Origin of the sequence: Superficieibacter sp. 1612_C1, from assembly GCF_015234305.1 — a bacterium.
Lineage (GTDB): Bacteria > Pseudomonadota > Gammaproteobacteria > Enterobacterales > Enterobacteriaceae > Superficieibacter.
The window spans coordinates 115,344-230,686 of the sequence record NZ_JADGMI010000006.1 but is presented as its reverse complement, the minus strand read 5'-3'; the positions used below and the strand labels follow the sequence as shown (position 1 = coordinate 230,686).

Sequence of the window (115,343 nt, the reverse complement as noted above, 5' to 3'; positions counted from 1 at the left end):
TGTTGGCCGGCGCGCAGCGCAATGCCATATCCTGCCAGCAGCGTCACCATATCGCTATGATGAATGCCAGCAAAGTTAAAGGCCAGCAGGCTGGAATCCTGCACGCGGAAGGAGGTAAAGCCTGGACGTTTTGCCAGCGCATCTTCGGCAAGCGTTGCCAGTCCACGACTCCAGCTTTCTGCCTGGGCGATATCCGTCCCTTCCAGCCACTCCAGCGCGGCGCTTAGTCCAATGACGCCTGCCACGTTGGGGGTTCCGGCTTCAAGGCGATAAGGCACCGGCTGGGTTTTATAGCCAGCAAAGCTGACCTCGACAATCATCTTACCGCCGCCCAACCACGGCGACATGCTCTCCAGCAACTCACTTTTGCCATACAGTGCGCCAATGCCGTTGGGCCCGTAGAGTTTATGGCCGGAGAAGGCATAAAAATCGATATCCAGCTTCTGCACATCGGCCGGAAAGTGAACCGCACCCTGCGCGCCATCGACCATTACCACCATCCCTGCGCCGTGAGCAATGCCGATGGCTTTCGCCAGATCCGGACAGCCGCCGGTGACGTTCGACATCTGTCCCAGCGCCAGAATACGGCTGCGCGGAGTAATGATTTCCGCTAAACGCGCCACGTCAGGCAGGTGGTCCGCGCCAAGCGGCAATCTGACCACCTTTGCGCCGGTCTGCTCGGCAACCATCAGCCAGGGAACAAAATTGGCATGATGCTCTGCTTCGCTGACAATGATTTCATCACCAGGCTTCAGGCGCGGGCGAGCATAGCACTGGGCCACCATGTTAATGGCTTCGGTCGTTCCACGGGTCCAGATGATATCTCTGCCCGACGGCGCATTAAGCAGGCGCGCAACCCGATCGCGCGCGGCCTCATAACGCTCGGTCAGACGCTGGGCTTCAGCGAACTGACTGCGATGCACGTTCCCTGCGCTCAGACTATAAAACTGCTGCGTGGCATCAATAACCGCCTGCGGTTTTAGCGCGGTCGCTGCGCTATCAAGGTACACGCCTGCATCGGCCAGCGCCGGAAATTGTGCGCGAAATTGCGCAGGATTGAACGTATTCATGGCATTCCTCATCGTAAGACCGGGATCGTCGCGCAATTCACTTCCCGGCGCAAGCATGTTGAAAACCATCAGAATTGTCCTGTAATCCTGGCAGGTTTTTCATGGTGAGTTATGCTGATAACTGTTAGGTGAATGTTTAAGCCTGTTACCAAATGATGGTTCTATAGCATGAATTGCTAAAAGGAGAAGAAGATGAAAAAGACTGCCGCAATTATTTCTGCCTGTATGCTGACATTTGCTCTGAGCGCCTGTTCTGGTCCGAACTACGTGATGCATACCAATGATGGCCGGACTATCGTTTCTGACGGGAAACCTGTCACCGATAATGATACCGGGATGATCTCCTATAAAGATGCCAACGGTAACAAACAGCAGATTAACCGCTCTGACGTGAAAGAGATGGTGGCGCTGGAGAAATAAGCCAGAATTCAGGCAAAAAAAAGCACCGCAATTTGCGGTGCTACATTAATCACTATGGACAGACAGGGTAAATGTACAGGAAGTGAAAAGGGTAGCCTGGCTACCGTGGTCTGAAGAGCAGACCAAATGCAAACACAACAACACAACATCACAACCGTAAGCCAAAAGTTCATCAGAACACGCATTCCAATAAAACTTTTCGTTCCGGCTCAGGAAGTGCGGCCACTATAGGTATTTGCTGGTAGAAGCTCAACGGACAAATTATAATGGCTCAGATAAAAAAAACTAATAGGTAGCGTCCTGTTTCCTGTTTGTTAATTTGCATTAACATTTGAGCCAGAATCACTATGTCAAAGCGATTACCCCCTCTGAATGCATTACGTGTATTTGATGCTGCCGCGCGTCATTTAAGCTTCACTCGCGCCGCCGATGAGCTTTTTGTGACCCAGGCCGCAGTCAGTCATCAAATCAAGTCCCTCGAGGATTTCCTGGGGTTAAAGCTCTTTCGCCGACGCAATCGATCGCTTTTGTTGACCGAGGAAGGCCAGAGCTATTTCCAGGATATAAAAGAGATATTTTCGCAATTAACCGACGCAACACGTAAACTGCAATCACGCAGCGCCAAAGGGGCGCTGACGGTCAGTTTATTACCCAGTTTCGCTATTCACTGGCTGGTTCCCCGACTTTCAAGCTTTAACTCAGCTTATCCGGGAATTGACGTCAGAATTCAGGCGGTAGATCGTGAAGAGGATAAACTGGCGGATGATGTCGACGTGGCCATTTTTTATGGCCGTGGCAACTGGCCTGGCCTGCGCGTTGAAAAACTGTATGCAGAATATTTACTCCCGATCTGTGCACCGGTATTGCTAACCGGCGATAAGGCGTTGAAGACACCGGCAGATTTAGCGCAACATACGCTATTGCACGATGCCTCCCGCCGCGACTGGCAAACCTATACCCGCCAACTCGGGCTTAATCATATTAATGTGCAGCAGGGACCTATTTTCAGCCACAGCGCCATGGTGTTGCAGGCGGCAATTCACGGGCAGGGTATTGCTTTAGCCAATAATGTGATGGCCCAGTCCGAAATTGAGGCTGGCCGTCTGGTGTGCCCTTTTAATGATGTTCTGGTCAGTAAGAATGCGTTTTATCTGGTTTGTCATGACAGCCAGGCAGAACTGGGTAAAATAGCCGCCTTTCGTCAGTGGATCCTGGCGAAAGCGGCAAGCGAGCAAGAAAAATTCCGCTTCCGTTACGAACAATAAATAACTGTAGGGTAATAACATGACCAGCCGTTTTATGCTGATTTTTGCCGCCATTAGCGGTTTTATTTTTGTGGCGCTGGGCGCGTTTGGTGCCCACGTGTTAAGTAAATCAATGGGCGCTGTTGAAATGGGCTGGATCCACACCGGCCTTGAATATCAGGCGTTTCATACGCTGGCAATTTTCGCGCTGGCGGTGGCGATGCAGCGTCGTATTAGCATCTGGTTTTACTGGAGCAGCGTATTTCTGGCGCTGGGAACCGTCTTATTTAGCGGCAGCCTCTATTGTCTGGCGCTCTCGCATTTGCGCCTGTGGGCGTTTGTGACGCCGGTTGGCGGCGTCTGTTTTCTGGCTGGCTGGGCGCTGATGTTAGTGGGTGCGATTCGCCTGAAGCGTAAGGGCATTGTTCATGAATAAGCTGATTTTATTGTGCCGCTCCGGGTTTGAGAAAGAGTGCGCAGCGGAAATCACTGACAAAGCGGGCCGCCGTGAAATCTACGGCTTCGCGCGAGTAAAAGAAAATTCAGGTTACGTCATTTTTGAATGTTATCAGGCTAATGAGGCTGACAAACTGGCGACGGAATTACCTTTCAGTTCGCTGATTTTCGCCCGCCAGATGTTTGTTGCCGGTGAGCTGCTGCAAAATTTGCCACCGGAAGATCGTATTACGCCGATTGTTGGCATGTTGCAGGGCGTGGTGGAGAAGGGCGGCGATCTGCGTGTTGAAGTCGCGGATACCAATGAAAGCAAAGAGCTGATGAAGTTCTGCCGCAAGTTTACCGTGCCGCTGCGTGCCGCGCTGCGCGAGGCGAAAGTGCTGACCAGCTATGAATCGGCAAAACGTCCGGTGGTACACGTTTTCTTCATTGCGCCGGGCTGCTGCTATACGGGCTACTCTTACAGCAATAACAACTCCCCGTTTTATATGGGTATCCCACGCCTCAAGTTTCCGGCCGATGCGCCGAGTCGCTCCACGCTTAAACTGGAAGAGGCGTTGCATGTGTTCATCCCTGCCGATGAGTGGGACGAGCGTCTGGCTAACGGTATGTACGCGGTCGACCTCGGGGCATGCCCCGGTGGCTGGACCTATCAACTGGTCAAACGCAATATGTGGGTTTATTCAGTCGATAACGGTCCGATGGCGCAGAGCCTGATGGATACCGGTCAGGTCACCTGGCTGCGTGAAGATGGCTTCAGGTACAAACCGACGCGTAATAATATTTCGTGGATGGTCTGCGATATGGTCGAGAAGCCCGCTAAAGTCGCGGCACTAATGGCGCAGTGGCTGGTTAACGGCTGGTGCCGGGAGACCATTTTTAACCTTAAGCTGCCGATGAAAAAACGTTATGAAGAGGTATCGCATAATCTGGCGTATATCGAGGGAAAACTGAGCGAGAACGGCATTAACGCTCAGATCCAGGCGCGTCAGCTTTATCATGACAGGGAAGAGGTGACGGTGCATGTACGTCGCATCTGGGCCGCAGCTGGGGGGCGTCGCGACGAGCGGTAGAGTTTCCGTCGCCCTTTCGCGAAACGTCAGGGCGACGATAAGATTACTTGCGCAGCCGAAGCTGCTGCAAATTGCCGTCAATCTGTAAATCTGAACGTAACCGCGCAATATCCCGGCAGATAAAGGCCATTTCGCGGTTCTCTTCCAGTTTCTTACGCCACTTCTGCGGCACCTCATCAAGGCGGGCGTAAATCTCTTCCAGCGTTTTAAATTCCGTCAGCAACTGCGTGGCGCTTTTCGCACCAATGCCTGCCACGCCCGGCACTTTCGAACTGCTGATACCGGCAAGCCCCCAGTAGTCGGGCAGTTGCTCCGGCGTAACGCCAAATTCGGCGGCGATGAAGGGGGCATCCAGCCAGCGTTTCTGGAAGTAATCACGAATGCGAATAGTCGGGGAAAGCAGCTGGCAGTAGCCTTTATCGGTCGAAACGATTGTGGCCTCATGCCCGGCCTGCGCCACTTTGACGGCCAGCGTGGCGGCGAGATCGTCGGCCTCGTTGCCTGCGGATCCCCAACTGCGCACGCCGCTGCGGGCAAAGGCGGCGCGAAGCTGCGGCATTTCACTATGCAGATCGTCAGGCATCGGTGCCCGGCCAGCCTTGTAGTCAGGCAGTTTCTGATGACGCCAGCTCACGTTGCGTGTTTCGTCATCAAAGACCGCCACCGCGTGCGTCGGCTGGCTATGAACAATCAACTGTTCGAGGGCGTGCTGGCAGGCATCTACGCACGGCGATCCCTGTACCGCATGAATACGGCGGATCAGATTCAGCGCATCGACAATAAGTAAATGAACGGCCACGGGTATCCTCCTTTAAACCTGGCGTCAGGGTATCACCGTGAAGCAGGAGAGGCTATAAAGCGAGAATAAATCAGGAAGATGCCTCGCAAAACGAGGCATCAGAGCGTTGGCAAAGCGGCTTCTCAGGGGAGACGGCGGGATCGTGTTCCGTTACCCACGGAAAGCGCCATTGCCACCGTTAATCGCAGGTCACAATTTTCATTGCCAGCCCGCCGCGCGAGGTTTCACGGTATTTGGCGTTCATGTCCTTACCGGTCTCGTACATCGTCTCAATGACTTTATCGAGACAGACGCGCGGCTCGCTGGTGCGACGCAGCGCCATGCGGGCGGCGTTCACCGCTTTTACCGCAGCAATCGCGTTACGCTCAATGCACGGCACCTGTACCTGACCGGCCACCGGATCGCAGGTCAGACCGAGGTTGTGCTCCATGCCAATCTCTGCGGCGATGCACACCTGACCGGGACTGCCGCCGAGCAACTCCGTCAGACCCGCCGCTGCCATTGAGCAGGCCACGCCGACCTCGCCCTGACAGCCGACTTCCGCCCCGGAAATGGACGCGTTCATCTTATACAGCGAGCCAATCGCACTGGTGACCAGCAGGTAGCGGGCCAGCGAGTTGGCATTCACTTCGCGGATAAATTTATCGTAATAGGCCAGCACGGCCGGAACGATGCCACACGCGCCATTGGTCGGCGCAGTCACCACCCGTCCCCCGGCCGCATTTTCTTCGTTGACGGCCAGCGCGAACATATTGATCCAGTCCACCACCGCCATCGGATCGCTGGTGGTTTTATCCTGGCTAACCAGCATCCGGCGCAGGGCGGCGGCGCGACGAGGCACCCGTAACTTGCCCGGCAGAACGCCTTCGGTAACGCTGCCATGCTCAATTCCGCCGCGCATCACGTCCCATACGTTATTGAAGTGCTGTTCCAGCTCTTCTTTGCTGTGCAGGGCAAGTTCGTTCTGCATCATCAGGCCGGAGAGTGACAGGCCGCTGTCACGACAGTGCTGCTGGAGATCCGCTGCGGTTTTGTACGGATACGGCACGCTGACCGGCGCATCGGAAGAGTGGCCGAAGTGCGCTTCATCGACGATAAAACCACCGCCGATGGAATAATAGGTTTGGCTATACACCGCGTTTTCCCCGGCCAGGGCGGTAATACGCATCCCGTTTTCATGCAGCGACAGGTTGTCGGCATGAAAATTCATGCACTGGTCGACCGGGAACTCCACTTCATGTTCGCCGTTCGCCAGCAGCAGGCGTCCGTGGGTATTCACATCCTGGATAAACGCCGGGATGGAGGCAATATCCACGCTATCTGGCAAGTTTCCCGCCAGCCCCATAATAATGGCGATATCGGTATGGTGGCCTTTACCGGTCAGAGAAAGCGAGCCGTAGACATCCACCACCACGCGGGTGACATCGAACAGCAGGCCCTGAGCAATCAGGTCGTCGGTAAACTGTTTGCCCGCTTTCATCGGGCCGACGGTATGCGAACTGGAGGGGCCGATGCCGATTTTGAAAATATCGAAAACGCTAATCATAATGCGTCCACTGAGGTAATGAAGCGCGCCATCCGAAGATGGCGCGAGGGAGTTAACTGAACAGGGAGTAGAAAATCGCAGACATGGCGACCAGACCCATCAGTACCACAAAGGCGTTGCTGATGTGGCCGCTGTATTTACGCATGGCCGGGACTTTCTGAATCGCGTACATCGGCATCAGGAACAGGATCATGGCGATAATCGGCCCACCCAGCGTTTCGATCATGCCGAGGATGCTTGGGTTCAGCGTTGCCACAATCCAGGTCGTAACCAGCATAAACAGCGCGGTAAGGCGGTTCAGTTTGTTGATCTCAATAGACTTACCTTTACCACGCAGGGTCTTAATAACCATGCCGTTAAAGCCTTCACGCGCGCCGAGATAGTGGCCGAGGAAGGATTTGGTGATGGCAATCATCGCAATGATCGGAGCCATCCAGGCAATCAGCGGCGCGTTAAAGTGGTTCGCCAGGTAAGACAGGATAGAGATGTTCTGCGCTTTGGCTTCCGCCAGGTCCGCCGGGGAGAGGCTCAGCACGCAGCTAAACACGAAGAACATCACCGTCAGCACCATCATGATGTGGGCGAAGGCCAGAATGCGGGAACATTTCTTCTCTGCGTCCACGCCATACTCTTCACGTTTTGCCACGGCAAAAGAGGAGATGATCGGCGAGTGGTTGAAGGAGAAAACCATCACCGGGATCGCCAGCCACAGCGTCATCCACAGGCCGTTACCGGTAGGGGTAACAGACTCGAAAGAGAACGAATCGAATGCCGCGCCGCTCCACTGCGGGATCAGGTACAGCGCCAGCAGCATCAGGGCGAAGACAAACGGGAAGACCAGGATGCTCATCGCCTTAACAATCATCTGCTCGCCGAAGCGCACGATGGTCATCATGCCAACAATCAGAATTAACGACAGGATCGCACGCGGCGGCGGGGTCATCATCAACTGGTGCGTCATAAAGCTTTCGACGGTGTTGGTGATGGCGACGCTGTAGACCAGCAGGATCGGGTAGATAGCGAAGAAGTAGAGCAGGGTAATCAGTTTACCTGCGCCGATACCAAAGTGCTCTTCTACCACCTCGGTAATATCTTCACCCGGATTTTTACCGGACAGCACGAAGCGGGTCAGGCCACGGTGCGCAAAGAAGGTCATGGGGAAGGCAAGGATCGCCATGATAATCAGCGGGATCATCCCGCCAACACCTGCGTTGATTGGCAGGAACAATACGCCCGCGCCAATCGCCGTGCCGTAAAGGCCCAGCATCCACATGGTATCTGTTTTACGCCATGTACTCTGCGCTTTGGCAGAGGTGATGGTGCTGGTTTGAGTGGTTTCCATCTGTTTCTCCTGAGGAAGCTAAAATTCAATTTACTGGTCAAATTCAATGCAAAATTGGGTATGTGTAGTATGAAATTCGTCAGGTAAGCGATTTTTTATAATTTTTTGCCGTAACTATTTTCGCGGCGAAAGATACATTTATGTTATCAATGCATCAGTGATCCCGATCGCAATTACAATAATCTACTTCTTATGTGTGGTTATTTAGACCATTTATCTGCCATTTTTTACCCATATAGAGTTTATGGGCGCAAAGGCTAGCATCCGCAGGATGCTTTTTGAAAGTCATTGAGAGAACTAACGATATATGCACTGTAAAAAGCGCATTTGATGGCGTTTTGGCTGGCTTTAATATAATTAAATCAAATAAATCACCGTCATTATCCCCGGTTAATGGGGGCAGGAAGCGTAATAAAACGGCAAGGAATAAGGGCGACCTATGGGTCGCCCTGAAGGATCATTTGCAGATTTCGTAGCAGGGGATGTAGGCGGAGCCGGGGAGCTTCATACGATGTTGCGCGACAAAGCCCTGGAGCAGGTCGTCCATACGGCGCATCATCTCGCTGTCGCCGTGAATTTTGTAAGGGCCGTATTTCTCAATCGCCCGAATGCCGACTTCTTTGACGTTACCCGCGACGATACCGGAGAAGGCGCGGCGTAGATCAGCCGCCAGGACCTCGACCGGCTGGTCCGGGTACAGTTTCAGGTTCGCCATGTTTTCATGCGACGGTTCGAACGGCAACTGAAGGTCCGGTGCAATACGGATTGACCAGTTAAAGCTGTAGGCGTCGCCAGTTTCACGGCGGCACTCTTTCACCAGCGGCATCGCTTTTTTCATCTGCCGCGCCACTTCGGCGGCATCATCAATGATGATTTGATAGTGACGACGGGCCGCCTCGCCCAGCGTACTGACAATAAACTCATCCAGCACGCGGAAGTAGTCGGCGCTCTCTTTCGGCCCGGTGAGGATCAGCGGCAGAACCTGATCTTTGTTGGCCGGATTCATCAGAATGCCCAGCAGATAGAGCAGCTCTTCCGCCGTCCCCACGCCGCCGGGGAAGATAATGATCCCATGTCCAATGCGCACAAACGCTTCAAGACGCTTTTCGATATCGGGCATGATGATCAGTTCGTTGACCAGCGGGTTTGGCGGTTCAGCGGCAATAATGGACGGTTCGGTCATGCCGATAAATCGCCCGTCTTTATAGCGCTGCTGCGCATGGCCGACCGCCGCGCCTTTCATCGGCGCTTCCATCGCGCCCGGTCCGCAGCCGGTGCAAATATTCAGCTCGCGCAGACCCAGCTGGGTGCCGACGCGGCGTGCGTACAGGTACTCTTTTTCGTTGATCGAGTGACCGCCCCAGCACACAACCATGCTCGGCGCTTCGCCAACGTGCAACGCACGGGCGTTGCGCAGGATCGAGAACACCAGGTTGGTGATGTGAGCCGAGCTTTCCAGATCGAGATCGGGATAACGAACGGTGTTGTGGATCTGGCCGTAGACGAAAAGGATATCGCGCAGGACGGCGAACAGGTTGGCCTGTAACGAGCGGATAATTTGCCCGTCAACAAACGCCTCTTCCGGTGGATTGATTAACTCAAGTTTGACCCCGCGCTCGCGGCGCAGGACGTTGATATCGAAATTCTCAAAACGTGACAGCAACTCTTTACTGTTATCGGTGAGACTCCCTGAGTTAAGAACGGCAAGTGAACAGTTACGAAACAGTTGATAAATATCGCTGCTGGCCGTGCGTTTAAGCATGTCAACTTCCAGCTGCGACAACATATCCATTGAGCCAAGGGGGCTTACATGTGTAATCAAGTGAACTCCTTATGGGGCGATAATCGCCGCTCCCTGTGATTACAATAGCCCCCGTAGCCCGGTTTTCACAACCCGCGATCGGGGCAAGATCGCAGTTATACACAAAATAATCGTCTACTGACGTACCAGCCTGCCGGTCGCAGGTGAGAAGTTGGTGTTTGTACGCCAGGGGTTAATATCCAGTCCGCCCCGGCGCGTATAACGCGCGTAAACGCTGAGCGTTTCCGGCTGGCAGAAACGCTGAATATCATTAAAAATGCGCTCCACGCACTGCTCGTGAAACTCATTGTGATGGCGGAACGAGACCAGATAGCGCAGTAGCTTTTCCCGGTCGATGGCCGGGCCGCGATACTGGATTTGCACCGAGCCCCAGTCCGGCTGATGGGTGATCAGGCAGTTGGATTTCAGCAAATGGCTGACCAGCGATTCTTCCACCACCTCGCCGCCAGCCGCATTTTTGAGAAAATCGGCGTTAAATTCATAGCTCTCAATCTCAATATCCTGATCGTCGATGCACACACCGTTGAAGGGCGCGATAGGCTGGCCTTCCAGTTCATCAAGATGATACAGCGTGACCTGGACGTTGCCCTGCGCGCAGGCGCTTAAATCACGCGTCAGCGTGGCCTGGACGTCATCCCAGCTGGCAAAACGCGTCTGGTTAAAACTGTTCAGATAGAGCTTAAAGCTTTTCGACTCCACCAGGTTGAGGCTGGCGTAGTCGAGTTGTACCTGGCCGACCGCGACCTGCGGCACGCCTTTCGCGTTCAGCCACGAGAGTTCATACAGCGTCCAGATATCCCCGCCGTGAAAGGGCAGATTGTCCGCTCGCAGGCCCAGCGGATCGCGATTCAGGCTTCTTGGCACGCCCTGTAATAGCGTCGCGTCGTAGGTGTCACGGTAACGGGTGGTTTTACCGAGGGTCAGGCCGGAAAGCGCCTGATGGTTTTCATAGGAAGACATGTTTCACCGTTATAAAGCAGGTACACTATCGCACAAGTGTATCCTGGCCGACGTAAAGAGAGAAATCAGTGGACCCACAAACTGCACAGGCGCTGAAAGCGTTTACCCAACGTTATTGTGATGCATGGCGGCATGAGCATACCAGCTGGCCGCAAAGTGAGGAGCTGCACGGCGTGCCTTCACCCTGTATTGTTTCCTCCACCGACCATGTGGTGCTCTGGCAACCGCAGCCTTTTGACGGCGAACCTGGCCTCAACGCGGTTGAACGGGCGATGGATATTGTGATTCAGCCCTCAGCGCAGGTTTTTTATACGACGCAATATGCTGGTGACATGCAGGCGCGTCATGGTGCAGAAACATTCACGCTGCTGCAAACATGGAGTGCGGATGATTTCCGTCGCGTTCAGGAGAATCTAATCGGCCACCTGGTAACCCAGAGACGCCTTAAGCTTTCACCGACGCTCTTTATTGCAACGCTTGATAGCGAACTGGAGGTCATTTCGGTGTGTAATCTGCGTGGTGAGGTGGTACAGGAGTCGCTGGGAACCGCGAAACGTCGCGTTCTCGCCCCTTCGCTTACGGATTTTCTTAGCCAACTTGAGCCAGTGTTGTAAGCCATTGCCCTGGGTAGTCTGTAAGAGATCTCTCACACGGCTTGTGAGAGATCGCAGAGAATATGTTCTTCCATAATTTGTTCAGATCATGATTAATACAATATTAATCATAGAGATAGTTTTTCCATTACCGCTTTTAAGTAAAACTTTTCTTAAGGCATTGTCTTAAGACTAGTTGTAAGACGCTAAGGAATAGACGATTCTATGTCCGTCGACAGGGAGTCGCAAACGAAGCGAACATCAGGATGATGACGCTTCACAGGGACACACCAGGACGGTGCTTCAGGGAAGGCTTCAGGATGAAGTTAAGGGATATGCAGGACGCATAGTAAGGACACCTCCAGGAAGGAGAAAGTGAGCCGGACAGGATGCCCGGTGGGTCAGGATGGCCAGGGACTCACTTAAGGAAAAGTGTTATCGCATCGGGGTGGTGTGAGCAGGACGCAGTGTTTACGGATGAACAGGTCAGGAGACCAACAGGAAAAGTTGTCATGGATGAGCAGGGAGCATCATAAAAAGTAGCGGGATAGCTGCGAAACGAACCGGGGGGCACTGTTTAACAGTGCCCCCTTTTTTTGTTTCTGCGTAACTAATGCTATTCTTCGCGCCAGATTTTAGAGCCTGTGAGGTTTCCATGACACTCCACGATAGCGTGCGTGAGCAGTTGCATATCATCGAAGCGCTGCTGCGTAAACACGACTACTGGCAGACCAGCGTGCCGGACGCCAGCGCGTTTGAAAGCACTCAACCGTTCTGTATGGATACGCTGGAGCCGCTTGAATGGCTACAGTGGGTGCTTATTCCGCGGATGCACGCGCTGCTGGAAAGCGGCCAGCCGCTGCCGCAAAGTTTTGCCGTTGCGCCCTATTATGAGATTGCCCTCGACGCCAGCCATCCGCTGCGTGATGAAGTGGTATTCGAACTTCAGCAACTGGATGCCTTTTTTATGGACGATAACGCCTGATGCTGGAGATCCTCTGGCAGGACGAGTGGCTGGTGGCGGTCAACAAACCCGCCGGCTGGCTGGTACATCGCAGCTGGCTGGATCGCGATGAAAAAGTCGTGGTGATGCAGACGGTGCGCGATCAGATTGGGCAGCATGTTTTTACCGCACATCGTCTGGATCGGCCCACCTCCGGCGTGCTGCTGATGGGGCTGTCAAGCGAGGCCGGACGACGGCTGGCTCAGCAGTTTGAGCAGCACCAAATCCAGAAACGCTACCATGCCATCGTGCGCGGATGGCTGACGGATGACGCGGTGCTGGATTATCCGCTGGTCGAAGAGCTGGATAAAATCGCCGATAAATTCGCTCGTGAGGATCGGGAGCCGCAGCCTGCGGTAACGCGCTATCGCGGGCTGGCAACCGTTGAAATGCCCGTTGCCACCGGGCGCTACCCGACGACCCGCTATTCGCTGGTCGAACTGGAACCGAAAACCGGGCGTAAGCATCAGTTGCGTCGCCATCTTGCCCATCTGCGCCACCCGATCATCGGCGACAGTAAACACGGCGACTTGCGGCAGAACCGCAGCGCGGCGGCCCATTTTGGCTGTCAGCGTCTGATGCTGCACGCCAGTCAACTCACGCTGACGCATCCCTTTACCGGCGAGCCGCTGATCCTGCGCGCCGGGCTGGACCCGGTGTGGATGGACGCGCTTACCCATTTCGGCTGGCGCACGCTTCTCCCCGATAATGAAAGGGTTGAGTTTCCGCCAGATACCTACCAGGATAGTGCAGACGCATAATCAGGGAGTTAACAAATGGCGGAGATTGGGATTTTTGTCGGCACCATGTACGGTAACGCGCTACTGGTGGCGGAAGAGGCTGAGGTTACCCTTAATGAGCAGGGGCACCACGCCCGGGTGTTTGAAGATCCACAGCTGGCGGACTGGCAGCCTTATCAGCAAGGCTACGCGTTAGTGGTGACTTCCACCACCGGACAGGGCGACCTGCCGGACAGCATTGTGCCGCTGTATCAGGGGATCCACGATAAACTCGGCCATCAGCCGAACCTGCGCTATGGCATTATCGCGCTGGGTGACAGCACCTATTCGCACTTCTGCGGCGGCGGTAAAAAGTTCGACCAGCTGCTTCAGGAGCAGGGCGCTCAGCGTATCGGCGAGGTGCTGATGATTGATGCCAGCGAAGATCCCGAACCTGAAACGGTGTCTGGCCCCTGGGTGGAACAGTGGGGCGCGTTGCTAAAATAGAAGCGTTTATAGCCAGACTAAATCGAGTTAGCTTCATGCAAATGCCAGTAAAACCCTTTGCAATAAAGGGTTTTTACGGGCAGTTACCCCACGTCAAGCGAGCTATTTCACACTCCTGCAACCCCCATTTCCTCACCCGGCGTTAATACGCGTTTGATTTTCATTTCCGTGAAGTACCGCCCACTGCGTTGTGCTAAAGCCATAAATCCCCGTTTGAGCCCTGATGAATGCTGTGCGCATGCACGGTGAGACCCCACCGCTCTCGTCATACACTTTTCTGGCTAGTCAAAAAAGAGCAGTAAAACGGGCGATTACGACCCTTAGTGAAAAAACTGCGAAAACGCTAATACGTCATTCTGATTACCCTACGGTTGTGCTGTTCAGAATGAGCGTAGCTACAGGCTATGATTCAGGAGTACAACAATGAGTTCATTAAGCAATACGGCGAGCGCCGCTGAAAAGCGGACTAACGCTCGTTACTGGATAGTGGTGATGCTGTTTATCGTCACCTCGTTTAACTACGGCGACCGCGCCACGCTCTCTATCGCTGGCTCCGAGATGGCGAAAGATATCGGGCTCGATCCGGTAGGCATGGGATACGTCTTCTCCGCCTTTTCCTGGGCATATGTTATTGGTCAAATACCGGGCGGCTGGCTGCTCGACCGTTTTGGCTCAAAACGCGTTTATTTCTGGTCCATCTTTATCTGGTCGATGTTTACCCTGCTACAGGGTTTCGTCGATATCTTCAGCGGCTTCGGCATTATCGTCGCGCTGTTCACCCTGCGCTTCCTGGTTGGCCTGGCAGAGTCGCCATCCTTCCCCGGCAACAGTCGCATCGTGGCGGCCTGGTTCCCGGCGCAGGAGAGGGGAACGGCGGTCGCCATTTTTAACTCCGCGCAGTATTTTGCCACCGTCATCTTCGCCCCGATCATGGGCTGGTTAACGCATGAAGTGGGCTGGTCGCACGTCTTCTTCTTTATGGGCGGACTGGGCATCATCATCAGCTTTATCTGGCTGAAAGTGATTTATGAGCCAAATCAGCATCCGGGCGTGAACAAGAAAGAGCTGGAGTATATTGCTGAAGGCGGCGCGCTGATCAATATGGATCAGAAGAGTACCAAACAAAAAGTGCCGATGAGCGTCAAGATGGCGCAGATCAAACAATTGGTCGGGTCACGCATGATGATCGGCATCTACCTTGGTCAATATTGTATTAACGCCTTAACCTACTTCTTTATCACCTGGTTCCCGGTCTATCTGGTGCAGGCGCGCGGGATGTCAATTCTGAAAGCGGGATTTGTCGCCTCGATTCCGGCGATCTGCGGTTTTGTTGGCGGCGTGCTGGGCGGGATTATTTCCGACTGGCTGATGCGTCGTACCGGCTCGCTGAATATTGCCCGTAAAACGCCTATCGTGCTCGGTATGTTGTTATCGATGGTGATGGTGTTCTGTAACTACGTCGAAACCGAATGGATGATTATCGGCTTTATGGCGATGGCGTTCTTCGGTAAAGGTATCGGTGCGCTGGGCTGGGCAGTCATGGCGGATACCGCGCCGAAGGAGATCAGCGGTCTTTCCGGCGGTCTGTTCAATATGTTCGGCAACATCTCCGGTATTGTGACGCCTATCGCTATCGGTTACATCGTCGGCACAACCGGCTCCTTTAACGGCGCGCTGATTTACGTCGGTATTCACGCGCTGGTGGCGGTACTCAGCTATCTGGTACTGGTCGGCGATATCAAACGTGTCGAACTGAAACCCGTAGTGGAGAGGTAACCATGACAACGCAATCAAGTCCTGTTGTAACGGATATGAAGGTCATTCCGGTGGCCGGTCATGACAGTATGCTGCTGAACATTGGCGGCGCGCATAATGCGTACTTCACCCGTAATATCGTGATGCTGACGGATAACGCCGGGAACACCGGCGTAGGCGAAGCGCCCGGCGGTGAGGTGATCCTGAAAACGCTGACCGATGCCATTCCAATGGTGGTGGGTCAGGAAGTGGCGCGTCTGAACCAGGTGGTACAGCGCGTCCACAAAGGCAACCAGGCGGCGGATTTCGATACCTTTGGTAAAGGCGCGTGGACCTTCGAACTGCGGGTGAATGCGGTTGCCGCGCTTGAGGCGGCGCTGCTTGACCTGCTGGGCAAAACCCTCAACGTGCCGGTATGCGAACTGCTCGGGCCGGGGAAACAGCGCGATGCGGTAACCGTGCTCGGTTATCTGTTTTACGTTGGCGATCGGACTAAAACCGATCTGCCCTACCTGGAAAGTACGCCGGGCAATCATGAGTGGTATCACCTGCGCCACCAGGAGGCGCTGAACAGCGAGACGGTAGTGCGTCTGGCAGAGGCGTCACAGGATCGCTACGGTTTTAAAGACTTTAAGCTCAAAGGTGGCGTGCTACCGGGAGAGCAGGAAATTGATACCGTTCGCGCGCTGAAAAAACGCTTCCCGCAGGCGCGCATTACCGTCGATCCGAATGGTGCATGGCTGTTGGATGAAGCAATTGCCTTATGTAAAGGACTGAACGATGTGCTGACCTACGCCGAAGATCCGTGCGGTGCCGAGCAGGGCTTTTCCGGCCGCGAAGTGATGGCTGAGTTCCGCCGCGCCACCGGCCTGCCCGTTGCCACCAATATGATCGCGACCAACTGGCGTGAAATGGGGCACGCGGTGATGCTCAACGCCGTCGACATTCCGCTGGCCGACCCGCACTTCTGGACGCTCTCCGGCGCGGTGCGCGTGGCGCAGCTGTGCGATGACTGGGGGCTAACCTGGGGTTGCCACTCCAATAACCATTTTGATATTTCACTGGCGATGTTTACCCACGTTGGCGCGGCAGCGCCGGGTACGCCGACCGCCATTGATACCCACTGGATTTGGCAGGAGGGAGATTGCCGCCTGACCAAAAATCCGCTGGAAATAAAAGACGGCAAAATTGCCGTCCCGGACGCGCCAGGGCTTGGCGTGGAGCTGGACTGGGAGCAGGTACAGAAAGCGCATGAAGTTTATAAAAAGCTTCCTGGCGGCGCGCGCAATGATGCGGGCCCGATGCAGTATCTGATCCCCGGCTGGACATTTGACCGTAAACGTCCTGTTTTCGGCCGTCACTGATTAAAAAGGATGAAACAATGACTTCGCAAACTTCTACCCCTGTCGTCACTTCCATGCAGGTTATCCCGGTCGCCGGGCACGACAGTATGCTGATGAACCTGAGCGGTGCGCACGCCCCTTTCTTCACCCGCAATATTGTCATCATTAAAGACAATTCGGGCCACACCGGGGTGGGCGAAATTCCCGGCGGCGAAAAAATCCGTCAGACTTTGGAAGACGCGGCTCAACTGGTCACCGGTAAAACGCTGGGCGAATATAAAAATATTTTAACGGCGGTACGCAATAACTTCGCCGATCGCGATGCGGGTGGCCGCGGGTTGCAGACCTTCGATCTGCGCACCACCATTCACGTGGTCACGGGTATCGAAGCCGCGCTGCTGGATCTGCTGGGTCAGCATCTGGGCGTTAACGTCGCGTCGCTGCTGGGCGAAGGCCAACAGCGTAACGAAGTTGAAATGCTGGGCTACCTGTTTTTTGTTGGTAACCGTAAAGCGACGCCACTGCCGTACCAGAGCCAGCCGGATGAAAAATGCGACTGGTATCGCCTGCGTCACGATGAGGCTATGACGCCGGCGGCTGTGGTGCGTCTGGCGGAAGCGGCGTATGAAAAATACGGCTTCAACGATTTCAAACTCAAAGGCGGGGTGCTGGCGGGCGACGAAGAGGCGGAGTCCATCGTGGCGCTGGCAAAACGTTTCCCCGAAGCGCGTATCACCCTCGATCCGAACGGTGCGTGGTCGCTCAATGAAGCGATTAAAATCGGTAAATACCTGAAGGGATCGCTGGCCTACGCGGAAGATCCATGCGGCGCGGAGCAGGGCTTCTCCGGGCGTGAAGTGATGGCGGAATTCCGTCGCGCTACCGGCCTGCCGACGGCAACCAACATGATCGCGACCGACTGGCGGCAGATGGGGCATACGCTGTCACTGCAATCGGTGGACATCCCGCTGGCGGACCCGCATTTCTGGACCATGCAGGGCTCGGTTCGCGTGGCGCAGATGTGCCATGAGTTTGGCCTGACGTGGGGCTCGCACTCCAATAACCACTTTGATATTTCGCTGGCGATGTTTACCCATGTCGCTGCGGCTGCGCCGGGCAAAATCACTGCCATCGATACCCACTGGATCTGGCAGGAAGGTAACCAGCGGCTGACGAAGGAACCGTTCCAGATCAAAGGCGGAATGGTGCAGGTGCCGACGAAACCGGGCCTCGGCGTGGAGATCGATATGGATCAGGTGATGAAGGCGAACGAGCTGTATCAAAAACACGGTCTGGGCGCGCGTGATGACGCGATGGGGATGCAGTATCTGATCCCCAACTGGACATTTGATAATAAGCGCCCGTGCATGGTACGCTAACCTCTGCGGGACCGGTCCCATGATACCGGTCCTTCTCCCGGCTTACGCGTAACAACGTCAACATGCAAAAGGATGCTTTATGAAAATAGTGATTGCACCGGACTCGTATAAGGAAAGTTTGAGCGCGCTTGAGGTGGCAACCGCCATTGAGCGTGGTTTTCGTGAAATCTGGCCTGAGGCCGATTACGTAAAACTTCCGGTTGCAGACGGCGGTGAAGGCACCGTTGACGCCATGATTGCCGCCACTCAGGGACGGCTGATCCATGTTGATGTTACCGGCCCGCTGGGAGAGCAGGTTAATGCGTTCTATGGCATTTCCGGCGACGAGCAGTGCGCTTTTATTGAAATGGCGGCGGCGAGCGGGCTTGAGCAGGTTCCGCCCGCACAGCGTAATCCGCTAAAAACGACCTCCTGGGGAACCGGCGAGCTGATCCGTCATGCGCTGGATAACGGCGTCCGGCACATTATTATCGGTATTGGCGGCAGCGCCACCAATGATGGCGGGGCCGGTATGGTTCAGGCGCTGGGTGCAAAACTCCTCGACCAGGACAATAACCCTATTGCGCCCGGCGGCGGTGCGCTGGAGACGCTGGCGCGCATTGATATTCGCGAGCTGGACAGCCGTCTGGCCGACTGTCACATTGAGGTCGCCTGCGACGTCAGCAATACGCTGATCGGCGAAAAGGGTGCCTCGGCGGTGTTTGGTCCGCAGAAAGGGGCGACAAAAGAGATGATCGCGCGGCTGGATAGCGGGCTGGAACACTATGCTCAGCTTATTGCCCGCGATCTGGATATTCAGGTGCTTGAACTGGCAGGCGGTGGCGCGGCGGGCGGTATGGGCGCGGGCCTGTATGCGTTTTGCGGCGCACAGCTGCGTCAGGGTATCGAAATTGTTACCGACGCGCTGAAACTGGATGAGCAGATCGCCGATGCCGATCTGGTGATCACCGGTGAAGGGCGCATTGATAGCCAGACTATTCATGGCAAAGTGCCGGTTGGCGTCGCCCGCATTGCCAAACGCTACAACAAACCGGTGATTGGTATTGCCGGTAGCCTTACCGCCGATGTTGGCGTGGTACATGAACACGGTCTGGATGCGGTATTCAGCGTTATTTATACCATCTGCACGCTGGAAGAGGCGCTGGACAACGCGGCGGAGAATGTGCGGATGAGCGCGCGAAATATTGCCGCCACGCTCAAAGCCGGGCAGAGCCTGGCATAAATTCAACGGGCCGGGATCCTCCGGCCTATATCGCTGGCGTTAACCTGACGCGAGCACCTTTTCCGCTTCCCGCGTAACGTTCTCCATTTCATCCAGCAACTCCAGCAGTTCAGGCTCCAGCTCCGCAGCCGGTGTCCCGCTGCGCAACTGTTGTTCAATCAGCTGGCACAGGTTTTTCAGGCAGGGAACGCCGCTGTAGCCGCAGCTGCCGTGCAATTTATGGATAATATCCACCAGATGCATCTCCTCGCCCGCGAGCTGGCGATTAACGTTCTGACGAACTTCCTCCAGGAACTGCACCAGCATCTGTAGCATTTCACGGGCGAGATCGGCTTTGCCCGCCGCCTGACGTAGCGCCAGCTGCCAGTCCAGGGTGACGTTCTGATTAACGGGTATCTCCACCGTCTCCGGTGGCTTAACGGCAATATGCGGACCGGGCTTATAGCGCAGCAGCAACTGATGCAGCTTGCTCTCTTCAATCGGCTTCGCCAGATAATCGTTCATCCCGGCGCTTAATAGCTTTTCGCGTTGACCAGCCATCGCGTGCGCGGTGACGGCGATGACCGGGGTTTGCTGCTGGTGAGGCAGCTGGCGGATAAGTTCGCAGGCGCGTATGCCGTCCATTTCCGGCATCTGGATGTCCATCAGGATCACATCGAATGGCATCTCTTTTGCCCGATTGACCGCCTGCTGACCACTGTCGCAAAGCTCGACGTGCTGCACCAGATCGTCCAGCAGCGCGCCGATTAGCTTCAGGTTGGCGGGATTATCATCCACCGCCATCACCGACATCGCCAGTTTTTTATCTTCGACGGCAGGCACCAGCACCTGATTAATACGGCAATACTCCATCAGGGCGGGGAGCAGGCGGACCGAGGTCAGGGGCTTCAGCAGGCAGGCCGCCGCGCCGTCCTGCTTCAGCGCTTCGGCATTGACCTGCGCATGGCAGGGCAGCGCCAGCAGCAGGTAATCGGTCATCTTACGGGCGCGAATCAGCTTGTCATGGTGCATGCTCAATTCGCGAATAGAGACCGGCACCCCGGCCAACAGGATATCGTAGTGATCCTCCGGCAGAGCGGCGAACGTTGGGCTGTAGATCACCTCCAGCGGCGTAGAGGCCAGCAGATCCATCGTCGACTGCGCGGCGGTGGCGTTGGCCTCAATATAGGCAAGGCGTTTTCCAACCAGATAGTGCGTTACCGGGGGCTCAGAAATCACATTAGGATTCAGATCCAGGCTAACGTGGAACCAGAAGGTCGACCCGCGATTCGGCTGGCTGTGAAAAGAGATATCGCCGCCCATCTCGTTGACCAGCCGCTGAGTGATCGCCAGGCCCAGCCCGGTGCCGCCGTGACGGCGCGAAATGCTGGCGTCGGCCTGACGAAACGCCTGGAACAGCCGCGACTGATCGGCTTCCGGAATGCCTATGCCGGTATCGCGGATCTGGATCTCTAACTGAACGTTGGTGTTACTCACCGCCCGCTTATCGACAATGACGTCAATATTACCGTGCTCGGTGAATTTAATGGCGTTGCCCAGCAGGTTGGTGATCACCTGTTGCAGACGTAGCGGATCGCCGATGACGTTATCCGGTACGTCATTTTTAATACTTAACGTCAGCTCCAGCCCTTTATCATGCGCCGAGTGCGCCAGCAGCGTCACCACCTCATCCAGCAGGTTGCGCAGCGGGAAGGGTATGCTTTCCAGCAGCAGCTTTCCGGCCTCCAGCTTGGAGAAGTCGAGCACGTCATTAATGATCGTCAGCAGGTTATTTGCCGAACGCTCAATGGTGTTGAGGTGATCGCGCTGGGTCGGATTCAGTTCGGTTTTCAGCGTCAGGCGGGTAAAGCCGATAACGCCGTTCAGCGGCGTGCGCAGCTCGTGCGACATATTAGCCAAAAACTCGGATTTAATGCGCGCCGCTTCCTGGGCGCGTTTTTTGGCAAGGCCCAGTTCAACGTTCTGGATCTCCATCTGCTCAAGCGTTTCACGCAGATCGGACGTCGCCTGATCGACGTTATGCTGCATCTCTTCATGGTAGGCCGCCAGCGACATCGCCATGGAGTTAATGCCGTTCTTCAGCATATCCAGTTCGCCCAGCATAAAACCTTCGACGCGACTGTCCAGCTGGCCGCGGCGAATGCGGTCCACGGTATTTACCATATTGCGAATAGGGCTGGTGACGTCGCGCATCAATCGCCAGCCAAACACCAGCGCGATGCCGATACAAAACAGTATCATCATGCTGGAGATAAAAATCTCTTTATATTGCTGTAGCCGTACTGATTTGAGATCCAGTTCCAGCGCCACATAGCCCAGCATATTATTCGCCGTTTTGGCGTCCGAAATGGGGGACTCGTCAGGCGAGTAGCTCTCAGAAAGGATCGGCGTGCGTAAGATCATCGTGTCACCCTGTCGCAGCACGCTGAGGCTACGCGGCAAGGCGTCTCCTTTTGGCAGCCGCAGCACCCCGGGGTCGAGGTGAGAATTCGAGGTGACAAAGAGCTGGTTATGCTCATCATAAACGGATATCGCCCGTACAATTTCCGAATGGCGACGATGCAACACGCTAATAAGCTGGCCAATCGATTCGCGGTTTTGCAGATTCATTCCGTATTCGCTGGAGACCGCCAGAGGCTCAATAATACTGGCACCGGCGTCTTCAAGCTGACGCTGCAAGTCGTTATAGCGATGCACGACAAAAAAGATACTCAGCAGCAAACCGATCAGGACGGTAGGGGCCAGGATCAAAATCATCATGCGAGCGCGCAGGCTGTAGTTGGTCATGGAGTTCCGTTATGGGACAATTAGCGTCATTATGTTTGATTGAGAAAAATCTCTACGATGGCGCAATTCTACTCTGCAAAACGGCGCGTGACGACGCGTCAGATCATAACTGTGACGGTAAATGACCTGGACCCTTTCGGCCAGGGCGTCGCGCGCCACAACGGTAAAACCTTATTTATTCCGGGCTTACTGCCTCAGGAAAGCGCGGAAGTCGTTATTACCGACGATAAAAAACAGTATGCCCTCGCGCAGGTAAAACGGCGGCTGAACGAGAGCACCGAGCGTGTTACGCCCCGCTGCCCGCACTTCGGCGTGTGCGGCGGCTGCCAGCAACAGCATGCGAGCGTTGACCTGCAACAGCGCAGCAAACGCGCGGCGCTCGCCCGGTTAATGAAACGCGAGGTCGACGAGATCATTGCCGGCGCGCCTTGGGGATACCGGCGGCGTGCGCGGCTTAGCCTGAACTGGCAGCCGAAAACGCAGCGCCTGCAAATGGGGTTTCGTAAAGCTAACGCCAGCGACATCGTTGATATTACGCAATGCCCCGTATTGACGCCCCGTCTTGAGGCACTGCTTCCTTTGGTGCGCGAGTGTCTGACCAGCCTGACGTCGGCGCGTCACCTCGGCCATGTCGAACTGGTGCTGGCCGATAACGGCCCGCTGATGGTGCTACGCCATATCGCACCACTTAGTGCTGCCGATGTCGAAAAACTGGAACGCTTTTCGCATTCTCAGGACCTTGCGCTGTACCTTGCGCCACAAAGCGAGATACTGGAACCGTTAACGGATAAAGAGCCGTGGTATCAATCAGAAGGGCTACGCTTAACGTTTAGCCCGCGGGACTTTATTCAGGTCAACGACGGCGTTAATCAGCAGATGGTGGCCACCGCCCTGGACTGGCTGGACATTCAGCCCACCGATCGCGTGTTGGATCTGTTCTGCGGCATGGGCAACTTTACGCTACCGCTGGCGCAGCGTGCGGCAAGCGTCGTTGGCGTGGAAGGCGTGGCGGCGCTGGTGGCGAAAGGTCAGCAAAACGCCGCACAAAATGAATTGCATAATGTGACGTTTTTTCATGAAAATCTTGAAAAGGATGTTACACAACAGCCGTGGGCACAACACGGTTTTGATAAAATACTGCTCGATCCGGCGCGCGCAGGCGCACCCGGCGTCATGCAGCATATTATAAAATTAGCGCCGCGCCGCGTGGTGTATGTTTCCTGCAATCCTGCGACGCTGGCACGTGACAGCGAGGCGCTGCTTGCAGGAGGGTACCACATCCGGCGACTGGCAATGCTGGATATGTTCCCGCACACTGGGCATCTGGAATCAATGGTGTTGTTTGAGCATCAATAAATAGCGTTGGCTTGCCGAATCCGGCAGGCCCGGTCCCTGAAAGGAGAGGACGATGGTTGCGGTAAGAAGTTCACATATGAATAAAGAGGGTGAATTTGACCCGAAAAAATGGATCGCCAGTCTGGGATTATCCAGCCAGCAGTCGTGTGAACGCTTAGCCGAGACCTGGGCCTACTGTCGTGAACAAACGCAGGGGCACCCTAACGCCAATCTCCTTCTCTGGCGCGGCGTGGAGATGGTCGAAATCCTCTCTATGCTGAGCATGGACATAGACACCCTGCGCGCGGCGCTGCTGTTCCCGCTGGCGGATAACAACGTTGTCAGCGAGGAGGCGTTGCAGGAGGCCGTGGGTAAGCCGGTGGTGCTGCTGATCCACGGCGTGCGCGATATGGCGGCAATCCGCCAGCTCAAGGCCACCCATACCGATTCCGTCTCCTCCGAACAGGTGGACAACGTGCGGCGGATGCTGCTGGCGATGGTGGATGACTTCCGCTGCGTGGTCATCAAACTCGCCGAGCGGGTAGCGCATCTGCGCGATGTGAAAGACGCGCCGGAAGATGAGCGCGTACTGGCTGCCAAAGAGTGCACCAACATTTACGCGCCGCTGGCGAACCGGCTGGGCATCGGCCAGTTGAAATGGGAGCTGGAGGACTACTGCTTCCGCTATCTGCATCCGGCGGAGTACAAACGCATCGCTAAACTGCTGCACGAGCGCCGTCTCGACCGCGAGCAGTACATTGATGAATTCGTCGGCCATCTGCGCGCCGAGATCAAAACCGAAGGCGTGAAGGCGGAAGTGTACGGTCGACCTAAGCACATCTACAGCATCTGGCGCAAAATGCAGAAGAAGCATCTTGCCTTTGACGAGTTGTTTGACGTGCGCGCGGTGCGCATCGTGGCCGAGCGGCTACAGGATTGCTACGCCGCGCTGGGAATAGTACATACTCACTATCGCCACCTGCCTGATGAGTTCGACGACTACGTCGCTAACCCAAAACCTAACGGCTATCAGTCCATACATACCGTGGTGCTGGGGCCGGGCGGTAAAACCGTCGAAATTCAGATCCGCACCAAACAGATGCATGAAGATGCCGAGCTGGGCGTCGCTGCGCACTGGAAATACAAAGAAGGCGCTACCGCGGGCGGCGTGCGTTCCGGGCATGAAGACCGGATTGCCTGGCTGCGTAAGCTGATCGCCTGGCAGGAGGAGATGGCGGATTCCGGTGAATTGCTCGACGAAGTGCGCAGCCAGGTCTTTGACGATCGCGTCTATGTCTTTACGCCGAAAGGCGACGTGGTGGATCTCCCCGCAGGCTCCACGCCGCTGGATTTCGCCTACCACATTCACAGTGATGTGGGGCATCGCTGCATCGGGGCAAAAATCAGCGGACGCATCGTGCCCTTTACCTACCAGTTGCAGATGGGCGATCAGATTGAAATTATCACTCAGAAGCAGCCCAACCCAAGCCGGGACTGGCTGAACCCGAACCTCGGCTACGTCACAACCAGCCGGGGCCGCGCCAAAATCCACAACTGGTTCCGCAAGCAGGACCGGGATAAAAATATTCTCGCCGGACGGCAGATCCTCGACGATGAGCTGGCGCATCTGGGCATCAGTATGAAAGAGGCCGAGAAATTCCTGTTGCCGCGCTACAACTTCAACGAGATTGAGGAACTGCTGGCGGCCATTGGCGGCGGGGACATCCGCCTTAACCAAATGGTCAATTACCTGCAAGCGCAGTTTAATAAACCGAGCGCGGCGGAGCAGGATGCGGCGGCGCTTAAGCAGCTTCGGCAGAAAACCTACGCGCCGCAGAACCGTAGCGGTAAAGACGACGGTCGCGTGGTGGTGGAGGGCGTCGGCAATCTGATGCATCACATCGCCCGCTGCTGCCAGCCGATCCCGGGCGATGAGATCGTCGGCTTTATTACCCAGGGACGCGGCATTTCCGTGCATCGTGCGGATTGCGATCAGCTGGCAGAGCTGCGCTCGCACGCGCCGGAACGTATCGTGGACGCGGTCTGGGGCGAAAGCTACTCGGCAGGCTATTCGCTGGTGGTGCGCGTCACCGCCAACGATCGCAGCGGCCTGCTGCGCGACATCACCACCATTCTGGCGAACGAGAAGGTTAACGTGCTGGGCGTCGCCAGCCGCAGCGACACCAAACAGCAGCTTGCCAGCATCGATATGACGATTGAGATCTATAACCTTCAGGTCCTGGGCCGGGTACTCAGCAAGCTGAACCAGGTACCGGACGTGATTGATGCGCACCGGTTGCATGGGGGGTAACATCCGCGCGAAGGTGGCTGCACTAACGTAGCGGCTTTACTATTTCATTTCAGTAGAGCCGCTACATAGCAACGTCATCCCCGGTGTAATAACAACGGCGGATGCATTTTGACGTACATTCCATTTCCGGTGTACTCTTATGTAAGATTTATACTTACAGTGGAGGCTGTTATGGCCAGAACAATGACAGTAGATCTTGGTGATGAGCTACGGGAGTTTATTGAATCGCTTATTGAAGCAGGCGATTACAGAACACAAAGTGAAGTTATCAGGGAATCTCTTCGCTTGCTGCGGGAAAAACAGGCTGAGTCGCGGCTTCAGGCATTGCGTGAACTTCTGGCTGAAGGGCTGAACAGTGGTGAACCGCAAGCCTGGGAAAAGGATGCCTTTTTACAAAAGGTAAAATCAGGGATGAGCAAAACAGATGAGATCGGTAAAGTTAACACCAAAGGCCAGTGACGATCTGGAAAATATCTGGCATTACGGCTGGCAGCATTTTGGCGAAATACAAGCCGATCGATATATTAATCATCTGTCAGAAATATTCAGCATGATGAGTGCCAATAACATTGGCACGCCTCGACCTGAACTGGGTGAATACATTTATGCCTTACCGTTTGAAAGGCATATTATCTATTTTATACAATCAGTTACGGAAACTATCGTGATACGTATTCTGAGCCAGAACCAGGATGCTGGCAAGCATGTAAATTGGTTATAGCCTTTTATTTAAAAAATAAGTTATACCCTATGTGATATTGATTAAGGTTTTATGTGTCTATTGCAGTTGTGTTGAACGGAGGCTTGCCGAAAAGCAAGCCTCCGGTATGGCGGGATTAAAATAAAAGCGATTGGGATGATTCATAGCGAATGCGTCAGGTGGATACGTTACAATCTCCTCCATTGTGCATAACCGATTAAAAATGATGACAACAATGACGCAAATAGACCGCCTGCTCTCCATCATGCAACGCCTGCGCGACCCGGAAAACGGCTGCCCGTGGGATAAAGAACAGACCTTCGCCACTATCGCCCCTTATACCCTGGAAGAAACCTACGAAGTGCTGGACGCCATTGCCCGCGAAGATTTTGACGATCTGCGCGGCGAGCTGGGTGACTTGCTGTTTCAGGTGATCTTCTACGCCCACATGGCGCAGGAAGAGGGGCGCTTTGATTTTAATGATATCTGCGCGGCGATTAGCGACAAGCTGGAGCGCCGTCACCCGCATATTTTTGGCGATGCCGCGGCGGGAAACAGCGACGAGGTGCTGGCGCGCTGGGAACAAATCAAAAGCGACGAACGGGCGAAAAAAGCGCAGCACTCCGCGCTGGACGACATTCCCCATACCTTCCCGGCCCTGATGCGGGCGCATAAAATCCAGAAGCGCTGCTCCACGGTAGGCTTTGACTGGACCTCGCTCGGTCCGGTTCTGGATAAAGTCCACGAAGAGATTGACGAGGTGATGCAGGAAGCGCAGCAGGCCGTTGTCGATCAGGCCAGAGTGGAAGAAGAAATGGGCGATTTACTGTTTGCGACGGTCAATCTCTCCCGCCATCTTGGGGTCAAAGCGGAAGTGGCGCTGCAAAAAGCCAACCTGAAATTTGAGCGACGTTTTCGCGAAGTTGAGCGTATTGTGGCCGCACGTGGCCTGGAAATGACTGGGGTTGACCTGCAAACGATGGAAGAGGTCTGGCAGGAAGTAAAACGCCAGGAATATGATCTCTAACGGTTTTCGCCGTCAGGCGCGATTTGTGTGATTTTTTAAATAACAAGCGCTTGATTTGCGTCAAAAACATTTCTTTAAAAGTGGCTATTTTCTCACTCCTCATATCGTTTGGCATGGCAGAAGAGGAGGAATAATGAAAGTTTGTGGCGCTCGCCATGTTCGGGTATACTACTGTCCCGTCCTGGTTATTCCATCGTCTTTTAAACCTAACTTCTCAGGTTCAGCATGACAACGAACTATATTTTTGTGACCGGCGGGGTCGTTTCCTCTCTGGGTAAAGGCATTGCCGCAGCCTCCCTCGCAGCCATCTTAGAAGCCCGTGGCCTTAACGTGACCATGATGAAACTGGATCCGTACATCAATGTCGATCCGGGTACCATGAGTCCAATCCAACACGGGGAAGTGTTCGTTACTGAAGACGGCGCTGAAACTGATTTGGACCTTGGCCACTATGAGCGTTTCATCCGCACCAAGATGAGCCGCCGCAACAACTTCACCACCGGTCGTATCTACTCCGACGTTCTGCGTAAAGAGCGCCGTGGCGACTATCTGGGTGCGACCGTTCAGGTTATCCCGCACATCACCAATGCCATTAAAGAACGCGTGCTGGAAGGCGGCGAAGGGCATGACGTGGTGCTGGTTGAAATCGGTGGTACGGTGGGCGATATCGAATCGCTGCCGTTCCTCGAAGCGATTCGCCAGCTGGCGGTTGATATCGGCCGTGAACACGCGCTGTTTATGCACCTGACGCTGGTGCCGTATATGGCCGCCGCCGGGGAAGTTAAAACTAAACCGACGCAGCACTCCGTTAAAGAACTGCTCTCAATCGGTATCCAGCCGGATATCCTGATTTGCCGTTCCGATCGCGCCGTTCCGGCCAACGAACGTGCGAAAATTGCTTTGTTCTGTAACGTCGCTGAAAAGGCCGTTATTTCCCTGAAAGATGTCGATTCCATTTATAAAATCCCGGGCCTGTTGAAATCACAGGGCCTGGACGATTATATTTGTAAACGATTCAGCCTGAACTGTCCGGAAGCAAACTTGTCTGAATGGGAACAGGTTCTCTATGAAGAGTCCAACCCGGCAGGCGAAGTCACCATTGGTATGGTCGGCAAGTATATTGAACTGCCGGATGCCTATAAATCGGTGATCGAAGCGCTGAAGCATGGCGGCCTGAAGAATCGCGTCTCCGTCAACATCAAGCTGATTGATTCGCAGGATGTTGAAACGCGTGGTGTCGAGATCCTCAAAGATCTTGATGCAATCCTGATCCCCGGCGGCTTTGGCTACCGTGGCGTAGAAGGGATGATTACCACCGCAGGTTATGCGCGTGAGAACAATATTCCTTACCTCGGCATTTGCCTGGGTATGCAGGTCGCCCTGATTGAATTTGCTCGTAATGTTGTGGGCATGGACAACGCCAACTCAACGGAATTTGTGCCAGACTGTAAGTACCCGGTCGTGGCGCTGATCACCGAGTGGCGTGATGAAGATGGTAACGTTGAAGTTCGTTCTGAAAAGAGCGATCTGGGCGGCACGATGCGCGTAGGTGCACAGGCTTGCCAGCTTACGGATGACAGCCTGGTGCGCAAGCTGTATGGCGCATCGACGATTACTGAACGTCATCGTCATCGTTACGAAGTCAACAACATGCTGTTGAAACCTATTGAAGCTGCGGGCCTGCGCATTGCGGGCCGTTCCGGTGATGATCAGTTAGTCGAGATCATTGAGGTGCCGAACCATCCGTGGTTTGTCGCCGGCCAGTTCCATCCGGAATTTACTTCCACGCCGCGTGATGGACATCCGCTGTTTGCCGGTTTTGTGAAAGCCGCCAGCGAATACCAGAAGCGTCAGGTGAAGTAAAAAAGTTAGAACGGCAACGCCCCAGGAGGGGCGTTGTTTGTCTGGAGTTTTAGTTTAACTTGTACTGAGGAAAACCTAATGTCCAAAATCGTTAAAGTCATCGGTCGTGAAATCATCGACTCCCGTGGTAACCCGACTGTTGAAGCCGAAGTACACCTGGAAGGTGGTTTCGTTGGTATGGCAGCTGCGCCGTCAGGTGCTTCTACTGGTTCCCGCGAAGCGCTGGAACTGCGTGATGGCGACAAATCCCGTTTCATGGGTAAAGGCGTAACCAAAGCCGTTGCTGCGGTTAACGGCCCGATCGCTCAGGCTGTTCTTGGCAAAGATGCCAAAGATCAGGCAGGCATCGACAAGATCATGATCGATCTGGACGGTACTGAAAACAAATCTAACTTCGGTGCAAACGCCATCCTGGCGGTGTCTCTGGCTAACGCCAAAGCTGCTGCTGCCGCTAAAGGTCTGCCGCTGTACGCGCACATCGCTGAACTGAACGGCACCCCGGGCAAATACTCTATGCCGGTTCCGATGATGAACATCATCAACGGTGGTGAGCACGCTGATAACAACGTCGACATCCAGGAATTTATGATTCAGCCAGTTGGCGCTAAATCCCTGAAAGAAGCCGTGCGTATGGGTTCTGAAGTGTTCCACAACCTGGCTAAAGTGCTGAAAGCGAAAGGCATGAACACGGCCGTTGGTGACGAAGGCGGCTATGCGCCGAACCTGGGTTCTAACGCAGAAGCGCTGGCAGTTATCGCTGAAGCAGTTAAAGCAGCTGGCTACGAGCTGGGCAAAGACATCACTCTGGCGATGGACTGTGCAGCATCTGAATTCTACAAAGACGGTAAATACGTTCTGGCTGGCGAAGGCAACAAAGCTTTCACCTCTGAAGAATTCACTCACTTCCTGGAAGAACTGACCAAACAGTACCCGATCGTCTCTATCGAAGACGGTCTGGACGAATCTGACTGGGAAGGTTTTGCTTACCAGACTAAAGTTCTGGGCGACAAAATCCAGCTGGTTGGTGACGACCTGTTCGTAACCAACACCAAGATCCTGAAAGAAGGCATCGAAAAAGGCATCGTTAACTCCATCCTGATCAAATTCAACCAGATCGGTTCTCTGACCGAAACTCTGGCTGCGATCAAAATGGCGAAAGACGCTGGCTATACCGCTGTCATCTCTCACCGTTCTGGCGAAACTGAAGACGCTACCATCGCTGACCTGGCTGTTGGTACCGCAGCAGGCCAGATCAAAACCGGTTCAATGAGCCGTTCTGACCGTGTTGCTAAATACAACCAGCTGATTCGTATCGAAGAAGCGCTGGGTGAAAAAGCACCGTACAACGGTCGTAAAGAGATCAAAGGCCAGGCGTAATCCTGTACCTTCGCTCTTAAGAAAAACCCGCTTCGGCGGGTTTTTTTATATCTACAAAAGTAGCGGCAACGTCGCGCTGGCCGTTTGCTGGCTGCTGTCACCGTAGCGCGTATCAAGCGACATTAGCGAGGTGATGGCCAGCTCCACCAGCAGCATCGCTCCCACTTTGGCGTTGAGTGCGCCCGCGCTTAACGGTCCTTCCGGCTTCGCTGCCACCAGCAAAATATCGCTGAGTGATGCCAGCGGGCTGCGCGGCGTATTACTGATTGTCAGCACTTTCGCGCCGCGTTTACGCGCCAGCTTCACAACATGCAACAGGTCGCGCGTCGAGCCAGAGCTGGAGATCGCGACGACGACATCCTCGCCGCCGAGCGCGGTGGCGCTCATCGCTGCCCGGTGCATGTCGCTGAATAGCTGGCCAGATTTACCGAGGCGCAGCAGCTTGTAATGCAGGTAGTCGCCAATAATCGCGCTGGCGGCGACACCATAAATCTGGACCGACCGTGCTTCGTGCAGCGCCAGCGCCGCCTGTTCCAGCACGCTGCGATCCAGTAGCTTTGCCGTATCGCGCAACGCCTGCACCGACTCATCGACCAGATTGTCGATCTCATCACCCTGCGTGCGGGGGACCTGCGAGCGCTGCACGTCCAGCGCCAGCGCCATTTTAAATTCGGTATACCCTTTGCAACCCAGCGCCCGGCACAGGCGCGTGACGCTGGCTTCGCTGGTCTCGCTCTCACGTGCCAGCTCGGTGATGGTCAGATAGAGCACCCGCGACGGATCGGTCAGAACGTAATCTCCCAGTTTTTGCTGCGTGGGACTATAGCCCGATACGCTCTGCCGAAGCCTGAGCAGCACATTTTCGTTTTCAGCCATGCCTGTATTCCTTAATGCTTTCCTGCCGCTAAGTGTGGCGGAAATCCCGCTTCCAACGCCAGTCATTTTAAAAAAGTATGATCAACCTCCGCTTTATTGATGATAATTTTCAGTGTTAATTATTTATGTGGTAAAAATTTTCAACAAAACATCAGGCGGAGAAAAATGATGACAATTTTTAGCGGAGCCTCTTCCGGAGGCTGGTTTGAAAAAGCACAGCGGTTTGGTAAATCCTTTATGCTGCCGATTGCGGTATTACCTGCGGCGGGACTGCTGCTGGGTATCGGCGGTGCGCTGTCGAACCCGAATACGTTGGCGGCTTATCCTTTCCTTGACGTAGGCTGGCTACAGGCCATTTTCACCATCATGAGCAGTGCCGGCGCGATCGTCTTCGCCAACCTGTCGGTCTTGTTTGCGGTGGGGGTCGCAGTCGGTCTGGCAAAAACGGATAAGGGCACGGCAGGGCTGGCGGCCTTACTGGCTTTTCTGGTGATGAATGCCACCATTAATGCGCTGTTGACGCTGACGGGAGACCTGGCACAAACCAATCCCGGCGCGGTCGGGCAGGGGATGGTACTGGGGATTCAGACCCTGGAAACCGGCGTTTTCGGCGGCGTGGTCATCGGTCTGGTGACCTGCGCATTGCACCATCGGTTTAATAAAATCGCTCTGCCGCAGTTTCTGGGTTTCTTCGGCGGTTCACGCTTTGTGCCGATTATCAGTTCGCTGGCGGCAATTGTCGTCGGAGCGATCATGACGGTGGTCTGGCCGCACTTTCAGAAGCTGATTTTTGGCCTTGGTGGGCTGGTGGACGCGACTGGCTACCTGGGCACGCTGCTGTATGGCTTTATCCTGCGCATGCTTGGTCCGTTCGGCCTGCATCATATCTTTTATCTGCCATTCTGGACTACGGCTCTCGGCGGCAGCGAAATCGTCAACGGCCAGCTGGTTGAAGGCACCCAGCGGATTTTCTTTGCCCAACTGGCCGATCCGCATACGCAGCAGTTCTACGTCGGTACCTCGCGCTTTATGTCCGGCCGCTTCATCACCATGATGTTTGGCCTGATCGGTGCCTGCCTTGCGATGTATCACACCGCGAAGCCTGAAAATAAAAAGCGTGTTGCCGGGCTGCTGCTGTCAGCGGCGTTGACCTCGTTCCTGACCGGTATCACTGAGCCGATCGAGTTTTCGTTCCTGTTTGTCGCCCCGGTGCTATACGTCATTCACGCCTTTTTTGACGGACTGGCGTTTATGCTGGCGCATATTCTGCACATCACCATCGGGCAAACCTTCTCCGGCGGATTTATCGACTTCATCCTGTTCGGCATTTTGCAGGGCGAAGCGAAAACTCACTGGCTGTATGTGCCAATGGTGGGGATCCCGTGGTTCTTCCTCTACTACTTCACCTTCCGCTTTTTGATCACCCGTTTTAATTTCCTGACGCCTGGACGTGAAAAACTGGAGACCGAAACGGTAAGTGTCAGTGGCAGTGAACGTGCTCAGGCGATTGTGGCGGCGCTGGGTGGACAGGAGAATCTGGAAGAGGTGGATTGCTGTGCGACGCGCCTGCGGATAACGGTGAAAGAGAGCGGGAAAGTCGATGAGACTGCGCTCAAAGCGACAGGCGCACGCGGTGTGATCCTGCGAGGCAGCGGCGTGCAGGTGATTTACGGTCCGCACGTAACGATTATTAAAAACGAAATTGAAGAGATGCTGGTGGTATGAACATGATGTTAGAGCAAATCAAAGGCAAACTGGTGGTTTCCTGTCAGGCGCTGGCAAACGAGCCGCTGCACAGTCCGTTTATTATGTCGCGCATGGCGCTGGCAGCGCAGCAGGGCGGGGCAGCGGGCATTCGCGCTAACAGCGTCGTCGATATCGAGGCGATTAAAACCCAGGTCGATCTGCCGATCATTGGCATTATTAAACGTGACTATGCCGGTAGCGAGGTTTTTATCACCGCGACTCTGCGAGAAGTCGACGAACTGATGACGGCGTCCCCGGAGATGATTGCACTCGACGCCACGCAACGTCCACGCCCGGCAGGTGAAACGCTGGCCGCGCTGGTGACGCAAATCCGCGAACGCTACCCGCAGGTGCTGCTGATGGCGGATATCGCAAGCGTTGAAGATGCTGTGGTCGCTGCTGAGCTTGGCTTCGATTGTATTGGTACGACGCTATATGGTTATACGGCGGCGTCGGCAGGGCACAAGCTGGCAGAGAACGACTGTGCATTTTTGCGCGCGGTGCTGAACGCCGTCACGCAGCCGGTGATAGCGGAAGGCAATGTCGACACGCCGGAACTGGCTGCCCGCTGCCTCGAACTCGGCGCACATGCGGTGGTGGTCGGCGGGGCGATCACGCGTCCGCAGCAGATCGCCGCGCGTTTTGCGGCGGCGATAGCGCAACAGGGCGCGAATCGCACATGATCGTTGCGCCAGGATCTGCGATAATTACGGTTTAGACGCGAAACTGAGATGATTATGCAGTACCCGATAAATGAGATGTTCCAGACCCTCCAGGGTGAAGGTTACTTTACCGGCGTCCCCGCCATTTTTATTCGATTACAGGGATGCCCGGTAGGCTGCGCCTGGTGCGACACGAAACACACCTGGGATAAACTTGCGGATCGGGAAGTCTCGCTTTACAGCATCCTGGCGAAAACTAAAGAGAGCGACAAATGGGGCGCGGCAAGCAGCGAAGATTTGCTGGCCATTATTGAACGTCAGGGCTATACCGCGCGTCATGTGGTGATCACCGGCGGCGAGCCGTGCATCCACGACCTGCTCCCCCTGACCATGCTGCTGGAGAAAAACGGCTTTAGCTGCCAGATTGAAACCAGCGGCACACATGAGATCCGCTGTACGCCAAATACCTGGGTGACGGTGTCGCCGAAAGTCAATATGCGCGGCGGATATGATGTCCTGGAGCAGGCGCTCCAGCGCGCAGATGAAATTAAACACCCGGTCGGCCGCGTGCGGGATATCGAAGCGCTGGACGAACTGCTTGCCGTGCTGAAGGACGATAAACCGCGTGTGATTGCGCTTCAGCCGATCAGCCAGAAAGAAGACGCTACGCGTTTGTGTATTGAGACCTGCATTGCCCGCAACTGGCGGCTTTCAATGCAAACGCATAAGTATTTGAATATTGCCTGAAAGACTGGTGCCTGAATAATTTGGTTGCCAGTTCCTGGCATCTTAAATGGCGTGACATTGCTCAAAATGGATTACACTGGCGGCTTGCTGACCATCGCCGCCAGTCACTTTTGTTCCTGTGTTCCCCGCGCCAGCGGGGATAAATTATCGCTGTGACAACGCGCTACAGGCAGATTGCATACTCCCGGCTTCAACGGAAAAGGTTAGCCTTACTGGACAAAAAAACCTCACTCCCCGCGATATACACAGCCTGCCGTGCAGGTTTCCTTCACTATCACCGCGCTCAGCAGCGGAACTACAGGTTTCACCTGATCCCATATCCACTTCGCCAGCACTTCACTGGTCGGGTTTTCCAGCCCCGGAATATCATTCAGATAGTAGTGATCCAGACGATCGTAAGTCGGCTTAAACGCTGCCTTCAGTTCGGCAAAATCGATAATCCAGCCGGTATGCGGATCGACTTCACCGGTGATTTCAAGACGCACCATAAAGGAGTGTCCGTGCAGGCGGCCGCATTTATGGCCTTGCGGAACATGCGGCAAATGATGGGCGGCTTCGAAGGTGAAATCTTTAAACAACGTGGTGGACATGATGAACTCTCAGGCTTACGAAAAACCGCCGCATAGTACCGGAAAGCACAATTTTTATCACCTCTTTAAACGGCGATAACAACCTGGGCCAAGGAAGGTTATTGTGAAGCGGGAATTTATTTAATTAAATCAATTAATTATGTAACCCATTTTATTGTTAATAACTATCTGAAAATCAGGTTAGTCGATTTGGTTATTTATTATTTCCAACCCTTCTTTAATTGTTATTATCCTGGTCGTTAACCTTACATTCTCTTCTGTTTTTATTTGAAAACAGCTTTGCTACTGGAACATGACGACGCATGACGACACAGGCCCCACCTTCCGCTTTGCTTCCGCTAAACCCGGAGCAGATGGCGCGCCTCCAGGCGGCCACGACCGATTTAACCCCGACCCAGCTTGCCTGGGTGTCCGGCTATTTTTGGGGGGTGCTGAACCAGCAACCCGGTTCTGCCGCGGCGACGCCTGCTCCGGTAGCAGAAACCACCACCATTACCCTGCTCTCAGCGTCGCAGACCGGCAATGCTCGCCGTGTAGCGGAAGCACTGCGTGACGATCTGCTGGCAGCCAAACTTAACGTTAACCTGGTCAACGCGGGCGACTATAAATTCAAACAAATCGCCAACGAAAAACTGCTGGTTGTCGTTGCCTCCACGCAGGGGGAAGGGGAGCCGCCGGAAGAGGCGGTAGCTCTGCATAAATTTCTGGCCTCCAAAAAAGCGCCGAAGCTGGCGAATACCGCGTTTGCGGTCTTTGGCCTTGGCGACACCTCTTATGAGTTCTTCTGCCAGTGTGGGAAAGATTTTGACGAAAGGCTGGCGGAACTGGGCGGTGAACGCCTGCTGGATCGCGTTGATGCTGACGTCGAGTATCAGAATGCCGCCGCCGAATGGCGCACGCGCGTGGTTGAGGTCCTGAAATCCCGCGTGCCGAAAGAGACGCCAGCACAGGCCGTCGCCACAGCAACCGGCGCGGTGAATGAGGTTCACTCCAGCCCTTATACCAAAGAAGTGCCGCTGGCGGCGTCGCTCTCGGTGAATCAAAAAATTACCGGGCGCAACTCGGAAAAAGACGTTCGCCATATTGAGATCGATCTCGGGGATTCCGGTCTGCGCTACCAACCGGGCGATGCGCTTGGTGTCTGGTATCAGAACGATCCTGCGCTGGTGAATGAACTGATTGAGCTGCTGTGGCTAAAAGCGGATGAGCCCGTCACGGTGGACGGTAAAACGCTGCCGCTGGCCGAAGCATTGCAGTGGCATTTTGAGCTGACGGTTAACACTGCCAATATCGTTGAGAACTACGCGACGCTTTCCCGCAGTGAGACATTACTGCCGCTGGCGGGTGACAAAGCACAGCTTCAGCATTACGCGGCAACCACGCCGATTGTTGACATGGTGCGTTTTTCCCCTGCTCAACTGGATGCTCAGACGCTGATCGATCTGCTGCGTCCGCTGACGCCGCGTTTGTATTCCATCGCCTCTGCTCAGGCGGAAGCTGAAAACGAAATTCACGTTACCGTTGGCGTCGTGCGCTATGAGGTTGAAGGCCGTGCGCGTGCAGGCGGCGCTTCCAGCTTCCTCGCCGATCGCGTGGAAGAAGAGGGCGAAGTACGCATCTTTATCGAGCATAACGACAACTTCCGTCTGCCTGCAAACCCCGACACGCCGGTCATCATGATTGGTCCCGGCACCGGTATCGCGCCGTTCCGTGCCTTTATGCAGCAGCGTGCCGCCGATGAAGCGCCGGGTAAAAACTGGCTGTTCTTTGGTAATCCGCACTTCACCGAAGATTTTCTCTACCAGGTGGAATGGCAGCGCTACGTTAAAGAGGGCGTGCTGAGCCGCATCGATCTGGCCTGGTCTCGTGACCAAAAAGAAAAAATATACGTACAAGACAAACTGCGCGAACAGGGCGCAGAGCTGTGGCGCTGGATAAACGATGGTGCCCATATTTATGTCTGCGGCGACGCCAATCGTATGGCGAGAGACGTTGAGCAGGCTTTGCTGGAAGTGATAGCTGAATTCGGCGGCATGGACCTCGAATCGGCGGACGAATATTTAAGTGAGCTGCGCGTTGAGCGCCGTTATCAGCGAGATGTCTACTAATGAGCGAAAAACATCCAGGCCCACTGGTGGTCGAAGGCAAACTGGTTGATGCCGAGCGCATGAAGCTCGAAAGCAACTATCTGCGCGGCACCATTGCCGAAGATTTAAATGACGGTCTGACCGGCGGTTTTAAAGGCGATAACTTCCTGCTGATCCGCTTTCACGGCATGTATCAGCAGGACGATCGCGATATCCGCGCCGAGCGTGCCGAACAGAAGCTGGAGCCGCGTCATGCGATGCTGCTGCGCTGCCGTCTGCCGGGTGGGGTGATCACCACTAAACAGTGGCAGGCGATTGATAAGTTCGCGGGCGAGAATACGATTTACGGCAGTATTCGCCTGACGAACCGTCAGACGTTCCAGTTTCACGGCATCCTGAAAAAGAACGTGAAGCCGGTACATCAGATGCTGCATTCGGTTGGGCTGGACGCGCTGGCGACCGCCAACGACATGAACCGTAACGTGCTTTGTACGTCGAACCCGTATGAATCTCAGCTTCATGCTGAAGCTTACGAGTGGGCGAAAAAGATCTCCGAGCATCTGTTGCCGCGTACCCGTGCCTATGCGGAGATCTGGCTCGATCAGGAGAAAGTCGCCACCACCGATGAGGAGCCGATCCTCGGCCAGACCTACCTGCCGCGTAAGTTCAAGACCACGGTCGTGATCCCCCCGCAGAACGATATCGATCTGCACGCCAACGACATGAACTTCGTCGCGGTCGCGGAGAACGGCAAACTGGTGGGCTTCAACCTGCTGGTCGGCGGCGGTTTGTCCATTGAGCACGGTAATAAAAAAACCTATGCCCGTACCGCGAGCGAGTTTGGCTACCTGCCGCTGGAGCATACCCTGGCCGTGGCGGAAGCCGTCGTGACGACCCAGCGCGACTGGGGCAACCGTACCGATCGTAAAAACGCGAAAACCAAATATACCCTGGAGCGCGTCGGCGTCGAGACCTTCAAAGCGGAAGTGGAACGCCGGGCGGGCATCAAATTTGAACCGATCCGTCCGTACGAATTCACCGGTCGCGGCGACCGCATCGGCTGGGTAAAAGGCATCGACAATAAATGGCATCTGACGCTGTTTATTGAGAACGGTCGTATCCTTGATTATCCGGGACGTCCGCTCAAAACCGGACTGCTGGAGATCGCGAAGATCCACAAAGGCGAATTCCGTATTACCGCCAATCAGAATCTGATCATCGCCGGTGTGCCGGATAGCCAGAAGGCGAAAATCGAGAAGCTGGCGCGCGAACATGGCCTGATGAACGCCGTGAAGCCGCAGCGTGAGAACTCAATGGCCTGCGTGTCGTTCCCGACCTGTCCGCTGGCGATGGCCGAAGCCGAGCGCTTCCTGCCGTCGTTCACGGATAAAGTGGAAGCCGTACTGGAGAAACACAGTATTCCGGATGAGCATATCGTGATGCGCGTTACCGGCTGCCCGAATGGCTGTGGACGAGCGATGCTGGCTGAGCTGGGGCTGGTGGGCAAAGCGCCGGGACGCTACAACCTGCACCTCGGCGGCAATCGCATCGGTACGCGCATCCCGCGAATGTATCGTGAAAATATTACCGAACCCGAAATTCTCGACACGATTGACGAGTTAGTCGGGCGCTGGGCGAAAGAGCGCGAAGCGGGTGAAGGCTTCGGCGACTTTACGGTGCGTGCGGGCATCATTCGCCCGGTGCTCGATCCCGCAAGGGATTTCTGGGAGTAACCGGAACTGCGCCGGAGGGCGGCTTCGCCTTATCCGGCCTGTGAGTCGGTCATCTGAACAGGCGACTGCCATAAAAATGTAGGCCGGGTAAGCGCAGCGCCGATGATAAATGTAGGCCGGGTAAGCGCAGCGCCACCCGGCAGAACGCCAAAAGCAGCTATACACCGGGTAATCTACTACGCCCGGCCAAAAATGAGGAACCTATGTCCGTACTCGATCTAAAAGCCCTCAATGCATTACCGAAAGAGGATCGCGCGCAGGCGCTTGCAGACACTAATGCACGGCTGGAAACCCTCACCGCAGAAGATCGCGTAGCGTGGGCGCTGGAAAATCTGCCCGGTGAATACGTCCTCTCTTCAAGCTTTGGCATCCAGGCGGCAGTCAGCCTGCATCTGGTCAATCAAATCAGTCCGGACATCCCGGTGATCCTGACCGATACCGGCTATCTGTTCCCGGAAACCTACCGGTTTATTGATGAGTTAACGGACAAACTTAAACTGAACCTCCAGGTCTACCGCGCAAACGAAAGCCCCGCCTGGCAGGAAGCGCGTTACGGCAAGCTCTGGGAGCAGGGCGTTGAAGGGATTGAGAAATACAATGAGATCAACAAAGTCGAGCCGATGAACCGGGCGCTGGCCGAGCTTAACGCCCAAACCTGGTTTGCAGGGTTGCGCCGGGAGCAGTCCGGCAGCCGTGCTCATCTTCCGGTGCTGGGCATTCAGCGCGGCGTGTTCAAAGTCTTACCCATCATCGACTGGGATAATCGCACGGTCTATCAGTACCTGCAAAAGCACGGCCTGAAATATCATCCGCTATGGGATGAAGGTTATTTGTCCGTGGGGGATACCCATACTACCCGTAAATGGGAGCCGGGAATGGCGGAAGAGGAGACGCGGTTCTTTGGGCTGAAGCGAGAGTGCGGGTTGCACGAAGGGTAATGCTTTATCCAGTGACGTTACGCTTATCGGGGCTGGAAGAGACCGGGCCTGTTCAGACCCGATAAGGTAAATTTTGGCAAAACGCTACCCTTTCCCCGCCTTCGCCAGCTCCTTCACCAGTGGCAGCATCACTTTCACCACATCCCGGCTGCGATGCATAATCCGCCCAGGCAGCGCCTTATCAATATACTGCTGGTTATCAAGACGCACGTCATGCCAGCTATTCCCCGCTGGGAAATCGCGTGATTTCTTGCGCTGCTGATAGCCGTCTTTATTCCCCAGCGACCAGTTGGTTGCTTCAACCGACAGCACCGGAATGCCGGCTTTATCGAATGGTTCGGCGTCGTTACAGCAACTGGTGCCTTCAGGATAATCGGGATTTAGTCCGGGATTAATGGTGGCAGCGATGCCATGTTTTCTGGCAATCGCCAGCGCCCGGTCGCGGGTAAGTTTACGTACGGCCGCAGGCGTGCTTTTGCCGCTATTAAAATAGAGTTTGTCGCCGACGATGAGATTATCGAGATTGATCACCAGCAAGGTGTTCTTTTTCTCGGCGTCGCTCATCCGGGAAAGCAGGCTCTCCGCGCCGAGCTTGCCTTCTTCCTCACCGCTGGTGGCGATAAAGCGAATGCCGTATTGCGTGGGGATATTTTTCAGGGCCGCGGCGAGTTCGAGCATCACTCCCAGTCCGGCAGCATTGTCATCAATACCCTGTAGCGTCAGCCCGCCAAGATTTTGTGCGACGTCAGCATCGCTGCGGGGAGCATAGGTATCCAGATGCGCCATAATCACAATCTGCTGTTTAACCCGTCCCTCATGGGCAGCGATCACCGTGCTGCCAGTGACGTTATGCCAGTTCTGCTGTTTATCGGCAGAGGTATACAGGTAACGGCTGTGAAACGTCCGTATATCGCTTTGATAACCCATCGCGGCAAACTGCTGGCGCACATAATCTGCCGCCAGCATTTCTGCGGGCGTGCCGGTCATGCGACCGGGAAAATAAGTAGCAATATAACGGGCCTGAGTGCTGGCGAACTCTCCTGGAGGTGTCGATTTCGCCAATGCGGGGAGGGCAAAGCATACGCTGAACGCCAGGGCAGCCAGGCTGCGGCGCGATGCGGACAACATAAAATATCCTTAAAAAACACAAAAAACTCGACGCTCACAGTATGAAACTGTGATCGACGTTACACAATTTGAAATCCTCCTAAAGTCCCGAAAATACGTGGGTTAAGCACTTTTTGATATTAGCTTTCCCCGGATGTTATTCCTTTGAGGAACTACTCATTCCATTTCGTAATTTCATTTGATCTAAGGCGGGCCCTATAGTCCCCCTAATACCTGATGTTAGTGAGTCGTTACGCTGTGGAATACCTGCCCCTTTTTGCTGCCCTGAAAGATCGCCCCGTACTGGTTATTGGCGGCGGCGAAATTGCCAGCCGTAAAATCGCGTTTTTGCGCCGGACAGGAGCCAGAGTGCAGGTGGTGGCCGCGCGTCTCAATGCTGACCTGGCCAGCCTGGCTGAACAGCAGCAGATCCACTGGCGGGCGACGGAATTTGCTGAAACGCAAATCGACGAGGTTTTTCTGGTGATTGCCGCTACCAACGACGGCGAACTGAATCAGCGCGTATTCGCGGCGGCAAATGCCCGGCACCGACTGGTTAACGTGGTCGATAACCAGCCGCTGTGCTCGTTTATCTTCCCGTCGATTGTCGATCGCTCGCCGCTGCTGGTGGCGATCTCTTCCGGCGGTAATGCGCCGGTGCTGGCGCGACTGCTGCGGGAAAAAATCGAGGCGCTGCTGCCGAAAGATCTGGGGAAGATGGCGGAGGTAGCCGGCCGCTGGCGTGAGCGTATTAAAACGCATCTTCACTCTACGGCAGAACGCCGACGGTTCTGGGAGCGCGCCTTTCGCGGGCGCTTTGCCAGCCTGATGGCGGCGGGGAATCAGCAGGCTGCGGAACAGGTGCTGGAAGAAGCGTTGCAACATCCGGCACGCGCGCAGGGCGAAATTATTCTGGTTGGCGCAGGGCCGGGCGATGCCGGACTGCTGACCCTGCGGGGCTTGCAGGTGCTCCAGCAGGCCGACGTGGTGTTTTACGATCATCTGGTGACTGAGGAAATTCGCGAGCTGGTGCGCCGCGATGCGGAACTGGTCTGCGTAGGGAAACGTGCCGGTAAACATGCGGTGCCGCAGCATGAAACCAATCAGATGCTGATTGAGGCGGCGCGGGAAGGCAAGACCGTGGTGCGCCTGAAAGGCGGCGATCCGTTTATTTTCGGGCGCGGCGGAGAAGAACTTCAGGCCGCCGCCGCTGCCGGTATCCCGTTTCAGGTGGTGCCTGGCGTGACGGCCGCTTCCGGCGCGACGGCGTATGCGGGCATTCCGCTGACCCACCGCGAACATGCACAGAGCGTTACCTTTGTAACCGGACATTATAAGCCCGACAGCGCGCCGTTTGACTGGGCGCAGCTGGCGCAGAGCCGTCAGACGCTGGCTATTTACATGGGCACGATGAAAGCCGCGGAAATCAGCGCACAGCTTATTCAACATGGCCGACATGAACATACGCCGGTGGCGGTGATTTCGCGCGGCAAGCGTGCCGACCAGAAGGTCAGTACGGGCACATTACAACAACTCGAAAACCTGGCTAAAGATGCGCCGATGCCTGCTCTGCTGGTCATCGGCGAGGTGGTTAATCTGCATCACCAGCTGGCCTGGTTTCAACACACAACAGGTGCGGAAGCGTTCAGCGCGTCCGTGGTTAATCTGGCTTAAGGAACGGTTATGGATCAAAAACGACTGACTCACCTGCGGCAACTGGAGGCGGAAAGCATCCATATCATCCGTGAAGTTGCCGCCGAGTTTTCTAATCCGGTAATGCTTTACTCGATTGGTAAAGACTCCAGCGTCATGCTGCATCTGGCGCGTAAAGCGTTTTATCCGGGGACGCTGCCGTTTCCGCTGCTGCACGTCGATACGGGCTGGAAGTTCCGTGAAATGTACGAGTTCCGCGACCGTACCGCTAAAGCCTATGGCTGCGAGCTGCTGGTGCATAAGAACCCGGAAGGGGTGGCAATGGGGATCAACCCGTTTGTGCACGGCAGCGCAAAACATACCGATATTATGAAAACCGAGGGGCTGAAGCAGGCGCTGAATAAATACGGTTTTGACGCTGCGTTTGGCGGCGCGCGTCGCGATGAAGAAAAATCTCGCGCCAAAGAGCGTATTTACTCTTTCCGCGACCGTTTTCACCGCTGGGACCCGAAGAACCAGCGCCCGGAGCTGTGGCACAACTATAACGGCCAGGTGAATAAGGGTGAAAGCATCCGCGTCTTCCCGCTGTCCAACTGGACCGAACAGGATATCTGGCAGTACATCTGGCTGGAAAATATCGATATCGTGCCGCTTTATTTAGCCGCTGAGCGTCCGGTGCTGGAGCGTGACGGCATGCTGATGATGATCGACGACGGACGCATTGATTTGCAACCGGGCGAAGTGATCCAGCAGCGGATGGTGCGTTTTCGCACTCTCGGCTGCTGGCCGCTGACCGGTGCGGTAGAGTCGCAGGCGCAAACCCTGCCGGAGATTATCGAAGAGATGCTGGTTTCCACCACCAGCGAACGTCAGGGGCGCGTCATAGACCGCGACCAGGCCGGCTCGATGGAGCTGAAGAAACGTCAGGGATACTTTTAAGGAACCGCCATGAATACGACAATTGCGCAACAGATTGCCAACGAAGGCGGCGTAGAAGCCTGGATGCACGCTCAGCAGTATAAAAGCCTGCTGCGTTTCCTGACCTGCGGCAGCGTGGACGACGGTAAAAGCACGCTGATTGGCCGTCTGCTGCACGACACGCGACAGATTTATGAAGATCAGCTCTCGTCGCTGCATAACGACAGCAAACGCCACGGCACCCAGGGCGAAAAGCTGGATCTGGCGCTGCTGGTAGACGGCCTACAGGCCGAACGCGAGCAGGGCATCACCATTGACGTGGCCTACCGCTATTTCTCCACTGAAAAGCGTAAATTTATTATCGCCGACACTCCGGGGCACGAGCAGTACACACGCAATATGGCGACCGGGGCATCCACCTGCGATCTGGCGATCCTGCTGATCGACGCGCGTAAAGGCGTACTGGATCAGACCCGTCGCCACAGCTTTATCTCCACGTTATTGGGGATTAAGCATCTGGTGGTGGCGATCAATAAGATGGATCTCGTCGACTTTAGCGAAGAGACCTTTAACCGCATCCGCGAAGATTATCTGACGTTCGCGGCGCAGCTGCCGGGCAATCTGGATATCCGTTTTGTACCGCTGTCGGCGCTGGAAGGCGATAACGTCGCCAGTGCCAGCGGTAAGATGCCGTGGTACAGCGGCCCGACGCTGCTGGAAGTGCTGGAAACCGTAGAAATTCAGCGCGTGGTCGATCAGCAGCCGATGCGCTTCCCGGTGCAGTACGTTAACCGTCCAAACCTCGATTTCCGCGGTTATTCCGGTACGGTCGCTTCCGGGATCGTCAAAGTTGGTCAGCGGATCAAAGTCCTGCCGTCCGGCGTGGAATCCGCCGTGGCGCGCATCGTTACCTTTGACGGAGATTTAGAAGAAGCGGCGGCGGGCGAGGCCATAACGCTGGTACTGAAAGATGAAATCGACATCAGCCGTGGCGATCTGTTGCTGGATGCGCAGGAGTCGTTGCCTGCGGTACAACGCGCTTCGGTCAACGTGGTGTGGATGACCGAGCAGCCGCTGACGGCGGGGCAAAGTCTGGATATCAAAATTGCCGGCAAGAAAACCCGCGCCCGTGTCGATGCGATTCGCCATCAGTTCGATATCAATAACCTGACCCAGCACGCCGCAGAAAATCTGCCGCTGAACGGTATCGGACTGGTGGATCTCACCTTTGATGAGCCGCTGGTGCTCGACAAATACCAGGATAACCCGGTGACCGGCGGGATGATCTTTATCGATCGCCTCACCAACGTTACCGTAGGTGCCGGACTGGTGCAGGAAGCGTATGCCCAGGAGACTGCTGTGCCGTCTGAGTACAGCGCCTTCGAACTGGAAATGAACGCGCTGGTGCGTAAGCACTTCCCGCACTGGGGCGCGCGTGATTTGCTGGGAGGCAAATAATGGCGCAGCACGATGACAATGTCGTCTGGCACGCTCATCCGGTGACTGCGGCGCAGCGCGAGCAGCTCCACGGTCATCGTGGCGTGGTGCTGTGGTTTACCGGGCTCTCCGGCTCCGGTAAATCCACCGTCGCGGGCGCGCTGGAAGAGGCGCTGCATCGTCTGGGCGTCAGCACCTATCTGCTGGACGGCGACAACGTTCGCCACGGGCTTTGCCGCGATCTCGGCTTCAGCGATGAGGATCGGAAAGAGAATATTCGCCGTGTGGGAGAAGTCGCCCGGCTGATGGTCGATGCTGGTCTGGTGGTGCTGACTGCCTTTATCTCGCCGCACCGCGCTGAACGGCAGATGGTGCGCGAGCAGGTGGGCGAAGGGCGTTTCTTCGAAATCTTTGTGGATACGCCGCTGGCGATCTGTGAAACCCGCGATCCGAAAGGGCTATACAAAAAGGCGCGGGCAGGGCAGTTGCGTCATTTTACCGGCATTGATTCCGTCTACGAAGCACCGGAAAGCCCGGAAATGCACCTTGATGGTGAACAATTAGTAACAAATTTGGTTAACCGATTATTAGACCTGCTGAGACAGAGCGATATTATCAGATCCTGATACGCCGCCGGACGAAGCCATCGTCCGGTTGGTCAGGCAACGGGATTAGATATGCGCAATAGCCAAAATTTAAGCATCACCACGACCGAGTCGCTGACGGCCGATGAAGAGACCACATGGTCTTTTCCCGGGGCTGTGGTGGGGTTTATCTCATGGCTGCTGGCGGCAGGTATCCCCTTTTTGATTTATGGCCCTAATACGCTGTTTTTCTTCCTCTACACCTGGCCCTTCTTCCTGGCGCTGATGCCCGTCGCTGTCGTCGTCGGTATCGCGCTTTATTCTCTGCTGAATGGCAAATTTCTCTATACCTCTGTCGCCACGGCGCTAACGGTTATTGCGATGTTTGGCATTCTGTTTATGTGGCTGATGGGGTAGAGTCTTCCCAACGCTGAATTATGATTGAACAACGCAATTCGCCTCACTGTTACGTGGCATACTTACCTGTGGGCAAAATATGGTACATTTGGCGCGGTTATGCGGCGTCGCCCGCCGCCGGGGTAGAGTCCTCGGGCGAGTTATGGGATGATGATGCCGTTTTTCAGGGGGCAGGATGGGTAAACTAACGCTGATATTGCTGGCTTTACTGGTCTGGCTACAGTATTCGCTGTGGTTTGGCAAAAATGGATTACATGATTACAGCCGCGTCAGCGATGATGTCCAGGTGCAGCAAACCACAAACGCAAAATTAAAAGCGCGCAACGATCAACTCTTTGCGGAAATTGACGATCTTAACGGTGGTCAGGAAGCGATCGAAGAGCGTGCGCGTAATGAACTGAGTATGACCCGACCAGGCGAAACCTTTTATCGTCTGGTGCCGGATGCGTCTAAACGCAATCTGAGTGCAGGGCAAAATAACCGATAACAGGCCCAGGAACGCAAGATGGCAGCAACTTTTCCGGGCGTTTGCGCCGTGGTTCCGGCAGCCGGGTTTGGCCGCCGCATGCAGACGGAGTGCCCGAAACAATACCTCTCAATTGGTAACAAAACGATTCTCGAACACGCGGTGGCGGCGCTGCTGGCGCATCCTCGCGTGCTGCGCGTTATCATCGCCGTGACGCCTGGCGATACGCGCTTTCAGCAGTTGCCGCTGGCGAACCATCCACAAATTACCGTTGTCGACGGCGGTAGCGAGCGCGCCGATTCCGTACTGGCTGGCCTGAAGGCCGCGGGCGACGCCCGCTGGGTGCTGGTGCATGACGCCGCACGTCCCTGTCTGTGTCAGGACGATCTGAATCGCCTGCTCGCGCTCAGCGAAACCAGCCGCGTGGGAGGGATCCTTGCCGCGCCAGTGCGCGACACCATGAAGCGTGGTGAGCCGGGGAAACCGGCCATCGCCCACACCGTCGATCGCAACGATCTCTGGCATGCGCTGACGCCGCAATTCTTTCCCCGAGAGCTGTTAACCGACTGCCTGACCCGCGCGCTGGATGAAGGCGCTGTTATTACCGATGAAGCCTCTGCGCTGGAATACTGTGGTTTCCATCCCGAACTGATCCCCGGCCGCGCGGATAATATCAAAGTGACCCGCCCGGAAGATCTGGCGCTTGCCGAGTTTTATCTCACCCGATTTCACCACCAGGAGCAGACATAATGCGAATTGGACACGGTTTTGATGTGCACGCTTTCGGCGGCGCAGGCCCGATTATCATTGGCGGCGTACGCGTCCCTTACGAAAAAGGGCTGCTGGCCCACTCTGATGGTGATGTTGCACTCCATGCCCTGACCGATGCGCTGCTCGGTGCGGCGGCGCTGGGCGATATCGGCAAACTGTTCCCGGATACCGATCCGGCATTCAAAGGCGCTGACAGCCGTGAACTGCTGCGCGAGGCGTGGCGACGGATCCAGGCGAAAGGCTACACGCTTGGTAACGTTGACGTCACCATCATTGCCCAGGCCCCAAAAATGCTGCCGCATATCCCGCAAATGCGCATTTTCATCGCCGAAGATCTCGGCTGCCATATGGATGATGTCAACGTCAAAGCGACTACTACGGAAAAACTGGGCTTCACTGGCCGTGGCGAAGGCATCGCCTGTGAGGCGGTGGCGCTGTTGCATAAGGCGGCCAAATGATCGACGTCGAAAATCTGACGTATCTGCACGGTAAGCCGCAGGGGCAGGGGCTGCTGAAAGCCAGCCCGGAGGATTTTCTGGTAGTCGAAGATCTCGGTTTTGCGCCGGACGGTGAGGGCGAGCACGTCCTCGTGCGGATCCTGAAAAACGGCTGCAACACGCGTTTTGTTGCCGATGCGCTGGCGAAATTTCTTAACGTTCCGGCGCGCGACGTCAGCTTTGCCGGGCAAAAAGATAAGCAGGCGGTGACGGAACAGTGGCTATGCGCCCGCGTTCCTGGCAAAGAGATGCCGGATCTCAGCGCCTTTCAGCTCGAAGGCTGTCAGGTGCTGGAGTACGCCCGTCACAAACGTAAGCTGCGCCTCGGGGCGCTAAAGGGCAACTACTTCACGCTGATCCTGCGTGAAGTCTCGCAGCGCGACAACGTCGAACAGCGTTTACGGGCAATTCAGAGCGCAGGCGTGCCTAACTATTTTGGCGTACAGCGTTTTGGCATCGGCGGCAGCAATCTTCAGGGGGCATTACGCTGGGCACAAAGCGGCGGACCGGTCCGCGATCGGAATAAACGCAGTTTTTGGTTGTCGGCAGCCCGTAGTGCGTTGTTTAATCAGATAGTCAGCACGCGTTTGAAAAAACCAGACTTTAATCAAGTTGTTGACGGCGATGCGCTACAATTAGCGGGGCGCGGGAGCTGGTTCGTGGCCGCCTCTGAAGAACAGGCCGAACTTCAGTCCCGCGTGGATAACCACGAGCTGATGATCACGGCGTCCCTGCCCGGTAGCGGCGAATGGGGCACGCAGCGCGAGGCGCTGGCCTTTGAGCAGGCCGCTATTGCAGAAGAAACGCTATTACAGCAGTTGCTAATGCGTGAAAAAGTCGAGGCTTCACGGCGCGCCATGCTGCTCTATCCGCAGCAAATGAACTGGAACTGGTGGGATGACGTGACCGTAGAATTACGCTTCTGGCTTCCGGCAGGCAGCTTTGCCACCAGCGTGGTCAGAGAACTTATTAACACTTCAGGTGATTATGCGAATATTGCTGAGTAACGATGACGGCATCCACGCACCAGGCATTCAGACGCTGGCGAAAGCGCTGCGTGAATTTGCCGAAGTGCAGGTGGTGGCCCCCGATCGTAATCGCAGCGGCGCATCAAACTCGCTGACGCTGGAATCATCGCTGCGTACCTTCGCGTATGAAAACGGTGATATTGCGGTCCAGATGGGCACGCCGACAGACTGCGTTTATCTGGGCGTGAATGCGCTGATGCGCCCGCGCCCGGACGTGGTGGTCTCAGGCATCAACGCCGGGCCGAATCTTGGCGACGATGTGATCTACTCCGGCACCGTCGCGGCGGCGATGGAAGGGCGTCACCTTGGCTTTCCCGCGCTCGCCGTCTCACTGAACGGCCATAAACACTACGATACCGCGGCGGCGGTAACCTGTACGCTGCTGCGCGCGCTCAGCCGTGAGCCGCTGCGCACCGGGCGCATTCTCAATATCAACGTGCCGGATCTGCCTTTAGATCAAATCAAAGGCTTTCGCGTGACCCGCTGCGGCAGCCGCCATCCGGCCGATCAGGTGATCCCGCAGGAAGATCCGCGCGGCAACGTCCTGTACTGGATCGGCCCGCCCGGCGAAAAATTTGATGCGGGCCCGGAGACGGACTTCGCTGCGGTAGATGAGGGCTATGTTTCCGTCACACCGCTGCACGTGGATTTAACCGCGCACAGCGCGCGTGACGTCGTTTCTGACTGGCTAACGCGGGCAGGAGCAGGCACGTCATGATAAGCAAACGCGTTCAGAGCCTTCTCGATCAACTACGTACTCAGGGAATAAAAGATGAGCATGTGCTTGAGGCCATCGCTCTGGTTCCGCGTGAAAAGTTTATCGATGAAGCGTTTGAACATCAGGCGTGGGAGAACGTCGCGCTGCCTATCGGCCAAGGACAGACGATTTCTCAGCCTTACATGGTCGCCAGAATGACCGAACTGCTGGAACTGACGCCGGAATGCCGGGTGCTGGAAGTCGGCACCGGCTCCGGGTATCAGACGGCGATCCTCGCGCATCTTGTCCATCACGTCTGTTCCGTTGAACGGATTAAAAGCCTGCAATGGCACGCACGGCGTCGCCTGAAACAGCTCGATCTGCATAATGTCTCCACCCGTCATGGCGATGGCTGGCAAGGCTGGCACGCGCGTGCGCCTTTTGACGCCATCATCGTGACGGCCGCACCGCCTGAAATTCCTGCGGCATTGATGTCACAGTTGGCTGATGGTGGCGTACTTGTATTGCCCGTTGGCGATGAACACCAGTATCTGAAGCGGGTGTGCCGACGGGGCGATGAATTTATTATTGATACCGTTGAGGCAGTGCGCTTTGTTCCTCTGGTCAAAGGGGAACTGGCCTGAGACCCGGATTTATCCTGGTTATTTCATGAGATTTCAGCGTATGGTGAACCTGTTTTCAGTGTTCACGCCGCTGCCTTGCACGGTTTAAGTCACTGGTAGTTAACCTATTCCTGGGGGATAAATGAGCACGGGAAGCCCAACATTCACCGTAAGCCGCGTGGCGGCATTATCACTGATTTCACTTTGTCTGGCAGGCTGCGGTAATTCGGACAGTACCCCGGCACCCGTAAGTTCTGTTGGCGGAAACGCGTCCGGCACCTCAAGTGCAGATTCCGGGATGCTCATCACGCCGCCGCCCAAAATGGGCAATTCAACTCCGGCACCGCAAACGCCGCAGATCCAGCCTGTTCAGCCAGTGCAACCCGTACAGCCGCAAACCATGCCGACGCAACCTGTTGCTCAACAAAATGTACAGGTTGAAAACGGCCGTATTGTTTACAACCGCAAATACGGCAATATCCCTAAAGGCAGCTATACCGGCGGCAGTACCTATACCGTTAAGCGCGGCGACACCCTGTTCTATATTGCGTGGGTGACCGGGAACGATTTCCGCGATCTGGCGCAGCGCAACAACGTGGCGGCACCGTATGCCCTCAATGTCGGACAGGTGCTCCAGGTGGGCAATTCCTCCGGTACGCCAATCACCGGCGGCAACGCGGTGACGCAGGCGGACGCAAATGCACAAGGAATTGTCTTAAAACCTGAACAGAATTCAACCGTGCCTGTTGCATCCCAGCCAACAATTACATATTCTGAGGACTCAGGTGAACAAAGTGCTAACAAAATGTTGCCTAACAACCGCCCGACGAGCACACCCGTCACGGCACCTGTTACGGCCCCATCTACCGTTAGCACAACTGAGCCGACAGCCAGCAGCACGACCACCAGCTCGCCTATCTCCACCTGGCGCTGGCCGACTGATGGCAACATTATCGAAAACTTCTCTGCCACCGAAAACGGCAATAAAGGGATCGATATCGCAGGTAGCAAAGGTCAGGCTATCATCGCGACCGCAGATGGTCGTGTTGTATACGCCGGGAACGCCCTGCGCGGTTACGGTAATCTAATCATCATCAAACATAACGATGATTACCTGAGTGCCTACGCCCATAACGATACAATGCTGGTCCGGGAGCAACAAGAGGTCAAGGCGGGGCAGAAAATAGCTACCATGGGTAGCACTGGAACCAGTTCTACACGTTTACATTTTGAAATTCGTTACAAGGGGAAATCCGTAAACCCGCTGCGTTACTTACCGCAGCGATAATCAGGCGGGATACACTAACCAGTGTGTGTCGTCCAGGGATCACGGGTAGGAGCCACCTTATGAGTCAGAATACGCTGAAAGTTCATGATTTAAATGAAGACGCGCAATTTGATGAGAATGGAGTAGAGGCTTTTGATGAAAAAGCCTTAGTTGTTGAGGAACCTAGTGATAACGACCTGGCAGAGGAAGAACTGTTATCGCAAGGCGCTACACAACGTGTACTTGACGCGACACAGCTTTACCTCGGAGAAATTGGTTATTCTCCTTTATTAACAGCGGAAGAAGAAGTTTACTTCGCCCGTCGCGCACTGCGCGGAGATGTCGCCTCACGTCGTCGCATGATTGAAAGTAACCTGCGTCTGGTCGTGAAAATTGCCCGTCGTTATGGTAATCGTGGTCTGGCGCTGCTGGATCTGATTGAAGAGGGCAACCTGGGGCTGATCCGTGCGGTTGAGAAATTTGACCCGGAACGTGGTTTCCGCTTCTCAACCTACGCGACGTGGTGGATCCGTCAGACGATTGAACGGGCGATCATGAACCAAACCCGTACCATTCGTCTGCCGATTCATATTGTGAAAGAGCTGAACGTTTATCTGCGTACCGCGCGTGAACTGTCCCATAAGCTGGACCACGAGCCGAGTGCGGAAGAGATTGCCGAACAGCTGGACAAACCGGTTGATGACGTAAGCCGTATGCTGCGTCTCAACGAGCGCATTACCTCGGTAGACACCCCGCTGGGTGGTGATTCCGAAAAAGCGCTGCTGGATATCCTGGCCGATGAAAAAGACAACGGCCCGGAAGACACCACGCAAGACGATGATATGAAACAGAGCATCGTTAAATGGCTGTTCGAACTGAACGCCAAACAGCGTGAAGTGCTGGCGCGTCGTTTCGGTCTGCTGGGTTATGAAGCTGCAACGCTTGAAGATGTGGGCCGCGAAATTGGCCTGACACGTGAACGCGTTCGTCAGATCCAGGTTGAAGGGCTGCGCCGTCTGCGTGAGATCCTTCAGGCACAGGGGCTGAATATCGAAGCGCTGTTCCGCGAGTAAAGAATGTTGTTCTAAAAGGCCACTCTGAGGAGTGGCCTTTTTTATTATCTATTGCAACCGATAGAAGGCAAGCTTACCTGATTTTGCCGAGCCAGTATCAATATAGTGTTGATTAGCAAATAGTTGAATATGGTCGAAGATCATATGGCCGAAAATGAAATGATCGGCCCCACCTATTATTTCACTGTTTCCTTCCAGCGATCTGAGAATGCGCTCTACTGACCATAAAACACCATTAATATCCACCGTCTTTCCAGATTGGTAATGCGTTGCCGGATAGTCTGCATGAGCAATAACATACCTGCCGCTTTCATTTTCGGCTTCAATAATGTGAGGCCGCTGGTGAAACGTTAAAAGCAACGTTATCGCTTCTTGCTGTTCTTCTTGCGTCAGATCGAAAAACCATGCTCCGCCATTACCCAGCCACATATTGCCATCCTGCGTGGCAAAGGCCTCCAGCGCCATCGCTTCATGATTCCCCATCACTGAGATAAACCAGGGTTCGTTAAGCAGTCGCAAAACGTCCATATTTTCCGGACCGCGATCGATATTATCGCCAACGGAAATTAACAAATCTTTTTCCCGGCAAAAACCAATGTCGGCGAGGCGCGATTGCAATAGTGAATAGCAGCCGTGGATATCACCCACGACCCAGATATGCTGCCAGTCTGATGAATTGATTTTATGGTAGCGTACAGAGGACATGGAATTTCCGATGAACGTGAAACAGGCTGGTATTATAACATTTCACGCTTTTTTTGCCGCTGATTCCCCTTGCTTTTAAACCGATAACAGTTAGCCAGAATTATTATATTGTTGCTGTATAGCGACATTACACAGCAGAAAGTGTAAATGTCACTATATAGCCACATTTCACTTATCAGCTATTGCCAGCCCGATGACCTCAGCCACCGGGCTGTCGTTTACACCAGGCTCTTCAACCGATAAATCCATTCCAGCGCCTGACGCGGCGTCAGCGTATCCGGATCAAGGTTTTCCAGCGCTTCCACCGCCGGGCTGGTTTCCTCGGCGGGAGCCAGCAGCGACATCTGCGTGCCATCAACCTGGGTGGCCGCCGCATTTGGAGAGAGGCTCTCCAGTTCGCGCAGTTTTTGCCGCGCGCGCTTAATCACCTCTTTTGGCACGCCTGCGAGGGCGGCTACCGCCAGACCGTAACTTTTGCTTGCCGCGCCGTCCTGCACGCTGTGCATAAAGGCGATGGTGTCGCCGTGCTCCAGCGCATCAAGATGGACGTTGGCGACGCCTTCCATTTTTTCCGGAAGCTGAGTCAGCTCGAAATAGTGGGTAGCAAACAGGGTCAGCGATTTAATGTGGTTTGCCAGATTCTCTGCACAGGCCCACGCCAGCGACAGACCGTCGTAGGTAGAGGTGCCACGGCCGATTTCATCCATCAGGACCAGACTGTTTTCGGTTGCGTTATGCAGAATATTGGCCGTTTCGGTCATCTCGACCATAAAGGTCGAGCGGCCAGACGCCAGGTCGTCCGCTGCCCCCACGCGGGTGAAGATACGGTCTATTGGACCAATCTCTACCTTTTGCGCCGGCACATAGCTGCCGATATACGCCAGCAGCGCAATCAGCGCAGTTTGACGCATATAGGTACTTTTACCGCCCATATTCGGGCCGGTGATGATGAGCATCCGGCGCTGTGCAGACAGGTTCAGCGGGTTAGCGATAAAGGGCGTATTCAGCACCTGTTCAACCACCGGATGACGCCCTTCTTCAATACGGACGCCCGGTTTGTCACCGAACGTCGGACAGCAGTAGTTCAACGTCTCGGCACGTTCGGCCAGATTGACCAGAACGTCCAGTTCGGCCAGTGCGGTGGCACTTTGCTGTAAATCGGCCAGATGCGGAAGCAGCAGGTCGAACAGCTCATCATAAAGCTGTTTTTCCAGCGTCAGCGCTTTGCCTTTGGAGGTGAGAACCTTGTCTTCGTACTCCTTCAGCTCAGGGATGATATAGCGCTCAGCGTTTTTCAGCGTCTGACGACGAACGTAGTTGATGGGGGCCAGATGACTCTGCCCGCGGCTAATCTGAATGTAGTAACCGTGGACGGCGTTAAACCCGACTTTCAACGTATCAAGGCCGGTACGTTCACGTTCGCGGATCTCCAGCCGATCCAGATAATCGGTCGCCCCGTCGGCCAGCGCACGCCACTCGTCCAGCTCAGCGTTGTAACCTGGCGCAATCACCCCGCCATCGCGGACCAGTACCGGCGGCGCTTCAATGATCGCCCGCTCCAGCAAGTCGCGCAGTTCGCTGAACTCGCCCATTTTTTCCCGCAGAACCTGCACCGGGGCGCTGTCAACGCTCTCAAGCTGACTGCGCAGTTCAGGAAGCTGCTGAAAAGCGTAGCGCATCCGCGCTAAATCACGCGGACGGGCGGTGCGCAGCGCCAGACGCGCCAGAATACGTTCCAGATCGCCGACCTGACGCAGCACCGGTTGCAGCTCGCCAGTATACGGCTGAAGCGCGCCGATGGTCTGCTGGCGATCGGTTAACGTGCGGGTATCGCGCACCGGCATATGCAGCCAGCGTTTCAGCATGCGGCTGCCCATCGGGGTGACGGTACGGTCAAGCACCGACGCCAGGGTATTATCCACGCCACCGGCAAGATTCTGGGTGATCTCCAGATTGCGGCGCGTGGCGGCATCCATAATGATGCTGTCCTGCTGACGCTCCATGGTGATAGAACGAATATGGGGCAGGGCGGTGCGCTGAGTGTCTTTTACATATTGCAGCAGGCAACCTGCGGCGCAAAGGCCACGCGGCGCATTCTCGACGCCGAAACCAATCAGATCGCGGGTGCCAAACTGCAAATTAAGCTGCTGGCGAGCGGTATCAATTTCAAACTCCCACAGCGGACGACGTCGCAAACCACGGCGGCCTTCAATCAGCGACAGCTCGGCAAAATCTTCGGCATACAGCAGCTCCGCAGGATTGGTGCGCTGAAGCTCAGCCGCCATCGTTTCCCGATCCATCGGCTCGCTGAGACGAAAACGACCGGAACTGATATCCATAGTGGCATAGCCAAAGCCTTTGCTGTCCTGCCAGATAGCGGCCAGCAGGTTATCCTGACGCTCCTGCAACAGGGCTTCATCGCTGATCGTGCCAGGGGTGACGATGCGCACAACCTTGCGTTCCACCGGCCCTTTACTGGTCGCCGGATCGCCGATCTGCTCACAAATCGCCACCGACTCGCCAAGATTGACCAGCTTCGCCAGATAGTTTTCTACCGCGTGGTGCGGTACTCCCGCCATCGGAATGGGCTCTCCGGCGGAAGCTCCACGTTTGGTCAGCGAGATATCCATGAGCTGCGAGGCTCGTTTCGCATCGTCATAAAACAGTTCGTAAAAGTCACCCATCCGGTAAAACAGCAGAATATCCGGATGCTGAGCTTTCAGCTTAAGATACTGCTGCATCATGGGGGTATGGGCGTCGAAATTCTCTGGTGTACTCATCGGCTTATGATGTCCATTTTCTTAAATTTTAATGAGTTAGTGATGGTTGTTGTTCTTATTGGGTTTCACGTTGTCTCATTGGTTTTTTATAAATACGCTGGGAGCATAATAACGGAGTCTTTCTGGCAGGAAAACAAGAGGCAAAGCCTTTATTGTTTGAGGCGGTAAAAAGGCTGAAGCCTGGCAATGAAGGCAAGCTCATATTCGGTTATCTCATTGATTTCTTTATCGCTGGCAGTTCGGTATGCTCAGCCATACCCTGTAGTGTCGTTGGGCTTACTTCTTGCATATTGACATATCATCAATCGGGTAGTTTACTATTCATCATATTATTAAACCAATAGTGTTATTATGTCATCAAAATTAAACTGGCTTTTGCAGAACACTACGCCGGGTGCCCTGGTGTTACAGTCCTGGCTGACAAAACACGGCATCAGTCCTTCTTTAGCCAATAAGTACAGACATAGCGATTGGTTACAAAAGTTGCGTGCTGGGGTATACGTCCGGAGTGGGCGTGAACCTCAGTGGAATGATGCTGTCCTGTGCCTGCAAAATCAGTTGGGGATCTCTGTACATCTGGCAGGGCTTACTAGCTTGACCTGGCAGGGGCGGTCTCACTACCTTCACTTAACGCGACAGATAATTTGGCTCTGCGTAAAAGATAAAACGTCATTACCAAAGTGGTTCAAAGAATTTCCCAATGTCGAGTGGCATGTAGTTTCTAATCAGAAGCTCAATATGCATGACGAAAAGTATCTGACAGAGATAGAAATTAAGGGACAGCGGCTTAAAGCGAGTGTATCAGAATTAGCTGCTTACGAAATTGCTAATGCAGTGCCTGGTTCGCTTTCATTTGAGCATGCAGCAGAACTGTTTCAGGGACTGGTAAATCTGAGTCCACGTAAAGTCGAAGTATTATTGCAAGCCAGTAGAGCTGTACAAACTAATCGTCTTTACCTGTTTCTGGCCGAGCACTATGGCCATGCATGGGTTAAGCGAATAGATAAAACTAATATTGATTTGGGAGCCGGGAAACGTCAAATCGTATCCGGTGGCAAGCTGGACCAAAAATATCAGATCACTGTTCCTGAGAGTTTTGTTAGTAAAGGGACCTCGCATGGATAAGCAATCACCTTATTATCGGCAAGTTGCGTTGCTGCTCAATGCATTACCGATTGTGGCATCTGAGCGATGCTTTGCACTAAAAGGTGGGACGGCGATAAACTTGTTTGTTCGTGATTTTCCCCGTTTATCGGTTGATATCGATTTGGCTTTCATTCCGCTGGAAAGTAGAGAGGTGGCGTTACCTCATGTTCGGGCTGCCTTAATGCGTATCGCTACTATACTGCAACAACAGGCGGGCATTTCGGCGGTGCTACAAACGAATAATACTGATGAAATGCGCATTGTTGTTTCCTCTCAGCAGGCGCAGATAAAGATAGAAGTTTCGCCTGTTGCGAGAGGAACGCTTTATCCTCCAGAAGAACGTGATGTTATTGAAGCCGTAGAAGATGAGTTCGGTTTTGCTACTATTCAGGTTGTCTCACTTGCCGATCTCTATGGAGGCAAGCTTTGCGCTGCGATGGACAGGCAACACCCCCGAGATTTTTATGACGTCAAAAATCTGCTCGAAACGCAAGGGATTGATCGCCGCATTTTTAATGGATTCATCACCTATCTACTGGGACATCCACGCCCATTATCGGAAGTACTAAATCCGCGCTGGAAAGATATTTCTGAACTATATGTGAATGAATTTAAGGGAATGACATTTGATGCGGTCTCTCTGGAAGAACTTAATGCGATACCCAAACTCATGGTTACTGCTCTTAAAAAACACTTCACCCAGCGGGATTATGATTTTTTAATGTCTTTCAAAAATGGTCAACCAAACTGGAGCCTGGCTCCTGAAGAACAGATTCAGCATCTCCCTGCGGTTAAATGGAAGCTACAAAATATTGGCCGGATAGCAAAAGAGAAACATGTTCAAGCGTCGGCGAAGCTTGAGACGGTTCTTGCTGACTGGATAAAGTTGTTTATAATTTTTTATATAGATTCACCTTTGGTTTAACTATGATTTCTTTTGTAAACTGCGTGCACCGATCTATCAATGCCTATTTATAAAAGTCCTGGCTAAGACACAGTCAAAACCGTATTCGCATTTTCTAAACTAACGCCTCAGATTATGCTGTTTTGTTTGTCGCGCCTGAGAAGGTATACCTTGCGGGGAACCCATTATCCAGGCAGGCAGACATGAGCACACATACCCGCATTCGCAAATTTAATACCAAAGAAACCTACCCGAATCAGTCGCTGGATAACGATCTTTGCCAGGCGGTTCGTGCAGGCAATACCGTTTACGTTCGTGGTCAGATTGGCACCGACTTCGAAGGCAACCTGGTGGGGCTTGGCGATCCGGCTGCGCAGGCAGAGCAGGCGATGAAGAACGTTAAACAGCTGCTGGAAGAGGCGGGCAGCGATCTGTCACACATCGTTAAAACGACCACCTATATCATCGACCCCCGCTACCGCGAGCCGGTTTATCAGGTCGTTGGCAAGTGGCTGAAGGGCGTGTTTCCGATCTCCACCGGGCTGGTCATTTCCGGGCTGGGACAGCCGCAGTGGCTGATGGAAATTGATGTTATCGCCGTGATCCCGGACGAATGGCAGCCACCAGCAGGAGTATAAATCATGACGTTTTCGATTATTGGACGCTGCGCGCACACCGGGCAGATGGGTATCGCAATTAGTTCTTCCAGCATCGCGGTGGGCGCACGCTGTCCCTGGCTGCGCAGCAAGGTCGGCGCGGTATCAACCCAAAACATTACCTTACCGGCGCTGGGGTCACGCATTCTTGATCGTTTACAGCAGGGCGAGCATGCCGAAACCGCGCTGAAAAGTGGGCTGGAGACGGATGACTATTTCATCTACCGGCAGGTCACCGTCATGACGCCCGATGGCCAAAGCGCGTTCTACAGCGGCGAAAAGACGCTGGGCGTTCACCACGCGCTGTCCGGGGAAAACTGCGTGGCGGCGGGCAATATGCTGGCGAGTCCGGAGGTGATTACCGCGATGGTGAACGCCTTCGAACAACATTCGGGGCATCTTGCTGACAGGCTCATTGCCGCGATGCAGGCGGGCCTGAACGTTGGTGGGGAGGCCGGGCCGGTGCATTCGGCGGCGCTGTCGATTGTGGATTCTCCGGTCTGGCCGATTGTTGATTTGCGCGTCGACTGGAGTGACGCCGATCCCATTGATGAACTCAACCTGCTCTGGCAAGCCTATAAACCGCAGATGCAGGACTATATAACCCGTGCTCTCGATCCTCGCAGCGCGCCGGGTTACGGCGTGCCGGGCGACGAATAACCGCAAGGAGAGCTGATAATGACCAGTCGCGAACTGCTGGAGCAACTGGTGGCATTTGATACCACCAGCCGTGAATCTAACCTGGCGCTGATTGATTTTGTCCGGGACTACTTAACCGAACTCGGCGTCAACTGCGAGCTTATTCACAACGACGAGCACAGCAAAGCCAATCTTTATGCACGGTTCGGCCCGGCAGGGAGCGGCGGCGTTATGCTGTCCGGCCACAGCGATGTCGTGCCGGTTGACGGGCAGAGCTGGAGCGTTCCTCCCTTTGCTCTGACCGAGCGAGACGGCAAACTGTACGGCCGCGGCACCGCGGACATGAAAGGCTTTATCGCCTGCGTACTGGCGGCGGTGCCGCATTTTCTTGCGCAGCCGCTGGCGCAACCGCTACATCTGGCGATTTCGTATGATGAGGAAGTGGGATGCCTTGGCGTGCGTAACTTGCTGGACGCGCTGTCCCGTCGCCCGGAAAAGCCCGATATCTGCCTGATTGGTGAACCCACTGAATTAAAGCCGGTGGTTGGTCACAAGGGCAAGCTTGCCGTTCGCTGTGAAGTGCAGGGCGCGGCCTGTCATTCGGCCTATGCGCCGCAGGGTGTTAATGCCATTGAATATGCCGCGAAGCTTATCCACCATCTTACGCTGATGGGACAACGGCTGGCTGCGCCGGAACGGCAGGATGCGCGTTTTGACCCGCCTTTTACCACCGTGCAAACCGGCGTGATCCAGGGCGGTCGGGCGCTGAATATCGTGCCCGCCGACTGTGTGTTTGACTTTGAAGTGCGCACGCTGCCGCAGGATGACGCGCAGACGGTGGCCGGGGAGCTGGAATGCTACGCGCAGCGCGAGCTACTGCCGCAGATGCACGCTGTCAATCGCGATACCGCGATCCGCTTTTTTCCCATCAGCGGTTATCCCGCTTTATACACTGCGGCACACAGCGCCGCCGCGCGGCTGCTTGCCCATCTTACCGGTTCTGAGGTCTTCAGCACCGTTGCATTCGGGACGGAAGGCGGATTATTCCATCAGGCTGGCATCCCCAGCGTGATATGTGGGCCGGGCAGTATGGCTCAGGGTCACAAACCCGATGAGTTCATTACTGTCGAACAGCTGGACGCCTGCGATGCTCTTTTGCGCCGACTCGCCGCGTGGATGTGTCAAAAAGCGTGAAATGATCGCAACAGAAATCACCACAGGGCGCGCCCCGGGCCGCCCTCCGCCCGTACGGCTTCTTCTTTTCGCTCTGCTTTACCTTTTCCAAACGCCAGCTTCAGGAAGCACTAACCGCGTGATGCGCACTTACGCCGTATGCTGGTGGCAAGCATTTGATAGCCCGTTTCTGGAGATCCCATGGTAAGTGCAGAAGTCACCACATTCCCGCAGCCCGAAACGCTGCATCCGGTCGTGAACAACGCGAACATTGCCGTAAGGCTTGATGGCGTACTGAAACGCTTTGGCGACGCTATCGCCTTACACAAAATTTCCCTGACGATTGCGGAAGGGGAATTTATTACGCTGCTCGGCCCCTCAGGCTGCGGCAAGACCACGCTGCTGAATCTGATGGCGGGTTTCGCTGAAGCGGACGGCGGCGAGATCTTTATCGATGGCGATCTGGTGACGGATATCCCGCCCTGGCAGCGTGAAATCGGCATTGTATTTCAGAACTACGCCCTGTTCCCGCATATGACGGTCGAGAAAAATGTGGGCTACGGCCTGCGGATGCGCGGCGTGCCAAAAGCCGAGATCGCCGAACGCGTTGAGCAGGCGCTGGCGCTGGTGAAGCTTGCTGGTTACGGCCATCGCAAGCCACGCGAACTGTCGGGTGGTCAGCAACAGCGCGTGGCGCTGGCGCGTGCGCTGGTGATCCGCCCCAAAGTGCTGCTGCTGGATGAACCGTTCTCCGCGCTGGATAAAAACCTGCGCCTGTCGATGCAGGTTGAGTTGAAAGCGATCCAGCGCAAGCTTGGCGTCACCACCGTGTTTGTGACGCACGATCAGGGGGAAGCGCTGAGTATGAGCGATCGCGTAGTGGTGATGTCGGCGGGGCATGTCCGGCAGATCGGTACGCCGGATGCGATTTATCGTCATCCGCAGGACCCGTTTGTCGCGGGCTTTGTGGGCGATGTGAACATTCTGCCGGGGCGCTACGCCGGGCGCGACGGCGCAGCGATGCTGGAGGTGGGCGGCAATGCGCTGCGTCTGCCCGCAGAACGCGTACAGGGCACAATTGGCGAGCGCCTTGACGTCTACGTGCGTCCGGAAAACATTCAACTGGCACCGCTTAGCCCGCACTCGCTGTTCAGCGCTACGGTGATCGCTCATGTCTTTCAGGGCGATCATGTCGATGTGCATCTTGATGCCCCCGCGCTTGGCAGCGCCGCGCTGTTTGCCCGCCAGTCCGGCCTGAATTCGCTGACCCGCTGGCCCGTCGGCAGCCTCGTTGGCGTCAATGTTGATGACGAAGGCGTGTGCGCGTTTAGCGTCGCGAAACAGGAATAAGCGCTGATGATACCTGAAATGATGAATGCAATAATTGCGCGCCAGCCGGGCGGCCCTGAGGTGCTAGAACTCGTGCAGCGGAAGGTGCCGCAGCCTGGTGCAGGTGAGGTGCTGATCCGCGTCGCAAGCGCGGGCGTGAACCGTCCCGATCTCCTCCAGCGCAACGGTATGCCGTTGCCGCCGGGGATAACCGATGTGCTGGGGCTGGAAGTGTCCGGCACCGTGGCGGCACTGGGCGCGGGTGTTGACTATCCCGCCGTCGGCACCCCGGTGATGGCGCTGCTCAACGGCGGCGGCTATGCCGACTACTGCGTGGCACGCGCCGATCTCTGTTTAACCGTGCCGCAAAACCTGCCGCTCGCGCAGGCGGCGGGCGTGCCGGAAGCGGCTTTTACCGTGTGGCATAACCTGTTTGAGCTGGGTCGTTTGCAGCCGGGGGAAACCGTGCTGATCCACGGTGCAGCCAGCGGCGTGGGGACCTTTGCCATTCAATGCGCGCAGGCGTGCGGGGCGCGGGTAGTGGCGACGGCGGGCGGCACGGAGAAGGTGGCGGTACTGCGCCAGCTTGGCGTCTGGCGCGCCATCAACCGCCATAGCGAAGACTTCGTTGCGGTTATTGTTGATGAAACCCAGGGACGCGGCGTGGATGTGGTGCTGGATAACGTCGGGGGCGATTACGTGGCGCGCAACCTGAGCGTGTTAGCGCCGGGTGGGCGACACGTCAGCCTTTCCTTTATGCAGGGGGCGAAGATTGAACTCGATCTGCAACTGGTGATGCGTAAAGGGCTGAGCCTGACCTCTTCCACGCTGCGCCCGAAAAGCGCCGCCGAGAAAACGCGACTGGCGCAGTGCATCAGCAAACATCTGTTGCCGCTGATCGCCGCCGGTAAAATCGCGCCGATCCTGCATCAAACGCTACCGTTAGCACAAGCCGCAGACGCGCATCGTATCCTGGAAGCCAACGCCAACATCGGCAAAGTGCTCCTACAGGTGGCCTCATGATGCAGCTCTTTTTTGCTTCCACCTCCGCGTATGTGCGCAAAGTCATGGTATGCGCGACAGTGCTGGGGCTGGCTGATGAAATAGAACGGCTGGATTCCGCCGCGCATCCTGTGGTGCGCGACGACCGTATCGCCGCGTTTAATCCGCTGGCAAAAGTACCGGCGCTGCGCACCGAAAGCGGCCTCTGTCTTTATGACAGCCGGGTGATTTGCGAATACCTCAACGCGCGTGGGCAGGGCGATTTATTCCCGCAAAAGGGAGAAGCGCTCTGGCGAAGTCTGGCACGGCAGGCGCTGGGCGATGGGTTAATCGATGCGGCATTGCTGGCGCGTTACGAGTTCAGCGCTCGTCCGCCTGAGAAGCAGTGGCAGGACTGGGCGGACGCACAGCTGAAAAAAGTCGCCGCCGCGCTGGCGGACATTGAAAGTCAGGTCAGCGATTTTAGCGATCGGCCCGAGGATATTGGCCTCATTGCCATCGGTTGCGCGCTCGGCTATCTCGACTTCCGCTTTGCCGGACTCAACTGGCGCGCCAGCCATCCGCTGACCGCCGCCTGGTTCGCCGTCTTCAATGCGCATCCGGCCATGGCCGCAACCCGTCCGTATGTTTAAGCAGGAGGATGTATGTCACCGCAGATCTATTTTCTCAACGGGCCGAACGCCAATTTATACGGGCTGGATAAAAACGGCACTTACGGCAGCGACAGTTTTGCCAGCATTGGCGAGCGCTGTCGGCAACGTGCTGAATCCCACGGGATGACGTTGCAGTTTCGCCAGAGCAACCACGAAGGCGTACTGGTCGACTGGATCCAGGAAGCGCGTCAGAGCGCTGCGGGATTGATTATCAACGCGGCGGGCCTGACCTACAGTTCAGTACCCATTCTGGATGCATTACTGATGTTTGATGGCCCGATCATTGAAGCGCATATGAGCAACATCTGGAAACGCGAGCCGTTCCGTCATCACTCTATGGTATCGAAAGCGGCCACCGGGGTGATTGCCGGTCTGGGCGCGCTCGGCTATGAACTGGCGATCGATGCGGTGGTCAACCTGCTGGGAGTGCGCGCTGTATGAGTACATTAGTGTTTTACAGCGAATTTGACAGCTTCGAAGAGTGGTCGGCTTTACTTGCACCGCATCTGCCCGGCGTGACGATCTGCCGCGCCGAAACGGTGCAAGACCCCGATGATGTGCACTATGCGCTGGCATGGAAACCGCCGCAGGGTTTCTTTGCACCCTACCGTCATCTCAGGCTACTGGTGAATCTCGGCGCAGGGGTTGATTCACTGGTGGGACGTGACGATCTACCGGAGATCCCGATTGTTCGCCTGTCCGATCCGGATATGGCTCGTATGATGGCCAGTTATGTGCTGTTTGCCGTGCTGCGCTATGCGCGCGATATCCCGGCATTCGAACGTGCGCAGCGTGAACAGCGCTGGCATTATCTGCATCCGCGCGCACCCTCCGGCATTCGTGTCGGGGTACTGGGCCTGGGCGAGCTGGGCGCGTATGCAGCGCGGGAACTGGCACGGCAGGGCTTTGACGTGCGCGGCTGGTCGCGTTCGCCAAAAGAAATTGCAGGTATTCGCTGTAGTAGCGGACTGGGATCGTTGAATGATTTTCTCAGCCAGAGCGACATTCTGGTGGTAATGCTGCCTCTGACGCCACAGACGAGCGGCCTGCTCAGCGCAGAGCGGCTGGCGCACCTCCCGCAGGGTGCCGCGTTCATTAATGTGTCGCGCGGGGCGATTGTCGATCAGGCGGCGCTGACGGCAGCGTTGCGTTCGGGGCAGATAGCTGAAGCGACGCTCGACGTCTTTGACCGCGAACCGCTGCCGCCGCACGATCCGTTGTGGCGGCTGGACAATGTGCTGATCACCCCGCATCTGGCGTCGGTTGCCCTGCCTGCCAGCGCCGCCCGGCAGGTCGCCGAAAACATCCAGCGCGCGGCGCGCGGTGAACCGGTTCTCAACCAGGTGTTCCCGGCGCGTGGCTACTAAAGTGCGTCATGCCACCCGCACCACCTGCGGATCGAAATAGCTCGGTGCGGCCATGCCGGGAATATACTGGTCGGAGATAAACATGCGGCAGCGCTCGGCGAAGGCATTCACCACCATTGAGTGCTGCGTATGGGCTACGGTCGCGTAACCGAGCCGCATCGGCCGGTTGACGCCCGCCAGCCGCACGCGGATCAGACGTTTACCGTCCTGAGACTGATGCGCTTTTGGCCGCACGTTAGCGATACCGAACCCCACGCCATTCGCCACCATCGCCCGTACCACTTCCATATTGCCGGAGCGCATCACCACATTCGGCGTGACGCCCGCCTCGCTAAACAGTCCAAGGAAATACTCCCGGCTCCACGGCATATCCAGCAATACCATCGGCATCGCCGCCAGATCCTGAATTGACACCGCCGGATGCGTCGCCAGCGGATGATGCTCTCCCACCATCACATACGGCGGCAGTTGCGCCAGTGAGGTGAAGGCGATGTCACTGGCGGGGACTAAATCGTAGGTCAGGGCAATGTCGATATCGGCGGTGCGCAACTGTTTCAGCAACTGTTCATGATTGCCTTCCACCAGCGTAATGCGCACGCCGGGAAACGCGCGGCCAAAGCCGAACACCAGTTCCGGCGTCAGCATCGGGGCCAGCGTATCCAGACAGCCCACCCGCAGCGGGCCGCGCACATTGTTCATCGATTCCGAGGCAATCGTATAAAGGTTCAACATCTGCTCCAGGATGAGCTTTGCCTCCTTCAGAACCTGATGACCGATGGCGGTCAGCGACACACCCTGGGCGTGATGACGGACAAAAAGCTGCACGCCCAGTTCAGATTCGATATGGGTGATGGCCGCAGAAATCGACGGCGAGGAGACGTGGATACGTTCCGATGCGCCAATAATGCTGCCAGCCTCCCCGGAGGCGACAAAATATTCCAGCTGACGCTGGGTGATGCGACTGAGCATGCAGGTTCTCCCGAGATCGCTGACGCAATCATGTCGCGTCAGTCATTCTAATAGTGCAGATTATCCTGCATTTATCATGCCAAAAGCCAAATAGCAGCATAATCCCCTGCCTGGAGTGCGGTTATTCTTCGCTTATACCTCACCACGGGTTAAGAAAATCCGTTGCAACGCTGCGCCTTTTTTAGCATCAGAAATCCTGATGCAACGACGAGGAAAAGCCTGTTTTACGCCATCACCCGACCACGGCATTATCAATTTCATACCAGGGAACACCGTTTGCACCGTTTGGGCGCGCCGGGTTTCAGATTGCTACAACAGCCATTTCATGCATGGGGATGAGAATATGTTGCGTAAGATTTGTGCCTTAACGTTGTTGACCACGAGCGTACTCAGTGCAGGAAATGCGCTGGCGGCTGACAAGCTGATCGTCAGCACCTGGGGCGGCGGTTTTAAAGATCTGATTGATGAGACCATCGCTAAAGAGTTCACCAAAGAAACCGGCGTAGAAGTGCAGTTTGTCACGGGCGGCACCATCGATCGTCTCAACAAAGCGAAGCTGGCAGGCGGTTCACCTGAAACCGATGTGACTTTTACCACGGCGCATGTGGGCTATCTGTATGCCAACTCTGGCCTGTTTGAAAAACTCGATATGAGCAAACTGCCGAATGCCGCGAATCTGGTGGAGCAGGCGAAAGTCAGCCCTTATCACCTTGGCGTATGGGGCTACGTTTATACCATCGGCTATCGTCCGGATCTGGTGCCAAAGGGCACCACCTTTGAAAGCTGGAACGATCTGTGGAAGCCAGAGCTGAAGGGCACGCTGGCGCTGCCGGACTGGGACCCGAGCCATATCATTGCGGTTTCCGCCAAACTCTCCGGCAGCGATGCGGCGCACTGGCAGCAGGGACAGGCGAAGATGAAAGCGCTGATCCCGAATATCAAATCCTTCTATACCGACGATGCTAACAGCCAGCAACTGATCTCCACCGGCGAAACGCCGGTACAGGTCATGCTGTCGATGAACGCCTACAACATGATGGCCGAAGGGGTGGACGTCAAACTGGTGATACCGAAAGAGGGGGCGATTTTGGGCGTCGATACCCTGGGGATCAACAAAGGCACCAAGCATGCCGATCTTGCGTATAAGTTCATGAATATCGCCCTGAAGCCTGAAATTCAGCAGCAGGTGGCGAAGATTTACCACGGCAGTCCAACGGTCACCAATGCCCATATCGATCCTGAGCTGGCGAAACTGCCGGGCATGTTGACCACGCCTGAGCAGTGGAACGCCACCATCAACACCGATCCGCAACTGCGTGCCGAGAAAACCGCGGAGTGGCGTCAGTGGTTCTCTGAAAACATCATGTCCCATTGATCTACCGGGCGGCTTGCGGGTCGCCCTAACCCTTTACGCAGGCAGCAACGTCTATGACGAGAAAACCGACATTTTTACCCTGGTTCATTATTCCCGCCACGCTTACCGCCATCGGGCTGGTTGTCGCGATGTTTGCGGTCATGCAGTTTAGCGTGCGCGCCTATATTCCCGGTTCGCTCGACGTGGGCGGATTTACGCTGGCGAACTTTACTGGTCTGTTCAAAAGCATCTATGCCGATGCCTTTATTAACACAGTCATGCTGAGCGCCAAAACCGCTATTTTTGGCCTGTTGATGAGCTATCCCCTGGCATATGCGCTGGTGCGTACCCGCACGACGTGGATCAAATCGACGATTTTAATTATCGCGATTACGCCACTGTTTCTCGGCGAGGTGGTGCGCACCTACTCATGGATTATCGTGCTGGGTAACAGTGGCTTCCTGAATAGCCTGCTGCTGGCGACAGGCATTATCTCAACGCCCGTTCAGTTTATGTTTACCCAAACGGGGGTGGTGCTGGCGCTGGTACACGTCACCATGCCAATCATGGTACTTATGCTGGCGACCGCGTTATCGCACATCAACCCGGATTACGAGAAAGCCGCCGCCAGCCTCGGCGCAGGCCCGATCCGCACCTTGCTGACCGTGACGATCCCTCTGTCGATTCCCGGCATTATCGCCAGCCTGACGACCGCTTTTGCCTGGACCTTTAGCGCCTTCGCCACCCCACAACTTATTGGCGGCGGGCGCGTCAGCACCGTAGCAACCATGGTTTATCAACTGGGTTTCTCGTCGATGAACTTCCCGTTTGCCGCCGCACTTAGCATCGCCGGGTTAATCCTGACCGTTCTGCTGCTGCTGGCACTGAAACGCATGACCCGATTCCTGAACGCGATGGGGGAGCACTGATATGACCCGTTCGATGAGCGATAAACTGACGACGCTGGCGGGCCGCCTGCTGGTCGCCGCTATTCTGATCTTTGTGATGCTGCCGACGATTGTGGTATTCATCTCCTCGTTCAGCAGCACCTCCGTGTTGTTTTTCCCGCCGAAAGGGTGGTCGCTGCGCTGGTTCGAGCGTGCGGTGAGCTACGACGATTTTCGTCACGGCTTCTTTTCCGGGCTGATTGTCACCGCCTGGGCGTCGTCGCTGGCGGTGATCATCGGTGCCACGCTGGCGATAGCTATCGAACGCTATTCGTTCCCGTGCAAACAGGTACTGGAAGGGATCCTGCTGTCGCCGCTGTTTATCCCGCACTTCACCATTGGTCTGGGCCTGCTGATGCTGGTGTCGCAACTCAACCTCGGACGCGGCTATCCGCTGGTGATTTTCTGCCACATCGTGCTGGTACTGCCGTTTGTGCTGCGCAGCGTGTATGTATCGCTAAAAAACCTTGAACAGCGCATTGAACTGGCGGCGGCCAGTCTCGGTGCCTCGCCGCTGCGCGTGGTATGGACCATTACCGTGCCGCTGATTTTACCGGGGCTGTTTGGCGGCTGGCTGTTTGCCGCGATCCTCTCCTTTAACGAATTTACCGCCTCGCTGTTTATTACCACCCAGGCAACACAGACGTTACCGGTGGCGATGTATAACTACGTGCGTGAATTTGCGGACCCGACGCTGGCAGCCCTGTCGGTTATTTATATTACCGTCACCGCGACCATGTTAGTCATTGCCAATAAATTTTTAGGTCTGGGGAAAGTATTAAACGTCGAAGCCAGACATTAATAAACAGGGAATCAATGCGCTTTGGATTTCCCGACGCGCTGTATTTAAAAAGCCTGGTTGTCATTAATACGCCACCTGCTGAAAAGAGTGCGGCGATCATATTTAGGAATTCAACATGTCAGTAGAAAAAATTAATACCGTTATTGTCGGCGCAGGTCAGGCGGGTATTGCCATGAGTGAACATCTGGCGCTGATGGGCGTACCGCACGTTGTACTGGAGCGCAGCCGTATTGCGGAGCGCTGGCGTTCTGAACGCTGGGATTCGCTGGTGGCGAATGGTCCTGCCTGGCACGACCGCTTTCCGTCGCTGAAATTCGACAATATTTCTCAGGAAGCCTTCCCGCCGAAAGAGCGCATGGCGCAGTATTTCGAAGACTATGCCAGGATGCTTAACGCGCCAGTACGCACCGGCGTTGACGTGCATCAGGTGACGCGCCTGGCAGGACGCAGCGGATTCAGGGTGCTGACCTCTGCCGGTGAATTTGAGGCCGACAATGTGGTGGCCGCTACCGGCCCGTTCCAGAAACCGTCATTCCCGCAGATCGTGCCGCCAACCGCCGGGGTGCAGCAGATCCACTCCTCCGTCTACAAAAATCCGCAGCAGCTGCCCGCCGGCGGCGTGCTGGTGGTGGGCGCGGGCGCGTCGGGGACGCAAATTGCTGAGGAATTGCGTCAATCAGGCCGGGACGTGTATCTGTCGGTCGGCGAGCATTATCGTCCGCCGCGCGCTTACCGCAACCGTGATTACTGCTGGTGGCTGGGTGCGCTCGGCCTGTGGGATGAGGTGAAAATCAAGCCGAAGAAAGAGCACGTGGCCTTTGCGGTGAGCGGTTATGAAGGGGGCAAAACCGTGGATTTCCGCCGCCTGGCGCATATGGGCATTACGCTGGTGGGCATCACCAAAAGCTGGGATAACGGCGTGTTGAGCTTTGCCGGGGGGCTGGGGGAGAATATCGCTGCGGGCGATAAGGCCTACTTTGACGTGCTGCGCGATGCGGATGCTTATATTGAACGCAACGGCCTGGATTTGCCGCCGGAGCCGCAGGCGTGGGAGCTGCTGCCGGACCCGGAGTGTCTGATCAATCCACTGATGCAGCTGGATATCGCCGCGGCAGGTATTACCACGATTATCTGGGCGACGGGCTTTAAATTTGATTTTAGCTGGTTGCAGGTGGATGCCTTTGACGAAAACGGTCTGCCGTTCCACAAACGCGGTATTTCCGCCGAGCGCGGTATTTATTTCCTCGGCCTGCCGAATCTGGTAAACCGCGCCTCCTCCTTTATTTACGGCGTATGGCACGATGCTAAATATATTGCCGATCATATCGTTTTGCAGAACGCCTATACCGATTACGTTAAGTCCTGATTTCTTTTTATTACTGGCATGGCTAAATCATCGTTATTTAGCCCTCGTTTACTGGATAACTGATGTGACCATTACCTGTATTGAAGAGCTACGGCAACTGGCGCGTAAGCGGGTGCCGAAGATGTTTTATGATTATGTCGATGCTGGCTCCTGGAGCGAATACAGCTATCGCGCCAACGAAGCCGATTTACGTCGCCTGGAATTTCGTCAGCGCGTGGCGGTGGATATTGCCGGGCGCAGCACGGCCAGCGTGATGGCTGGACAAAAGGTGGCGATGCCAGTGGCGATTGCGCCCACCGGCTTAACCGGCATGATCCATCCCGACGGCGAAATCCTTGCGGCGCGTGCGGCGAAAAGGTTCGGCATCCCCTTTACGCTCTCGACCATGAGCATTTGTTCGCTTGAAACCGTGGCGCAGGCGACGGATTACCATCCGTTCTGGTTCCAGCTCTACGTCATGCGCGATCGCCAGTTTGTCGCCAGTCTTATCGATCGCGCGAAAGCCGCGAACTGCAAAGCGCTGGTCGTTACTATGGATCTTCAGGTGTTTGGCCAGCGCCATAAAGACATCAAAAATGGCCTGTCGACGCCGCCAAAAATGACGCTGCGTAATCTGCTTAACATTGCCGGTAAACCGCGCTGGTGCCGCAATATGCTCGCCACCCGGCATCGTAATTTTGGCAATATCATTGGACATGCCCGCGGTATTGATAACATCGATGCAATGGTGGAGTGGACCGCGCAGCAGTTCGACCCGTGCCTCTCCTGGCAGGATGTCGAGTGGATCAAACGACGCTGGGGCGGCACGTTAATTGTTAAGGGGATTATGGATGTGGAGGATGCGCGTCTGGCGGTGGCGGCGGGCGCAGATGCGCTGATTGTCTCCAATCATGGCGGGCGTCAGCTGGATGGCGTGTCGTCATCCATTACCCTGCTGCCGGAGATTGTTGCGGCAGTCGGCAGGCAAATTGAAGTTCATTTCGATGGCGGTATCCGTTCCGGACAGGATGTGCTGAAAGCGGTTGCGCTGGGTGCGAAGGGGACCTATATCGGGCGCAGTATGCTGTATGGACTAGGGGCGCTGGGCGAAGAGGGAGTAACCCTGGCGCTCAATATCATCCGTAATGAATTTGATTTGTCGATGGCATTTTGCGGTAAAACCAGTGTTGATTCGATTGACGCGGGGATCCTGCGTAACCGTCCGACAATGTTTAGTGGTGCGATGTGACCCGGCAGTAAGACACTGCCGTGCCTGACCCATTCTATCCTTTCACGTTAAACCCGTAGCGCTGACCAGCCGGTTCACCAGATCGCTTGCCATTTTGGCGCTGGTTACATTGGCGAATCCCATAAGCAGCCCGCCCTGTAATGATCTACCTCTCTGCCAGTCATTCAGTGCCTGAATGGCGAGGCCGTGAGATTGTGCTGCCGCAGCCAGGGCGCGATCGCTGGCGTCTGTCGTCAGCCTGGCTAACACATGAATGCCGCCAGCCTGTGGCTGAATGTTCAAAGCGGAACCGCACTTTTCCTGGAGTGCATTGACCAGGTATTCGCGTCGGGTCGCATATAATGCGCGCATTCTGCGCAGATGCCGGGCAAAGTGGCCCTGCTCCATAAAATCTGCCACCGTGGCCTGAGTCTGTACGGTGCCAGGCCCGCAAAGGTACTTTGCCGCGTCAGCAAAACGTTCGACCTGCGAATAAGGCACCACCAGATACGCCAGACGCAGCCCAGGAAACAGAACCTTACTGAACGTGCCGGTATAGAGCACGCGTTGCTCTCGATCAAGGCTTTTCAGCGCAGGTAATGGCCTGCCGTGATAGCGAAATTCGCTGTCGTAGTCGTCTTCAATAATCCAGGCCTGACGATGACTGGCCCACTCCAGCAGCTGTAGCCGCCGGGGCAGCGACAACGCCATACCCATTGGGCTCTGGTGCGTAGGGGTCACCACAGCGAAACGCGCTCGGGCCGCCCGCTGCTGACCGATATCTACGTTCAGACCTTCTTCATCGACGGGAACCGGCTCCAGAAGCATACCTGCACGCTCCAGAAAATGACGGGCCAGAAGATAGCCGGGATCTTCATACCATCCGGTATCGCCGGGCTGCAACAGCGTTCGGCATACCAGTTCCAGCGCTCCCTGGTAGCCAGCGGTAATGAATACCTGCTCATGTGTACACGCGATGCCGCGGGAAATCCCCAGGTAAGCGGCAATGGCCCGACGCAGGGGTTCATAGCCCGTCGGCGCGGGGTAGGCCATGGTTATCGCCTCCAGAGAGCGCAAATTGTGGCCAGCCAGACGCGCCCAGGTTTTGCGTGGAAACATATCCAGCGCGGGTAAACCGAGCTGCAAAGGTCGTACTGAACCCGTTTCGCTTGCTCGCGGCGAGGTTATGCTGGAAAGGGGCCCGGACACAGGGGGAATTTCTGCTTCGTGCAGAGTTTTCAGCCGGGGCGAGACTACCGTGCCAGCCGGGCCGCGCGACAAAAAATAGCCCTCACTCGATAGCATCTGATAGGCCATCTCGACCGTGCCTCTTGAGAGGTTCAGCTCACTGGCGAGGTTACGTACGGAAGGCACACGATCGCCAGGACGAAGTTTTCCGCTGGCAATCGTCTCCCGGTAACGCCGATATACCTGCATATAAAGTGGCATATCGTACGTTTTGCTCGTTTTTAACGGTTGCATATCCGGCTTAATGTCCCAGTCATTTATTCATTTTTTGCACCTTTTGGGCATGACATGAATTTAGTAGAGTCATGTCTTCATCACAAGCCATTCGGCATGCGTACCTTTCGATTGAGTACGATTCACCGTGCCCGGAGCCTGCACGCTTGCTTCAGCACAATGCGTTGACGCCGTTTCTGATTCCTTCACTTTATACGGGAGAACTATGATGAGTACACTTCGGTTGCCCTACCAGACTCTGTCACCTGAAGCTTACCAGGGACTCAGCCTGACTAAAAAAGCCCTCGACAAAAGCAGCCTTGGAAAATCTTTTATCGAGCTTATTTATTTACGTGTTTCGCAAATTAACGGCTGCGCCTTTTGCCTGGAAATGCACGCAGCCGCCCTGCGCAGGAGTGGCGTAGCAGATGCGAAACTGGATAGTCTGGCGGGCTGGCGGCTGAGCGCGCATTTCAGCGAGCGCGAGCGGGTGGCGCTGGCCTGGACGGAATCCCTTGTTGATGTGGCCGGGAGCCACGCCGCTGACGACTATTTTGAACCGCTCAGGGAACACTTCAGCGATGCAGAAATTGCCGACCTGAGCTTCGCTATCTCCCTGATGAGTGCCTTTAATCGTCTGGCAATCGGTATGCGTCAATAACGTTGTAGTTCTGGCTTAACTTCTCACCATGCTTCTCTTTATGCTGCCCGATATCGCTGAACGCTTTTCGCACTTATGTCGGGCAGCATAGCTACCAGAACCCCTCTTTGGCAGGACAGATATTCTTGCACTATGCATTGTTAATATACCTGATGACGCTATTGCACCAGGTCCTGAGTAAACGCTTCAAGGGCAACGTTAATAAAGGCTCGCAGCTTAGGGGTCATTTTTTTATCCCTGAGATACAGTAGCCAGATCTGCCTTTCTCCAGTATGCCATTCCTGAAATAAACGTATCAGCTTTCCTGATTCGATATCCTCAGACAATAATATTTCAGGCTGCATAACAATTCCAAGTCCCGCTCTGGCCGCCATCCGAAGTGCCTGCCCATTATTAATCGTCAGTTTACTATGGAGGGGGACTTCAATACGTTCATGACCTTTGCTCAGCGTCCAGGGCGAGCGCGATGAAACGGTAAGTGAAATCAAATAATGTTCGGAAAGTTCATCGGGGTGATGCGGCGTGCCATATTTTTTCAGATAATCGGGTGATGCACAGATTGCCATCCGATACGGCATCAGGGGTCTGCCAATCATTGTACTGTCATTCAATTTTCCGATTCTGAAGGCGAGATCGATTCCTTCATCGACTAAATCAATCACCCGGTCCGTCAGAATAAGGTCAATCTCTACATCTGGCGCGATATCGCGATAGCGCTGCAATGCGGGTACAAGTTGTTCTGTACCGAAAGTAAGGGGCGCGGTAAGCCTCAGTTTTCCACTAAACGAATTTTGCAGACCTTCCGCCTGTATTTCAGACGCGGCAACCCGCTCCAGTATGTCATGGCACTGTTCCAGGTAGCTGTTGCCAAAGTCAGTTAGCTTTTGCTTGCGTGTTGTACGATTCAACAGGCGCATCCCCAGTCGCTCTTCCAGTGCAGCGATATACTGACCCACCATTGCCGGAGAAATATGTAACTTCCTGGACGCCGCGCTCATTGAGCCCGATCTGGCGACTTCAGCGAACACGGTCATTGCCCGAAAAAGATCCATTCAATACCTTTGCTTTAAAGTCATTCAATTTTAAAGGTGATTATCATTAAAAAAGTATTTTATTACCATTCCGGATGAACTGAAAAACAACCGGAGATCGCCGATGAATGCTTTACGTTTCGAAAATAAAACAGTTGTGGTTACCGGCGCGGGTAGCGGGATGGGGTGTTCGGCGTCATTAAGGCTGGCATCGGAAGGTGCAAAGGTTATTCTGCTTGGCAGGCAAGCAGGAGCGCTTGAAGAGGTCAGCGATAAAATAAAAAGAATGGGAGGCGTTTCTTATGTTTTACCCTGCGATATCAAAAAGGAAAATCAGGTAAAGGAAACCTTTATAAAAGTCTCTTCTATTTCCCGACATGTTGATGCTCTGTTTGCCAATGCGGGATCGCTGGGGGCATTCAAGCCGCTGGCTGAAGCTGATATCAGCGATTTCAGTGAGCCGCTGGAGACTAATCTTAAAGGGACATTCCTGACTATCCAGCACTGTCTCCCGCTTATAAATAAAGGCGCTATTCTGATCAACGCCTCATGGACTACCGGAAGCGTTATGCCAGGAACGGGCATCTATGCAGCCACTAAATCAGCCTTGCTTGCTCTAATGCGCACACTGGCCGTGGAATGTGGTCCTCGGGGGGTAAGAGTTAATGCGATTAGCCCTGGGGTTATTCTTACGCCTATGGCGGCTTCAGCACTCCCGGCAGAGACGGTTAACACGCTGGCATCACACGCATTATTGCGTCGTAATGGTGTACCTGACGATATAGCCGGAACCGTAGCATGGTTACTTTCGGAAGATGCAGGCTATGTGACAGGTCAGGAAATTGTCGTCGACGGAGGTTTTACCATCGGTGGAATGAGGTAATGACTGTGCAGGCCAACGCGAGAGTTTCAGCAAGACGCTTCAACGGGGCGTCTTAGCCCGGTGAATATTCCACCAAGTGACGCCGCCCGGAGTACTGGGCGGCGTCTGTCTAAGTAAAGCTCTGCCTCATTATCAGGATTTTTTGCCGGGCAATATCTCATTAATGAGCTGACTGGCGGTATCGGCCAACACCTTCCCGGCAGAGCGATCCCCTTTAGCCATCGACGCCATAAAGGCTTTCGCCTGCTTGAGGGTAATGTGCGGCGGCAGCGGGGCCACTTCCGGATCGGTTTTCACCTCCAGCACCACCGGACGATCGGCGGCTAATGCCTCCTGCCATGCGCTCTGCAACTGCTCCGGATCGTCAACAAAAATACCTTTCAGCCCCAGCGACTCGGCGAAACGGGCATAGCCAACGTCGGGGATATCCTGAGTTGCCTCAAAGCGCGGATTGCCCTCCATCACGCGCTGCTCCCAGGTGACCTGATTAAGATCCTGATTGTTGAATACGCACACAATCAAGCGCGGATCGCTCCAGCCCTGCCAGTATTTCTGGATGGTGATCAGTTCCGCCATGTTATTCATCTGCATCGCGCCGTCGCCGACCAGCGCGACGACCGTTTTGGCCGGGTAGGCGAATTTGGCGGCGATGGCGTAGGGCACCGCCGCGCCCATACAGGCAAGGCCGCCTGACAACGAGGCGCGCTGACCTTGTTTCACTTTGTAATCACGCGCGAACCAGTTGGCGCAGGAGCCGGAGTCGGACGTGACGATAGCGTCGTCCGGTAGCAGGGGGGACATTTCCCATACTACCCGTTGCGGATTAACCGGTTTGGCGGAGGCCATCGCCCGCTCCTCCAGCGTCTGCCACCACTCTTTTACCCCGCGGGCAATCTCTTCCTGCCAGCTCCTGTCGTCTTTATGCTGTAACAGCGGCAGTAGCTCACGCAGGGTTTCTGCTGAATCTCCGTGTAAATTGACCTCAGCCGGGTAGCGCAGCCCCAGCATCGCCGGATCGATATCCACCTGCACGGCGCGCGCCTGTCCCTCTTTCGGCAGAAATTCGGTCCACGGGAAACCGGTGCCGATCATCAGTAGCGTGTCACAATTCATCATCATGTCATAAGAGGGTTTGGTGCCCAGCAGACCAATCGAGCCGGTAATAAAAGGCGCATCGTCCGCCAGCACATCTTTGCCCAGCAGCGCTTTTGCCACGCCCGCGCCAAGGACATTGGCCAGTTGCACCACCTCCAGCGCCGCGCCACGTGCGCCAGCGCCCACGAGGATCGCCACTTTCTTCCCGGCGTTTAAGATATCCGCAGCTCGTTGCAGATCCTGTTGATAAGGCACCACTTTGGGTCGCTGATAGCCCGGACCTGAATGGGTAAAACCGTGGACATGTGGCAGGTCCTGCCAGGGTTCTTCCTGGATATCCTTCGGCAAGACCAGAACCGTCACGCCATTTTGTGCCACTGCGATACGCACGCCGCGATCCACCAGGTGCCGTACCTGGCTGGGGGAGGCGACCTCTTGCACAAAGTTCGCCACATCAGCGAATACGCGATCGAGATTCAGTTCCTGCTGATAACTTGCCCCACGCGCGGTGACTTCCGCCTGACCGGCGATAGCCAGCACCGGGACGTGATCCATTTTTGCGTCATACAATCCGGTCAGCAGATGCGTCGCACCCGGACCGCCGGTTGAAAGACACACGCCCAGTTCGCCGGTGAATTTGGCGTGACCTGCCGCCATAAACGCCGCCATTTCTTCATGACGCACCTGAATAAACTCAATGCCATCACCCGCCTTATTCGCGCGTTGCAGGGCACCAAGCACGCCATTAATGCCGTCGCCGGGATAGCCGTAAATGCGGGTGACGCCCCATGCTTTCAGACGCTCAATAAAGAAATCGCTGGTCATTTTCGCCATCATTTTGCCCTTAACCTAAAAGTGAAACGTAAGTTAAGGATAGTTGACATCAACAGCCTGTGTGGCGGACCAAAATGGGCGGGTGGTGACATTACTGCTGGAGAAATGTATGGCGGAACGCGGCGGCAGGAAGCGGTCTTCCCAGCAGATAGCCCTGCACTTCGGGGCAGTGGTGGCTTTTCAGGAACTGTAACTGCGCGGCGGTCTCCACGCCCTCGGCAATCACACCCATGCCAAAACTCCGTCCTAAATACAAAATAGCGCGCACAACCGCTTCGCTTCCCGGGTCGGTATGGACATCGCGAATAAACGAACGGTCGATTTTCAGGCGGGTCATCGGGAAGCGCTTGAGGAAGCTGAGCGAAGCATACCCTGTCCCATAATCGTCGAAGGCCAGACCCACCCCTGATTGCCTCAGCGCCTGCAAGAGTTTGAGGGTGGCGGTATCATGACGCAGCAGGATGTTTTCCGTGATTTCCAGCTCTATTGCCTCGGGGGGTAATGAGAGCTGTGCCAGGACATCCCTGACCACGTCGTTCAGCACACGGGAGCGAAACTGCGCTTCAAAAAGGTTAATCCCCATCCTGAAATGAGGAACGACAGCCCGCCATTCCGCAGCCTGCGCACAGGCTGTACGCAGGATCCATTCGCCTATCGCTGGCGCAGAAGGTTTGTTGTTAAGCGTCTCAATAAACGACGGCGGCGTCAGCAGCCCGCGCTGCGGATGATTCCATCGCAGCAGCGCTTCTGCGCCAACCAGCGCCCCGGTGGCGGTGTTGAACTGCGGTTGATAGAAAAGCTCAAACTCATGGTTTTCGAACGCCTGTTTAAGTTCGCTTTTAAAACGGCGTCTGTTAACGGCGACATCACGAAATGCGGGCTCGAACAGGGCATAACGCCCTTTACCCGCCGCTTTAGCACGATAGAGCGCCAGATCGGCGGCGCTCAGCAACTCTTCCGGTCTGGTGGCATGCTGAGGGGTGAGGGCAATACCCACGCTGACGCCTATTTCAATATGCTGCCCGGCAAACTCATAAGGCTCAGACAGGGTAGCGATCAGCTGTACCGCCGTAGAGCGTACCAACCGCAAATCGTTGTCGTTAAGCAGCACCACAAACTCATCCCCGCCCAGGCGGGCAATGATGACAGCCTCGTCAAAATGCCCCCTCAGCCGCAGGCCAACGTCCTTCAGGACCGCATCGCCAGCCAGATGCCCCTGCGTATCGTTGACCTCTTTAAAGCCATCAAGGTCAAGCAGGAGCATCGCGCCGGGACGGGCCTCCTGCATAAAATTGACGACGCACTGCCTCCAGGCAGCGCGATTCGGCAGGTCGGTCAGGGCATCAAGCGAGGCCATTTTGAATAGCCTGGCTTCATTTTCCTGACGCTCGGTAATATCCCGGACGATGGCCCCTACGTTGGTGAGCTGACCTTCGTGCCAGGTGGAGAGCGAAAACTCGGCCGGAAATTCAGTGCCGTCCTTTCGTAATGCCGACAGTTCAATCGTTTTATCCGCCAGCGCAAGCTCCTGACCGTGACGAAGACGTTCGATTTCATCTTCATAAATGCGCAGCCAGCTTTCCGGGACGATCACTCTGCTGCTGCGATTAAGCACTTCCTGAGCGGTATAACCGAACAAGCGTTCCGCTGAACGGTTCCAGAAGGTGATATTACCTTCCGCATTGGAGCAAATAATGGCGTCAGGCGAGGTTTCGGCAATTTTTTTAAAGCGCGACTGGCTGGCGCTGCGCAGCGATTCCAGGCGACGCATTTCCATCCGCTCCATCACCAGCGCCGTAATATCCGTCAGATTCTGGCGATCGCTCTGGCTGAACACCTCGTGGGGCTGGCTGTCGATCAGGCAGACGGTACCAATCTTTTCGCCCGTGGGGGTCACCAGCGGTTTGCCCGCATAAAAACGAATAAACGGCGATTCCAGCACCAGAGGATTAGTGGCAAAACGGGGGTCTTTAACCGCATCAAGAATGACGAGGATCTCGTCCTGCATAATGGTATGCGCGCAAAATGAGATTTCCCGGCTGGTTTCAGTGGCGCAGAAGCCGATCTGCGCTTTAAAAAATTGTCTGTCGCTTGCCACCAGCGAGACCAGGACAATCGGCACATTAAATAAACGTGCGGCCAGCCCTGCCAGACGGTCGAAGTTCTCTTCCGGCAACGTATCCAGTTGTTGATAAGTCGCCAGCGCTTCCAGGCGCGCTTCCTCATTATCGGGGACGGGATAGGACATATGCCTGCAAATCTCCTTGTTATCCATCGCGTTTTGGATCGACTGACTTGATTATACTCTATAACCGAAAAGTAACCGCTTGATAGGTAGGGCAGCCTGCGCGGCCTTGCATTGAGAACAGGGGGCGATGCCCCCTGTTTTTATTGTCGTGATACCGCAGGATCAATAATCGGTTTATTGACCATAAAGAAGTACACCAGCGACGCCATAAAAGCGATAACCGATGACGCGACCAGGGCGAGCGTGAAGGAACCCGTGTGATCGAGGATCATGCCGGTGACAATCGGTGCGAACGAGCCGCCGATAAAGCCGCCGAAGTTTTGAATGCCGCTCACGGACGTCACGAGTCGGGAAGGCACCGACACCAGGATCAGACCCCACGCCGAGGTGCCAGCAAAATGGATGGAAAACAGCGCCATACTGATACAGGCGACGGCGACAAAGGTGCTTTCGGTATAGGCCGCTGGTAGCGTAAACCCTGCGGCGCACAGCAATCCCAGGCAGATCATCCATTTGCGGCTTTTCATTTTGTCTGCGCCGCGCTTCATCACCCAGTCGGCCACTACGCCGTTCACCAGCATTCCCGCCGCACCGAACAGGAAGGGAATCGCCGCTACCCAGCCCGTTTTTTGCAGGCTAAGCCCTCGGGACATTTCGAGATAAGAGGGAAGCCAGGTGAGGAACAGCCAGACCATATAACCCACGCCGTTAAAGCCAATGATCATGCCCCACATCGATTTCTGTTTAAATAAACCCGCCCAGTCTTTTAAGGTGACTTTCGCTTTGCTGGAAGGCGGCGTCTCTGCTTCAAGATGCTGAATATCTTCCGCCGACAGCCCGGCGTCTTCGCGATTGCGATAGAAAATAAACCACAAAAGAGAAAGCACAATTCCGCTTACGCCGATGATGATAAACATCATCCGCCAGCCAAACGCCAGCATTAAGGCAATCAGCAACGGCGGTGCCAGCGCCTGCGCCAGCGTCGAGGACATATTGACAATACCCATCGGTACGCCGCGTTTGCGAATGTTATACCAGTCATTGACGACTTTGACGCCGGTAGGCAAGTGCGGCGCTTCACCAATCCCCAGCACCACCCGGGCGACAATCATCTGGCTAAAGGAACCGACAAATCCCAGTGCGGTCTGGGCTACGGACCACAGGAAAATGCCAAACCCGTAGACTTTTTTCACCCCGAATCGCTCCATCACCATCCCGATGGGAAGCTGGCAAAGCGCGTAGCCGAAGGAGAAAACCGACAATAATAGTCCCATTTCCGTTGCCGTTAATCCCATCTCCTCACGGATAGTGGTGTTAGCAATAGAAAGCGACGTTCTGTCGAGGAAATTAATAATACCCGCCACGAGCAAAAACAATAATGCCATAATTTGCAAACGCTTCAGGCGAGAGCTTGCTTGACTGGACATATATTATCCTTTTGATATGTGATATACGCCACTACTCCACCGAAATAGTGGCGTGGCAGGGGCCCGGTTTTATTCCCGGAGGTATAAATAAACTTACGCGTTAATTTCGAGAATTAATTCAATTTCAACAGGTGTATCAAAGGGTAAAGCATTGGTTCCAATGGCCGAGCGCGCGTGTCTTCCCGCATCGCCAAATATTTCAATAAGCAGATCGGAAGCACTATTGATGACAAAGGGTTGATCCTTAAAGTCATCCGCACTTTGCACAAATGCCAGCATTTTGATACAGCCGATGATCCGGTCCAGGTCGCCAAGATAGGCTTTCAGCGAAGAAAGAATATTAATAATACACTGGCGCGCCGCGCTTTTGCCTTGTTCAAGAGATAATTGCTCCCCCAGACGGCCATGATAAATCAGCTCACCGTTACGGCGGCAATCGTTGCCGGAGGTATATAATAAATTTCCAACCTGTTTCACCGATACATAAGAAAATTTGGGTGTAGCAGGCTCACTGAGTGTAATTCCCAGTTCTGCCAGACGGGCTTCAATTTTCATTACAATATTCCTGATAGTTTATTTCAATAAGGTTAATGCCAGTTGGGTGTAAATTTGTGCGGCGTGGTGTAACTCCGCAATACGGACAAATTCATCTTTGACGTGAGCCTGCGCCAAATCTCCAGGGCCCATAATGATGGTCGGAATATGACAGTCGACCGAGAAGAATGGAGCCTCACAGGTGGCGTCAAAAATAGTTTTACGGGCTGAACCGGTTATCGTCGTCACCGCCTTGCACGCCGCCTCGACAAGCGGATGGGCGTCATCAATAGCGGAAGCGGGAATAAAAAGATAATTCTCCAGCGAATAATCCAGTTCACTGTTGAGCCCGCTTTTTGACAACGCACGCAACATGCTGTCGTTTATTTCGCTGCGTTTCTCGTCCGGCAGCACCCGGCGGTCGATTTCAATGCTGCACGACTGCGGCACAATATTTGGTGCGCTGCCACCGTTAATGGTGGTGACCAGCATGGAGGCGTTGCCTAAAAGCGGATGCTGCATTTGCTTAACGCGTTGACACTCCTGAAGCAATTCGGGAAAAAGCTGTGCCATTTTGTCAATGGCGCTATCCGGATGACGGGTTTTAGCGGCATGGCCCGCCGTGCCGTGAGTCGTGAGTCGGGTACGGCTGACGCCCTTATGCGCGATGCACACCTCCAGCGACGTGGGTTCGCCAATAATGGCATAATCCGCTTCAACACCCTGGGCAATAAAATGTGCCATGCCGAGGTTAACGCGCTCTTCATCAACATTAAAAAGTAAGGTGATTTCACCGTTAAAAGCATACTGGCGGCGTTTGATCAGCAAGGCGGCATAGATCATCGCTGCCACGCCAGACTTCATGTCTGCTGCCCCGCGTCCAATAATGCGCTCGCCGTCAATGACCGCAGCGAAAGGTTCAACCGACCATCCTGCCCCGCAGGGCACCACATCGGTGTGACCATTTAAAATAAGTCGCTTACCCGGCTGCTGTCCCTTCAGACGCGCGATCACATTAGGTCGACCCGGAGCCACTTCCTGTACCTCGGTCTCAATACCTTCGCTGCGTAATAGTTCTGCGATATAGCGCGCTACCGAATTTTCATTTCCCGGCGGATTTTCCGACGGATGCTGTATCAGGCTGCAAAGAAGCGTGATCAGCTCCTGCTGTTCTTCAGCAGTTAACGGGATGTCAGTCATATTAATGATTCCAGCTAATTAAAAACTTTTTCCACGCGCATCGATGGTAATGATTTCGCTTAATACACCCTTACGGAAGGCATATATTTCATCCACCAAATTAGCGACCACACAACAATGATTGGGAATAATGTGGATCTGCTCGCCAATGGCCAGGTTATATTTTTGTGGATCGTAGCGCAAATAACCATGTTCCTCATTCAGCTTCACCAGTTCAATGTCCGGGTATTCCTGAATCAATCCGTACGATCCCGGCGTTGCTGAGAGATCCGAGGTCAGTGATTTGGTCCCCGCATCAATGGTGGCGTAGCCGGGAAGCGGAATGCTGACGACCGTAGCGCAAATAGTCAGCGCACAGTTTTCCTTTGTGTAAATCCCACCGTTAATGGCATTCATATCGCCAAAAATAAAGTTGCCAGCCCGCGATTCGGTAATGCCGCGAAGTTCGTCAGCATACCAGGAGGAGAGCGTTGAACCGCCGGATAAATGGCTAATTTCAAATCCGTTGGCATTAAGGCGATCCCGGCTATCGATTAATAACCGGGCTTCCTGACGCGCCGCCCGCCGGATATCCTGCTCGGTATGATACTGATAAATCGTGCCTGCATACGTAAATACACCATCAACGTTTAATCCTGGCAGGGCGGCAACCTGCCGGGCGAATGCCAGAAGATCCTCCGGTTGAATGCCTTCCCGGTGTGCGCCGAAGTCAATGGCGATATCGATATTAAAAATCAGGTCATTTTTTACCGCCTCCCTTGAGAGCCCTTCGGCACCGGCCAGACTATCGACGATAGTGCGAACCGTTATTTTACGTGCCAGCTCAGCATAGCGTCGACATTTGTCCTCACCAATAAGCGGGTAGGCCAGCAGGATGGCGTTAATGCCTCCGGCAGCCATCACTTCCGCCTCAGAAAGCTTGGCGCAGGTGATGCCGCTGGCTCCAAGCTGTTGCTCAAGCCTGGCCAGACGCACGGATTTATGCGTCTTGATATGCGGCCAGTGCTGAATTCCGTTGCGGGTGAGACCGGATGTCATGGTGGTGATATTTTTCTCCATGATATCCATATCAAGTGCAACATAAGGTGTAGTCTGCATTTATTCCTCCTGACAGTTAACTGTCTATAGACGGATCCTCCCCTCGTAATTCGCCCAGATAGGCATAGAGGGTGTATTTAGAAATATTGAGAAATTCGCAAATCCTTTCGCCAGATTTTTTGATAAGAAATACCCCCTTGTCGTCAAAAAATTTAATGGCATTCAGTTTATCCTGGCGAGTCATATTGCTTACGGGAACATCAATCAGGGTCATACATTCAGCAATAAGGTAATCAAGCAGTTCGCTGACGTCTTTAACGAAGACTTCGTTAACTTCCCTGGAGGATGTCGGTGCGTTATCCGGGCGACCCGCCATTTTGTTCAGCATTTTTTCAGCCTGCAAAATGTCGCTAATGTCCAGATTGATACACAGGGCACCGATCACCTGTTTATGGTTATTGCGCAGGTATACCGAAGTAGAGCGCAGCGTTTTACCCTCGCGTGTTTTGGTAAAGTAGTTGTGCCGATCGCCATTCACATCGCTGCCGCGCAGCACTTCCAGTCCTAAATTACTGCTCGGATCGCCCACTTTACGTCCGGTCACGTGACCATTGATGATGGCAATGATGCTGCTTTCCAGTCCCTGAGAGTGGTCGTGCAACACCACTTCACAGTTGTCGCCAAACTGCCCGGCAATGCCTTCCATCATAGGAAGGAGGAAATCTAGACTTTCTTGAATGCTTTCCATATCGACCTGAAATTTAGTTAGATAATCAAACTTTTTGTATTGTATAGCGGCAATGCATTCAACAGATCAATCAAAAAATGAACAAAAGGAGAGTGCGATCACACTATAAGTCAAACCTTTTGTTTGAAATGGAACGATAAGAAAACTTTTTGTTTGGTGGCGATTTGAGGGTTTTGATTATATTTTTCAAAAGGATAGGGAGATATTTTGCATGATGTTGGCAATTCCGCAGCCTGGAGGAACACGGGCTTCAGAGGCCGACTATTATTACGTCACAATGATTCCCGTTTAAGGTTTATTTTTATTCCGCTGCCATCATTAAGATAATAATGTGCTGGACCCACCGATCCTCTGCTTATTATCTATGCCTCTTAAAACCAGCAATTATAACAATAGGTTATTCCTATAATGACGGCATCAGGAGGACAAATATAACGGGTCAGGATAGTTCTTAAAATACTTTCAGCCGGTCCGGTTGCGTTATACTGATAATCACAGGAAAACATTTTACTATTGAAATGTTATTAGCGTAGGGAGTTGAGAACCGTATAAAACAGGAGAGATATATTAGTGTCAATTTCTGATGAAGATAAAAAAGGTTATATCGCCATAGGCGAGGCCGTCATAAGCCATATCTTCGCAAAGGAAGAGGTTTCGCGAGAATCTCTGATACTAAGGCTTGCTGAGCAGGCCGGGCAGGAAACAGATGAAGAGCATCTGGCTGAAATCGCCCAGGCGCGAAAGATCCTGGAGCGACTGGAAGAGGCTGAAATGCCCGACGGTACTAATGTCGTGAATCTGGCGTCTTCACGCCATGGCGGGAGTCATCCTTCGGCTGACGGTAAGCCGGAAGAAGAAGATGACGAGCAAGATGAAGCTAAAAATGGCTGATCTTGCGCAATGTCCGGGGCACTTTCGGGTGCCTTGAAAAGCTATGTTATGGCCTGACAAGAGAGGATATGAAAAATGCTGGCATCAGGATTTACTGATTAAAAAGACGACTAATTTTTTCGGCTTGCTGGTCTTTGATATCGGCCCTCTATACACTGTCCCCAGTGTGGTACTTAACCTATTTTTCTGCGGGGTCAGCGATGGCAAAAACACATGAAGACGTGATGCCTGAAGGTAACGGTATCCTGTCCAGTTTGGGGGCGGCGCATGAGGAATTGCTGGGACGCATCGTCATAGAGATGCTACGTGCCGGGATGCCCGTCAGCCGTAAGTCGCTTTTTTTGAAACTTGCCTTTTTGATGAATGAAACTGAAGCACCTTCTGAAACACTGTTGTATGAAGGTATTTTCCGTTTATTACTGAACGCAGACCGCACGCACTGATCGGGAGATTTACCGGCCTTTTCAGTGAACAGGCTGCTAATGAATTTTCCGGAGGCCCATTGCAAAATGTTGATATCGAAAAAACATTGCGGAAACATGCGCCTGTGCAAAAGGTCAATGCGACATCACTGCTGCCCGTTGCCGCTGACAATGCGCTAACGGCTTCCGTTTATACCGCTTCGCGCGACACTAACCACGTTTCCGTACGTGCTGGCCAGGCACCTGCGTTGACGCTTCTGTACTAACTCTACGGAGCACAGGCTCCGCACGTCTCTTCTAACTCATTATTTTTCCGTGATAACCACGGAGGGCTACCCTTTTGCGCTTTGTCCAAAGGGGAAGGGCTTTATTTAACCGTCAGGAGACAATTTGGACAAAAATGATCGTGTTCTACTTGATTCTGCCAGGGAGATCCTCGGCGTTGCTGCCGTATCCGTACTTAAACAAGGATTACGCGCATCGCCGGCAATGCTTTATGCCCTGATATTGTCATGGGAGGAGCGCGCTGAAACGCATGAAAAGCCTGCTTATCAGCTAGCGTTAAAGATTTTGTCAAAAAAACTGAATTGATTAGATAACAATTTTCGATATTATGAATAGTTCAATAATCTGTTTTATCGCTTGCCATCACTCAAGGTGACAATTTTTATCATCGGTATATAACGACAGATTTCCAGACGCCGATAGGCGAAAAGGAGATAACCATGAGCAAAAGTCAAAAAGAGATGCTTTCAGACTTGCTTATCGGTGAGGCAGTAATGAGTCTGCTTGAGGCTGATGAGGACGTTACCTTTGCGGCGCTTTTACAGGCATTAACTGATGCCCGTGACAGGCCGGAAAATAAGGGGCGACTGGAGGCATATAATATAGCTATCGCTGACGTGAAAGCCTATATTGCATCTCAACGCAGCGAGGGAAGTTCTGACGCCAGGTTTGCCGCAACCGCGATGTCTGACAGTTGGTTGCTCAATGGCCTGGCCTGTTGCTCAAATGACCGAAAGCATTAAATCCTGAATAATGCCTCCGCTCTCGCGGAGGCAATTTACCTTAGCGCATTATCCGGCTGGATGCATATAACCGCCTGGCAAGTCTGATATAACCCTTATCCACGCTTTCACTATTTCCAGCTATAGCCGATCCCTCTCTGAGCCTGTATTTTTGATATTCACGATGAGAAATGTCTGCTCCCGCTGCGATAACGCTCCAGCCTGAATACGCTATCCGCCCGCCTGATGCGCGCATTTGAACTATGATTGATGCGATATCGTCCATGCTCACCTGCGAATTAAATGAGGCTATTGAATGGCGTCCAGATCTTTTTCTGAGGGTTGGGGAGCTGAGTTTATCGCTCCGGATAGAGTTCGATTTCGCCTCTGGGCTACCGCACACGACACCATCTCGCTGCGGCTGGCGGGGCAGGATACGGCGATGACGCCGGTTGGCGACGGCTGGTTTACCTGTGAAGTGAGCGGCGTGGCTCCCGGCGCGGAGTATCAATTTGTTCTCAGTGACGGCACCGCGATCGCGGACCCGGCGTCCAGGGCGCAGAAGGCTGACGTTAACGGTCCTTCGCTGGTGGTTGATCCCAGTGGTTATGCATGGCAACACCCCGAGTGGGCCGGACGACCGTGGGAAGAAACGGTCGTCTATGAACTGCATATCGGTACCTTTACGCCAGAAGGGACCTTCCAGGCCGCGATAGCCAGACTCCCCGAGCTGGCCAGCCTTGGCATTACCATGATTGAAGTGATGCCGGTCTCGCAGTTTAGCGGCAATCGCGGCTGGGGATATGACGGCGTGCTGCTCTATGCCACGCATTCTGCTTACGGCACACCGGATGATTTTCGGGCGTTTGTTGACGCGGCACACGGGCAGGGTCTCTCGGTGGTGCTGGATATTGTGCTCAACCATTTCGGCCCGGAGGGCAATTACCTGCCGCGGCTGTCGCCTGATTTTTTCCATAAGGAGCGGATGACGCCGTGGGGCGCGGGCATTGCTTATGATATCGATGCCGTTCGCCGCTATATCACCGACGCGCCGCTCTACTGGTTAACCGCCTTCAACCTCGACGGCCTGCGCTTTGACGCTATCGACCAGATTAAAGACAGCGCGGATAAACACATCCTGATTGAAATTGCCGGGCGTATTCGTAATGAAATTACTCAGCGGCCCATTCATCTGACTACGGAAGACAGCCGCAACGTGATTTTCCTTCATCCGCGGGAAGCGGACGGTTCAGCACCGCTGTTCACCGGGGAATGGAACGACGACTTTCACAACGCCGTCCACGTCTTCGCCACCGGTGAAACGCATGCCTATTATCAGGATTTCGCTGACTATCCGGAAAAACAGGTGGCCCGCATCCTGGCCGAAGGATTTGCTTATCAGGGCGAAGTCTCTGCGCAAACCGGTGAAACACGTGGCGTGGACAGCCGCGGACAGCCGCCGGTGGCCTTTGTGGATTTTATCCAGAACCACGATCAGGTCGGTAACCGTGCGCAGGGGGAGAGACTGATCGCACTGGCTGGCGCTGAACGGACTAAAGTGCTGCTGGCGACGCTTTTATTGTCCCCGCACATTCCACTGATGTTCATGGGCGAAGAGTACGGCGAAACGAATCCTTTCCTGTTCTTTACCGATTTCCACGGCGATCTGGCCCGCGCGGTACGTGAAGGACGGGCGCAGGAGTTTGCGGGACATGCCGGACATGAAGAGGGTAGCGTCCCCGATCCCAACGACGAAGAAACGTTTCTGCGCTCAAAACTGGACTGGCAGAAAGCGGACACTGAGGAAGGGCAACGCTGGCTGGCGTTATGCAAAACGCTGCTGGCGCTGCGCCAGGAATATATCGTGCCGCTGCTGGCTTCCGCTGGCGGACATGCCGGTAAGATCATCGCGACGGCAGAGGGCTTCCTCGCCGTAAGCTGGCGCTTTCCGGCCGGGACGTTATCCCTCGCGCTGAATATCGGCGAAGATCCGCAGCCGCTTCCTGACCTGCCCGGTAAGACCCTGTTTGCGCTGCCTGACGCAGCCGAAACCCTCACCCGAAACGCAGTTATTGTTCGCCTTGCACAGGGAGACACGCAGTGAGCATTCCCACCTCGACGTATCGTATTCAGTTTCGTAACGGCATGACCTTCGACCGCGCCGCCGCGCTGGTACCTTATTTACAGCGCTTCGGTATCAGTCACCTGTATGCCTCGCCCATTTTTACCGCGACCGCCGATTCCACGCACGGCTATGATGTTACTAACGCTGGCGAGATTGAACCTTCCATCGGCGGCCGGGAAGGATTTGACCGCATGGTGAGCGCGCTGAAAAGCGCGGGCCTTGGCTTGATCCTTGATATTGTTCCCAACCATATGGCGGCCTCGCTGGAAAATCCGTGGTGGCGCGACGTGGTGGAGCACGGCGAAAACAGCCGCTATGCGCGGCATTTTGACATCGACTGGTCGCGCCGTCTGACCCTGCCTTTCCTCGGCGACACGTTTGAAGAGGCGGCGGCAAAGGGCGAGATAAGTATTAAGCGCGATCCGCAAACGCATAAACCAGCGCTTGCGTATTACGACAGCCTCTATCCGCTGACCCCGCAAAGCTGGCAGGGCAGGGAAGAGGCGATCCTGGCGCTCAGCGATCCCCGTGACATTGCCAGAGTGCATGATGAGCAGCACTACCAGCTCACCTGCTGGCGCGAGGCCGCAGACAGTCTCTCATACCGCCGCTTCTTTGAAATCACCGGTCTGGTCGGCGTGCGGGTTGAAGACAAAACGGTGTTTGACGATACCCACCGGCTGATCCTCGAACTGGTGCATTCCGGTGCCGTAGACGGGTTGCGGGTCGATCACGTTGACGGGCTGGCCGATCCGAAAGCCTATCTGGATCGTCTGCGTGAAGAAGCCGGGCCTGAGTGTTACATCACGGTGGAGAAGATCCTCGGTAAGGGGGAACATCTGCCGGAAGAGTGGCCGATTTCAGGTACGACCGGTTACGAGTTTATCGCGGCGCTTTCTGACGTGCTGGTGGACGATAGCAACATTGCTGCCCTGCGCCAGGCTTACGATCGTGTGGTCGGTGAGCCGGTTGATCTGAAAGCCGAGTTGCGCGACGCCAAGTTGCTGATGGTGGACAGAAATTTTGCCGGGGAGTTTACTACCCTGCTGAAGCTGGCGATGGTACTTGCCGGGGCGGAAAACGCGGCACTTGAGGAAGAGGCTATTCGCGGCGCGCTGCGTGAATTGCTGGTGGCCTTCCCGGTCTATCGGACCTATGGCACGCAGGACGGTTTAACACCCGCCGATGACGCGCTGCTGCAACGGGTGATTGCCCGTATCAGAATGGATGCCCACGCGCCGCACCCGGAGGCGCTGAATTTCCTGCGTCGCATCCTGAGCGGCGATCTGTCACAGCATGCCTCCGCTGACGCCGCGAAATTTCGGACCCGTTTTCAGCAGCTCACCGGCCCGCTGATGGCGAAATCGGTGGAAGATACGCTTTTCTTCCGGCAAAACATGGATCTGGCGCTTAATGAAGTTGGCGCAGAACCGCTGCCGCGCACCTTTTCGATTCATCGTTTTCATAGCGAGATGCAGACCCGACTCGAACGGCAGCCGGACGCCATCTCGTCAACGTCCACCCACGATACCAAACGTGGCGAAGATGCCCGCGCGCGCCTGTACGCTTTGACCGAAGCACCAGAACGGTGGGCTGAATGCGTGGAACGCTGGCGTGGACTTAATCAGCATAAAGTGGCGTTGCTGGACGACGGTCCTGCCCCACGGGCGACCGGTGCGTGGATGCTGTTTCAGGCGCTGGCTGGCGTCTGGCCGCCTACGCTCCAGCCGCAGGATGAGGTGGAGCTGAAGGCGCTGGAGGAACGGTTTGTGGTGTTCGTCGAAAAAGCACTGCGTGAGGCAAAGCTGCGAACCGACTGGGGCGACAGCAACGAGGCGTATGAAAAGGCGGTGCTGGATTATACTCGCCACCTGTTATCACCGGATAACCAGGCGTTCTTGCAGGACTTTACCGACGCGCTACAGCCATTCATCCGCGCGGGGCTGATCAATAGCCTCACGCAGGCGGTGGTGAAACTCGCCGCACCGGGCGTGCCGGATATTTATCAGGGAAGCGAAACGCTGAATTTTAGCCTTGTCGATCCGGATAACCGCCGTGAGCCTGATTTTGTGGAGCTTGAACGTTTACTGGCGGAGGATGAACCGTTTGCCGCGCCAACGGAGGAGAGCTGGCGCAGCGGGCAGTTAAAACAGCATGTCACGGCCCGGCTGCTGCATCTGCGCCAGGAGAAACCGGCGCTGTTCCGTGAAGGGGATTATCTGCCGCTGGAGGCCACCGGCATCCGGGAAGAGAACGTACTTGCGTTCGCCAGGGCGGATGACGACGATGCGCTGATTGTGATTACGCCCCGGCTGGCCTTCGATGAGCATCATGACAGCCTTGTCCACCATGCCCGCTGGGCCGACACCGCGATTACGCTGCCTGAGCGCCTTACCGGTCAGCGCTGGCGGAACCTGCTTAGCGGGGAAACGGTTGATCTGAACGATCGTATTAACCTCGCGGCATTCGAGGGTGGGGTGTGCATTCTGCTGGTCAGGGAGTGAGTGCCTGAAAACAGAGCCGATGCCTGCGTGGCATCGGCTGAGGTTGATGACAATCTGGTTTTACTTTGCGTGCCGTAATGCCGGGTGGCGGCTTCGCCTTACCCGGCCTACAGATCGCTGTTTAATATCATCACAAAAATGATCGAAGACGAAGAGCCTGCCGGGGCTCAGCGCATCCTGCCCGCCTCATTACGTCTACGGCGCAAAAGTACCGATTAAGGGGGAGTGGGTTGTGTTGCTGTAAAGGTGTATGATTAATACCTCTTTCAGAGGGCAACCGACATGTCCGGTAAACGTATCGACCGTGAAAAACTGACTATCCGCAAAATGATGGCGCTGTATCAGCGTCGTTGTCCCGATGCGCTGCCTGATGAGGCTCATTATCAGGCGCTGAACGCCTATGCCGATAAGCGGCTGGATAAGTGCGTGTTTGGCGAAGAGAAACCGGCCTGCAAGCAGTGCCCGGTACACTGTTACCAGCCAGCAAAGCGTGAAGAGATGAAGCAGATAATGCGCTGGTCCGGACCGCGAATGCTATGGCGGCATCCCATCCTGACGATACGTCATCTGATTGACGACCGTCGTCCGGTGCCGGAACTGCCGGAAAAGGTTAAGCCGAAAAAGTAGCCGCAACGTCGCGACAGCGAGGTGATAAAAAACGGCGCGATGTTAACGCGGGGGCGTGGAAATGCCGGGTGGCGGCTTCGCCTTACCCGGCCTACGAAAAAGCCATATATCAACAGGTTAAGCCTGATATCGTAGGCCTGATAAGCGCAGCGCCATCAGGCATTCGTTCCCCACGGCCAGGCACTGTCATCCTGATATCGTAGGCCTGATAAGCGCAGCGCCATCAGGCATTCGTTCCCCACGGCCAGGCACTGTCATCCTGATATCGTAGGCCTGATAAGCGCAGCGCCATCAGGCATTCGTTCCCCGCGGCCAGGCACTGTCATCCTGATATCGTAGGCCTGATAAGCGCAGCGCCATCAGGCATTCATTCCCCGCGGCCAGGCGACTGTCACCGCTCAATCGGCGTGTGGCAATTACGCCAGCGCGTCTTTATCAATACCTAAACGCTTCATCCGGGACAGCAGGGTGGTCCGCTTCAGGCCCAGCCGCTGTGCCGCGCCTTTCGGCCCGGCGACGACGCCGTTGGTCTCTTTCAGCACCCGGAGGATCAGTTGATACTCATCCTCGCCGTTCAGCGCCGTCTCTGCCACCGGTTCCGGCTGCGGTTGCGGACTCACGCTCACCTCAGGCAATGAGAGTTGCAGCACGCTTCCCCGCGTCAACAACACCGCACGTTCAATCACGTTTTCCAGCTCGCGCACGTTGCCCGGCCACTCCATCTGGGTCAGCAGACGCAGCGTCTCCGCCGGGATGCTGTCGATGTTGCGTCCCATCCGGCGGGCGGTTTTAAAGGTCAGCGCCTTCACCAGCAGCGGAATATCCTCCGGGCGCTCGCGCAGCGGCGGCAGGTTAATGGGGAAAACGTTCAGGCGATAGTAGAGATCGTTACGAAACTCACGGTCGGCCACCATCTGCTGAAGATCGCGGTTGGTGGCGGCGATCAGCCGCACGTCGGTGCGGATAAGCTTATTGCTGCCGAGGCGCTCAAACTCCTGCTCCTGCAACACGCGCAGCAGCTTTGGCTGGAGTTCCAGCGGCATATCGCCCACTTCGTCAAGAAACAGCGAGCTTTTATCCGCCAGCTCGAAACGCCCGATGCGCTGGGCGCTGGCACCGGTAAACGCGCCGCGCTCGTGGCCAAACAGATCGCTTTCCAGCAGCCCGGCGGGCATCGCCGCGCAGTTCATCTTCACCATCCGCCGCGCGTTGCGCCCGCTGAGATTATGGATAGCGCGCGCGATGAGTTCTTTGCCGGTCCCGGTTTCGCCGAGGATCAACACGGTGCTGTCGCTCTGCGCCACCATTTCCACCTGGCGAAGCACGTTGTGCATGGCTTCGCTGCGGCCAATGATTTCGCCAAAGTCGCTGTCGACGTTGTTCAGCTGTTCGGTCAGCGCGAGGTTTTCATCGACCAGACGCTCCTTGAGGCGGTGGATCTCCTGGTAGGCCAGCGCGTTATCGACCGCAATCGCCACACGCTCGGCAATCTGCCGTAGCAGCTTCAGGTTGGCAGTGGTAAAGGCTTTTTCGTCACACTGCGCCAGTTTCAGCACGCCCAGCATGGTGTCGCCCGACATCAGCGGTAGCAGACATAACGTCTGAAGCTGGTTATCCCACATCTCAAACAGCATCCGCTCATAGGGCGCAAGCTGATCGCGCTCGTGCAGGTTCAGCAAGAGCATCTCTTTGCTTTTGAAGACGCGCTCGGAGAGGGTGCCCGCTTCGTCCACTTCACTCTGGTCGTGAACGGGATTATTGGTGTCCAGGTAGTGCGTCGAGTGGATATTCAGCTTGCCCTTGCGGTTGCTGCGCAGCACGATGCTGATGGCGTCAATGCGAAAGTAATAGTGGATCTCTTTCGCCACTTCGCTGACCAGCTCGTCCATATCCAGCCGGGAAAGCACCGCGTTGGTAATCGCCACCAGGATACGATAGTTATCACGCTCCCGGCAAAGCAGGTCGTAGTCAACGTTATTGCTGACCCGGTTTTGGATCTGCTCCGCGACCACGCCGACAATCTGCGCCAGCGCGTGTAAACGCGAATACTCTTTTTCCGTCCACGGACGGTCGTCGTTGCGGATAAACTCACAGCCGCCGAAGATCCGGCCTTCCACCGCCAGCGGCAGCAGGCAATAGTGACCAAACGGCTGATAAAGCGTACTGGCAAGCTGCGGCCAGGCGTCGCTAAATTCCTGATAGCCGCAGTGCAGCGCTTCCGGGCGCGACAGTAACCGCCGCACCGGACCGTGGGCCAGCAGGGTTTCGTCTTCATATTCCTGGGCTTCGCCCGACGTCCGTGTCGTATAGTACCTGGCGCGATGATTACCGTCGCGCCAGAGCACGAGAGCGGCGCAGTCGGCCAGCGCTGACTGCCGGGCAAGCTGCGCAAGCGTTTCGCTCAGCGCGGCGAGATCCGGCTGCTGTAAAAGAGTCCGGGTGATATCAAACAGCCCCTGCTGTCCGAGATCGCCCATCGGAGTATACGACATTGCTCTTACCCACAAAGCGCCGGTGAAACGGCGCGAAAGAAATTATAAAAATAGTGTAATGATATTCTGAACCGCGATTAACAGATCCGCGGTAATGGTTCGGCATGTGGCAAATCCAGCGTGCGTTTAACGCCGTACAGTCCGGTCAGGCGCACGCCTTTACGTTCAACAATTTCTCCAATAATAGCAGCCTCACGCCCCAGCGGGTGTGACTGAAGTTGCTCAAGCGCCTGTTGTGCGGCGTCGCGGCTGACGGCGATCACCAGTTTACCTTCGTTGGCAAAGTTAAGCGGATCCAGCCCCAGCAGTTCGCACACGCCGCGCACGGCCTCTTTCACCGGCAGATGTTGCTCCTGAAGTTCAATGCCACAGCCGCAGGCCGCTGCAAATTCATGGGCCACGGCGTTAACGCCGCCGCGGGTCGCGTCGCGCAGCGCTTTCACGCCGGGGAGATGGCGCAGCGTCTGGATCAGAGGCGTCAATACCGCGCAGTCGCTGATGAGCGCCCCATCCAGTCCCAGTTGCTCGCGCAGGTTGAGGATCGTCGCGCCATGATCGCCCAGCGTGCCGCTGACCAGCAGGACATCGCCCGGCGTCAGCGTCTGCGCGCCCCAGTGAATATCCGCCGGGATCGCGCCGAGGCCCGCCGTATTAATAAACAATTTATCCGCCGCACCGCGCGGCACCACTTTGGTATCGCCGGTGACGATAGCGATATCTGCCGCCTTTGCCGTTTGCGCCATGCTGGTGACGACAGCCTCCAGCGTCGCCATCTCCAGCCCCTCTTCAAGAATAAAACCGCAGGAGAGAAAGCGGGGGATCGCGCCGCTCACCGCGACATCGTTGGCGGTGCCGCAGACGGCGAGCTTGCCAATATTGCCGCCGGGGAAAAAAAGCGGGTCAATTACATAGCTGTCGGTGGAGAAGGCCAGCCGATCGCCCTGAGCGGTAAACTGCGCCAGACTAAGCCGCGCCTGGTCTTCCTGCTCCGTCAGCCACGGATTCGCAAACGCCTGCATAAACAGGTCATTGATTAACTGCTGCATCGCCTGGCCGCCGCTGCCGTGGGCTATCTGGATCGTTTTCATACTTCACATTCCTGGCTTCGGTATTGATACCAGGCGGCACAGGCTCCTTCAGAGGAGACCATCAGCGCGCCAAAGGCACTTTGGGGATTGCAGGTGTTGCCAAACAGCGGGCATTGATGCGGTTTGCAGCGCCCCGTCAGCACATCGCCGCAGCGTGCGCGCGGGTCGTCGCTGGTTTTTTGCGGGGCCGGACGAAAGTGCGCCTCGGCATCAAAACGCTGATAAGGTGCGGTGAGCTGAACGCCGGAGTCGGCAATCAGCCCCAGCCCGCGCCACTCACTCTCGCCTTTGACGGTAAACACTTCTGCAATTGCTTCCTGCGCACGCTTATTGCCCGCATCGGGCACCACGCGTCGGTACTGATTTTCTACCAGGCTACAGGCTGCTATTTTCTGCTCAACCAGCATGCTGACGCCTTGCAGTAGATCAAGAGGTTCGAAACCGGCCACCACCAGCGGACGCTGATAGCGTTCGGCGATAAAACCGTAGGCCTCTGTACCTATCACCATACTGACGTGACCGGGAGCAAGAAACGCGTCAATGCCGTTATCAGGCTGATCAAGCAGGCTGCGCAGCGTGGGGATCAGCGTAATATGCTGACAAAAAAAGAAAAAGTTCTCAACGTTACGCGCCAGCGCCTGCTGAAGGGTAATCGCCGTGGCGGGCATGGTGGTTTCAAACCCCAGCCCGAAAAAGACCACCTTACGCGCTGGATTCTCCTGCGCCAGCCGCAGGGCATCCATTGGGGAATAAATAATACGAACGTCTGCGCCGCGCGCTTTCGCCTGCATCAGCGAGCCGTTTTTGCCCGGGACGCGCATGGCGTCGCCGAAGGTGCAAAAAATAACCTCCGGGCGGCTGGCTATTTCAATACAGCTATCAATCCGCCCCATTGGCAGCACGCACACCGGGCAGCCGGGGCCGTGGATAAATTCGATATTCTCAGGCAGCAACTGGTCGATACCAAATTTAAAAATGGCGTGGGTATGCCCGCCGCACACCTCCATAATGCGCAGCGGCCGCGCGGCGGTATAGTCCAGATGCGCCGCCCGGACGCGCAGGTGAGCGATAAGCCGCATCACCTGTTCCGGCGCGCGGTATTCATCAACGAAACGCATTATCGTTCCTCGCCGTACAGCAGTGCGCCGACGTCTGGCTCGACGTCAAACATATTTTGCAGCGCTTCCAGGGTGTCGCGTGCTTCCGCCTCGTCAATAATACTCATCGCAAAACCGACGTGGACCAGCACCCACTGGCCGATACGCGACTGGCCTTGTTCGTCGCAGCTGCCTACCAGCGTCAGGTCTACATCGCGCTGTACGCCGCAGACTTCGACCTTTGCCTGGTTACCGTCAATGGCGCGGATTTGTCCGGGAACGCCTATGCACATCGCTGCGCCTCCAGCCAGTTAAGCCAGTTTTCCATGCCTTCGCCGCTGGTGGCAGAAATGAGCATAATCTCAATGGCGGGATTCACTTCACGCGCGGCGGCAATGCATTTCTCGACGTCAAAATTAAGATACGGCAATAAATCCACCTTGTTGAGCAGCATTAACGAGGCGGCGGCGAACATATGCGGATATTTCAGCGGCTTGTCTTCGCCTTCGGTGACTGACAGCACGGCGACTTTACCGCGCTCGCCGAGATCGAAGCTGGCCGGGCAGACCAGATTGCCAACGTTTTCGATAAACAGAATGCCGCCTTTCTCCAGCGGCAGGCGCGGCGCGGCGTCGGCGATCATCTGCGCGTCAAGGTGGCAGCCTTTACCGGTATTTACCTGAATGGCGGGGGTGCCGGTGGCGCGGATGCGCGCGGCATCGTTAACCGTTTGCTGATCGCCTTCGATCACCGCGCAGGGCACCCGATCCTTCAGCCGCAGCAGCGTTTCGGTCAGCAGCGTCGTTTTACCGGAGCCAGGGCTGGAGACCAGATTCAGCACCAGTTGCTGCTGTTCGGCAAAGCGGGCGCGATTTCGTGCGGCCAACCGGTTATTTTTATCCAGCACGTTAATTTCCACTTCCAGCATTCGCCGCTGGCTGATACCGGGCGCGTGGGTGCCCGCCTCGCCGTGGCCGTAATGCAAATCGCCACCTGCTGACTGCTGAGGCTGAAAATCTGGCGTTTTAATACCGGTGATAGTTAACGTCGGGCGGGACGCAGGCGCAAAGGGCGCGCTGCGAAACGCGGAGTGCGGGTTATGTTCATCGCCCTCTATATAAAGGTTGCCTTCACCACAACCGCATGTCGTACACATAAGTTACTCCTGATCAATTTCAAGGCGCTGGATCTGCAAACCATCGTCGGCCACGATGCGCAGAGTGTCGCTCTGACACTGCGGGCAGCGGCGAACATGCTGCGACACCAGATGTACATACTGCTGGCAGTGTTCGCACCAGCATTCCGCCTGTTGTTCTTCAACGTGCAGTTTACAGCCTTCCGCCAGGGTGCCGCGGCAGACCAGATCAAAACAAAAGGTGAGCGCGGCAGGTTCCACGCAGGAAAACGCGCCTACTTTGAGCCAGACGCCGGTCACGCGTTTTGCGCCGTGCGACGCGGCCTGCTGTTCAATAATTTCCAGCGCCCGCTGGCAGAGGGTGATTTCGTGCATAGCGCCTCCCGTACAAGATGGCCTGTTAATGCAATAACGGTGCCAGTTACTGCTAATCAATAACGCAGACTGTCGGTGACGATGTCGAGATGACGAAATGACATGTCAATATATCAATGGTTTCTATATAAAAACTCTATAAATCAGATGGTTAAAAACTGGCATGGAAAGTGCTTATCAAGCTGGTCTCTTTTAACCGGGTAACCTGACATGACTATTTGGGAAATTAGCGAGAAGGCCGATTACATCGCTGATCGACACCGCCGCCAGCAGGATCAGTGGCGTAACTACTGCAACTCTTTGGTTCAGGGGCTCACGCTGTCCAAAGCCCGCCTGCATCACGCGATGAGCTGCGCGCCGGAAAAAGATCTCTGCTTTGTCCTGTTTGAACACTTTACGATTTACGTCACCCTGGCCGCCGGATTCAACAGCCACACCATTGAATACTACGTTGAGACAAAAGAGGGTGAAGATAAGCTGCTGATTGCACAGGCTGAATTGACCAGCGACGGCAAGGTCGATGGCCGCATTGATAGTCGGGATCGTGAACAGGTTCTTGAGCATTATCTGGACAAAATCTCCGCTGTGTATGACGGCTTGTATGCTGCGGTAGAAAACGATCTTCCTGTGGATTTACGCCAACTGGTGAACAAACAGGGACAGGCCACGCTGGCCTGAAGTTACGCATGTCGACAGGTGTCGAAAATGACATCTGTCGCCATGATTTCGTCAAAAATGACTATCACCTGAGGAATGCCTGGTGAATCGTTTTGTAATTGCTGACTCCACCGTCTGCATCGGTTGTCGCACCTGTGAGGCGGCCTGTGCAGAGACGCATCGTCAGCACGGCCTGCAAGCCATGCCGCGCCTGCGTGTGATGCGTAATGAAAAAGAATCTGCTCCGCAGATGTGCCACCACTGTGAAGACGCGCCGTGCGCCGGGGTGTGCCCGGTTAACGCGATTACCCGCGTTGACGGTGCGGTACAGCTGAATGAGAGCCTGTGCGTAAGCTGCAAACTGTGCGGTATCGCCTGTCCGTTTGGCGCGATTGAATTTTCCGGCAGCCGACCGCTGCATATTCCGGCCAATGCCAATACGCCGAAAGCGCCGCCTGCCCCTCCTGCGCCAGCACGCGTCAGTACGCTGCTGGACTGGGTGCCGGGCGTGCGCGCCATTGCCGTGAAGTGCGATCTGTGCAGTTTCGACGAGCAGGGACCCGCCTGCGTACGAACCTGTCCAACCAAAGCGCTGATGCTGGTGAACAACCGCGACATTACGCTTGCCAGCAAGCGTAAACGTGCGCTGACCATTAACACCGACTTCGGCGATCTGTCGCTGTTTCAGTCGCAGAGCGGGGAGGCGAAATGAACGCAGCGTCTTTAGTTAGCCAGGCGGTGATCTGGTATGTCGCCAGCGCGGTGCTGGCGTTTGTGTTCTGCGCCTGGAAACGGGTGAGCGGGGCGATTGCCGGGATCGGCGGCGCGGTAGCCAGCGCGATGGTGGCGGTCGCCGGGTTTATGACGCTGATCGCCTGGATACCCGCTGGTGCGGAAGGCGTGTGGAATGACATCGTCATCCCCGTCGTTCACGTAAACCTGCATCTGACAGGAATCAGCGCCGTGTGGCTGGTGGCGCTTGGCTTATCAGCGCTGTTCGTCAGCGTATTTAACATTAACTGGCATCACCATCCGCAGGCGAAATCTAACGGCTTGCTGATCAATGTGCTGATGGCCGCTGCCGTGTGCGCAGTCACCGCAAAAAATCTGGGTACGCTGGTGGTCATGGCAGAAATTATGGCGCTGTGCGCCGCCTTTCTGACTGGCTGTATGCAATCCGGCAAGCTGTGGTTTGTGCTGGGACGCCTGGGCACCCTCCTGCTGGTGATAGCCTGCTGGCTGGCATGGCAGCGCTATGGCTCGCTGAACTTCGGCATTATTCACTCACGTGTTTTACAACAGCCGTTGGGCAGCGATATCTGGCTGCTGGGGGTTATTGGATTTGGCCTGCTGGCAGGGGTGATCCCGCTACACGGCTGGGTTCCGCAGGCTCACGCCAATGCCAGCGCACCCGCAGCTGCTCTGTTTTCCACGGTGGTGATGAAAGTGGGCCTGTTTGGGATGCTGGTATTTTCAACGCTGGAAATCAATGTGCCGCTGTGGTGGGGCGTCGCGCTGCTTGTTCTGGGCATATTGACCGCTTTTGTCGGCGGCCTGTATGCGCTAATGGAACATAATATCCAGCGCCTGCTGGCATATCATACCCTGGAAAATATCGGCATTATTCTGCTCGGTTTTGGGGTTGGCGTGACGGGAATAGCACTACGCTCACCGCTGATGACGGTGCTGGGTTTTACCGGCGGACTCTATCACCTGGTGAACCACAGTCTGTTTAAAACGACGCTTTTCCTTGGCGCAGGCGCGGTATGGTTCCGCACCGGTCATCGCGACATCGAAAAACTTGGTGGCATCGGCAAAAAAATGCCGCTGATTTCATTGGCGATGCTGGTGGGTCTGATGGCGATGGCCGCGCTGCCACCGCTGAACGGCTTTGCCGGCGAGTGGGTGATCTATCAATCCTTCTTCAAACTCAGCAGCAGTAACGTCTTTATTGGCCGTCTGCTTGGTCCGCTACTGGCGGTAGGGCTGGCGATCACCGGCGCGTTAGCCGTGATGTGTATGGCGAAAGTGTATGGCGTCACCTTCTTGGGCGCACCGCGCACGAAGGAAGCAGAAAATGCGACCGCTGCACCGTGGCTGATGACTATCAGCGTGGTGCTGGCGGCGCTGTGCTGCATCGTGGGCGGGGTGACCGCGCCGTGGCTGCTGCCGCTCATCGGAAATCTCTTCCGGTTGAATGCCGAGCCTACAACCTCCGTGGTTTCGCAGCCGATGATCGCCCTGCTACTGATCGCCTGTCCGCTGCTGCCGTTCATCATCATGCTGATCTTCAAACGTGACCGCCTGGCGAACCGTTCACGCGGTCCGGCCTGGGTCTGCGGCTACGATCACGAGCAGTCAATGGTGATCACCGCCCACGGTTTTGCCATGCCGGTGAAAGAAGCGTTTGCGCCAGTGCTGAAGCTGCGCAAATGGCTGAATCCGGTATCGCTGGTGCCGGGCTGGCAGAGCGCGGCAGCACCTGTCCTGTTCCGCCGCATTGCGCTGGTTGAACTGGCGGTGCTGGTGATTATTGTCGTCACGCGAGGAGCCTGAAAATGACCTATGTTCTTGCTTTACTTCAGGCGCTGGCGCTGTTTGCCTTTGCGCCGCTGCTCTCCGGCACCACCCGCGTGGCGCGTGCCCGGATGCATAACCGTCGCGGGCCTGATGTGCTTCAGGAGTACCGCGACATCATCAAACTGTTGGGCCGTCAGAGCGTCGCTCCTGCCGCCTCCGGCTGGGTTTTTCGCGCCACGCCGTTTGTGATGGCGGGCGTGATGTTAACCATCGCCGCCGCGCTGCCGGTGGTGACGGTCGCCTCTCCGCTGCCGCAACTGGGCGATTTGATCACCCTTATCTATCTGTTTGCCGTCGCGCGTTTCTTCTTTGCCATTTCCGGCCTCGATACCGGCAGTCCGTTTACCGCCATCGGCGCGAGCCGTGAAGCGATCCTCGGCGTGCTGGTGGAACCTATCCTGCTGCTCGGCCTGTGGGTCGCGGCGCAGGTGGCCGGCTCTACGCATATCAGCAGCATCACCGACACCATTTACCACTGGCCTGCCGCGCGCAGTATTCCGCTGATCCTCGCGCTGTGCGCCTGCGCCTTCGCCACCTTTATCGAAATGGGCAAACTGCCATTCGACCTCGCGGAAGCGGAGCAGGAGCTACAGGAAGGCCCGCTGTCGGAGTACAGCGGCAGCGGTTTCGGCGTCATCAAGTGGGCCATTAGCCTGAAACAGCTGGTGGTACTGCAAATGTTCGTCGGCGTGTTTATCCCGTGGGGACAAATGACCAGCTTCAGCGCGGGCGGCCTGCTGCTGGCGATTGTAGTTGCTGTGGTTAAGGTCATCGTCGGCGTGCTGGTTATCGCGCTCTTTGAAAACAGCATGGCGCGTCTGCGTCTGGATATCACCGGGCGCATTACCTGGGCCGGGTTTGGTTTTGCCTTTTTAGCTTTCGTCTCCCTGCTGGCGGCGTTTTAAGAGAGTTTATTTATGTCTGAACAAAAAATCGGTCAACATTATCTCGCCGCGCTGCACGAGGCTTTCCCTGGCGTCGTGCTGGATGAAGCCTGGCAGACCAAAGACCAGATCACGATCACCGTGAAGGTGAACTATCTGCCGGAAGTGGTCGAGTTTCTGTACTACAAACAGGGCGGCTGGCTGTCGGTACTGTTTGGCAACGATGAGCGCCCGCTGTGTGGTAATTACGCCGTCTACTACGTGATGTCGATGGAGCAGGGGACGAAGTGCTGGATCACCGTGCGCGTTGACGTTGACGCCAACACGCTGGAGTTCCCCTCCGTCACGCCGCGCGTTCCTGCTGCCGTCTGGGGCGAGCGTGAAGTGCGCGACATGTACGGCCTGATCCCGGTTGGCCTGCCGGATGAGCGTCGGCTGGTACTGCCGGACGACTGGCCGGACGATCTCTATCCGCTGCGTAAAGACAGCATGGATTATCGTCAGCGCCCCGCACCGACTACCGATGCCGAAACCTACCAGTTTATCAACGAACTGGGCGACAAGAAAAACAACGTGGTGCCGATTGGCCCGTTGCACGTCACCTCCGATGAACCAGGCCACTTCCGCCTGTTCGTTGACGGCGAAAATATTATTGATGCCGACTACCGTCTCTTCTATGTCCATCGCGGTATGGAAAAGCTGGCGGAAACCCGGATGGGTTATAACGAAGTGACCTTCCTGTCAGACCGCGTGTGTGGTATCTGCGGCTTTGCGCACAGCACGGCCTACACCACCTCCGTCGAGAATGCGATGGGCATCGTGGTGCCGGAACGCGCCCAGATGATCCGCGCTATTCTGCTGGAAGTGGAGCGTCTGCACTCGCATCTGCTTAACCTCGGTCTCGCCTGCCACTTTACCGGCTTTGACTCTGGCTTTATGCAGTTCTTCCGCGTGCGCGAAGCGTCGATGAAGATGGCGGAGATCCTGACCGGGGCGCGTAAAACCTACGGCCTGAACCTGATCGGCGGGATTCGTCGCGATCTGCTGAAGGACGATATGATCCAGACCCGTCAACTCGCGCAGCAGATGCGCCGCGAGGTGAAAGAGCTGGTCGATGTATTGCTCAGCACGCCGAACATGGAACAACGCACCGTTGGCGTCGGCCGCCTTGACCCGGAGATCGCCCGCGATTTCAGCAACGTTGGCCCGATGGTGCGCGCCAGCGGCCATGCCCGCGATACCCGCGCCGATCATCCGTTTGTCGGTTACGGCCTGCTGCCGATGGAAGTGCACAGCGAGCAGGGCTGCGACGTTATTTCTCGCCTGAAAGTGCGTATCAACGAAGTGTTTACCGCGCTGAATATGATTGACTACGGCCTCGATAACCTGCCCGGCGGCCCGCTGGCGGTCGAAGGCTTTACCTATATTCCCAACCGCTTCGCCCTCGGTTTTGCCGAAGCGCCACGCGGCGACGACATCCACTGGAGCATGACCGGCGACAATCAGAAGCTGTACCGCTGGCGCTGTCGCGCAGCCACCTACGCCAACTGGCCGACCCTGCGCTATATGCTGCGCGGCAACACCGTCTCCGACGCGCCGCTGATTATCGGCAGCCTCGATCCCTGCTACTCCTGCACCGACCGCATGACCGTGGTCGACGTGCGTAAGAAGAAAAGCAAAGTGGTGCCGTACAAAGAACTTGAGCGTTACAGCATCGAGCGTAAAAACTCGCCGCTGAAATAAGGAATCGCCATGTTTACCTTTATCAAAAAAGTCCTCAAAACCGGCACAGCGACCTCCTCTTATCCGCTGGAGCCGATTGCCGTCGATCCTAATTTCCGCGGCAAGCCGGAGCATAATCCGCAGCAGTGCATCGGCTGCGCAGCCTGCGTCAATGCCTGTCCGTCGAATGCGCTGACGGTGGAAACCGATCTCGCCACCGGCGAGCTGGCGTGGCAGTTCAACCTCGGGCGCTGCATCTTCTGCGCCCGCTGTGAAGAAGTGTGCCCAACGGCGGCGATCAAACTCTCACAGGAGTACGAACTGGCGGTGTGGAAAAAAGACGATTTTCTTCAGCAGTCCCGCTTTGCGCTGTGCAACTGCCGCGTCTGCAACCGTCCTTTTGCGGTGCAGAAAGAGATCGACTACGCCATTGCGCTGCTTGCGCACAACGGCGACAGCCGCGCGGAACTTCACCGCGACAGCTTTGAGACCTGCCCGGAATGCAAGCGCCAGAAATGTCTGGTGCCGTCCGACCGTATTGAACTGACTCGCCATATGAAAGAGGCCAGCTGATGAGCAATTTATTAGGCCCGCGTGACGCCAACGGCATTCCGGTGCCGATGACGGTGGATGAATCCATCGCCAGCATGAAAACCTCGCTGCTGAAAAACATCAAACGTTCAGCCTACGTTTACCGCGTGGACTGCGGCGGCTGTAACGGCTGTGAAATTGAAATTTTCGCCTCTATTTCGCCGCTGTTCGATGCCGAACGCTTTGGTATTAAAGTGGTGCCGTCGCCGCGCCACGCCGACATCCTGCTGTTCACGGGGGCCGTGACTCGCGCCATGCGTTCACCCGCGCTGCGCGCCTGGCAGTCCGCGCCGGATCCGAAAATCTGTATCTCCTACGGGGCCTGCGGCAACAGCGGCGGCATCTTCCACGACCTGTACTGCGTCTGGGGCGGCACCGACAAAATCGTGCCGGTGGACGTTTACATTCCCGGCTGCCCGCCGACGCCTGCCGCCACGCTGTACGGCTTCGCGATGGCGCTCGGCCTGCTGGAGCAGAAAATCCACGCCCGCGCGCCGGGCGAACTGGACGAGCGGCCTGCCGATATTTTGCATCCTGATATGGTGCAGCCGCTACGCGTGAAAGTGGATCGCGAGGCGCGTCGTCTGGCGGGCTACCGCTACGGTCGCCAGATCGCCGACGATTATCTGCGTCTGATAAACCAGGGCGAGCACCAGGTGACACGCTGGCTGGAAGCGGAAAACGATCCGCGTCTCACCGAGATCGTTACCCAACTGAATCAGGTCGTTGAAGAGGCGCGTATCCGATGAGCGAAACGGTGGTGTTCAGTCAGCTGAGCCGTAAATTTATTGACGAGAACGATGCGACGCCCGCCGAGGCACAGCAGGTGGTCTATTACAGCCTGGCGATTGGTCACCACCTCGGCGTAATCGACTGTCTGGAGGCGGCGCTGACCTGTCCGTGGGAGGATTATCTGGCGTGGATCGGCACCCTGGAAGCGGGCAGCGAGGCGCGGCGCAAGATGGAAGGCGTGCCGAAATACGGTGAAATCGTCATTGATTTTAACCATATTCAGATGCTGGCGCGCGCGTTCGACAATGCGCTCGCGACGCAAACACCGCAGCAGCAGGAATGGAGCAAACTGATGCTCAGCATGCTCCACGACATTCATCAGGAGAGCGCTATCTATCTGATGGTGAGACGCCACCGCGACTGACGTCTCTCCCGTCTTCGGCTACGCTGATGATTCGGTTTATCTGAAGGCGGGAGTATGACAATGAGCGTGAACGATTACGATGCCATGGCGGCAGACTACAGCGCCGACAACGAAAACAACGCCTGGAATGCCCTCTACGAACGGCCTGCTATTCTGGCGATGGCAGGTGACGTGGCGGGAAAGCGCGTCCTTGACGCCGGTTGCGGCGCGGGCGCGCACAGCGAAGCGCTGCTGGCCGGCGGCGCGGACGTTGAGGGCTGTGATTTAAGCGCCGGGATGCTGCGGCAAGCCAGACGACGGCTGGGAGAGCGCATCGCGCTAAAGCAGGTGGATCTGACGCAGCCTTTGCCGTATGCGGATAATCAGTTTGACATGATCCTCTCCTCGCTGGCTCTGCATTATCTCGAAGACTGGTCGCAGCCGTTGGGTGAGTTTCATCGCATTTTAAAGGACGACGGGCGGCTGGTGTTTTCGACCCACCATCCGTTTATGGATCATGCGCAGAGCGGCGGCGTGGATTATTTCGCGACCTATACCTTCGAAGAAGCGTGGCAGCGCGGCGACCAGACCGTGACCATGCGCTTCTGGCACCGTCCGCTGGTGGCGATGTTACGCGCCATTGAACAGGCCGGTTTTCATATTGAGCAGATAGACGAACCGATGCCGCTGGCGCAAGCGCGGGAGAAATTCCCTGACGCCTGGCGGAAACTAACAACCGCGCCGCGCTTTCTCTTTTTCGCATTGCGGAAAGCGTAGCGGCGTTCTTAATGAAATACATGTAGCGTGGAGAGAAGGGTGACTGACGTTTTATTGTGCGTGGGCAACAGTATGATGGGCGACGATGGCGCGGGTCCGTTGCTGGCGGAAATGTGCGCCGCTAACCCGCAGGGCGACTGGGTTGTTATCGACGGCGGCAACGCGCCAGAAAATGACGTTTTCGCCATCCGCGAACTGCGCCCGCAACGCCTGCTGATTGTCGATGCCACCGATATGGGACTCAATCCTGGCGAGATCCGCATAATCGACCCGGACGACATCGCTGAGATGTTTATGATGACCACCCATAATATGCCGCTCAACTACCTGGTCGATCAGCTTAAAGACGACGTGGGAGAGGTGATTTTTCTCGGCATTCAGCCGGATATTGTTGGGTTTTATTACCCGATGACCCAGCCGATCAAAGACGCGGTAGACACCGTTTACGCCCGGCTGGCAGACTGGCAGGGAGACGGCGGTTTTGCGCAGCTTTGAGGCGGCGATTTAGTCGGCGGTAGCCGCGTTTGGCTCTTTGCCCGGTGGCGCTGCGCTTACCGGGCCTACGTGCGATGCCATCGTTTGTAGGCCGGATAAGGCGAAGCCGCCATCCGGCATTACAACGCCGTTGTGGCCGCTGTGGGTTTCCTGCCCGGAAGCATTGTGCCACCGGGCAGCTACATCAATCCAAATCCGCCCCGTTGCTGGCGATCACTTTCTTATACCACCAGAACGATTTTTTACGTTTGCGATCCAGCGTACCGTTACCCGCATCATCGCGATCGACGTAAACGAAACCGTAACGTTTGCTCATTTCGCCGGTGGAGGCCGCCACCAGGTCAATACAGCCCCAGGTGGTGTAGCCGATAACCGGAATACCGTCTTCAATGGCCTCGCCCATCGCACGGATATGCTCGCGCAGGTAGCTGATACGGTAATCGTCCTCGATCTCGCCTTCGGCATTAATTTCATCGTGCGCGCCGAGGCCGTTTTCGACTAAAAACAGCGGCTTCTGGTAGCGGTCATACATCATATTCATGGTGATGCGCAGACCGAGCGGATCGATACCCCAGCCCCATTCGCTCACCTGAATATGCGGGTTGCGCAGCGACTTGACGATATTCGCCGCGTTAGTGTTCTGCGCGTTCATATCCGCCGAGGCGCAGCGCGAGGCGTAATAGCTGAAGGAGACGAAATCCACGGTGTTTTTCAGGATCTCTTCGTCGCCCACCTCTTTGACAATCGCGATCCCTTTCTCCCGGAATACGCGCGCCGCATAGGCGGGATAAGCACCGCGCGCCTGCACGTCGATAAAGAACAGATTTTCGCGGTCCTTTTCCAGCGCCATCCACACATCTTCCGGCTTGCAGGAGTAAGGATAGAAATTACCGCCCGCCAGCATGCAGCCGACCTGGTTGTGCGGATTAATTTCATGGGCGATTTTAGTCGCCAGCGCGCTCGCCACCAGTTCGTGATGGGCGGCCTGATATTTCACCTGCTCCTGATTATCGCCCTCTTCAAACACCAGCCCGGCACCCGAAAAGGGGCTGTGCAACATGATGTTGATTTCATTAAAGGTCAGCCAGTATTTCACCAGCCCGTCGAAGGCTTCAAAACAGGTGCGCGCATAGCGGGCAAAAAAGTCCACCATTTTGCGGTTGCGCCAGGAGCCGTATTCCGTCACCAGATGCATCGGCACGTCGAAATGGCACAGCGTGACCAGCGGTTCAATGCCGTACTTTCTGCACTCCTCAAAAACCGCGCGGTAAAAGGCAATGCCTTCTTCATTCGGCATCGGTTCGTCGCCGTTAGGGTAGAGGCGGCTCCAGGCAATTGAGGTGCGGAAGACGGTAAAGCCCATCTCCGCCATCAGCGCGATATCTTCTTTATAGCGATGATAAAAATCAATCGCCTGGTGGCTCGGATAATATTCATCCTCGCGCAGGGTGAAGCGCTTCTCCTGCCCGAGCTTGACGGGCAGACGGTTCTTGCCGTGCGGGATCATATCGACGGTGGTTAACCCTTTACCGCCCTCCAGATACGCGCCTTCAGACTGGTTGGCGGCCATTGCGCCGCCCCATAAAAAATCGTGTGGGAAGGGAGATGTCATGCATTACCTCGCTCAGTGTCCATGTTGTGCAGTTGATTTTTTTCAGATGCTGTCTTCTGGTGAATGTCTTCCTCAACCGGAATATCCTCAAAGCCCAGCATCAGGGTGAGAATAAAGGAGAGTACCACTGCCAGCGCCATCACGCCGAATACCCAGAAGATCGTCATTGGCCTGGCCGGATCGAAAAACTGCACGCTGGTAAACAGCCCCGGTGCGGCCATCGAATGACTGGCCAGCCCGGCGATACCCGCCACTGCGCCGCAGATAAAGCCGCTGATCAGACTGGCAATCAGCGGGCGTTTCAGGCGGATCGCCACGCCGTACAGCGCGGGTTCAGAGATGCCCGCCATAATCGCCGATGCCGCCGCGGCCAGCGCCGTCTGCCGCAGTTCCGGATTTTTGGTTTTCCACGCGACGGCCAGCGAAGAACCGCCGAGCGACAGATTAGCGCCAATTTCTGACGGCATCACCATACCTTCTTTCCCGGTTTCGGCGATGGTCTGAATAATGGTCGGTGTAAAGACGCGGTGCATCCCGGTCATCACCAGCAGCGGCCATAGCGCGCCCATGATCGCCACCGACAGCCAGCCGAGATAATCGTGCACCGTATAGACCAGCGCAGAAATCGCGCTGCCGATCCAGATACCGATCGGGCCGATAAGCAGGATCGCCAGCGGCGCGGCAATCAGCACGATCAGCATCGGTTTAAGGAAGTTTTTGGTGACCGCCGGGGTAATGCGATCCACCCAGCGTTCGATATACGACAGGCACCAGGTCATCACCAGCGCCGGGATCACCGTATAGGTATATTTCACCGCCGTTACCGGGATCAGCGCGAACTCCACGTGCTCGCCCTGGGCGGCTTTCGCCATCAGGTCGATAAAGCTCGGATGCACCAGCACGCCTGCGATGGCGATGGCCAGCGACATATTGGTTTTGAATTTCACCGCCGCCGACGCCGCCACCATCAACGGCAGGAAGAAGAATGCGCCGTCGCCGATGACCGTCAGGATGGTTAACGTCGGCGAGCCTTTTGTCAGCACGCCGGTCATCTCAAGGATCATCGCCAGCAGTTTCACCATCGAGCCGCCGATGATCGCCGGGATCAGCGGCGACATGGTGCCGATCAACGCATCAAGGATCCCCGCGCCGATGCGCCGCAGCGTCAGCGGCGGTTTCCCCGCCGGTTCCACCGGCTGCATATTCTGCGGCAGCAGGCTGACCACCTCGCGATACGCCTGCGACACGGTGTTGCCGATAATCACCTGACACTGGTTGTCGTTGCGTACCACGCCAAGGACGCCGCTGAGACTTTTCATGGTGGCGCTATCAATTTGTGCCTCGTCTTTGACCACAAAACGCAGGCGCGTCATGCAGTGGGTGACCGCCGCGATGTTTTCTGCTCCGCCCAGCGCGGAGACCACCGAGCGGGCCAGTGGCGCATAGTTCTTAGCCATCGGATCTCTGTCCTGTTTTTCATTAAACGGCACGAGCGCCGTAGAAGGGTGATTAAATTTTGTATAGGAAACCGGTTCCACATCAGGGTGATGAGTTTGTATTTCTCAGGCAAGATCTAATTTTTTTATGTTGCTGAATTGTGATGTAGATCGCTTTGCCCTGCATGACGCTCACAGGCCAGCGCTGTAAATTGACAGAGGGTGAAGTACACTCGGCACATCTTATGAAGAGGGACGGGCGATATGGCGACGATGCTGGAAGTGGCGAAGCGGGCAGGGGTGTCGAAGGCGACGGTTTCACGCGTGCTGACAGGCAACGGCTACGTCAGCCAGGAGACCAAAGATCGCGTTTTTCAGGCGATTGAAGAGAGCGGTTACCGGCCTAATTTGCTGGCGCGCAGCCTGGCAACCAAATCCACGCAAACCATCGGACTGGTGGTGACCAATACGCTCTATCACGGCGTCTATTTTAGCGAGCTGCTGTTTCACGCTGCGCGGATGACCGAAGATAAGGGAAGGCGATTAATCCTTGCCGACGGTAAACACAGCGCCGACGAGGAGCGCGAGGCAATTCAGTACCTGCTCGATCTGCGCTGCGATGCGATTATTATCTATCCGCGTTTCCTGAGCGTGGATGAGATGGATGACATTATTCAGAGCCATAGCCAGCCGATTATGGTGATTAACCGCCGCCTGCGCCGTAATCGTAGCCATTGCGTCTGGTCCGATCAAAAAGCGTCGAGTTTTCACGCCGTCTCGCACCTTATCGCGCAGGGCCATCGCGATATTGCGTTTATCACCGGATCGCTGGATTCGCCCACCGGCATTGAACGCCTTGCCGGGTATAAAGAGGCATTAGGCCAGAATAATATCGCCGTATGTAACGCGCTGATTGTGGAAGGAAAATGGACGCCTGCTACCGGTGCGGCAGGCGTTGAGACACTGCTTGCACGCCAGGTGCCGTTTTCCGCGCTGGTTGCCAGCAATGACGATATGGCGACCGGAGCCATGAAGCAGTTGCACCAGCAGGGAATACGCGTGCCGGAGCAGGTATCGGTGCTTGGTTTCGATGATACCGCGCTCGCTCCGTATCTTATTCCCTCCCTGTCCAGCGTTAAAATCCCGGTGACGGAGATGATTAAGGAAACCATCAGCCGCCTGATTTTTATGCTCGACGGCGGCGAGTTTAATTATCAGCAAACCTTCCCCGGCGAGCTTATCGTGCGCGATTCTCTCACTGCCGGGCCGCATGCCTGAACCTCGACAACTGTCATCGTCACTTCTGTCGATGACAGTAACAAAATCCTCTTCGACAAATAAATATCTTTAAAAATCAATTATATAATAATTGGCGCGAATTATGCATCCTCCAGCGCGTTATCAGCCATTACTGGAGAGTTTGATGAACCGTTTCATCATTGCTGACGCGAGCAAATGCATTGGTTGTCGCACCTGCGAAGTCGCCTGCGTGGTATCCCACCAGCAGGATCAGGATTGCGCAGCCCTGACGCCGCAAAATTTTCTGCCGCGTATTCACGTTATTAAAGGGGTCAATGTTTCCACCGCTACCCTGTGCCGCCAGTGCGAGGATGCGCCCTGTGCCAATGTCTGCCCGAACGGCGCAATTAGCCGTGATAAAGGCTTTGTGCATGTGATGCAGGAGCGCTGCATCGGCTGTAAAACCTGCGTTGTGGCTTGTCCTTATGGCGCGATGGAAGTGGTTTTGCGTCCGGTGGTGCGTAACAGCGGCAGTGCGCTGAACGTGCGCGCGGAGAAAGCCGAGGCCAATAAATGCGATCTCTGCCACCATCGTGAAGAAGGCCCGGCCTGTATGGCTGCCTGCCCAACGCACGCGCTGGTCTGCGTTGACCGCAACAAACTTGAGCAGTTAAGCGCGGAAAAACGTCGTCGCACGGCGCTGGATACTGCCACCTCCCTGATATTTTAAATCCCAATCGTTTCACTTTTAACAGGTCTGTTACTGATGAAAAAAATGACGAGCGTATGTCCTTATTGCGGCGCGGGCTGCAAACTGAAGCTGGTTGTCGAGAATAATCGTATTATCCGCGCGGAAGCGGCGGACGGTAAAACTAACCAAAATGAACTCTGTCTGAAGGGCTATTACGGTTGGGATTTTCTGAACGACACTAAACTACTGACGCCACGCCTGACGCAGCCGATGATCCGCTATCAAAAGGGCGGCAAATTTACGCCGGTAAGCTGGGATGAAGCCATTCGCTACACCGCGAAACGGCTGAGCGATATCAAGCAAAAATACGGCCCGCGCGCCATTATGACTACCGGATCATCGCGCGGGACCGGTAACGAAACCAACTATGTGATGCAGAAATTCGCCCGCGGCGTGCTGCATACTAATAATGTCGACTGTTGTGCCCGCGTGTGCCACGGACCGTCCGTTGCCGGATTGCAGGAGACGCTCGGTAACGGTGCCATGAGCAACTCCATCGGCGATATCGAAAACTCGCGCTGTCTGCTGGTTTTCGGCTACAACTGCGCCGATTCGCATCCAATCGTCGCGCGCCGGGTGATTAAAGCGAAGCAGAACGGGGCCAAAATCATCGTTTGCGATCCACGCCGTATTGAAACCGCGCGCATCGCCGATCAGCATCTGCAAATCAACAACGGCTGCAATATGGCGCTGGTCAACGCGTTCGCTTACGTGCTGCTGGAAGAAGAACTCTACGATAAAGAATATGTGGCGCGTTATACCACCGGGCTGGATGCGTACCGCGAGCAGGTGCAGGATTACGCGCCGGAAGCGGTGGAGCATCTGACCGGCGTGTCGGCGCAGCAGATCCGTCAGGCGATGCGCACCTACGCCGCCGCGCCCTCCGCCACTATTATGTGGGGGATGGGCGTGACCCAGTTTGGTCAGGCGGTGGACGTGGTGAAAGGGTTGTCGAGTCTGGCGTTAATGACCGGCAATTTAGGTCGTGAAAACGTCGGCGTTGGTCCGGTGCGTGGGCAGAATAACGTGCAGGGCGCGTGCGATATGGGCGTGTTGCCCAATCAGTTCCCCGGCTATCAGGATGTAGTTGATCCCAACGTGCGGGCGAAATTCGCCAACGCCTGGGGCATCGACGTTAATCAAATGGATGATAAGGTCGGGGTGCGGATCACCGAGGTACCGCACCTGGCGCTGGAAGGCAAGGTCAAAGCCTACTACATCATGGGGGAAGATCCGCTCCAGACCGAGGCTGATTTAGGGTTGGTGCGTAAAGGATTCGAAGCCCTCGATTTTGTGGTGGTGCAGGATATCTTTATGACCAAAACCGCCGAGCAGGCTGACGTGCTGCTGCCCGCGACCTCCTGGGGCGAGCACGGCGGGGTCTTTACCTGCGCCGATCGCGGCTTCCAGCGTTTCGAAAAAGCCATTGAGCCGAAGTACAACGTCAAGCGCGACTGGGAAATCATCAGCCTGCTGGCCAGCGAAATGGGCTACCCGATGCATTACGACAATAACCAGCAAATCTGGGACGAAATGCGCGAGCTGTGCCCGCTGTTCTACGGCGTGACGTATGAAAAAATGGGCGACATGGGGCACGTTCAGTGGCCGTGTCCGACGCTGGACCATCCCGGTACGCCGTATCTGTATGAAGGCAATAAATTCTCCACGCCGGATGGCAAAGGGCATCTTTTTGCCGCCCCGTGGCGCGCGCCTGCCGAACGCCCTGATGAGGCGTATCCGCTGGTATTGTGTACCGTGCGTGAAGTGGGGCATTACTCCTGCCGCTCGATGACCGGCAACTGCGCCGCCCTGCAAACGCTGGCTGACGAGCCGGGTTTTGTGCAGATCAATCCGCTGAACGCAGAGCAACTGGGCGTGCGGGACGGACAACTGGTGTGGGTCGAATCCCGCCGTGGTAAAGTGATCACCCGCGCCAGCGTCAGCGAGCGTATCAACCAGGGCAGCGTCTATATGACCTACCAGTGGTGGATTGGTGCCTGCAACGAGCTGACGCAGGATAATCTTGATCCGATTTCTAAAACGCCGGAAACCAAGTATTGCGCGGTAAAAGTGACGGCGATTGCCGATCAACGTCAGGCGGAAGAGTACGTGCAGACCACCTACAGTAATATGAAAGGACGGCTGTGCGAAGCGATAGCAGAGTAATCATAGCGCGATGAGTAACAGCGGCGTGCAAATCCGGGTGCGCGGTAAAGTACAGGGGGTGGGGTTCCGCCCCTTTGTCTGGCAGGTGGCGCAGCGGCTGCATCTGAAAGGCGATGTCTGTAATGACGGCGCTGGCGTGGTGGTGCGGCTGCTGGGGGAGGGCGACGCGTTTCTTGCCCAGCTCCATCAGAACTGCCCGCCGCTGGCGCGTATTGATCGGACCGACATCCTGCCAATGCGTTGGGACGTTACGCCGGTAGATTTTACCATTCGCCAAAGCGCGGCGGGGAGCATGAGCACGCAGATTGTTCCCGATGCCGCCACCTGTCCGGCCTGTCTGGCGGAAATGAACGATCCGCGAGAGCGCCGCTACCGCTATCCGTTTATTAACTGCACCCACTGCGGACCGCGTTTCACCATTATTCACGCCATGCCCTACGATCGTCCTTTCACGGTGATGGCCGATTTTCCCCTGTGCCCCGCCTGCGAGGCGGAGTACCGTAATCCTTACGATCGTCGCTTTCATGCGCAGCCGGTGGCGTGCGCAGAGTGCGGTCCGACGTTGATGTGGCGGCGTGCCGGGGAACCGGAAGCGCAGGAGTCTGCGTTTCCGTATGACGGGGGAGAGGCGGATCGGGAGTCAGCCTTACGGGCGGCGGTGGCGCTACTGACCAGCGGCGGGATCGTCGCCGTTAAAGGGCTTGGCGGTTTTCATCTGGCCTGTGATGCGCGCAACGGGGACGCGGTAGCGCGGCTTCGCCAGCGCAAACGGCGTCCTGCCAAACCGCTGGCGGTGATGATCCCTT

Annotated in this window: 107 protein-coding genes (2 of these 107 cut by a window edge); 77 read left to right on the top strand and 30 right to left on the bottom strand. The window is 55.6% G+C overall.

Features of this window, described 5'->3' with window-relative positions:
* Positions 1-1,070 carry the 5' portion of a cysteine desulfurase CsdA gene (csdA, locus tag INT84_RS20235; RefSeq protein WP_194208242.1) on the bottom strand. It extends 136 nt beyond the left edge of the window, so only the first 1,070 of its 1,206 coding nucleotides appear in the window; its start codon is at positions 1,068-1,070; its stop codon lies off the left edge, out of view.
* Between the two features lie 192 nt (positions 1,071-1,262).
* On the opposite strand from csdA, the gene INT84_RS20230 reads away from it, so the two are divergent.
* The 4 genes from INT84_RS20230 (at position 1,263) to rlmM (ending at position 4,263) form a co-directional block, all read left to right on the top strand.
* Complete coding sequence (locus tag INT84_RS20230; protein ID WP_103675203.1) at positions 1,263-1,490, top strand: YgdI/YgdR family lipoprotein; 228 nt, start codon at positions 1,263-1,265, stop codon at positions 1,488-1,490.
* Positions 1,491-1,837: 347 nt separating this feature from the next.
* On the top strand, positions 1,838-2,755 hold the full coding sequence (gene gcvA / locus INT84_RS20225) for a glycine cleavage system transcriptional regulator GcvA (RefSeq protein WP_176920917.1): 918 nt from the start codon (positions 1,838-1,840) through the stop codon (positions 2,753-2,755).
* A gap of 19 nt (positions 2,756-2,774) precedes the next feature.
* Positions 2,775-3,170 carry a DUF423 domain-containing protein gene (locus INT84_RS20220; RefSeq protein WP_176920916.1) on the top strand — a complete coding sequence of 132 codons (396 nt, stop codon included), beginning with the start codon at positions 2,775-2,777 and terminating at the stop codon, positions 3,168-3,170.
* A complete protein-coding gene (gene rlmM / locus INT84_RS20215; protein WP_194208241.1) occupies positions 3,163-4,263 on the top strand; it encodes a 23S rRNA (cytidine(2498)-2'-O)-methyltransferase RlmM in 1,101 nt (366 codons plus the stop codon). The genes INT84_RS20220 and rlmM overlap by 8 nt, the downstream gene beginning before the upstream one ends.
* 43 nt (positions 4,264-4,306) lie before the next feature.
* On the opposite strand, the gene xni is transcribed toward rlmM, so the two are convergent.
* From xni to queF, 5 genes are all read right to left on the bottom strand, one after another.
* A complete protein-coding gene (gene xni / locus INT84_RS20210; RefSeq protein ID WP_194208240.1) occupies positions 4,307-5,062 on the bottom strand; it encodes a flap endonuclease Xni in 756 nt (251 codons plus the stop codon).
* A gap of 178 nt (positions 5,063-5,240) precedes the next feature.
* Entirely contained in the window at positions 5,241-6,608 is a 1,368-nt protein-coding gene (locus INT84_RS20205) for an L-serine ammonia-lyase (RefSeq protein WP_194208239.1), read from the bottom strand.
* A gap of 52 nt (positions 6,609-6,660) precedes the next feature.
* Positions 6,661-7,950 (bottom strand): HAAAP family serine/threonine permease, encoded by a 1,290-nt coding sequence (locus tag INT84_RS20200; RefSeq protein ID WP_194208238.1) that lies wholly within the window; start codon positions 7,948-7,950, stop codon positions 6,661-6,663.
* 457 nt (positions 7,951-8,407) lie between these two features.
* Complete coding sequence (ppnN, locus tag INT84_RS20195) at positions 8,408-9,772, bottom strand: nucleotide 5'-monophosphate nucleosidase PpnN (RefSeq protein WP_194208237.1); 1,365 nt, start codon at positions 9,770-9,772, stop codon at positions 8,408-8,410.
* A 114-nt stretch (positions 9,773-9,886) separates the two neighbouring features.
* Positions 9,887-10,732 (bottom strand): NADPH-dependent 7-cyano-7-deazaguanine reductase QueF, encoded by an 846-nt coding sequence (gene queF / locus INT84_RS20190; protein ID WP_194208236.1) that lies wholly within the window; start codon positions 10,730-10,732, stop codon positions 9,887-9,889.
* A gap of 68 nt (positions 10,733-10,800) precedes the next feature.
* On the opposite strand from queF, the gene syd reads away from it, so the two are divergent.
* The 8 genes from syd to INT84_RS20150 all read left to right on the top strand — a co-directional run bounded on the left by syd (position 10,801) and on the right by INT84_RS20150 (position 19,253).
* On the top strand, positions 10,801-11,346 hold the full coding sequence (gene syd / locus INT84_RS20185) for a SecY-interacting protein (RefSeq protein ID WP_194208235.1): 546 nt from the start codon (positions 10,801-10,803) through the stop codon (positions 11,344-11,346).
* Positions 11,347-11,980: 634 nt separating this feature from the next.
* The gene (locus INT84_RS20180) at positions 11,981-12,310 is read left to right on the top strand and encodes a YqcC family protein (RefSeq protein WP_194208234.1); all 330 of its coding nucleotides are present in this window, start codon (positions 11,981-11,983) and stop codon (positions 12,308-12,310) included.
* The gene (gene truC, locus INT84_RS20175; protein ID WP_194208233.1) at positions 12,310-13,089 is read left to right on the top strand and encodes a tRNA pseudouridine(65) synthase TruC; all 780 of its coding nucleotides are present in this window, start codon (positions 12,310-12,312) and stop codon (positions 13,087-13,089) included. Before INT84_RS20180 ends, truC begins: the two co-directional genes overlap by 1 nt.
* Before the next feature lie 15 nt (positions 13,090-13,104).
* A complete protein-coding gene (locus INT84_RS20170) occupies positions 13,105-13,554 on the top strand; it encodes a flavodoxin (protein WP_194208232.1) in 450 nt (149 codons plus the stop codon).
* A 423-nt stretch (positions 13,555-13,977) separates the two neighbouring features.
* Positions 13,978-15,330: an MFS transporter gene (locus INT84_RS20165; protein WP_194208231.1), complete on the top strand. Its 1,353-nt coding sequence runs from the start codon at positions 13,978-13,980 to the stop codon at positions 15,328-15,330.
* Positions 15,331-15,332: 2 nt separating this feature from the next.
* On the top strand, positions 15,333-16,673 hold the full coding sequence (locus tag INT84_RS20160) for an enolase C-terminal domain-like protein (RefSeq protein ID WP_194208230.1): 1,341 nt from the start codon (positions 15,333-15,335) through the stop codon (positions 16,671-16,673).
* 17 nt (positions 16,674-16,690) lie between these two features.
* Positions 16,691-18,031: a glucarate dehydratase gene (gudD, locus tag INT84_RS20155; protein WP_194208229.1), complete on the top strand. Its 1,341-nt coding sequence runs from the start codon at positions 16,691-16,693 to the stop codon at positions 18,029-18,031.
* Between the two features lie 79 nt (positions 18,032-18,110).
* Positions 18,111-19,253 carry a glycerate kinase gene (locus INT84_RS20150; RefSeq protein ID WP_194208228.1) on the top strand — a complete coding sequence of 381 codons (1,143 nt, stop codon included), beginning with the start codon at positions 18,111-18,113 and terminating at the stop codon, positions 19,251-19,253.
* A 39-nt stretch (positions 19,254-19,292) separates the two neighbouring features.
* On the opposite strand, the gene barA is transcribed toward INT84_RS20150, so the two are convergent.
* Entirely contained in the window at positions 19,293-22,040 is a 2,748-nt protein-coding gene (gene barA / locus INT84_RS20145) for a two-component sensor histidine kinase BarA (protein ID WP_194208227.1), read from the bottom strand.
* 57 nt (positions 22,041-22,097) lie between these two features.
* On the opposite strand from barA, the gene rlmD reads away from it, so the two are divergent.
* The 7 genes from rlmD (at position 22,098) to eno (ending at position 30,653) form a co-directional block, all read left to right on the top strand.
* Positions 22,098-23,396, top strand: coding sequence for a 23S rRNA (uracil(1939)-C(5))-methyltransferase RlmD (rlmD, locus tag INT84_RS20140; protein WP_194208226.1), 1,299 nt, complete (start codon positions 22,098-22,100; stop codon positions 23,394-23,396).
* A gap of 52 nt (positions 23,397-23,448) precedes the next feature.
* The gene (relA, locus tag INT84_RS20135) at positions 23,449-25,686 is read left to right on the top strand and encodes a GTP diphosphokinase (protein ID WP_176919386.1); all 2,238 of its coding nucleotides are present in this window, start codon (positions 23,449-23,451) and stop codon (positions 25,684-25,686) included.
* A 171-nt stretch (positions 25,687-25,857) separates the two neighbouring features.
* On the top strand, positions 25,858-26,145 hold the full coding sequence (locus INT84_RS20130) for a type II toxin-antitoxin system ParD family antitoxin (RefSeq protein WP_228066374.1): 288 nt from the start codon (positions 25,858-25,860) through the stop codon (positions 26,143-26,145).
* On the top strand, positions 26,111-26,407 hold the full coding sequence (locus tag INT84_RS20125) for a type II toxin-antitoxin system RelE/ParE family toxin (protein ID WP_194208225.1): 297 nt from the start codon (positions 26,111-26,113) through the stop codon (positions 26,405-26,407). Before INT84_RS20130 ends, INT84_RS20125 begins: the two co-directional genes overlap by 35 nt.
* Before the next feature lie 214 nt (positions 26,408-26,621).
* Positions 26,622-27,413: a nucleoside triphosphate pyrophosphohydrolase gene (gene mazG / locus INT84_RS20120; RefSeq protein ID WP_194208224.1), complete on the top strand. Its 792-nt coding sequence runs from the start codon at positions 26,622-26,624 to the stop codon at positions 27,411-27,413.
* A 225-nt stretch (positions 27,414-27,638) separates the two neighbouring features.
* Positions 27,639-29,276, top strand: coding sequence for a glutamine hydrolyzing CTP synthase (gene pyrG, locus INT84_RS20115; RefSeq protein ID WP_176919365.1), 1,638 nt, complete (start codon positions 27,639-27,641; stop codon positions 29,274-29,276).
* Between the two features lie 78 nt (positions 29,277-29,354).
* Complete coding sequence (eno, locus tag INT84_RS20110; RefSeq protein WP_176919364.1) at positions 29,355-30,653, top strand: phosphopyruvate hydratase; 1,299 nt, start codon at positions 29,355-29,357, stop codon at positions 30,651-30,653.
* A gap of 51 nt (positions 30,654-30,704) precedes the next feature.
* On the opposite strand, the gene INT84_RS20105 is transcribed toward eno, so the two are convergent.
* Positions 30,705-31,529, bottom strand: a complete 825-nt coding sequence (locus INT84_RS20105) for a MurR/RpiR family transcriptional regulator (protein WP_176919363.1) — start codon at positions 31,527-31,529, stop codon at positions 30,705-30,707.
* A gap of 165 nt (positions 31,530-31,694) precedes the next feature.
* Here INT84_RS20105 and INT84_RS20100 point away from each other — a divergent pair, with 165 nt between their 5' ends.
* Genes INT84_RS20100 through queE form a run of 3 tightly spaced genes read left to right on the top strand, consistent with a single transcriptional unit; the run spans position 31,695 to position 34,684 of the window.
* Positions 31,695-33,254 carry a maltose/glucose-specific PTS transporter subunit IIC gene (locus tag INT84_RS20100; protein ID WP_194208223.1) on the top strand — a complete coding sequence of 520 codons (1,560 nt, stop codon included), beginning with the start codon at positions 31,695-31,697 and terminating at the stop codon, positions 33,252-33,254.
* Positions 33,251-33,958 carry an N-acetylmannosamine-6-phosphate 2-epimerase gene (locus INT84_RS20095; protein WP_194208222.1) on the top strand — a complete coding sequence of 236 codons (708 nt, stop codon included), beginning with the start codon at positions 33,251-33,253 and terminating at the stop codon, positions 33,956-33,958. Before INT84_RS20100 ends, INT84_RS20095 begins: the two co-directional genes overlap by 4 nt.
* Before the next feature lie 54 nt (positions 33,959-34,012).
* Positions 34,013-34,684, top strand: coding sequence for a 7-carboxy-7-deazaguanine synthase QueE (gene queE, locus INT84_RS20090; protein ID WP_194208221.1), 672 nt, complete (start codon positions 34,013-34,015; stop codon positions 34,682-34,684).
* A 227-nt stretch (positions 34,685-34,911) separates the two neighbouring features.
* Here queE and queD read toward each other — a convergent pair whose 3' ends face one another.
* The gene (queD, locus tag INT84_RS20085) at positions 34,912-35,274 is read right to left on the bottom strand and encodes a 6-carboxytetrahydropterin synthase QueD (protein ID WP_194208220.1); all 363 of its coding nucleotides are present in this window, start codon (positions 35,272-35,274) and stop codon (positions 34,912-34,914) included.
* Positions 35,275-35,576: 302 nt separating this feature from the next.
* On the opposite strand from queD, the gene cysJ reads away from it, so the two are divergent.
* The 3 genes from cysJ (at position 35,577) to cysH (ending at position 40,032) form a co-directional block, all read left to right on the top strand.
* Positions 35,577-37,382, top strand: coding sequence for an NADPH-dependent assimilatory sulfite reductase flavoprotein subunit (cysJ, locus tag INT84_RS20080; protein WP_194208219.1), 1,806 nt, complete (start codon positions 35,577-35,579; stop codon positions 37,380-37,382).
* Positions 37,382-39,094 carry an assimilatory sulfite reductase (NADPH) hemoprotein subunit gene (cysI, locus tag INT84_RS20075; RefSeq protein ID WP_194208218.1) on the top strand — a complete coding sequence of 571 codons (1,713 nt, stop codon included), beginning with the start codon at positions 37,382-37,384 and terminating at the stop codon, positions 39,092-39,094. Before cysJ ends, cysI begins: the two co-directional genes overlap by 1 nt.
* Before the next feature lie 203 nt (positions 39,095-39,297).
* On the top strand, positions 39,298-40,032 hold the full coding sequence (cysH, locus tag INT84_RS20070; RefSeq protein WP_194208217.1) for a phosphoadenosine phosphosulfate reductase: 735 nt from the start codon (positions 39,298-39,300) through the stop codon (positions 40,030-40,032).
* 84 nt (positions 40,033-40,116) lie between these two features.
* Here the strand turns inward: cysH and INT84_RS20065 are convergent, their stop codons facing one another.
* The gene (locus tag INT84_RS20065) at positions 40,117-41,160 is read right to left on the bottom strand and encodes an aminopeptidase (protein ID WP_176919355.1); all 1,044 of its coding nucleotides are present in this window, start codon (positions 41,158-41,160) and stop codon (positions 40,117-40,119) included.
* A 246-nt stretch (positions 41,161-41,406) separates the two neighbouring features.
* On the opposite strand from INT84_RS20065, the gene cysG reads away from it, so the two are divergent.
* The 13 genes from cysG (at position 41,407) to rpoS (ending at position 52,570) form a co-directional block, all read left to right on the top strand.
* Positions 41,407-42,813, top strand: coding sequence for a siroheme synthase CysG (gene cysG, locus INT84_RS20060; protein WP_194208373.1), 1,407 nt, complete (start codon positions 41,407-41,409; stop codon positions 42,811-42,813).
* Between the two features lie 9 nt (positions 42,814-42,822).
* Complete coding sequence (gene cysD / locus INT84_RS20055; RefSeq protein ID WP_176919354.1) at positions 42,823-43,731, top strand: sulfate adenylyltransferase subunit CysD; 909 nt, start codon at positions 42,823-42,825, stop codon at positions 43,729-43,731.
* 9 nt (positions 43,732-43,740) lie between these two features.
* Entirely contained in the window at positions 43,741-45,168 is a 1,428-nt protein-coding gene (gene cysN, locus INT84_RS20050; protein WP_194208216.1) for a sulfate adenylyltransferase subunit CysN, read from the top strand.
* Entirely contained in the window at positions 45,168-45,773 is a 606-nt protein-coding gene (gene cysC, locus INT84_RS20045; protein WP_194208215.1) for an adenylyl-sulfate kinase, read from the top strand. The genes cysN and cysC overlap by 1 nt, the downstream gene beginning before the upstream one ends.
* A gap of 51 nt (positions 45,774-45,824) precedes the next feature.
* Positions 45,825-46,148, top strand: a complete 324-nt coding sequence (locus INT84_RS20040; protein ID WP_176919351.1) for a DUF3561 family protein — start codon at positions 45,825-45,827, stop codon at positions 46,146-46,148.
* 175 nt (positions 46,149-46,323) lie between these two features.
* The gene (gene ftsB / locus INT84_RS20035; protein WP_176919350.1) at positions 46,324-46,635 is read left to right on the top strand and encodes a cell division protein FtsB; all 312 of its coding nucleotides are present in this window, start codon (positions 46,324-46,326) and stop codon (positions 46,633-46,635) included.
* 18 nt (positions 46,636-46,653) lie between these two features.
* Positions 46,654-47,364 (top strand): 2-C-methyl-D-erythritol 4-phosphate cytidylyltransferase, encoded by a 711-nt coding sequence (ispD, locus tag INT84_RS20030; protein ID WP_194208214.1) that lies wholly within the window; start codon positions 46,654-46,656, stop codon positions 47,362-47,364.
* Entirely contained in the window at positions 47,364-47,843 is a 480-nt protein-coding gene (ispF, locus tag INT84_RS20025; protein WP_176919348.1) for a 2-C-methyl-D-erythritol 2,4-cyclodiphosphate synthase, read from the top strand. The genes ispD and ispF overlap by 1 nt, the downstream gene beginning before the upstream one ends.
* On the top strand, positions 47,840-48,889 hold the full coding sequence (truD, locus tag INT84_RS20020; RefSeq protein ID WP_194208213.1) for a tRNA pseudouridine(13) synthase TruD: 1,050 nt from the start codon (positions 47,840-47,842) through the stop codon (positions 48,887-48,889). Before ispF ends, truD begins: the two co-directional genes overlap by 4 nt.
* Positions 48,870-49,628: a 5'/3'-nucleotidase SurE gene (gene surE, locus INT84_RS20015; RefSeq protein WP_194208212.1), complete on the top strand. Its 759-nt coding sequence runs from the start codon at positions 48,870-48,872 to the stop codon at positions 49,626-49,628. Before truD ends, surE begins: the two co-directional genes overlap by 20 nt.
* Complete coding sequence (locus INT84_RS20010; protein WP_176919345.1) at positions 49,625-50,251, top strand: protein-L-isoaspartate(D-aspartate) O-methyltransferase; 627 nt, start codon at positions 49,625-49,627, stop codon at positions 50,249-50,251. Before surE ends, INT84_RS20010 begins: the two co-directional genes overlap by 4 nt.
* 121 nt (positions 50,252-50,372) lie before the next feature.
* Positions 50,373-51,518 (top strand): murein hydrolase activator NlpD, encoded by a 1,146-nt coding sequence (gene nlpD, locus INT84_RS20005; RefSeq protein ID WP_194208211.1) that lies wholly within the window; start codon positions 50,373-50,375, stop codon positions 51,516-51,518.
* 59 nt (positions 51,519-51,577) lie between these two features.
* Positions 51,578-52,570 carry an RNA polymerase sigma factor RpoS gene (gene rpoS / locus INT84_RS20000; RefSeq protein ID WP_103675254.1) on the top strand — a complete coding sequence of 331 codons (993 nt, stop codon included), beginning with the start codon at positions 51,578-51,580 and terminating at the stop codon, positions 52,568-52,570.
* Between the two features lie 48 nt (positions 52,571-52,618).
* On the opposite strand, the gene pphB is transcribed toward rpoS, so the two are convergent.
* Both pphB and mutS read right to left on the bottom strand, forming a co-directional pair.
* On the bottom strand, positions 52,619-53,275 hold the full coding sequence (gene pphB / locus INT84_RS19995) for a protein-serine/threonine phosphatase (protein WP_194208210.1): 657 nt from the start codon (positions 53,273-53,275) through the stop codon (positions 52,619-52,621).
* A gap of 218 nt (positions 53,276-53,493) precedes the next feature.
* The gene (gene mutS / locus INT84_RS19990; RefSeq protein WP_194208209.1) at positions 53,494-56,055 is read right to left on the bottom strand and encodes a DNA mismatch repair protein MutS; all 2,562 of its coding nucleotides are present in this window, start codon (positions 56,053-56,055) and stop codon (positions 53,494-53,496) included.
* Between the two features lie 351 nt (positions 56,056-56,406).
* Here mutS and INT84_RS19985 point away from each other — a divergent pair, with 351 nt between their 5' ends.
* From INT84_RS19985 to INT84_RS19940, 10 genes are all read left to right on the top strand, one after another.
* On the top strand, positions 56,407-57,180 hold the full coding sequence (locus INT84_RS19985) for a type IV toxin-antitoxin system AbiEi family antitoxin (RefSeq protein ID WP_194208208.1): 774 nt from the start codon (positions 56,407-56,409) through the stop codon (positions 57,178-57,180).
* Positions 57,173-58,126 carry a nucleotidyl transferase AbiEii/AbiGii toxin family protein gene (locus tag INT84_RS19980; RefSeq protein WP_194208207.1) on the top strand — a complete coding sequence of 318 codons (954 nt, stop codon included), beginning with the start codon at positions 57,173-57,175 and terminating at the stop codon, positions 58,124-58,126. The genes INT84_RS19985 and INT84_RS19980 overlap by 8 nt, the downstream gene beginning before the upstream one ends.
* Positions 58,127-58,308: 182 nt before the next feature.
* On the top strand, positions 58,309-58,743 hold the full coding sequence (locus INT84_RS19975) for a RidA family protein (protein ID WP_176919339.1): 435 nt from the start codon (positions 58,309-58,311) through the stop codon (positions 58,741-58,743).
* 3 nt (positions 58,744-58,746) lie between these two features.
* Positions 58,747-59,421 (top strand): DUF1028 domain-containing protein, encoded by a 675-nt coding sequence (locus tag INT84_RS19970; protein WP_194208206.1) that lies wholly within the window; start codon positions 58,747-58,749, stop codon positions 59,419-59,421.
* An 18-nt stretch (positions 59,422-59,439) separates the two neighbouring features.
* The gene (argE, locus tag INT84_RS19965) at positions 59,440-60,594 is read left to right on the top strand and encodes an acetylornithine deacetylase (protein ID WP_228066373.1); all 1,155 of its coding nucleotides are present in this window, start codon (positions 59,440-59,442) and stop codon (positions 60,592-60,594) included.
* Between the two features lie 180 nt (positions 60,595-60,774).
* Positions 60,775-61,923 (top strand): ABC transporter ATP-binding protein, encoded by a 1,149-nt coding sequence (locus INT84_RS19960; protein ID WP_194208205.1) that lies wholly within the window; start codon positions 60,775-60,777, stop codon positions 61,921-61,923.
* Between the two features lie 6 nt (positions 61,924-61,929).
* On the top strand, positions 61,930-62,925 hold the full coding sequence (locus tag INT84_RS19955) for an NAD(P)H-quinone oxidoreductase (RefSeq protein WP_194208204.1): 996 nt from the start codon (positions 61,930-61,932) through the stop codon (positions 62,923-62,925).
* Complete coding sequence (locus INT84_RS19950; RefSeq protein ID WP_194208203.1) at positions 62,922-63,536, top strand: glutathione S-transferase N-terminal domain-containing protein; 615 nt, start codon at positions 62,922-62,924, stop codon at positions 63,534-63,536. Before INT84_RS19955 ends, INT84_RS19950 begins: the two co-directional genes overlap by 4 nt.
* A gap of 12 nt (positions 63,537-63,548) precedes the next feature.
* Entirely contained in the window at positions 63,549-63,998 is a 450-nt protein-coding gene (locus tag INT84_RS19945) for a type II 3-dehydroquinate dehydratase (RefSeq protein ID WP_194208202.1), read from the top strand.
* The gene (locus INT84_RS19940) at positions 63,995-64,924 is read left to right on the top strand and encodes a glyoxylate/hydroxypyruvate reductase A (protein ID WP_228066372.1); all 930 of its coding nucleotides are present in this window, start codon (positions 63,995-63,997) and stop codon (positions 64,922-64,924) included. The genes INT84_RS19945 and INT84_RS19940 overlap by 4 nt, the downstream gene beginning before the upstream one ends.
* Positions 64,925-64,930: 6 nt before the next feature.
* On the opposite strand, the gene INT84_RS19935 is transcribed toward INT84_RS19940, so the two are convergent.
* Positions 64,931-65,893, bottom strand: coding sequence for a LysR substrate-binding domain-containing protein (locus tag INT84_RS19935; RefSeq protein ID WP_194208201.1), 963 nt, complete (start codon positions 65,891-65,893; stop codon positions 64,931-64,933).
* Positions 65,894-66,236: 343 nt separating this feature from the next.
* Here INT84_RS19935 and INT84_RS19930 point away from each other — a divergent pair, with 343 nt between their 5' ends.
* The 5 genes from INT84_RS19930 (at position 66,237) to INT84_RS19910 (ending at position 71,590) form a co-directional block, all read left to right on the top strand.
* Positions 66,237-67,268, top strand: coding sequence for an ABC transporter substrate-binding protein (locus INT84_RS19930; protein WP_176919332.1), 1,032 nt, complete (start codon positions 66,237-66,239; stop codon positions 67,266-67,268).
* A gap of 53 nt (positions 67,269-67,321) precedes the next feature.
* The gene (locus INT84_RS19925; RefSeq protein WP_194208200.1) at positions 67,322-68,176 is read left to right on the top strand and encodes an ABC transporter permease; all 855 of its coding nucleotides are present in this window, start codon (positions 67,322-67,324) and stop codon (positions 68,174-68,176) included.
* A gap of 1 nt (position 68,177) precedes the next feature.
* Entirely contained in the window at positions 68,178-68,996 is an 819-nt protein-coding gene (locus INT84_RS19920; protein ID WP_194208199.1) for an ABC transporter permease, read from the top strand.
* Positions 68,997-69,111: 115 nt separating this feature from the next.
* Positions 69,112-70,362 carry an NAD(P)/FAD-dependent oxidoreductase gene (locus INT84_RS19915; RefSeq protein ID WP_194208198.1) on the top strand — a complete coding sequence of 417 codons (1,251 nt, stop codon included), beginning with the start codon at positions 69,112-69,114 and terminating at the stop codon, positions 70,360-70,362.
* Positions 70,363-70,426: 64 nt separating this feature from the next.
* The gene (locus tag INT84_RS19910) at positions 70,427-71,590 is read left to right on the top strand and encodes an alpha-hydroxy acid oxidase (RefSeq protein ID WP_194208197.1); all 1,164 of its coding nucleotides are present in this window, start codon (positions 70,427-70,429) and stop codon (positions 71,588-71,590) included.
* Between the two features lie 42 nt (positions 71,591-71,632).
* Here the strand turns inward: INT84_RS19910 and INT84_RS19905 are convergent, their stop codons facing one another.
* On the bottom strand, positions 71,633-73,018 hold the full coding sequence (locus tag INT84_RS19905; RefSeq protein WP_228066371.1) for a PLP-dependent aminotransferase family protein: 1,386 nt from the start codon (positions 73,016-73,018) through the stop codon (positions 71,633-71,635).
* A 241-nt stretch (positions 73,019-73,259) separates the two neighbouring features.
* Here INT84_RS19905 and INT84_RS19900 point away from each other — a divergent pair, with 241 nt between their 5' ends.
* Entirely contained in the window at positions 73,260-73,691 is a 432-nt protein-coding gene (locus INT84_RS19900) for a carboxymuconolactone decarboxylase family protein (protein ID WP_194208370.1), read from the top strand.
* Positions 73,692-73,849: 158 nt separating this feature from the next.
* On the opposite strand, the gene INT84_RS19895 is transcribed toward INT84_RS19900, so the two are convergent.
* Positions 73,850-74,743 carry a LysR family transcriptional regulator gene (locus INT84_RS19895; RefSeq protein WP_194208195.1) on the bottom strand — a complete coding sequence of 298 codons (894 nt, stop codon included), beginning with the start codon at positions 74,741-74,743 and terminating at the stop codon, positions 73,850-73,852.
* A 103-nt stretch (positions 74,744-74,846) separates the two neighbouring features.
* Between INT84_RS19895 and INT84_RS19890 the strand changes: the two genes are divergently transcribed.
* Positions 74,847-75,605: an SDR family NAD(P)-dependent oxidoreductase gene (locus INT84_RS19890; protein WP_194208194.1), complete on the top strand. Its 759-nt coding sequence runs from the start codon at positions 74,847-74,849 to the stop codon at positions 75,603-75,605.
* 132 nt (positions 75,606-75,737) lie between these two features.
* Here the strand turns inward: INT84_RS19890 and INT84_RS19885 are convergent, their stop codons facing one another.
* The 7 genes from INT84_RS19885 to INT84_RS19855 form a co-directional block, all read right to left on the bottom strand.
* Positions 75,738-77,534: a thiamine pyrophosphate-requiring protein gene (locus INT84_RS19885; RefSeq protein WP_194208369.1), complete on the bottom strand. Its 1,797-nt coding sequence runs from the start codon at positions 77,532-77,534 to the stop codon at positions 75,738-75,740.
* Positions 77,535-77,625: 91 nt separating this feature from the next.
* Positions 77,626-79,782: a bifunctional diguanylate cyclase/phosphodiesterase gene (locus tag INT84_RS19880; protein ID WP_194208193.1), complete on the bottom strand. Its 2,157-nt coding sequence runs from the start codon at positions 79,780-79,782 to the stop codon at positions 77,626-77,628.
* A gap of 140 nt (positions 79,783-79,922) precedes the next feature.
* On the bottom strand, positions 79,923-81,209 hold the full coding sequence (locus INT84_RS19875) for an MFS transporter (RefSeq protein WP_194208192.1): 1,287 nt from the start codon (positions 81,207-81,209) through the stop codon (positions 79,923-79,925).
* Between the two features lie 93 nt (positions 81,210-81,302).
* Complete coding sequence (locus tag INT84_RS19870; RefSeq protein ID WP_194208191.1) at positions 81,303-81,764, bottom strand: RidA family protein; 462 nt, start codon at positions 81,762-81,764, stop codon at positions 81,303-81,305.
* 18 nt (positions 81,765-81,782) lie between these two features.
* Positions 81,783-82,943: a M20 family metallopeptidase gene (locus INT84_RS19865; protein WP_194208190.1), complete on the bottom strand. Its 1,161-nt coding sequence runs from the start codon at positions 82,941-82,943 to the stop codon at positions 81,783-81,785.
* An 18-nt stretch (positions 82,944-82,961) separates the two neighbouring features.
* On the bottom strand, positions 82,962-84,041 hold the full coding sequence (locus INT84_RS19860) for an alanine racemase (protein WP_194208189.1): 1,080 nt from the start codon (positions 84,039-84,041) through the stop codon (positions 82,962-82,964).
* Positions 84,042-84,057: 16 nt separating this feature from the next.
* The gene (locus INT84_RS19855; protein WP_194208188.1) at positions 84,058-84,729 is read right to left on the bottom strand and encodes a transcriptional regulator; all 672 of its coding nucleotides are present in this window, start codon (positions 84,727-84,729) and stop codon (positions 84,058-84,060) included.
* Between the two features lie 570 nt (positions 84,730-85,299).
* Between INT84_RS19855 and INT84_RS19850 the strand changes: the two genes are divergently transcribed.
* The 8 genes from INT84_RS19850 to INT84_RS19815 all read left to right on the top strand — a co-directional run bounded on the left by INT84_RS19850 (position 85,300) and on the right by INT84_RS19815 (position 92,305).
* Positions 85,300-85,620, top strand: a complete 321-nt coding sequence (locus INT84_RS19850; protein ID WP_194208187.1) for a hypothetical protein — start codon at positions 85,300-85,302, stop codon at positions 85,618-85,620.
* A 200-nt stretch (positions 85,621-85,820) separates the two neighbouring features.
* On the top strand, positions 85,821-86,063 hold the full coding sequence (locus INT84_RS19845) for a hypothetical protein (protein WP_194208186.1): 243 nt from the start codon (positions 85,821-85,823) through the stop codon (positions 86,061-86,063).
* Between the two features lie 104 nt (positions 86,064-86,167).
* A complete protein-coding gene (locus INT84_RS19840) occupies positions 86,168-86,308 on the top strand; it encodes a hypothetical protein (RefSeq protein ID WP_194208185.1) in 141 nt (46 codons plus the stop codon).
* A 124-nt stretch (positions 86,309-86,432) separates the two neighbouring features.
* A complete protein-coding gene (locus tag INT84_RS19835; RefSeq protein WP_176919318.1) occupies positions 86,433-86,633 on the top strand; it encodes a hypothetical protein in 201 nt (66 codons plus the stop codon).
* Between the two features lie 134 nt (positions 86,634-86,767).
* On the top strand, positions 86,768-87,070 hold the full coding sequence (locus tag INT84_RS19830; protein WP_194208184.1) for a hypothetical protein: 303 nt from the start codon (positions 86,768-86,770) through the stop codon (positions 87,068-87,070).
* A gap of 295 nt (positions 87,071-87,365) precedes the next feature.
* Positions 87,366-89,153 (top strand): malto-oligosyltrehalose trehalohydrolase, encoded by a 1,788-nt coding sequence (gene treZ, locus INT84_RS19825; RefSeq protein WP_194208183.1) that lies wholly within the window; start codon positions 87,366-87,368, stop codon positions 89,151-89,153.
* Positions 89,150-91,678 (top strand): malto-oligosyltrehalose synthase, encoded by a 2,529-nt coding sequence (gene treY, locus INT84_RS19820; protein ID WP_194208182.1) that lies wholly within the window; start codon positions 89,150-89,152, stop codon positions 91,676-91,678. Before treZ ends, treY begins: the two co-directional genes overlap by 4 nt.
* Before the next feature lie 282 nt (positions 91,679-91,960).
* Positions 91,961-92,305, top strand: coding sequence for a nitrous oxide-stimulated promoter family protein (locus INT84_RS19815; RefSeq protein ID WP_194208181.1), 345 nt, complete (start codon positions 91,961-91,963; stop codon positions 92,303-92,305).
* Between the two features lie 416 nt (positions 92,306-92,721).
* Here INT84_RS19815 and flhA read toward each other — a convergent pair whose 3' ends face one another.
* The 6 genes from flhA to hypA form a co-directional block, all read right to left on the bottom strand.
* Entirely contained in the window at positions 92,722-94,797 is a 2,076-nt protein-coding gene (flhA, locus tag INT84_RS19810) for a formate hydrogenlyase transcriptional activator FlhA (RefSeq protein ID WP_194208180.1), read from the bottom strand.
* Between the two features lie 77 nt (positions 94,798-94,874).
* Positions 94,875-95,885 carry a hydrogenase expression/formation protein HypE gene (hypE, locus tag INT84_RS19805; protein WP_194208179.1) on the bottom strand — a complete coding sequence of 337 codons (1,011 nt, stop codon included), beginning with the start codon at positions 95,883-95,885 and terminating at the stop codon, positions 94,875-94,877.
* The gene (gene hypD / locus INT84_RS19800; protein WP_194208178.1) at positions 95,882-97,003 is read right to left on the bottom strand and encodes a hydrogenase formation protein HypD; all 1,122 of its coding nucleotides are present in this window, start codon (positions 97,001-97,003) and stop codon (positions 95,882-95,884) included. The genes hypE and hypD overlap by 4 nt, the downstream gene beginning before the upstream one ends.
* The gene (locus INT84_RS19795; protein ID WP_194208177.1) at positions 97,003-97,275 is read right to left on the bottom strand and encodes a HypC/HybG/HupF family hydrogenase formation chaperone; all 273 of its coding nucleotides are present in this window, start codon (positions 97,273-97,275) and stop codon (positions 97,003-97,005) included. The genes hypD and INT84_RS19795 overlap by 1 nt, the downstream gene beginning before the upstream one ends.
* Entirely contained in the window at positions 97,266-98,138 is an 873-nt protein-coding gene (hypB, locus tag INT84_RS19790) for a hydrogenase nickel incorporation protein HypB (protein ID WP_194208176.1), read from the bottom strand. The genes INT84_RS19795 and hypB overlap by 10 nt, the downstream gene beginning before the upstream one ends.
* A 3-nt stretch (positions 98,139-98,141) precedes the next feature.
* Positions 98,142-98,492, bottom strand: coding sequence for a hydrogenase maturation nickel metallochaperone HypA (gene hypA, locus INT84_RS19785; RefSeq protein ID WP_194208175.1), 351 nt, complete (start codon positions 98,490-98,492; stop codon positions 98,142-98,144).
* Between the two features lie 210 nt (positions 98,493-98,702).
* On the opposite strand from hypA, the gene hycA reads away from it, so the two are divergent.
* The 10 genes from hycA to hycI all read left to right on the top strand — a co-directional run bounded on the left by hycA (position 98,703) and on the right by hycI (position 107,333).
* Positions 98,703-99,170 (top strand): formate hydrogenlyase regulator HycA, encoded by a 468-nt coding sequence (gene hycA / locus INT84_RS19780; RefSeq protein WP_176919304.1) that lies wholly within the window; start codon positions 98,703-98,705, stop codon positions 99,168-99,170.
* An 82-nt stretch (positions 99,171-99,252) separates the two neighbouring features.
* Positions 99,253-99,861 (top strand): 4Fe-4S dicluster domain-containing protein, encoded by a 609-nt coding sequence (locus INT84_RS19775; RefSeq protein WP_194208174.1) that lies wholly within the window; start codon positions 99,253-99,255, stop codon positions 99,859-99,861.
* Positions 99,858-101,705, top strand: a complete 1,848-nt coding sequence (gene hycC, locus INT84_RS19770; protein ID WP_194208173.1) for a formate hydrogenlyase subunit 3 — start codon at positions 99,858-99,860, stop codon at positions 101,703-101,705. Before INT84_RS19775 ends, hycC begins: the two co-directional genes overlap by 4 nt.
* Positions 101,706-101,707: 2 nt before the next feature.
* Positions 101,708-102,634: a respiratory chain complex I subunit 1 family protein gene (locus INT84_RS19765; protein WP_194208172.1), complete on the top strand. Its 927-nt coding sequence runs from the start codon at positions 101,708-101,710 to the stop codon at positions 102,632-102,634.
* 12 nt (positions 102,635-102,646) lie between these two features.
* Complete coding sequence (hycE, locus tag INT84_RS19760) at positions 102,647-104,356, top strand: formate hydrogenlyase subunit HycE (RefSeq protein ID WP_194208171.1); 1,710 nt, start codon at positions 102,647-102,649, stop codon at positions 104,354-104,356.
* A 9-nt stretch (positions 104,357-104,365) separates the two neighbouring features.
* Positions 104,366-104,908, top strand: coding sequence for a formate hydrogenlyase subunit HycF (hycF, locus tag INT84_RS19755; RefSeq protein ID WP_176919299.1), 543 nt, complete (start codon positions 104,366-104,368; stop codon positions 104,906-104,908).
* Positions 104,908-105,675, top strand: a complete 768-nt coding sequence (locus INT84_RS19750; protein ID WP_176919298.1) for an NADH-quinone oxidoreductase subunit B family protein — start codon at positions 104,908-104,910, stop codon at positions 105,673-105,675. Before hycF ends, INT84_RS19750 begins: the two co-directional genes overlap by 1 nt.
* Complete coding sequence (locus INT84_RS19745) at positions 105,672-106,082, top strand: formate hydrogenlyase maturation HycH family protein (RefSeq protein WP_194208170.1); 411 nt, start codon at positions 105,672-105,674, stop codon at positions 106,080-106,082. The genes INT84_RS19750 and INT84_RS19745 overlap by 4 nt, the downstream gene beginning before the upstream one ends.
* A 60-nt stretch (positions 106,083-106,142) precedes the next feature.
* Positions 106,143-106,838 carry a class I SAM-dependent methyltransferase gene (locus tag INT84_RS19740; RefSeq protein WP_194208169.1) on the top strand — a complete coding sequence of 232 codons (696 nt, stop codon included), beginning with the start codon at positions 106,143-106,145 and terminating at the stop codon, positions 106,836-106,838.
* Positions 106,839-106,877: 39 nt separating this feature from the next.
* Entirely contained in the window at positions 106,878-107,333 is a 456-nt protein-coding gene (gene hycI / locus INT84_RS19735) for a hydrogenase maturation peptidase HycI (protein ID WP_194208168.1), read from the top strand.
* Positions 107,334-107,517: 184 nt separating this feature from the next.
* On the opposite strand, the gene INT84_RS19730 is transcribed toward hycI, so the two are convergent.
* Positions 107,518-108,945: a 6-phospho-beta-glucosidase gene (locus INT84_RS19730; protein WP_194208167.1), complete on the bottom strand. Its 1,428-nt coding sequence runs from the start codon at positions 108,943-108,945 to the stop codon at positions 107,518-107,520.
* Complete coding sequence (ascF, locus tag INT84_RS19725) at positions 108,942-110,402, bottom strand: PTS cellobiose/arbutin/salicin transporter subunit IIBC (RefSeq protein ID WP_194208166.1); 1,461 nt, start codon at positions 110,400-110,402, stop codon at positions 108,942-108,944. The genes INT84_RS19730 and ascF overlap by 4 nt, the downstream gene beginning before the upstream one ends.
* Before the next feature lie 243 nt (positions 110,403-110,645).
* Here ascF and INT84_RS19720 point away from each other — a divergent pair, with 243 nt between their 5' ends.
* From INT84_RS19720 to hypF, 4 genes are all read left to right on the top strand, one after another.
* Complete coding sequence (locus tag INT84_RS19720) at positions 110,646-111,659, top strand: LacI family DNA-binding transcriptional regulator (protein WP_194208165.1); 1,014 nt, start codon at positions 110,646-110,648, stop codon at positions 111,657-111,659.
* Positions 111,660-111,804: 145 nt separating this feature from the next.
* A complete protein-coding gene (gene hydN / locus INT84_RS19715; RefSeq protein ID WP_176919291.1) occupies positions 111,805-112,350 on the top strand; it encodes an electron transport protein HydN in 546 nt (181 codons plus the stop codon).
* 36 nt (positions 112,351-112,386) lie between these two features.
* Positions 112,387-114,537, top strand: a complete 2,151-nt coding sequence (gene fdhF, locus INT84_RS19710) for a formate dehydrogenase subunit alpha (protein WP_194208164.1) — start codon at positions 112,387-112,389, stop codon at positions 114,535-114,537.
* Between the two features lie 10 nt (positions 114,538-114,547).
* On the top strand, positions 114,548-115,343 hold the 5' portion of the coding sequence (hypF, locus tag INT84_RS19705) for a carbamoyltransferase HypF (protein ID WP_194208163.1). It continues 1,529 nt past the right edge of the window; only the first 796 of its 2,325 coding nucleotides appear in the window; the start codon lies at positions 114,548-114,550; the stop codon falls past the right edge of the window.

Coding starts and splice junctions, on each gene's coding strand:
- rpoS (WP_103675254.1), top strand. CDS start 51,578: ATGAGTCAGAATACGCTGAAAGTTCATGATTTAAATGAAGACGCGCAA.
- hypA (WP_194208175.1), bottom strand. CDS start 98,492: ATGCACGAAATCACCCTCTGCCAGCGGGCGCTGGAAATTATTGAACAG.
- truD (WP_194208213.1), top strand. CDS start 47,840: ATGATCGACGTCGAAAATCTGACGTATCTGCACGGTAAGCCGCAGGGG.
- mazG (WP_194208224.1), top strand. CDS start 26,622: ATGACGCAAATAGACCGCCTGCTCTCCATCATGCAACGCCTGCGCGAC.
- surE (WP_194208212.1), top strand. CDS start 48,870: ATGCGAATATTGCTGAGTAACGATGACGGCATCCACGCACCAGGCATT.
- INT84_RS20205 (WP_194208239.1), bottom strand. CDS start 6,608: ATGATTAGCGTTTTCGATATTTTCAAAATCGGCATCGGCCCCTCCAGT.
- mutS (WP_194208209.1), bottom strand. CDS start 56,055: ATGAGTACACCAGAGAATTTCGACGCCCATACCCCCATGATGCAGCAG.
- INT84_RS19975 (WP_176919339.1), top strand. CDS start 58,309: ATGAGCACACATACCCGCATTCGCAAATTTAATACCAAAGAAACCTAC.
- INT84_RS20165 (WP_194208231.1), top strand. CDS start 13,978: ATGAGTTCATTAAGCAATACGGCGAGCGCCGCTGAAAAGCGGACTAAC.
- hycC (WP_194208173.1), top strand. CDS start 99,858: ATGAACGCAGCGTCTTTAGTTAGCCAGGCGGTGATCTGGTATGTCGCC.
- INT84_RS20130 (WP_228066374.1), top strand. CDS start 25,858: ATGGCCAGAACAATGACAGTAGATCTTGGTGATGAGCTACGGGAGTTT.
- INT84_RS20180 (WP_194208234.1), top strand. CDS start 11,981: ATGACACTCCACGATAGCGTGCGTGAGCAGTTGCATATCATCGAAGCG.
- INT84_RS19830 (WP_194208184.1), top strand. CDS start 86,768: ATGAGCAAAAGTCAAAAAGAGATGCTTTCAGACTTGCTTATCGGTGAG.
- INT84_RS20160 (WP_194208230.1), top strand. CDS start 15,333: ATGACAACGCAATCAAGTCCTGTTGTAACGGATATGAAGGTCATTCCG.
- INT84_RS20065 (WP_176919355.1), bottom strand. CDS start 41,160: ATGTTGTCCGCATCGCGCCGCAGCCTGGCTGCCCTGGCGTTCAGCGTA.
- INT84_RS19920 (WP_194208199.1), top strand. CDS start 68,178: ATGACCCGTTCGATGAGCGATAAACTGACGACGCTGGCGGGCCGCCTG.
- INT84_RS19930 (WP_176919332.1), top strand. CDS start 66,237: ATGTTGCGTAAGATTTGTGCCTTAACGTTGTTGACCACGAGCGTACTC.
- ascF (WP_194208166.1), bottom strand. CDS start 110,402: ATGGCTAAGAACTATGCGCCACTGGCCCGCTCGGTGGTCTCCGCGCTG.
- INT84_RS19980 (WP_194208207.1), top strand. CDS start 57,173: ATGGATAAGCAATCACCTTATTATCGGCAAGTTGCGTTGCTGCTCAAT.
- cysJ (WP_194208219.1), top strand. CDS start 35,577: ATGACGACACAGGCCCCACCTTCCGCTTTGCTTCCGCTAAACCCGGAG.
- INT84_RS20125 (WP_194208225.1), top strand. CDS start 26,111: ATGAGATCGGTAAAGTTAACACCAAAGGCCAGTGACGATCTGGAAAAT.
- hydN (WP_176919291.1), top strand. CDS start 111,805: ATGAACCGTTTCATCATTGCTGACGCGAGCAAATGCATTGGTTGTCGC.
- pphB (WP_194208210.1), bottom strand. CDS start 53,275: ATGTCCTCTGTACGCTACCATAAAATCAATTCATCAGACTGGCAGCAT.
- hycE (WP_194208171.1), top strand. CDS start 102,647: ATGTCTGAACAAAAAATCGGTCAACATTATCTCGCCGCGCTGCACGAG.
- rlmM (WP_194208241.1), top strand. CDS start 3,163: ATGAATAAGCTGATTTTATTGTGCCGCTCCGGGTTTGAGAAAGAGTGC.
- treZ (WP_194208183.1), top strand. CDS start 87,366: ATGGCGTCCAGATCTTTTTCTGAGGGTTGGGGAGCTGAGTTTATCGCT.
- truC (WP_194208233.1), top strand. CDS start 12,310: ATGCTGGAGATCCTCTGGCAGGACGAGTGGCTGGTGGCGGTCAACAAA.
- INT84_RS19890 (WP_194208194.1), top strand. CDS start 74,847: ATGAATGCTTTACGTTTCGAAAATAAAACAGTTGTGGTTACCGGCGCG.
- INT84_RS19865 (WP_194208190.1), bottom strand. CDS start 82,943: ATGACTGACATCCCGTTAACTGCTGAAGAACAGCAGGAGCTGATCACG.
- INT84_RS19875 (WP_194208192.1), bottom strand. CDS start 81,209: ATGTCCAGTCAAGCAAGCTCTCGCCTGAAGCGTTTGCAAATTATGGCA.
- queF (WP_194208236.1), bottom strand. CDS start 10,732: ATGTCTTCCTATGAAAACCATCAGGCGCTTTCCGGCCTGACCCTCGGT.
- INT84_RS19870 (WP_194208191.1), bottom strand. CDS start 81,764: ATGAAAATTGAAGCCCGTCTGGCAGAACTGGGAATTACACTCAGTGAG.
- cysD (WP_176919354.1), top strand. CDS start 42,823: ATGGATCAAAAACGACTGACTCACCTGCGGCAACTGGAGGCGGAAAGC.
- INT84_RS19935 (WP_194208201.1), bottom strand. CDS start 65,893: ATGCTCAGTCGCATCACCCAGCGTCAGCTGGAATATTTTGTCGCCTCC.
- INT84_RS19960 (WP_194208205.1), top strand. CDS start 60,775: ATGGTAAGTGCAGAAGTCACCACATTCCCGCAGCCCGAAACGCTGCAT.
- INT84_RS19860 (WP_194208189.1), bottom strand. CDS start 84,041: ATGCAGACTACACCTTATGTTGCACTTGATATGGATATCATGGAGAAA.
- INT84_RS19855 (WP_194208188.1), bottom strand. CDS start 84,729: ATGGAAAGCATTCAAGAAAGTCTAGATTTCCTCCTTCCTATGATGGAA.
- hypE (WP_194208179.1), bottom strand. CDS start 95,885: ATGAAAACGATCCAGATAGCCCACGGCAGCGGCGGCCAGGCGATGCAG.
- cysN (WP_194208216.1), top strand. CDS start 43,741: ATGAATACGACAATTGCGCAACAGATTGCCAACGAAGGCGGCGTAGAA.
- queE (WP_194208221.1), top strand. CDS start 34,013: ATGCAGTACCCGATAAATGAGATGTTCCAGACCCTCCAGGGTGAAGGT.
- INT84_RS19765 (WP_194208172.1), top strand. CDS start 101,708: ATGACCTATGTTCTTGCTTTACTTCAGGCGCTGGCGCTGTTTGCCTTT.
- INT84_RS20170 (WP_194208232.1), top strand. CDS start 13,105: ATGGCGGAGATTGGGATTTTTGTCGGCACCATGTACGGTAACGCGCTA.
- INT84_RS19955 (WP_194208204.1), top strand. CDS start 61,930: ATGATACCTGAAATGATGAATGCAATAATTGCGCGCCAGCCGGGCGGC.
- INT84_RS20230 (WP_103675203.1), top strand. CDS start 1,263: ATGAAAAAGACTGCCGCAATTATTTCTGCCTGTATGCTGACATTTGCT.
- rlmD (WP_194208226.1), top strand. CDS start 22,098: ATGGCGCAATTCTACTCTGCAAAACGGCGCGTGACGACGCGTCAGATC.
- ftsB (WP_176919350.1), top strand. CDS start 46,324: ATGGGTAAACTAACGCTGATATTGCTGGCTTTACTGGTCTGGCTACAG.
- INT84_RS19730 (WP_194208167.1), bottom strand. CDS start 108,945: ATGACATCTCCCTTCCCACACGATTTTTTATGGGGCGGCGCAATGGCC.
- INT84_RS19815 (WP_194208181.1), top strand. CDS start 91,961: ATGTCCGGTAAACGTATCGACCGTGAAAAACTGACTATCCGCAAAATG.
- INT84_RS20010 (WP_176919345.1), top strand. CDS start 49,625: ATGATAAGCAAACGCGTTCAGAGCCTTCTCGATCAACTACGTACTCAG.
- hypB (WP_194208176.1), bottom strand. CDS start 98,138: ATGTGTACGACATGCGGTTGTGGTGAAGGCAACCTTTATATAGAGGGC.
- INT84_RS19925 (WP_194208200.1), top strand. CDS start 67,322: ATGACGAGAAAACCGACATTTTTACCCTGGTTCATTATTCCCGCCACG.
- argE (WP_228066373.1), top strand. CDS start 59,440: ATGACCAGTCGCGAACTGCTGGAGCAACTGGTGGCATTTGATACCACC.
- INT84_RS20105 (WP_176919363.1), bottom strand. CDS start 31,529: ATGGCTGAAAACGAAAATGTGCTGCTCAGGCTTCGGCAGAGCGTATCG.
- INT84_RS20040 (WP_176919351.1), top strand. CDS start 45,825: ATGCGCAATAGCCAAAATTTAAGCATCACCACGACCGAGTCGCTGACG.
- cysC (WP_194208215.1), top strand. CDS start 45,168: ATGGCGCAGCACGATGACAATGTCGTCTGGCACGCTCATCCGGTGACT.
- INT84_RS19795 (WP_194208177.1), bottom strand. CDS start 97,275: ATGTGCATAGGCGTTCCCGGACAAATCCGCGCCATTGACGGTAACCAG.
- cysI (WP_194208218.1), top strand. CDS start 37,382: ATGAGCGAAAAACATCCAGGCCCACTGGTGGTCGAAGGCAAACTGGTT.
- INT84_RS19745 (WP_194208170.1), top strand. CDS start 105,672: ATGAGCGAAACGGTGGTGTTCAGTCAGCTGAGCCGTAAATTTATTGAC.
- INT84_RS19720 (WP_194208165.1), top strand. CDS start 110,646: ATGGCGACGATGCTGGAAGTGGCGAAGCGGGCAGGGGTGTCGAAGGCG.
- INT84_RS19970 (WP_194208206.1), top strand. CDS start 58,747: ATGACGTTTTCGATTATTGGACGCTGCGCGCACACCGGGCAGATGGGT.
- INT84_RS19880 (WP_194208193.1), bottom strand. CDS start 79,782: ATGTCCTATCCCGTCCCCGATAATGAGGAAGCGCGCCTGGAAGCGCTG.
- flhA (WP_194208180.1), bottom strand. CDS start 94,797: ATGTCGTATACTCCGATGGGCGATCTCGGACAGCAGGGGCTGTTTGAT.
- ispD (WP_194208214.1), top strand. CDS start 46,654: ATGGCAGCAACTTTTCCGGGCGTTTGCGCCGTGGTTCCGGCAGCCGGG.
- hycA (WP_176919304.1), top strand. CDS start 98,703: ATGACTATTTGGGAAATTAGCGAGAAGGCCGATTACATCGCTGATCGA.
- gudD (WP_194208229.1), top strand. CDS start 16,691: ATGACTTCGCAAACTTCTACCCCTGTCGTCACTTCCATGCAGGTTATC.
- INT84_RS20150 (WP_194208228.1), top strand. CDS start 18,111: ATGAAAATAGTGATTGCACCGGACTCGTATAAGGAAAGTTTGAGCGCG.
- INT84_RS19895 (WP_194208195.1), bottom strand. CDS start 74,743: ATGGATCTTTTTCGGGCAATGACCGTGTTCGCTGAAGTCGCCAGATCG.
- pyrG (WP_176919365.1), top strand. CDS start 27,639: ATGACAACGAACTATATTTTTGTGACCGGCGGGGTCGTTTCCTCTCTG.
- INT84_RS19885 (WP_194208369.1), bottom strand. CDS start 77,534: ATGGCGAAAATGACCAGCGATTTCTTTATTGAGCGTCTGAAAGCATGG.
- hycF (WP_176919299.1), top strand. CDS start 104,366: ATGTTTACCTTTATCAAAAAAGTCCTCAAAACCGGCACAGCGACCTCC.
- fdhF (WP_194208164.1), top strand. CDS start 112,387: ATGAAAAAAATGACGAGCGTATGTCCTTATTGCGGCGCGGGCTGCAAA.
- INT84_RS19985 (WP_194208208.1), top strand. CDS start 56,407: ATGTCATCAAAATTAAACTGGCTTTTGCAGAACACTACGCCGGGTGCC.
- INT84_RS19950 (WP_194208203.1), top strand. CDS start 62,922: ATGATGCAGCTCTTTTTTGCTTCCACCTCCGCGTATGTGCGCAAAGTC.
- INT84_RS19740 (WP_194208169.1), top strand. CDS start 106,143: ATGAGCGTGAACGATTACGATGCCATGGCGGCAGACTACAGCGCCGAC.
- eno (WP_176919364.1), top strand. CDS start 29,355: ATGTCCAAAATCGTTAAAGTCATCGGTCGTGAAATCATCGACTCCCGT.
- INT84_RS20200 (WP_194208238.1), bottom strand. CDS start 7,950: ATGGAAACCACTCAAACCAGCACCATCACCTCTGCCAAAGCGCAGAGT.
- hypD (WP_194208178.1), bottom strand. CDS start 97,003: ATGCGTTTCGTTGATGAATACCGCGCGCCGGAACAGGTGATGCGGCTT.
- INT84_RS19940 (WP_228066372.1), top strand. CDS start 63,995: ATGAGTACATTAGTGTTTTACAGCGAATTTGACAGCTTCGAAGAGTGG.
- nlpD (WP_194208211.1), top strand. CDS start 50,373: ATGAGCACGGGAAGCCCAACATTCACCGTAAGCCGCGTGGCGGCATTA.
- INT84_RS19750 (WP_176919298.1), top strand. CDS start 104,908: ATGAGCAATTTATTAGGCCCGCGTGACGCCAACGGCATTCCGGTGCCG.
- INT84_RS19945 (WP_194208202.1), top strand. CDS start 63,549: ATGTCACCGCAGATCTATTTTCTCAACGGGCCGAACGCCAATTTATAC.
- queD (WP_194208220.1), bottom strand. CDS start 35,274: ATGTCCACCACGTTGTTTAAAGATTTCACCTTCGAAGCCGCCCATCAT.
- INT84_RS19905 (WP_228066371.1), bottom strand. CDS start 73,018: ATGCCACTTTATATGCAGGTATATCGGCGTTACCGGGAGACGATTGCC.
- cysH (WP_194208217.1), top strand. CDS start 39,298: ATGTCCGTACTCGATCTAAAAGCCCTCAATGCATTACCGAAAGAGGAT.
- relA (WP_176919386.1), top strand. CDS start 23,449: ATGGTTGCGGTAAGAAGTTCACATATGAATAAAGAGGGTGAATTTGAC.
- INT84_RS20095 (WP_194208222.1), top strand. CDS start 33,251: ATGAACATGATGTTAGAGCAAATCAAAGGCAAACTGGTGGTTTCCTGT.
- INT84_RS19845 (WP_194208186.1), top strand. CDS start 85,821: ATGGCAAAAACACATGAAGACGTGATGCCTGAAGGTAACGGTATCCTG.
- INT84_RS20220 (WP_176920916.1), top strand. CDS start 2,775: ATGACCAGCCGTTTTATGCTGATTTTTGCCGCCATTAGCGGTTTTATT.
- INT84_RS19900 (WP_194208370.1), top strand. CDS start 73,260: ATGAGTACACTTCGGTTGCCCTACCAGACTCTGTCACCTGAAGCTTAC.
- gcvA (WP_176920917.1), top strand. CDS start 1,838: ATGTCAAAGCGATTACCCCCTCTGAATGCATTACGTGTATTTGATGCT.
- INT84_RS19915 (WP_194208198.1), top strand. CDS start 69,112: ATGTCAGTAGAAAAAATTAATACCGTTATTGTCGGCGCAGGTCAGGCG.
- INT84_RS20100 (WP_194208223.1), top strand. CDS start 31,695: ATGATGACAATTTTTAGCGGAGCCTCTTCCGGAGGCTGGTTTGAAAAA.
- ispF (WP_176919348.1), top strand. CDS start 47,364: ATGCGAATTGGACACGGTTTTGATGTGCACGCTTTCGGCGGCGCAGGC.
- barA (WP_194208227.1), bottom strand. CDS start 22,040: ATGACCAACTACAGCCTGCGCGCTCGCATGATGATTTTGATCCTGGCC.